Source organism: Nocardia sp. NPDC059177 (genome assembly GCF_042755165.1).
Taxonomy (GTDB): domain Bacteria; phylum Actinomycetota; class Actinomycetes; order Mycobacteriales; family Mycobacteriaceae; genus Nocardia.
Map to the genome: position 1 here is coordinate 1 of NZ_JBHZBX010000017.1, position 115,343 is coordinate 115,343.

The window sequence follows — 115,343 nt, forward strand, 5'->3', positions numbered from 1 at the left end:
GTGGTCGTCGTCATCGTGGAGTAGGTCCGATCTCGCCCTGCGTCGGGCTGGATTTGCTGAGTGCCGGTGGACTCAACTCACCCTGACACGCAGGGCTCTGGACAGGGTCCGCACCCAGCGCGCGTGCGACAAGGCGCACGGTCAGGCGATACCGAGATCGTCCAAGGTCTCGGCCGACAGCAGCCGACCGATCCACGTGTTGAGCTGATCCTGACTCGCTGAACGAAGTACGTCAGCAACCTGAGCCGGGACCGGCCCGAACTTCTCAGCCATCAGCTGCAGCAGAACTTTGACCTGACCTTCGGCACGGCCCTCGACGCGGCCTTCGACACGCCCCTCGACACGGCCCTCGGCGCGGAGTCGACTCGCGGTGGTCATGAATGTCTCCTTCGCTTCCGGTCCGAGGTCGTCGACCAGGGTTTGCAGGTCACGGTCGGTGGTTTCACCCACACTTAGAATGTACGTCAGGAACGCGGCGAATTCATCGGCGTCCAGCTCCCTGAGGTCCTGCTCCACCACCCGTAGCTCCACATGCAGACGCTCATTGCCGGGCGCGATCTTGAGCATGATCTGCAGCAGACGCGTCGCCCCCGTACCGGGGCGGGCGACCACCTCCTCCAGCGGAGTGGCGGTCAGGTCGTTGAGCAAGTAGCTCAGGCGCGGAATATACGGGTCGAGTTCGGTGCGGAGATCGTCGTCGACGGCGACGAGGTCCGCCAGCTGAGTGCTCGCGGTCCACGGACTGCTCTTCGGGCTGGCGTAGGTGACGATCGGCAGGATGAACGGCAACGTGTCACCGGCGTCGGGATCGGACTTTCGGTCGTGTTTCCAGATCGACACCACATACTCGAGCACCCGCAACGCCATCAGCTTTTCCGAGGTGGACTGATGTTCGTACAGGACGTACACGTATGCCCGGCGGCCGCAGGTCAGGGTCGTGCGGAAGAGGACATCGCTCTCGGTGTGCGCCAGGTGTTTGGACACGAACGTGACCGATTCGCGGGTGAGATCGTGCCAGTTGATCCTGGACACCAGAGTCGGCGCGACCGCTTCGACGAGCGGCCGCGCGAAAGCCGCGGCATTGGCCGGTTTGTCGATCGTGCGCGGCGAATCAGCCATAGCCACAAGCTATCTCACCGTGCCTGGCTACTTCCACATGGCCCGCAGGCCCCGACCGGATGACCGGCGGACGCGCGGGTGTCAGCGGTATTGGACGGTGACCGGGGCGTGGTCGGACCAGCGCTGGTCGTAGGTGGCGGCGCGTTCCACGACGGCTTCTTTGGCGCGGGTGGTCAGGTTGCCGAGGGCGAGCTGGTAATCGATTCTCCAGCCGGCGTCGTTGTCGTAGGCGCGGCCGCGGTAGGACCACCAGCTGTAGGGGCCCGCGATGTCGGGGTGCAGGGTGCGGACCACGTCGACGTAGCCGGCGGCGAGGAGGTCGGCGATCCAGGCTCGTTCCTCGGGGAGGAAGCCGGCTGACTTCTGGTTGGCCTTCCAGTTCTTCAGGTCTACCTCGGCGGGGGCGATGTTCCAGTCGCCGCTCACCACGAACTGGCCGGTGCGGGTCTTCAGGTAGGTGCCGAGTTCGGCCATGAAGCGGTATTTCTCGTCCTGTTTGGGCGTGTTCTCCTCGCCGGAGTGCACGTACACGCTGGCCGCGGTGACCTCACCGAAGTCGGCCTCGATGTAGCGGCCCGACGCGGCGAACTCGCTGCTGCCGAAGCCGATCCGCACGGCATCGGGTGTGCGGCGCGAGAGGATCCCGACGCCTGCCCTGCCCTTGGACTCCGGTTCGGCATGCGAGAGCACCCAGCCGGCCTCGAGTGCTGGGGCCAGCGCAGCCGCGGTCTGGGCGTCGGTGGCGCGGGTCTCCTGCAGGCACACGATGTCGGCCTCGGTCGCCGCGAGCCAGGCCAGCATTCCCTTGGTCGCCGCGGCACGCACGCCGTTCACGTTCACTGTCGAGAGCGTGCAGTAGGAGGCGTAGTCGGTAGTCACCCGGAAACGATAACGCTGTGCGCCGTCCGGGCCGGTCAGCGGCCGTTCCCGCGCTAGCATCGAGGAAGAAGAAGCGCTCCCCGGACACCGCCGTCCAGGAAGGGGTGAATGACGATGATGTCACGCACCGCCAAGAACACCGCTCGCCCCGCGCCCGTGGCCGCACTGCACCTGGGGTCCGGCGACCCGGTGCTGTTGCTGCACGGGTTCATGTTGTCGCCGCACTGCTGGGAAGAGGTGGCGCGGCGGATGGCGGCGAACTGCGAGGTGTACGCGCCCGCCTTCGCGGGGCACTGGGGTGGGCCCGAGGTCGAGGGATGGTCGCTGGATGTGTACGCGCTGGCCGATCAGATCGAGAATCAGCTCGACGAATTAGGTTGGCGCACTTGTCATATCGCGGGTAATTCGCTCGGCGGCTGGGTGGGACTTGAGCTGGCGCGACGTGGCAGGGCGCGCACGCTCACCGCCATCGCACCGGCCGGCGGGTGGACGACGCCCTCGCTCACGGCGATGCGTGTGGGCGCGAAGTTCGCCTCGCTGATCCCGTTCATCCAGATCGGCAGGCTGCTCGGCGACCTGGCGATCAGCAATCCGGTGGTGCAGCAGGTATCCGCGTTGCTGGTCAGCAAGCACATCAGCGCGGTGCCCCGGCGCGACCTGGCCGCCCTGGTGGCCGCGGCGCTACATTGCGAGGTGATCGTGCCGATGCTGCTGGGCAGCCTGCGCGCGCCTGCCATGGACGACCTCGGCGAGCTGACCACCCCGGTGCGCCTGCTGCTCGCCGAATACGACCGGATCATCCCCAACCGGGTCTACGCCACCCGCTACCTGCGCGAACTCCCCGATTCCGCGGATCGCATCGTGGTGCACGGGGTGGGGCACGTGCCGATGCTGGAGGCACCGGACCGGATCGCGACACTGATCGCCGAGCACATCTACGCCAGCCGCAACCACCTGCGCGCGGTCTGAGCGGGCCCGGCACCGCGCCGGGCCCGCCTGCCCTACTTGCCGAGCAGTCCCTTGGCGATGTGGGTCACCTGGATCTCGTTGCTGCCCGCGTAGATCATCAGCGACTTGGCGTCGCGGGCCAGCTGCTCGACGCGGTACTCGCTCATGTAGCCGTTGCCGCCGAACAGCTGCACCGCCTCCATCGCCACCTCGGTGGCGGCCTCGGAGCAGTACAGCTTCATCGCCGAGGCCTCGGCCAGGCTCGGCGGTTTGCCCGCCTTGCCGCGCTCGAGCACGTTGAACACCATGTTCTGCACATTGATCCGGGCGATCTCCATCTTGGCCAGCTTGAGCTGCACCAGCTGGAAGCGCCCGATCTCCTGGCCCCACAGCGTGCGGTTGCGCGCGTAATCCACACAGAGCCGGTGACATTCGTCGATCACGCCCAGCGCCATGAACCCGACGCCGATCCGTTCGGCGGTGAAACTGGCCCTGGCGCTCTCGCGGCCGTCGCCGCCGCGATGGTCCTCGGTCTCGCCGAGCAGCCGGTCGCGGCCGAGCCGGACATTGTCGAAGAACAGCTCGCCTGTCGGTGAGGAGTGCAGGCCCATCTTCTTGAACGGTTTGCCCTGGGTGAGCCCTTCCATGCCCTTGTCCAGCACGAAGGTGAGCACCTTGCGGTCGCGTTTGTCGGCGGCAGACGAGGAGGAGCCCTCGTCGAGCTTGGCGTAGACGAGCATGACATCGGCGCACGGGCCGTTGGTGATGAAGGTCTTCTGGCCGTTGAGGATGTAGTCGTCGCCGTCGCGTTCGACGCGAGTCTTCATGCCGCCGAAGGCATCCGAGCCGGAGTCGGGTTCGGTGATGGCCCAGGAGGCCACCTTGCGCAAGGTGACGATGTCGGCGAGCCAGCGCTGCTTCTGCGCCAGGGTGCCACGCGACATGATGGTGGTGGCGCCGAGCCCGATACTCACCCCGAGCGCGGACACCAAACCCATACAGACACCGGATAATTCGCTGATCAGCACCGCCATCATCGACTGCTGCCCGCCGAACGGGCTGCCGCCGGACTTCGCGCCACCGGACCCCGGCCCGGCCGCCTCCTTGGCCAGCATCTTGCTGACCGCTTCCTCACCCATCGCATCGATCCCGAACTGGCTGAACAGCTTTCGCAGGATCGGATACGGCAGCAGTTCCCCGCTGTCGAGCGCGTCCAGGTTCGGCCGGACCTCCTTGTCGATGAAGGCCCGCACGGCATCGCGGATCATCAGATCGGTCTCGGACCATTCGAACATCGTCGTCTCCTGACGCTCGTCGCACTCTGCGCACAAACATACCGATGTGCATGTATCTTCGCGGCCGTTTTCGTGACCCCGGTCACCATCGCGGCGCGTAACCGCGACGTAACGATTCGGAAAATTGGTGTCTACATCCATGCACGACCGTCTGTGAGTCGCCGAATTCGGCGATGCACGGATGAGGGAGAGACAGATGGCCGGAGCGGATACCGCCGCCAAAGAAACACTCGAGGACTACACGCTACGTTTCGCTCCGCGGAGCTACCGGAAATGGAGCCCGGCGGTCGTCGGAATCTCGGCCCTCGGCGGCATCGCCTACCTCGCCGATTTCGCCATCGGCGCGAATATCGGCATCGCGCACGGCACCGGAAACGCGCTGATCGGCATCGGTATCTTCGCCGTCGTCGTGATGCTCACCGGATTCCCGCTCGCCTATTACGCGGCGCGCTACAACATCGATCTCGATCTGATCACGCGCGGTAGCGGATTCGGTTACTACGGTTCGGTGATCACCAATATCGTGTTCGCCTCGTTCACCTTCATCTTCTTCGCGCTCGAAGGCTCGATCATGGCCCAAGGCCTGGAATTAGGCCTCGGAATTCCGTTGTGGCTGGGCTATCTGGCGTCCACGGTGATCATCTTCCCGCTGGTCATCTACGGCATGAACACGCTGGCCAAACTGCAGGTGTGGACCACCCCGCTGTGGCTGCTGCTGATGGTGGCGCCGTTCGGGTTCCTGCTGGTGCGCCACCCCGACTCGGTCGGCGCGTTCTTCGCCTACGGCGGCACCGACGGGCAGGGCGTGAGCGTGTCCGGCGCGCTGCTGGCCGCCGGTGTGTGCCTGTCGCTGATCGCCCAGATCGCCGAGCAGATCGACTACCTGCGGTTCATGCCGCCGCGCACCCCGGACAATGCCCGCAAGTGGTGGGGCTGGATGCTGCTGGCCGGTCCGGGCTGGGTGCTGTTCGGCGCGGCCAAGCAGGTCGTCGGCCTGTTCCTGGCGGTCTACCTGATCGCCAATCTGCCCGCCGCCCAGGGCATCGCGAACCAGCCGGTGCACCAGTTCCTGGAGATCTACCGCGATATGGTGCCGGGCTGGCTGGCGATGACCCTCGCAGTGGTGCTGGTGGTGATCAGCCAGGTGAAGATCAATGTCACCAACGCCTACTCGGGCTCGCTGGCCTGGACCAACTCCTACACCCGCGTCACCAAGACCTACCCGGGCCGGCTGGTGTTCCTGGTGGTCAACCTGGGTGTGGCGCTGGTGCTGATGGAAGCGAACATGTTCGACTTCCTCAACAACATCCTGGGCTTCTACGCCAACTGCGGCATCGCCTGGATCGTCACCGTGGCCACCGATATCGCGGTGAACAAGTACCTGCTGAAGATCTCGCCGAAGGTGCCGGAGTTCCGCCGGGGCATGCTCTACGACTTCAACCCGGTCGGCCTGGTCGGCTTCGGCCTGTCGGCGGTGCTGTCGATCATGACCTTCTTCGGCCTGTTCGGTGAACTGCTCAAGCCGTATTCGCCGCTGGTCGCGGTGCTGGTCGCCTTCGTGGCTACCCCGGCGACGGCGGTGCTGACCAAGGGCAAGTACTACCTGCGCCGCGTCGACGACGGCATCGAGGCGCCGATGTTCGACGAGCACGGCAACCCGTCGGGTGACCTGCTGACCTGCCATGTCACCGGGCTGGAGTTCGAGCGCCCGGACATGATCGCCTCGGCGGTGCCGGGCCCCGAGGGCGAGATCCAGTACATCAGCTCGCTGGCCCTCTCGACCGACAAGGACGGCACACACCTCCTCCCCCGCCAGCACTGAGAACCACGTCGAAGGCCGTGCCGGTGGGCACGGCCTTCGACATGTTCGGATCGGTGTACGGACCACGGGAGCGGGTTTGCGCAGGATATACTCCTTAAAGTATTGCTAGAAGCATTCTGGCCACATTTTAAGGAGGAGGCGATGAAGCGGCGGGTGGTACACAGACCGGTCGTTACCGATGCCCTCGTCGTGCTCGGCCAGCTGGTCCGCCAGGCACGGGCGACACGCGGCTGGACCGCCGAGGAGCTCGCACGCCGTGCGGATGTCTCCCCGGCCACGATCAGCAAGATCGAGGCGGGCGCCGCCGGTACCGCCGTGGGGACAGTCTTCAATGTCGCCGATCTGGTCGGCGTGCCCATTTTCGGAATAGGCGACCGTGCGGAGCTCGCTCGTCGTCGGCGCCTGGGCGAGGAAACACTGGCGCTGCTCCCCGCCCGGGTCTATCACCCTCGAACGAGCGAACCCGACGATGACTTCTGATCGCGTATACGTATGGACCTGGCTCCCCGATTCACCGACTCCTGTGGTCGCCGGCGCGATCGAGGAGCGGGGAGACATTCTCGGCTTCTACTATGCCGCGTCCTACACGGCGCGACCAGAAGCGATCAGCCTTTATGAACCGGAGCTTCCGCTACGGCGGGGGTGGCTGGAACCAGCCGACGGACTCCGGCTGGCCGGTGCGTTGCGTGACGGAAGTCCCGACGGCTGGGGACGCAGCGTCATCGAGGACCGGCTGGGGGTGGCGCCGTCGTCACTCACCGAGATCGACTACATGCTCGCCTCCGGCTCGAATCGTCTCGGCGCGATCGACTTCCAAGCCGACGCCACCGAGTACCTCCCGCGCATCGATCATGCCCCGCTCGATGAGCTCCATCGAGCGGCCGAGCTCCTGGAAGCGGGCCACGATCTCAGCCCGGCACTCGAAAGGGCGCTCGTGCACGGGACCAGTATCGGTGGAGCGCGGCCCAAGGCGACTGTCGTCGATACCGATGGTGTCGAGTACATCGCCAAATTCTCATCGACGAGCGATCGAGTCTTCAAAGTTGTCAACGCGGAGGCGATGGCGATGGACCTGGCACGACGTGCCAGGATCGATGTCGCCGATACCCAGGTAGTGCGGTCACTCGGCAAGGATGTCCTGCTTGTGCGAAGGTTCGATCGCGATGGAGAATTCCGTCGGCACGTCGTCTCCGGTCTGACGCTGGCAGCTCAGGACGAAATGCTCGCGCGGTATGTCACCTACCCCGACATTCTCGATGTCCTTCGGCGGTACGGCGATCTCACGGCGAACCCAGGGCGTCAGCTGTTCGAACGGATCGCTTTCAACATGGCCATCTCGAATTCCGATGACCACGCACGCAATCATGCTGCGTTCTGGAACGGAACACATCTGCGGCTGACACCGGCCTACGACCTAGCGCCGGGCAACCGGTCCGGCGAGACCGCGTACCAGGCGATGGCATACGGAAGGTCCGGCGAGCGCTGGTCCAGCTTCGCTGCGCTCATCCGAACCTCGAACGTATACGGTGTGGGCACCCGCGAGGCACGTGCGATCGTCGACAACATCATCGACACAGTGAACACCTGTTTCGACGACGCGGCAGAGCTCGCTCGGGTGCCCGCCGCAGATCGTCAGTTGATACGGCAGCGGCTATTTCTCAATCCCGGAGTACTCCGCGACGAGTAGAGGTCAGATCAGTTTGCGGACCACGGGCAGGGGCAGGGTGCGCAGGGCGAAGCCCAGGGGGATCCAGGGCCAGGCGGGGACGTAGGCCTTGGTGCGGCGCTTCTCGATGGCGGCGACCATGGCGCGCACGCCGACATCGGTGTCGACGATGAACTTCGGCTGATGTTTGACCCGATCATTCATCTCCGAGCGGATGTAGCCGGGGTAGATCACCGAGATGTCGACGCCGGCAATGTCTTCGGTGCGCAGGCCCTCGGCGAGGGCGGCCACGCCCGCCTTGGTGGCGGCGTAGGTGGTGAGGGTCTTGGGCATGCCGCGCACGGCCGACATCGACGAGATCATCACCAGGTGGCCGCGGCCCTGGGCGCGGAAGAGTTTCATCGCCGCTTCCGACTGGGCGAGGGCGGCGAGGAAGTTCACCAGCACGGTCTGGCGGTTGGCGTCGAAGCGGCCGGTGCCCAGTGGTGCGCCCTTGCCCAGGCCCGCGTTCACGATCACCCGGTCGACGGTGCCGAACTCCGCGGCGTATTCGTCGAAGACGGTGAACACGGCGTCGTCGTCGGTGACGTCGAGCTGCTTGACCGACACGACCCGGTCGGGAAGCGCGGCGCGGATCTCGGCGCGCAGCTCGTCGAGGCGTTCGGTGCGGCGGGCACAGATGCCCAGGTCATAGCCGAGGGCGGCGAACTGGCGGGCCATCTCCGCGCCGAGGCCGGAGCTCGCGCCGGTGATCAGAATGGTGCCCCGGCTCACGACGCCACATCCGGCGCCGGTGCCCGTGGGGGCTCGATGTGCGACTGCATGGGTTCACGCTAACCATCACGACCGGCCGGCGAAACCGATCGACAATCCCGGAGGAAGTCGAGCAGGCGGTCAGCGCTCGCGGAGACCTACCGACCCGAACTGCCGACAGCGGTGGTCGCCGAGGCGCGCAGCGCGGTGGCCGCGCGGGCCCAGCGGCGGCGGGCGCGGTCCGGGTCGGGGGCGACGAAGTCGGCGAGCAGGATGCCGCGCAGGGCGTCCATGGCGGTGTAGACGAAATCGCGAACTCTCTTGCGGCGCGGGTCTTCCGGGATCAGTTCGGTGACCGCCCGCAGCACGGCATTGTTGACCAGCGGTTCGACCTCGGCCATGGCGGCGGCCAGTGCGGGATCGGTGCGACCCGCCACCCACAGTTCGACCGTCGCCACGAACAGCGGTCCCTGATGCAGGTCCCACAGGAATTCGAGGGCGGCGCCGACCGGATCGGCGCCCGCCCTGACCTGCGTCACCTCGCTCAGCGCGGCCGTCACCCGCCGCTGCGCCAGGTGGTTGATCGCGGCGACCACCAGGTCGTGCTTGGCGCCGAAGTGGTGCAGCTGCGCGCCACGGGTGACACCGGCGCGTTCGGCGACCCGTGGCGTGGTGGTGCCCGCGTAGCCGTAGTCGACGAGGCAGTCGATGGTCGCATCCAGCAGACGTGCCCGCATCGCGCTGCTGCGCTGCCCCTGTGTGCGCCGGGGCGGTTTCGCGGTGCCGGTCATCGGCCGATCCTACTGCTTACATGCAGGTCGGTAGGTAAATCCGGACCACCCGTCTTCCCGCGACCGAGCCGCGGGTCGGGTGGTGCTGGATGCGCTCGGGCCTTCGCGGGTGATCAGCGCGCGACCGCCAGCCGGGCGTCGTTGGCTGTGGCGTCGTCGTCGGCTTCGTTGGCGGCGAGTTCGGCGTGCACCCGGTCGTAGTAGCGGTTGATCTCGGCGTCGGTCGTCTCGACGGACCAGCCGAGCAGCGGGGCGACCAGGCGGGCGACGTCGGGCGCGGCGGCCAGACCGCGATCGGGGACCTCGATGGAGATGCGGGTGCGTCGGGTGAGGATGTCGTCGAGGTGCAGGGCGCCCTCGTGGGTGACGGCGTAGACGATCTCCGCGGCGAGATGGTCGGGTGCGCCCGGAAGCGGTTCGCGCAGTGTGGGATCGGCGTCGATGAGAGCGAAGAGGTCGGTGATCAGCGAGCCGTAGCGGCCGAGCAGGTGTGCGACGACCTCGGCGGACAGCCCGGTCGACTGCGCCAGTGCCGTTGTGTCGGCGACCATTTCGGCGTACCCGGCCGCGCCGAGGATCGGCAGCTGCGCGGTGGTCGAGGCGGGGATGTCACCGCCGAGCCGGGCGGCGACGGCGTCGACCACATCGGCGGCCATCACCCGGTAGGTGGTGTATTTGCCGCCGGCGATCACGAACAGGCCGGGCGCCGGTTCGGCGACAGCGTGCTCGCGCGAGAGTTTCGCGGTCTCCTTGGACGCGCCGGTCATCAGCGGGCGCAGGCCCGCATAGGTGCCGACGATATCGGCCCTGGTCAGCGGCTCGCGCAGCAGTGCGTTGACGTGGTCGAGGATGTAGCGCACATCGGCGGCCGTCGCGGTGGGGTGGTTCTTGTCCAGCGCCCAGTCGGTGTCGGTGGTGCCGATGATCCAGTGCTCGGCCCACGGGATGACGAACAGGACCGACTTCTCGGTGCGCATGATCAGGCCGGTGCGCAGGTCGAGGCGCTCGCGCGGCACCAGGATGTGCACGCCCTTGGACATGCGCACGTGGAACGGGAAGTCGACGCCGGTCAGCTTGATCATGTCGTCGGTCCACACGCCGGTCGCGCTGATCACCGTGCGGGCCCGGATGGTGTGTGTCAGACCGGTTTCCAGGTCCAAGACCCGCGCACCCGCGACCCGCTCACCGTCGCGTTCCAGGCCGATCACCTGGGTGCGGGTGAGCACCGTCGCGCCGTGTTCGGCGGCGGTGCGGGCGATCATCATGGTGTGGCGGGCGTCGTCGACCTGGGCGTCGTAGTAGCGGATGGCGCCGGTCATCGCGTCCTCACGCAGCGCGGGCGCGAGTTCCAGTGCGCCGGTGCGGGTCAGGTGCTTGTGCATGGGCACCGTGCGGGCGCCGCCGAGGGTGTCGTAGAGGGCGATACCCGCGCCGATGTAGGCGCGTTCCCACACCCGGTGCTGCAACGGGAACAGGAACGGCACCGGGTGTACCAGATGCGGGGCGAGCGTATTCAGCAGCAGCCCACGCTCTTTGAGCGCCTCCCGGACCAGCGCGAAGTCCATCTGCTCGAGGTAGCGCAGGCCGCCGTGGATGAGTTTCGACGAACGGCTCGAGGTTCCCGCGGCGAAATCGCGGGCCTCCACCAGGGTTACGGACAGGCCGCGCGCGGCCGCGTCGAGTGCGGCGCCCGCCCCGGTCACCCCGCCGCCGATGACCAGCACGTCGATCTCGTCGGCGTCCAGGGCGGCGACCGCCCGCTCACGGTAGGTGCGGTCCAGCTGTACAGGCATGGTGGTCTCCTCGGAGAAAAGTGGTGGTGGAGTTCAGATCTCGGCCCAGTCGAGCGTGCGCGAGACGGCTTTGCGCCAGCGGGCGTAGCCGTGTTCGCGTTGCTCCGCGGACCAGGTGGGATACCAGCGGACATCTTCGGCCCAGTTGTCGAGCAGTTCCTCGGTCGAGGACCAGAAGCCGACCGCGAGCCCGGCGGCGTAGGCGGCGCCCAGCGCGGTGGTCTCGGCGACGACCGGCCGCGAGACCGGCACGCCGAGCAGATCGGCCTGGATCTGCATGGCCAGCTGGTTGACGGTGACGCCGCCGTCGACCCGCAGCGTGGCCAGCCGCACCCCCGCGTCGCGCTGCATGGCCTCGACCACGTCACGGGTCTGGTAGGCGATGGATTCCAGTGTGGCCCTGGCCAAGTGGGCGTTGTTGCTGTAGCGCGAGAGCCCGACCACGGCGCCGCGCGCGTCGGGCCGCCAGTACGGCGCGAACAGCCCCGAGAAGGCGGGCACGAAGTACACGCCACCGGAATCGGCGACCTGTTCGGCCAGGTCCTCGACCTGCGCGGCACCGGCGATGATGCCCAGCTGATCGCGCAGCCACTGCACCGCCGAACCGGTGACGGCGATCGAGCCCTCCAGCGCGTAGGCGGGTTTGTCGTCGCCGAAGCGGTAGGCGACGGTGGTGAGCAGGCCGTGCTGGGAGCGCACGATCTCGGTGCCGGTGTTGAGCATGAGGAAATTGCCGGTGCCGTAGGTGTTCTTGGCGTCGCCGGGCTGGAAACACACCTGCCCGACGGCGGCGGCCTGCTGGTCGCCGAGCACGCCGGTGATGGGGACGGCGCCCTTGAACGGGCCGTCGGGGTGCGTGGTGCCGAAGCCGGCCGGGTTCGCCGAGGACGCGATGGCAGGGAGCATGGTGCGCGGGATGTCGAAGATCGCGAGGAGTTCGTCGTCCCAGTCCAGGGTCTCCAGGTTCATCAGCATGGTGCGCGAGGCGTTGGTGGGGTCGGTGACGTGCACGCCGCCGCGGGTGCCGCCGGTCAGGTTCCAGATGAGCCAGGTGTCCATGGTGCCGAACAGGGCGTCACCGCGTTCGGCGTCGGCGCGGACACCGGGGACGGAGTCGAGGATCCAGCGCAGCTTGCCGCCGGAGAAGTACGGAGCGGGCGGCAGGCCGGTCTTGGCGCGGATGTGGTCGGCGTGACCGGCGGCGTCGAGGTCGGCGATGAGGCGGTCGGTGCGGGTGTCCTGCCAGACGATGGCGTTGCCGTAGGGGCGTCCGGTGTGGCGGTTCCAGACCACGGTGGTCTCGCGCTGATTGGTGACGCCGATGGCGGCGAGCTCGGCGGCGGTCAGATCTGCTTGCGCCAGTGCGGTTTTGACGACGGTTCGGGTGCGCTCCCAGATCTCGTCCGGATTGTGTTCGACCCAGCCGGCGCGCGGCATGATCTGCTCGTGCTCGAGCTGATGCCGGGCGACGACGCTGCCGTGCTGGTCGAAAACCATGCAGCGCGTCGACGTCGTGCCCTGGTCGATCGCGCCCACATACCGGCTCATCGTGTTCCTTTCACCGGACTCCCCTGTGAGTCCGCCCTGCCGGATCAACGCTAGGAACGGGAATCGGGGGCCGCCATCGTTGCCGTTCGACAATGCCGAACGGCCTGATAGGTTCGGGGTGTGCCTGGCCCGATCCAGTCGATCGAACGCGCCGCCGCGATGCTGCGCCTGCTCGCCCGCGCGCCCGGACCGCTGGCCGTCGGGGAGATCGCCGGCGCCCTCGACCTGGCCAAACCCACCGCGCACGGCATCCTGCGGACCCTGCTGGGGGTCGGCTTCGTCGCCCAGGACACCGCGACCGGCCGCTATCTGCTCGACACCGCGCTCAGCGAGCTCAGCACCGACCGGCTCGATGTGAACGAGCTGCGATCCCGGGCGATCCACCGGGCCGACGCCCTGGCCGCGCGCACCGGGGAGTCGGTGCGGATCGCGGTGGCGGGGACGGACGGGATCGCCGTGATCCATCACGTCTTCCGGCCCGACAACAGTGCGCAGGCGCTCGGCGTCGGCGAGATACTGCCCGCGCACGCCACCGCGCTGGGCAAGGTGCTGCTGGCATACGATGCCGCTGCCCTCGGCGCGGTGCTGCCGGTCGATGCCCCGCCGGGCAAGGTGCGGGCAGCGGACCGAGCGGCGGCGAGAGTCGTCGCATTGCCGCGGTTCACGCGCCGGACGATCGTCGATCGGGGCGGGCTGGAGCGGGTCGTCGCCGAGGTGCGGCGGGCCGGATGGGCCGGTGAGGTCGAGGAATTCCGTGCCGGGGAAGCTGGTATCGCCGCGCCGATCCGAGGGCGAGGCGGGCTGGTGGTCGCCGCCATCGGCATCACCGGCCCGGTGGATCGGCTCTGCGACAACCGTTTACAGGTTCGGCCCGCCATGATCGAGCAGGTGCGGGCGGCAGCGCGAGCCGTGCACCGCGACCTCAGTGTGTCACCGTGAACCGGACTGCACGGCAGGCGGCATCGGCCGAACCGTCTTCCACCGCCGACGAGAGCAGGGGCCGATGACGCGTCGCTTTGTGCTGGCCATTGATCAGGGCACTACGTCGAGCCGGTGCATCGTGTTCGATCGGCAGGCGCGGTTGGCGGGGCTGGCGCAGCGGGCGCAACGCCAGTATTACCCCAGGTCGGGGTGGGTGGAGCAGGATGCGCTGGAGATCTGGCGGACAGTCGAGAAGACCGTGCCCGCGGCGCTGCGCGATGCCGGGATCGGGGTCGGGGACGTGGCGGCGATCGGGATCGCCAACCAGCGCGAGACCACCGTGGTGTGGGATCGCGACACCGGTGTGCCGGTGCGGCGGGCGATCGTCTGGCAGGACGTCCGCACCGAGGCATTGGTCGAGCAGTTCCGGAAACAACCTGGTGCGGAACGCATTCCGGAGTTGAGCGGGTTGCCGCTGGCTACCTATTTCGCCGCGCCCCGGCTGAGGTGGCTGCTCGATGAAGTCGACGGGTTGCGCGAGCGGGCCGAACGGGGTGAGGTGCTGTTCGGGACGATGGAGTCCTGGCTGATCTGGAATCTCACCGGCGGCGAACACGTCACCGATGTGACCAACGCGGGCCGCACGCTGCTGATGAATCTGGCGACCAGGCAGTGGGACGAGGAACTGTTGCGGTTCTTCGATATTCCGCGCGCCATGCTCCCCCGCATCGAAGCCTCCACCGGCGATTTCGGCACCGCGCGTGCCGCCGCGCCCGGTGTCCGGATCGGCGCCGCGCTCGGCGACCAGCACGCCGCCCTCTTCGGCCAGACCTGCTTCGCGCCCGGCGAGACCGAATGCACCTACGGCACCGGCGGATTCCTGATGATGAACACCGGCGCCGAACTCGTCCGTTCCCGGCACGGGTTGCTCACCACCATCGGCTACCAGGTCGGCCCCGACCCGGTCTACGCCCTCGAAGGCCCGATCGCGGTCACCGGTGCACTGGTCCAGTGGCTGCGCGACATCATCGGCCTGATCGCCACCGCCCCCGAAATCGAAACCCTCGCCGGCACAGTCGACGACAACGGCGGCTGCTACCTGGTCCCCGCCTTCTCCGGCCTCTACGCCCCGCACTGGCGCAGCGACGCCCGCGGCCTGCTCATCGGCCTCACGTCCTATGTCACCAAGGGCCACCTGGCCCGCGCGGTCCTGGAAGCCACTGCCTGGCAGACCCGCGACGTGGTCGAAGCGATGAACGCCGACGCGGGCCTGCGCGCCGAATCCTTGCGCGTAGCAGGCGGAATGGCCGCCAACAACCTGCTCATGCAGATCATCGCCGACGTCCTCGACATCCCCGTCACCCGCCCCCTGGTCACCGAAACCGTCTCCCTCGGCGCCGCCTACGCCGCAGGCCTGGCCGTCGGCTTCTGGCCCGACCTCCAGGGCCTGCGCAGCAATTGGCGCGCCGCCGCCCAATGGCTCCCCGCCGCCGACCGAGCCGTGCGTGACGAGGAATACGACCAGTGGCAACGCGCCGTCCAGCTCAGCGTCGGCTGGGCCCGCCCGACCACCGGCACATCACCGGAGCCGAGCTGAAATCGGTTACGGCGTGTTGGGTGACTCGCGGCGGGCCAGCCAGACGGTGGCGGTGAACAGCAGGACGCCGGTGATGGCGAGGGCGGCGCCGACGGCGGCGGGGGCGGTGTAGCCGAGGCCGGCGGTGATGACGAGGCCGCCGAGCCAGGCGCCTGTGGCGTTGGCGATATTGAGGGCGGCGTGGTTGAGGGCGGCGGCGAGGGTTTGGGCGTCGGCGGCGACGTCCATCAGGCGGGTTTGCAGGCCGGGGGCCAGGGCCGCGCCGGAGGCGCCGACGAGGAGGGCGCCGATGCCTGCGGTGACGGGGTGGTGGGCGGCCAGGACGAAACCGGCCAGGATGACGACCATCGCGATCATGGCGACGAAGATCGAGCGGTCGACCCCGCGGTCGGCCAGCACGCCGCCGAGGATGTTGCCCGCGATCATGCCGAGGCCGAACAGCGCGAGCACGATCGGGACGGCGCCGATGGACATGCCGGCGACATCGGTCATGGTGGTGGCGATATAGGTGTAGACGGCGAACATGCCACCGAAACCGATCGCGCCGACAGCGAGGGTGAGCAGCACCTGCGGGCGGCGCAGCGCGCCGAGTTCGGTCATCGGGTTGGTGATCTTCATGCCGGTCAGCGCGGGCACGAACCGCCACAGCGCGGCCACCGTCGCCACCCCGATGATCGCGACCACGACATAGGCGTCGCGCCAGCCCAGGTGCTGGCCGAGCCAGGTCGCGCCCGGCACACCGATCACATTGGCCACACTCAGCCCGAGCATGACCGCGGCCACCGCCTTGGCCCGCTGCCCGGCCGGGGCGAGCGTGGCCGCCGCGAGCGAGGCGACACCGAAGTAGGCGCCGTGCGGCAGACCGGAGACGAACCGGGCCAGCACGAGCGTGCCGAAGCTCGGGGCGAGCACGGTCGCGGCATTGCCGACGGTGAACGCGGCCATCAACGCGATGAGCAGCTTCTTACGCGGCACCCTGGCACACAGCGCGGCGATCAGCGGCGCGCCCACGACCACGCCGAGCGCGTACGCGGAGACGGCGTGTCCGGCGGTCGGTTCGGAGACGTCGAAGGCCGTCGCGATATCGGGCAGCAGACCCATGGTCACGAATTCGGTGGTGCCGATCCCGAACCCGCCCAGCGCCAAGGCGAGCATCGCGGGGACATGCCAGCTGGTGCGTGGCGCCTCGATGTGGTCAGCCAGGGAGGGAGTAGTCACGACTTGATGCAACGACCGCGAGTTCCCGACCGCTACCCCAGTCGGACGTGAGTTCGGTCTCCTCCGGGTCGCCGGCTCGTCGGTTTCGAGCCGTGCGACGGGCGGCACCTGCGGGAACGACAAAAGGGCGCCCGCATGTTGATGCGAACGCCCTCGTCGAGAAGTGCCTTACCGCGGGTCAGCGGTGGCGACTTGTGCACATCACTTCAGCGCGCGAGCCAAGTTGGCGTCGAGAGCACCCAGGAACTCCTCGGTGCTCAGGTAGCCCTGATCGCCGCCGACGAGCAGCGCCAGGTCCTTGGTCATCTGCCCGCCTTCGACGGTCTTGATGACGACATCCTCGAGCGCCTGCGCGAAACCGATCACCTCGGGGGTGTTGTCCAGCTTGCCCCGGTGCTCCAGGCCACGGGTCCAGGCGAAGATCGACGCGATCGGGTTGGTCGAGGTCGGCTTGCCCTGCTGGTGCTGGCGGTAGTGCCGGGTGACGGTGCCGTGCGCGGCCTCGGCCTCACAGGTCTTGCCGTCCGGGGTGAGCAGCACCGAGGTCATCAGGCCCAGCGAGCCGAAGCCCTGGGCCACGGTGTCGGACTGCACGTCGCCGTCGTAGTTCTTGCACGCCCAGACGTAGCCGCCCTCCCACTTCATGGAGGAGGCGACCATGTCGTCGATCAGGCGGTGCTCGTAGGTCAGGCCCGCCGCGTCGAACTCGGCCTTGAACTCGGCGTCGAAGACTTCCTGGAAGGTGTCCTTGAACATGCCGTCGTAGGCCTTGAGGATGGTGTTCTTCGTGGAGAGGTACACCGGGTAGTTCTGCTGCAGGCCGTAGTTGAACGAGGCCCGCGCGAAGTCCTCGATGGACTTCTTGAAGTTGTACATACCCATGACGACGCCGCCGTCCTCGGGCATCTTCACGACCTCGTGCACGATCGGCTCGCTGCCGTCCTCCGGGGTGAAGGTCAGCGTGACGGTGCCCGCCTCGTAGACCTTGAAGTCGGTGGCGCGGTACTGGTCGCCGAAGGCGTGACGGCCGATGATGATCGGCTTGGTCCAGCCGGGCACCAGGCGTGGCACGTTGGAGATGATGATCGGCGCGCGGAAGATGGTGCCACCCAGAATGTTACGGATGGTGCCGTTGGGCGAGCGCCACATCTTCTTGAGACCGAATTCCTTCACCCGCGCTTCGTCGGGGGTGATGGTGGCGCACTTGACGCCGACGCCGTGCTTCTTGATGGCGTTGGCCGCGTCGACGGTGACCTGGTCGTCTGTCTTGTCGCGGTACTCGATGCCGAGGTCGTAGTACTCGAGGTTCACGTCGAGATACGGGTGGATCAGCTTGTCCTTGATGAACTGCCAGATGATCCGGGTCATCTCGTCGCCGTCGAGTTCTACGACGGTACCTTCAACCTTGATCTTGGACATGGATCTTCGTGTCCTCCTAGGATGGTGCCCTCATTGCACGGCCAGGCGAACACGCTTGTGAGCGGACCCCAGCTGTTCCAACAGACAACGTATATGCCCCGCGTTGTCGGCGGGACGTGTGGTGCAAACAAGACGAGCGTACTGCTGTCCCGTACCTCACCGCGATGGGAGGGCCCGCTGTGCGGGACTGCCCTGGGACGAGCCGGTTCAGCCTACCCTCGTCGCCGTCCGCGCCGACCTGGTCCGGTCCAGCGCCCTGAGCTCGGCCGACAACCGTTCCTGCACCTCGTGAGCGCGGCGGCGGTGCGCGGCCGCGGCGGTGCTGTCACCGAGCAGCTCGGCGAGCTCGGCGAGCACGTCGTCGAACGGGCCGAAGGCCAGCGCGCCGGAATCCAGCCCGACGATCGTGCCCGCGCGCGGCAGCAGTTCGCGGTAGAGCGCGGCGGCCTGCTCGGTCTCCCCCAGCCGGACCAGGACCCTGGCCCGGAACGCGGCCATCGAACCCCAGTGGAAATCGCGGCGCGGCGGCGGGCACACCGACAGCACGGCGCTGGCCCGTTCCCGCTCGCCTGCGTCGAGCAGCGCGAGCAGATAGACATCGGCGCCCGCGGCCGGGGCGACGGCGTAGAGCTGGGCGAGTTCGGGCGCCAGCGGGGCGAGGTCGCCCTCGGCCCAGGCTGCCATGATCCGGCCGAGCAGGTCGATCGCGGCGCCGTTGGCGGCACCCGCGGCCATCATCCGGGCACTGCGCTCGGCGAGCATGACCTGACCGCGCGCCGGCTCACCGCGCAGGTACATGATCAGCGCCGCGCGCACGTCCTCGGCGCCGAGCAGCGCGCTCAGCTGACCGCCCGGCGCGCAGGCCATCGCCAGCGCCATCCGGTCCGCGGCCGCGACCAGCTCACCCACCCCGCACTCGACCAGATACAGCAGGAAGTGCGCCACCGCCTCGTAGTCGGCCAGCCCGGCCGCGCCCGCCACCTCGGCCAGTTCCTGCGCGATCGGGCGCCGCTCGCTCCACAGATCCGGTCCGAGGGCGACGAACGCGCGGGCATTGAGCGCGGCGCACAGCAGCTCGGGGTCGCCGGTGTCGCGGGCCAGCGCCAGCGCCCGGCGTGAGCATTCCCCGGCCCGCGCGCCCTCGTCGGCCTCGAGTTCGAACACCGCGGTGATCAGCAAACGGATCCGCTGTTCGGGGGTGGGATCGGCGTCGAGGCAGGCGAAGATCTCGGCGACGAGCGCGTCGTCGGTGAAGCGGTAGTCGCGGGTGCGCCAGACCGTGGGGGCGCGCCAGCAGGTCAGGACCGTGCGGACCGGGTCGGGGGTGACGTTGTCGGCGCGCAGCGCGCGGGCGCGGGCGAGCGCGTCGGCACGCAGCGCGAGCGCCTGTTCGTCGTCGCCCGCGTAGCCGAGGGCGGTGATCAGGGCACAGCGGGTGCGCAGGGCCGCGAGGCGGTCCGCCAGCGTCGCGGTGGGGCGTTCGTGACCGGCCAGCACGTGGAGTTCGCCTGCCGTGCGCCACAGCCCAACGGCGTCGGCGTGCGCGCCCCTGGCGACCCGGACGCGGGCGGCGGCCAGCACGTACGGCAGGGCGCGCACGGCGGTCGGCGCGGTAGTGGCCGCCGCGGCGGCCTGATGGGCGAGCAGATCCAGTTCGGCCCAGCTCAGCCGGTCGGTGTCGGTGCCGAGACGGCGTTCGAGCAGCCCAGTCGCCTCGCGGTGCAGGCGGACGCGGTGCAGGGCAGGCAGGCCCTGGTAGACCGCGTCCCGGATCAGCGCGTGCCCGAAGGCGATCCGGCCGCGACCGCGCAGCCGGACCAGACCGGCCGCGGCGGCGGCGTCGACCAGGTCGGCGAGGGTGGCTTCGGGCGCATCGGACCAGTCGAGCAGCACCTCGAAGTCGATCTCCTCACCCCACACCGCGACCAGCCCGAGCAGCGCGGCGACGCCATCGGGCAGGCGGGCGATCCGCTCGGCGAGCACCTCGCGCACGCTGCTCGGCACGGCCCGCAGGTCACCGGTGACGGCGGCCAGGTCGGCCACCTCCCGGACGAACAGCGGATTACCGCCGGTGCGCTCACGCAGGAATTCCGCGGTCTCGCGGTCCAGTGGCGTCAGCCCCGCGCGCCGCGCCACCTGCGCGACCGCGGCCGCGTCGAGGCCGTCGAGGGCCAGGCGGCGGCTGATCGCCGGGGCGAGCGCGGTGGCCGCGCTGTGCACGGCGGGCCCGGCCTGTCCGCGCGTCGTCACGATCAGCAGGACCGGGGTGGCGCGCAGCCAGGTGCTGAGCTGCCGCAGGATCTGCAGGGTGACGTCGTCGGCGCGGTGCAGATCCTCGACGACCAGCAGCAGCGGCCCGTGCGCGAGCGCCGTCCGGCAGCCCCGCGCCACCGAGCCGGCCAGCGCGAACGGCCCCGCCGCCGCCCCGGCGAGCTCGCCGTCGCCGCCGAGCTCGCCGAGGATCTGCTGCCAGACCCAGCCCGCGGGCGCCGCGTCGACCTCCGGACAGCGCGCCCCGGCCACCGACCAGCCCCGCGCCGCGAGCCGGTCGAGCATCGATTCCGCGAGCGTGGTCTTGCCCATTCCGGCCGCGCCCTCGAGCCACACCAGCCGGGCCCGGCCCGCGGCCACGACCGCGTCGGCCTCGCCGGCGAGCGCGTCCCGTTCACCGGCGTAACCGACCGGTTCCACGGCCGGATTCGCCACCACCGGTACCGGTTCCGGCCGCACCGCGGGTGGCGACTCGACGGTATGGGTGAGGATGGCCGTTTCCAGCTCGGCGACCGCGCGACCGGGCCGCACCCCGAACTCGCGGTCCAGCTGCTCGCGCACCCGGCGCAGGGTGGCCAGCGCGTCGAGCTGCCTGCCGACCCGGTACTGCGCGACCGCCAGCAGACAAGCCGCCGACTCCCGTTCGGCATGCTCGGTGACGTGGTGCGCGAGCGCGTGCAGTGCCTCGTGCGGGTGGCCGAGGTCGAGGGAGAGTTCGGCGCGGCGTTCGAGCGCGGTCCAGCGCAGTTCGGTCAGCCGCGCGATCTCGGGCAGCACCCACGGGCGGTCGGCGAACGGGGCGAACGGGTCACCGGTCCAGCCCGCCAGCGCGGCCCCGAGCAGCCGGTGGGCCACCGCGGGCGCACTGCCGCGCGCCGCGGCGATCGTCGCCTCGAAGCGCCACACGTCGACCGCGGCCGGATCGAGCCGCAGGGCATAGCCCGGCGGTTCGGAGACGAGCACGCGCGCCGGTGCCCGCGCCGGCCTGGCCGGTTCGAGAATGCGCCGCAGGTTGGAGACGTGCACGTGCAGCGCGGCGCCGGCCTTGGCGGGCGGCGAGCCGGACCAGATGTCCTCGATGAGCCGATCGGTGGCCACCACCTGCCCCGCCGCGAGCACCAGGCGGGTCAGCAGCGCGCGCTGGCGGGGACTTCCGGGGTGGACGAAATCTCCGTTGACGGCCACCCGCAACGGTCCGAACATTTCGATACGGACGGCCTCGTCCGGTCGCGCACCTTCGATAGCCGAAAACTAACATCCGATGTCAGGGCGGTGGCAGGGGCCTCACCCGGTCCGGCCCGCTCCCGCGCCCGCCTCGACGATCGCCGAAACCTGCTCGGCGGGATCGATCGGACCGTGCAGGGTGGGCTGCCAGCCGACGTCGGTGCCGAGGTCGGGATCGCGCGGGTCGGTACTCGCGTTGAACTGCGCGACGAGATCCACCGGCTCGCCGGCGACCAGGGTGCCGGTCTCGTGGACGGCGGTGCCGCCGAAATTCCACAGGATGTCGCGGACCTCGGGCATACCGCCGGTGAACACGTTGTTCTCGGCGTAGATCGCCGAATCCGTGCCGACACCCCACTGGTAGTACCAGCAGCACGTCGACGGCGGCGCCACGTGGGAGTTGTTGTAGAGGTGCACCTGGCCGTAGTACACCGTGGGCGAGCGCAGCACGGTCTTGTCGAACAGGTTGTGGTGCATGGTGACCCGGGTGTTGCCGGTGTTCGACGCGCCGTCGTCGAGCACGCCGAGCATCACCGGCTTGAAGTTGTCGTGCAGGCGTGACCACGAGATGGTGATCAGGTCGCTGCCCTTCATCACGGTGATCAGTTCGTCGTGGTGCAGGTAGGTCTTGCCGTACTGGGTGGTCTCGGTGGCCAGGGTGCGGGTGCCGTCGCCGAGGGTGAGGTGGTCGAGCCAGACGTGCCGGGCGCCCTCCATCCGGATAGTGGAGTTGTAGGTCTTCCAGTCGTAGCCCGACCAGCGCGGGAAGCAGCCGTAGGCGTCCTGGATTTCCAGGTCGCGGATGATGATGTTGCTCTCCCGGGTGAGCCCGAGTTCGAGCCCGGTGATCTTCGCGCCGGGCAGGCCGATCAGGGTGGTGTTGGAGCCGACCTCGATCACCATGTCGCGTTCCTGGTTGTTCGCCGAGCGCTGCCGCGCGTCCTCGACGGAGCCGCGCGAGATGGTGGTGGTGTCGCGGTAGGTGTCGAGGTATTTCTGCTCGGTGTAGCCGGGATCCTGGTAGGACGCGCAGTCGGCGAGGAATTCGATGTGGCCGTCGACGACGACGATCTTGGGGGTGTCGCCCGCGACGGCGTCCTTCAGTTCCTGCCGGGTCCGGACGGTGAAGATCTGGTCCTGGGCCGCGTCGGCGCCCCCGGTGGTGCCGCCGTCGGCGGCCGCCCAGCCGTCGTCGGCGGCGAGGTGTTCGCGCGCCTTCTGCACGGCGTCGCCCGGCGGTTCCGTGCACTGCGCGACTGCCGGACCCGCACCGGCCACGACCAGCGCGAGTGCGAGAAACAGTGTCGATCCGACCCTCATCGGTTACCCCTCTCGTTCAGGTTCGGCGGCAGCCTAACCTCAGATATCGAGAGATTGGTCGGTTTTTAAAATTCGGCACGCGCGCAACACGCCGACCGGCCAGTGATGTTGGCGATGAAATGGGGGGAAATTTCCGCACGGATGAGATCGCCGGTTAACATGACGGCAAGGTCATGAGTACCAGCGCCAAGCCCCGGCTCGCTGGTCGGCAACCCTCCAGCTGCGGCGGGGTGCTCCGGGTGATGACCGGGCTCTCGAAGGTCGAGAGCAAGCGCGCATTGCAGGAGGCCCCCATGTGTTGTTGTCCGTCGATCCGACCCAGCTGACGCGAGACACCGGCAAACAATCCTGGAGCAATTCATGACCGACTCTGCCCTGCCCGAGAACTGGTCCTTCGAGACCAAGCAGATCCACGCGGGCCAGGCCCCCGACGCGAGCACCAACGCGCGGGCACTGCCGATCTACCAGACCACCTCCTACACCTTCCGCGACACCGACCACGCCGCCGCGCTGTTCGGTCTCGCCGAACCGGGCAACATCTACACCCGGATCATGAACCCCACCCAGGACGCGGTGGAACAGCGCGTCGCCGCGCTCGAGGGCGGCGTCGCGGCGCTGCTGCTGGCCTCGGGCCAGGCCGCGGAGACCTTCGCGATCCTGAACCTGGCCGGCGCCGGCGACCACATCGTGTCCAGCCCGCACCTCTACGGCGGCACCTACAACCTGTTCCACTACTCGCTGCCCAAGCTCGGCATCGAGGTCTCCTTCGTCGACGACCCCGACGATCTGGCGCAGTGGCAGGCCGCCATCCGGCCCAACACCAAGGCCTTCTACGGCGAGACCATCGCCAACCCGAGCAGCGCCGTGTTCGACATCCCCGGCATCGCCGAGGTGGCGCACACGGCGGGCATCCCGCTGATCGTCGACAACACCGTCGCGACCCCGTACCTGATCCAGCCGCTTGCCCACGGCGCCGACATCGTCGTGCACTCGGCCACCAAGTACCTGGGCGGGCACGGCGCGGCGGTCGCGGGCGTGATCGTCGACGGCGGCACCTTCGACTGGACCGTGCGCGACGCCGACGGCAACGCGCGCTTCCCCGGTTTCACCGAGCCCGATCCCAGCTACCACGGCGCGGTGTTCGCCGACCTGGGCGCGCCCGCGTTCGCGCTCAAGGCGCGCGTGCAACTGCTGCGTGACCTGGGCGCGGCGGTCTCGCCGTTCAACGCCTTCCTCATCGCCCAGGGCATCGAGACGCTGAGCCTGCGCGTCGAGCGGCACGTGGCCAACGCCGAGGCGGTGGCGCAGTTCGTGGCCGCGCAGCCGGGCGTGGAGCAGGTGTACTACGCGGGGCTCGAGTCCTCGCCGTGGCACCAGCGGATCAAGCAGCTGGCGCCCAAGGGCGCGGGCGCGATCGTGGCCTTCGAGCTGGCCGGTGGCGTCGATGCGGGCAAGAAGTTCGTGGACGCGCTCAGCCTCCACAGCCATGTCGCTAACATCGGTGATGTGCGTTCTCTCGTGATTCACCCGGCCTCGACCACGCACTCGCAGTTGACGCCGGAAGAGCAGCTGGCCGCCGGCGTCACTCCGGGGCTGGTGCGGCTCGCGGTGGGGATCGAGGGCATCGACGACATCCTGGCCGATCTGCGCGCCGGTTTCGCGGCGGCGACGACGTGACTGTGAGCACCGAATCGCCGATCGCCCGTCCCGGAACCGGAGTGGCCCTGCTGCCACCGCCGGACGGGCGACTCGGCGTGGTCGCCATCGGGGACGTGTCGCTGGAGAACGGTGCCGTCGTCCCCGATGTGCGGCTGGCGGTGCAACGCTGGGGCGAGCTCTCGCCCACCCTGGACAATGTGGTGCTGGTCGAGCACGCGCTCACCGGCGACTCCGCCGTCATCGCCAGCCCGGACAATCCCGCGCCGGGCTGGTGGGAGGGCATGGTCGGCCCCGGCGCGCCGATCGACACCGACGAATGGTGTGTGATCGCGACCAATGTGCTGGGCGGCTGCAAGGGCAGTACCGGCCCGTCCACCCCGGCCCCCGACGGCACGCCGTGGGGAGCGCGTTTTCCCGATGTGACCATCCGTGACCAGGTGACCGCCGAGGCGCAGCTGCTCGATCTGCTCGGGATCGAGCGCCTCGGCGCGGTCGTCGGCGGGTCGATGGGCGGCATGCGGGCGCTGGAGTGGATGATCGGACGGCCCGAGCGGGTCAGCGCCGCGCTGGTGCTGGCCGTCAGCGCCAGAGCCACCGCCGATCAGATCGGGCTCCAGACCACCCAGATGGCCGTCATCAAGGCCGACCCGGACTGGCAGGACGGGAACTATCACGGCACCGGCCGCGCGCCGATGACCGGCATGGGCCTGGCCCGGCGCATCGCGCACCTGACCTACCGCACCGAGAGCGAACTCGATCACCGCTTCGCCAATCACGCTCAGGGCGACGAGGATCCGTGGGCCGGTGGGCGCTACGCGGTGCAGAGCTATCTCGAGCACCAGGCCGACAAGCTGTGCCAGCGTTTCGATCCGGCCACCTATGTGCTGCTCAGCGAGGCGATGAACCGCTACGACGTGGGCCGTGGCCGCGGCGGGGTCGCCGCGGCGCTCGCCTCGACGCCGGTGCCGTGTGTGGTCGGCGGCGTCGACTCCGATCGCCTGTACCCCTTGCACACGCAGGCCGAGCTGGCCGAGCATCTGCCCGGCTGCGCGGGTCTGGAGATCGTGCACTCACGCGACGGCCACGACGGCTTCCTCACCGAGGCCGCCGCCGTCGCCAAGCTGCTCACCGAGACGATGCGGATGGCGCGCGAGAACCGCTGAGCCGCTCAGCCTTCCGGCACACCCGTGACCAGTGCGAGGATCGAGCGGACATAGGCCTGAAGCCGTTCGCGCGGATACTGTTCCGGCTCGCTCACCGCGAGCCGGCCCAGCATCTCGGCGACGGTGAGGGTCGAGTTCGCCAGCAGCGCCGCGTCCATCGACGCCCAGCGCGGTGACATCGCGATGCCCACCCGGACCAGGGCTTGCGCGCGGTCGAGGATCTCGGCGCGCGAAGTGCGCAGGGCCGCACGGTATTCGTCCGGCGCGCTGGCCGGTGTCGCCAGGATCAGCCGCCAGCGGGTCGGATTCGTCAGTGCCACACCGACGAACGCCTCGACCGTCGCCGAGGCGGCGGCGACCGGGTCGGTGCCGACCAGATCCGCAGGCAGGGTGTCGGCGATCTGTTCGAGGCCGCGCTCACGTTCCCGTTCCAGCAGCGCCTCGACGAGCTCGGCGCGGGTCTTGAACACGGTGTAGAGCACCGGTTTGCCCACCCCCGCCTCCTGCGCGACGGCCTCCATGCTGAGTTCGTGCAGTTCCATCCGGCTCAGCACCGCGAAGGCGGCATCGAGCAGTTGCGCGCGGCGCTCGTGCGGTGGCAGCCGCGGGGCGTAACGGCGGCGTGGCCGGTCGGCGGCCCTGGTTGCCGTCATCGGCCGATCACCTCCATGGCTCCATCTTGACATCTCCGCCCGGGAACAAATCCTACGCTCCCGTTGTATTCGCCGCGCCACATTGCTACGGTTGCGTTGTATTCACGCGCTGCAAAGGAGCATGCGATGACCTTCGACCTGACCACCCTGCGCCGGGACGACTACGGCTTCTTCGGGCCCGGCTCCCCCAGCTGGAAGGTCTGGGCCGCCCCGACAGCGCTGATCGGATTCCAGCGCGCGGTCACCCTCGAACACTTCGAGCCGTTCCTCACCGCCGCCGTGGCCGACTCGCAGGGCATCTACAACAGTCCGGCCAAGCGGCTGGACCACACCCTGTCCTACTTCCTGCTGGTCGCGGTGGGCGACGGGCGCACCGCGACCCAGGCCGCCGAGCACCTGATGCGGATCCACGCCCCGATGACCGGGATCGAGCCGGTCAGCGGCAAGCGATACAGCGCCAACAGTCCCGACACGCAGCTGTGGATCCACGTCACCGGCTGGCATTCGGTGCTCAAGGCCTACGAGATGTTCGGCCCCGGCAAGCTCAGCCCCGCCGAGGAGCAGCGCTACTGGGCCGAGTGCGCGATCGCCGCCGAACTGCAGACCTGCCGTCCCGAGGAGGTGCCGCGCTCCCGCGAGGAGGTGCGCGCCTACTTCGCGCGGATGCGGCCGAAACTGTGCGTCACCGAGGCGGCGGTGCGCGGTATGCACTATCTGCTGTGGACCCCGCGCGCCAACGGTGGCGTCGAGATCGCGGTGGGCAGCCGGTTGCTGGCCATGGCCTCGATCGCGACGCTGCCGAAGTGGATGCGCGAGCTCGGACGGTTCGATCGGCCGCGTTTCGTCGACCGGGCCATCACGATCCCCGCGCGCCTGGTGGCCAAGGTCGCGGCGGCGCGGAACCTGCGACTGCTGACCGCGGCCGGACCGTACCTGGTGCCGATGACCGGCCAGATCCTGCGCCAGCACGTCACCGCAGGCGAGCCGGCCCTGCGCGACACCGTCACCCCGGCGCGAGCGCGCGAGCTCTACGGCACCCAGGGATCACGTCCGCTGACCGCGGTCCAGCACTAGCACTGCCCGTTTCAGCTGACGCCGAGGGTGTTGATCGTGGCCGCCAGAAAGACGATGGAGCTGCCCAGCGCGGCCAGCGCGGCGACATCGAACGGCTTGCTACGCACCGCGAGCAATCCCACCTGCACCGTCGGCAGGCACAGCCGGAAGGCGGCCGCCACCAGCGCGGCACTGCCGAAGATCAGCGCGCCGCGACGCCAGCGATCCCCCGCGACGAACACGACAGCCACCACGATCAACGCGGTCACCACCGTCATCGGCAGGTGACTGCGCAGGTACTGCTGCCACGCGGTCAGCCGCACCACCCGGTGCTTACCGGTCGTCTCCGCCTTGTTCACGCCCCGATTGTTCCAGACGCCGCCGCCACCCGGACGCCGGACACATGACAGAGTGATCGGCTGTGCTGCACCTGATCTTTCACAACCCCGTGATACCGCCCAATACCGGCAACGCGATCCGGCTGGCCGCGGGAACCGGCTGTGCGCTGCATCTGATCGAGCCGCTCGGTTTCGACCTGTCGGAGGCGAAACTGCGGCGCGCCGGTCTCGACTATCACGACCTCGCGGTGGTGACGGTCCATCCCGACCTGGCGACGGCCTGGGCGGCGATCGACCCCGGCCGGGTCTTCGCCTTCACCACCGCGGCCACCACCCGCTTCACCGATATCGCCTACCGCGACAACGACGCGCTGCTGTTCGGTACCGAACCGACCGGTCTGCCCGCGGAGGTACTGGCCGATCCGCGGATCACCGAGCAGGTCCGGATACCGATGCTGCCGGGCCGCCGCTCGATGAACCTGTCCAACGCGGCGGCGGTGTCGGTCTACGAAGCATGGCGCCAGCTGGGCTTTCCCGGATCGGTCTGAACCGACATCGCGGTACAATCAGATACGTATCGCGTGTGATACGTATCGTTTCGGCGGGTGTCGAGTACAAGGTGGTGAGTAGTGCGCTTGAACAGCAAGGGGCAGGTCACGATTCCGGCCGAGCTCCGACGGAAATTCGCTTTCGAAGAAGGCGACGAGGTCGAGGTCGTCGAGGTCGGCAACGCATTGCAGATTGTGCGCCGCGAGGGCGCGAAGCGCCGTGGGAAGCGGCTCACCGGGCATATGCGCGGCCGGGCGACCACTTCCATGAGCACAGACGAGCTCATGGAACTCTTCCGTGGCGACTAGCGGGCGTGCTTCCGGTCGTCCGCTGAGACTGGCTCATGACCCGCCCATCACTCTGGTGGACTCCTGTGTCCTGCTCGACGTGCTCACCGACGACCCGAAGTGGGCGGATTGGTCGGATGACGCCCTGGCCGAAGCACGAGATGCCGGGCCAACGGTCATCAATCCGATTATCTATGCCGAGGTGGCCGGGGGTTTCGACACCATCGAGGACCTCGACGACGCCATTCCCGAGGCCGACCTCGAACGTTTTCCCATGCCGTTCCAGGCCGGGTTCGTGGCGAGCAAGGCTTTCGTCGCCTATCGGCGGCGTGGCGGTGAGAAACGCAGCCCACTCCCGGACTTCTACATCGGAGCGCACGCGGCGTATTCGGGCTACCGGCTGCTCACCAGAGACGCTGCCCGATTCCGCACCTACTTCCCTCGCGTCGAACTGATCACTCCGGACGACGCCTGATCAGGTGTCGATCTCGAAGCGTTTGAAGCGTGAGGTGGTGCCGGCGGTGAGGCGGACCGCCGACTTGGCTACGCCGAAATGGGTGGCGAGGAGTTCGATGGCGGCCTTGTTGGCCTTGCCTTCGACTGCGGGGGCGCGCACGTAGAGGGTGAGGGTGCCGTCGTCGGCGGTTTCGACGAGTGGGCCTTTACGGCTGTTGGGTTTGATCGTCGCCCGCACCGTCGGCACCGTTCGCCTCCTTCGCGCTCTCGGTGGTCGGATTCTGCTCGGAGGCTTCGGCTTTCGTCTCTGCCTGCTGCCCGGTGGGTGTCGAGGTCGGCGTGGCGGAGGCGGCGTGCACGCTCGGCCTGCGGCGACGGCGGAGCACCCGCAGCAGTGCCCAGAGCACGCCGCCGATCACCGCGAGGAAACCCAGCCACGGCAGTGCCTTGCCGGCGAACACGATCGCGTCCTGCAGCCAGTCGATCAGCGAGTTCCAGCCGGCGACGATGCCGTCCCAGAAGTTGTCGGCCTCGCCGGGTGCGCGGTCGGCGTCGGCGGTGAGGGTGATGGTCAGGGTCGAGAGGGCGACCTGGTCGTCGAGTGAGCGTTTCTGCGCGGTCAGGCTGTCGAGTTCGCCCTGCCTGCTCGACAGCGCCTCCTCGGCGGCGATCAGATCGGCGGTGTTGGTGGCGCCGGACATGAGCGCGCGCAGCCGGTCGACGGAGGCTTGCAGGGCGCGGATGCGGGCGTCGAGGTCCTGCCACTGCATGGTGACGTCGTCGCGGTTGGTGCTCACCCGAGTGACCTGGCCGACCCCGCCGAGCCCGCTGATGAAGGCGTCGGTCTTGTCGGCGGGCACCCGCACGCTGAGCACGGCGCGGGCATTGCGCTTGTCGGTGCCGGGCTGTTCGGTGCGGCTGTCGATGCGGCCGTCGACCGCGCGCACCTGCTCGGTGATGGTCGCCGCGCCGGCGATCGGGTCGTCGGTGGTGATGTCGACCGAGCCGGTGATCACCTCTTTGCGCGTCGAATCCGGTGCCGGGCTGTCGTCGGCGGGTGCCTGCTCCCGGAACCCGGGCGCGACCGCGCCACGGGGACCCGACACGGTCGGGGCGGGTGCCCCACCCGAGGTGGCATCGTCGCCACCACCGCACCCGGCCAGCAACAGCAGCCCGAGCAACCCGATCAGCACTACGGCAACCTTGCGCATGTTCGCAGCGTAGTGGGTTCGAGCCGGTCATGGCCTGGAGATTTTGCGTTCGCGTGCCTCGATCGTGGCCACCCGCCGCGCCACCGTGGGGTGGGTACCGAACAGGCGCACCGGCAACGGGTGCACGGGATGGGTGTGTTCCCAGGCCGCGCCCGAAGCGCGCAGGAAGGCGCGCATATCGGCGCCGTAGCCGAGGTCCACCGCCACGCGGTCGGCGCGGAACTCCACCTGCTGGGACAGCTGTGCGCGCGCCGGTTCCTGCGCCAGGACGATCAGCGCGACCAGCACCGCCACCGGCGAGCCGAGCGCCGGAGTCAGGACGGTGACCAGCGCCCATCCCACGGTCAGGTAGGCCACGGTCGGCGCGGTGGCACCCATCCGGAAGTGGTCGGCCGGCGGCGGGTGATACCCCGACAGCCGATTGCCGATCATCCCGCAACCACGCACGACGATCAGCACGATGGCCGCGACGAAGCTTATGCACAGTCCGAACGGAACTTCGAAAAGACCTCGGACACAGGAGATCCACCGGCGCAGCAGCGGCGGAACCAGCAGGTGGTGGGCCCACTCGTGGGCGAGCAGCGCGCGCAGTTCACCGTCGGAGGTCACCGCCAGTGCCTGACAGGTGACGCAGATGTGGCGCAGCGGTGCGGCATACCCGCCCACCTCGTCGGAGTCCTTGATCCACAACGTGTATCGAGCCGCGTCGTCGCCCGCGACCAGCGCCCAGGCATCGGCCAGTCGCTCGCGCTCGGCCGGCTCCGCCCGGTTCGCCTGATCAGCGGCCCCGATGACGGCGGAACAGACGAAAAACAGGTACACCGCGCTCGCCAGCACCCACACCACGACGACGATCGTGGTCCAGTACCCGAGCCGGGCCCACAGCTCCACGAGCAGCCAGCCACTGAGCACGATCGATGGCAACGAGACGACGACCTCGCCCAACCGCACGAACAACCTGGTGCGCACCGGCACCAGCACGGTGCCACGATCGGTCTGCTGTCGACGCATATCCGCCCCCGAAGAACGTTCTCCGATTACCAAGGTACCCAGTGTTTTCCGCCGACCGCCACCGGAAACTCAGCGGAAGTCGCGCGAGCGGGCCACGATGCGCAGATCGAGGTGTTCGAGATGGTCGGCGACCACGCTGGCCGCGCCCTCGGCATTCTGGATCCGGCCACGCACGAGCAACGCGGTGGCGCTCTGGGCGAGGCGGCGGTAGCGGCTCCACAGACCGACCGAGCAGACCACATTGACCATGCCGGTCTCGTCCTCGAGATTGAGGAAGGTGACCCCGCCCGCGGTGGCGGGACGCTGCCGGTGGGTGACGGCGCCGGCGACCAGGATGCGGGTGCCGTCCTCGACGAGCAGCAGGTCGGCGGCCGGAACGACGCCGAGGGAACGCAGGTACTCGCGCAGGAATTCGGTGGGATAGCTGCCGGGTGAGATGCCGGTGGCCCACACATCGGCGGCGGCCAGTTCGAGTGCGCTCATGCCGGGCAGGGCGGGGGCCGCGGTCACCGGCCCGGTGCCGGGCAGCAGGTCCGCGCGCTCCCGTGCCGCCGCGCCCGCCGCCCACAGCGCCGCCCGCCGCGCACCGCGCACCGCGTCGTCGGCGCCGACAAGCCTGTCCAGAGCGCCTGCGGTGGCGAGGGATTCGACCTGAGCGACGGACAGTTCGATGCGGGCGGTGAGGTCGAGCATCGAGGTGAAGGGGCCGTGGGTGGTGCGTTCGGTGATGACGCGCTCAGCGAGGTCGGCGCCGAGGTGGCGGATGCCGGACAACCCGAGGCGGACCTCGGTGCCCGCGTTCTCCAGGGTGGGTTCGGCGCGGCTGGCGTTGATGTCGGGGCCGTGCACGAGCACCCCGTGGCGGCGGGCGTCGGCGACCAGCGACTGCGGCGAGTAGAACCCCATCGGCTGGGCCCGCAGCAGCCCGGCGCAGAAGGCGGCCGGATGGTGCAGTTTGAACCACGCCGAATAGAACACGATCGAGGCGAAGCTCTGCGAATGACTTTCCGGGAAACCGAAATTGGCGAAGGCGTAGAGCTTCTCGTAGATGCGGTCGGCGACCGCGCCGGTGATGCCGTGCAGCTCCCGCATGCCCTGGTAGAGGCGGTCTTTGAGCTGTTCCATCTTCTCCGGTGACCGTTTGGAGCCCATGGCGCGGCGCAGCTGGTCGGCCTCGGCGGCGCTGAAACCGGCCACGTCGATGGCCATCTGCATCAGCTGCTCCTGGAACAGCGGTACGCCGAGGGTGCGGGCGAGCGAGTTCTCCAGGGCGGGATGGTCGCAGTCGGGCTTCTCCAGGCCGTTGCGCCTGCGGATGTACGGGTGTACCGAGCCGCCCTGGATGGGCCCCGGCCGGATCAGCGCGACCTCGACCACCAGGTCGTAGAAGGTGCGTGGTTTCAGCCGGGGCAGGGTCGCCATCTGCGCGCGCGACTCCACCTGGAACACCCCGATCGAATCGGCGCGCTGCAACATCTCGTAGACGGCCGGTTCGGCGAGGTCGAGCGCGTGCAGTTCGACGGTCTCGCCCTTGTGCTCGCGGACCAGGTCGATCATGTAGTGCAGGGCCGAGAGCATGCCGAGGCCGAGCAGGTCGAACTTCACCAAACCCACTGCGGCGCAATCGTCCTTGTCCCACTGCAATACGCTGCGCCCGGCCATCCGCGCCCATTCCACCGGGCACACGTCGGCGATGGGCCGGTCGCAGATCACCATGCCGCCGGAGTGGATGCCCAGATGCCTTGGCAGACCGTCGAGTTCGCCGGCCAGCTCGAGTACCGCGCCGGGGATGTCGGTGCCGGTCTCGGCGGCCACCCCCGACCAGCGGCTGACCTGTTTGCTCCAGGCATCCTGCTGTCCAGGCGAAAAGCCCAGTGCCCGTGCGGCATCGCGCACCGCGGACTTGCCGCGATAGGTGATCACATTGGCCACCTGCGCGGCGTAGTCGCGGCCGTATTTGGTGTAAACGTGCTGGATGGCCTCCTCGCGCCGATCGGATTCGATGTCGACATCGATATCGGGCGGCCCGTCACGTTCGGTGGACAGGAACCGCTCGAAGAGCAGCTTGTTGGCCACCGGGTCGACATTGGTGATGCCGATGGCGTAGCAGACCGCGGAGTTGGCGGCCGAGCCCCGGCCCTGGCACAGGATGTCATTGTCCTTGCAGAACCCGACGATGTCGTGCACCACCAGGAAGTAACCGGGGAACGACATCTCCTTGATCACCGCGAGCTCGTGCTCGATCTGCCGGTACGCCTGGGGATTTCGCTCCGGTGGGCCATAGCGTGCGGCGGCGCCGCGCATCGCGAGATCACGCAACCACGAGTCCTCGTCGTGGCCGGCCGGCACGTCGAACGGGGGCAGCTTCGGCGCGATCAGGCGCAGGTCGAACGCGCATTCGCGAGCCAGCTCCACCGCATGCGACACCGCCCGCGGATACTCGGCGAACAGCCGCGCCATCTCCGCGCCCGAACGCAGATGCGCGCCGCCGGTGGACGGCAGCCAGCCCGCCATCTCGTCGAGACTGCTCCTGGACCGGATCGCGGCCAGCGCCATGGCGCGACGACGCTGGGCGGGCGCGGCGAAATGCGCGCCGGTGGTGGCCAGCACCGGGATGCCGACCCGGTCGGCCACCGCGACCAGGTAGGCATTGCGTTCGTCGTCGGTGGCGATGCCGTGGTGGGTGAGCTCGACGCTCACCCGGTCGGCGCCGAAGCGTTCGGCCAGATCACGCAGGGCCGCTTCGGCTTTCGGCAGGTGTGTGTCACCGACGGCCAGGTCCTGGTCCAGCGCGGTGCGCAGGTGGCCTTTGCGGCAGCCGGTGAGGATGTGCCAGTGCCCGTCCGCTGCCGCGGTGAGGGTGTCGAGGTCGTAGCGCAGAATGCCCTTCGCGCCGGCCGCCATGTGCGCGTCGGCCATCTGCCGCGACAGCCGCCGGTACCCCTCCTGGCCGCGCGCCAGTACCAGCAGATGCGGGCCGGCGGGATCGGGAAACCCGGTGCGCGGCACGGAGTCCGGTGCGTTCCGATGCCCGGTGGGATGCTCGGTTCCCGCCGCGACCCGCACTCCCCCGCGCGGAACAGAACGGCGCCGGACCGCATCCCCTCGGCCCGGCGCCGCCTCCGCATCGGTTCCCAGTGACAGTTCGGCACCGAAAACCGTTGGCATTCCCCATTCCCTGGCCGCCTCGGCGAACCGGACGGTCCCGTAGAACCCGTTGTGGTCGGTGAGCGCCAGCGCTTCCAGGCCCAGCCGCACCGCCTCCTCCACCAGTTCCTCGGGCTGGCTCGCGCCGTCGAGGAAGCTGTAGGCGGAGTGGGCGTGCAGTTCGGCGTAGGGCACCGCCGGGCCGGTCGGCCGGTCGAGCGCGGCGGCACGGTATTCGCCCCGCTTGCGCGACCAGGCCGGGCTGTCGCCGCCGTCGCCGGGATGCATGTCCTCGGCCGGGCGCCCGCTCGGCCTGCCCGAGAGCACCCGCTCCAGCTCCGACCAGGTCGGCGGGCCATTGCTCCAGCCCACGCGCCCACTCCTCTCGACTCAACTCACCGGCAGGCGCTCCATCGAGCGCGTTTCCAGCGCCGCCTCCACATGTCCCAGACCCGTGCGGATCACCGCGCCGTAGGCATCGTTGGCGAGCACATCGAGGTGCCCGCGCGCGATGGCCAGCTGCATCCGCGCCATCTCGAAGTCACCGACGCGGCGGTGACTGTCGGCGAGGTTCAGATACAGCGAGGGCAGGAACCCGCGCAGCCCCTCGTCCAGCGGGATGCCCGGCCCGAACACCGCGGCCAGCGCCCGCTGATCCCACAGCAGCGCCCCCTCGGGGAGTTGCTGCACATCGGCCAGGTGATGGGCGATCACACAGCGATGCAACGGGTCGCCATCGTCACCCACCTCGTCCCAGAGCCTGCTCAGCGCCGCGCACGCCGCCTCCTGATCAAAACCGCCGAGCCGCACCGCGGCATAGATATCCGCCATCCGATCGTCCGCCATGTACACCAGTATCGCACATACGTTCGAAGATTGACGAGAGGCGTTCGAACATATTTTCGAGCAATTTTCGATCTGGTCACAGAACTTACTTTGGAGTAAGTTAGTGGGAACGAGCTGCAAAGGAGCAGTGATGTCCCAGGTTTCTCCAGGCGCGCAGGGCCGTAAGCGGCGGCGCGAGCTGACCGGCAGGCATGTCGTCATCACCGGCGCGTCGTCCGGCATCGGGCGGGCCGCTGCGCTCGCGGTCGCCGGCAAGGGCGCTGTCGTCTTCCTGCTCGCCCGGCGTGGCGACGAACTCGCCGAGGTGGTCGCCGAGATCACCGACGCGGGCGGACGAGCCTACGGCTACCAGTGCGATGTCACCGACGCCGAATCGGTCGACACGACGGTCAAGACCATTCTCGACCAGCACGGTCACGTCGACATGCTGGTCAACAACGCGGGCCGGTCCATCCGCCGCGCCATCCACCGCTCCACCGACCGTATGCACGACTTCGAACGCACCATGGCGGTCAACTACTTCGGCGCGGTCCGGATGACCCTCGCGCTGCTGCCGCAGATGCGTGAGCGCGGCTTCGGGCAGATCGTCAACATCTCCAGCGCCGGCGTGCAGATGGCGATGCCCCGCTTCGCCGCCTACCTCGCCAGCAAGGCCGCGCTGGACAAGTTCGCCGAGGTGGCCGCCATCGAAACCCTCGCCGACGGTGTCGGTTTCACCACCATCCACATGCCGCTGGTACGCACCCCGATGATCGCCCCCAGCGGCGACCAGGGCCCCTCCGAATCCCCCGAATGGGCCGCGGGCACCATCGTGCGCGCCCTCACCGAACGCCCCAAACGCATCGACGTCCCCCTCGGCACCCTCGCCGAATACGGCGGCATCATCACCCCCAAACTCCGCGACCGCGTCCTGCACCGCTACTACCGCGCCCTGCCGGATTCCCCTGCGTCCAAAGGGGAATCGGCCGAGGACACACCGTCACCCACCACCCCGCCCCGCACCCCCAAACCACGCTCGGCCGCCCGCAAGGCCACCGGCACCGCCCTACGCCGCGCCGCCCGCTGGGTCCCCGGCACGCACTGGTGAGACAGCTCAGGTCTACCAGCCACGCGCACGTGAGCGAGTCGCGATCGCATCGGTAAGGCGAGCAAGGTATGCGTGACCGGCGGCGTCCGTGTCGGTTTCATCGCGCGCAGACAGGAACGCCTCGGCAACACCAGATCGAATGCGCTCGATACTGGACGCCGCCCGGTCGGCATCGACTCGCAGGATCTTCGCAACCTTCATCAGGTGCGATGAACCGATTCGGTCCATCGCGCGTTCACCTCCGAGTGAGACTGCCGAAACCACAGTGGACGGGCCGTCATAGAGCACATTGCTACCGAGGTCGTAGAGTGGCGCCAGGCGCATCTGCCGACCGAAGTGGATGATCGAGTAGTTCTTCGCGTGAGCGTCGGTATTGACTGCGGCCACCGTGAATATCAAAGCCTCGAACAAACCGAATCGTGCGTCGTCCTGCGCTTGCGGTGGCATCGTTGCCAACAGCCGAGCAAAGTCCGAGACTCCAGGCCCGCCGTCGGCTTGATACTTTGCGGCGGGATCAACACTGAGCGCCTGTGCGAAGTCTTCCTGATGGAGTCGACTCAACCTGCCGTTGATCATCACTCGGTCATACCGGCGTCCGACAAAGACATGATCCCCACGATCGGTGAGAAGGATCGCGTGCTCGGCTACGTCCAATCCGAGATGCTGGGCAGCGCGCATCGTGACGAACTCATTGAGATCGTGACCGCTACCGGTTGCCGCAGGCTTCAGAATATGCGTCGTCGGCGTCGAGTCCAACGGGAGCCCCCATCGCCCCTGATCGTCACGATACAGGGCGATTTTCGGCTGAGCGCCGGCGAGACTCCAGCGGATATCATCACGGCCGCGCATCCATTCGGAAGCATCAGCAATGACTTCAGCAACAAGCGCATCGAGGTCTACGAACTCGATTTCCCCGGTACGAGAGGCAGGAACGGGCGCGCAATCTGATTTCGATACTTTGCACCAGGCACCACCGGCATCGCAATCGACATGGGGGTGGCGAGCGGATCTACATCATCGTCATAGCGGAATGTGATTGCACCGTGGTTGTCCTGAGTGAAGGTGCCGGTACGTACACCGTCGAGGTAGGCGATAAGCTCCTTCACAACCGCCCCATGAGGTGACCGAGATCAGGTTCGTTCCGACTTGCACGTGGCCCGACAGTGAGGTCGAGACCCAGCGAGTCGAGAACACGCAGCACGTTCTGCAACGTGGGGTTCGTAAGTCGTCCGGTTTCCAAGCGTACGAGCCACTGCCGGGTGACTCCAGCCTGTTCGGCGAGCTCCGCCTGAGCAAGCGATCGCGACTCACGTTCCGCACGCACGACCGAACCGAGTTGGGGTGAACTGTAGAACGTGACAGGTCTCATGAGCTCCAGCCCTTGAACGTATGTACGTTATATGCGACATCGGCGATTGTACGCTAAATCGTACTTTCCGCTATGTACGCTAGAACGTACTCCTAACGATCAGCTAACCAGCGATCGGGATCAGTTCCTCCACGGTCGCTGCTTCCAGGTAGACCGTCGGCTTGGCGGCGGCGTTGCAGCTGGCCTGGCGGGGTGGGGCGGCGACGGTGTGGGCGGTGACGCGCCAGCGGCGGCCGTCGCGGTGGGTGACCACGGCGGCGCCGGCGAGGGTGGGATCGTGGGTGGAGGTGGGCTCCAGTTCGACGGTGAGGTCGTCGATGGCGGCGGTGACACGTTCGCGCACAGCCACTTCGGCGAGCTGGCCGATGGGCGGATGGCAGCCGCGGCCACGGAAGCCGACGGTCGAGACCCGGCCCGCTTCGGCGGCGGTGAGCATCTGCTCGGCGGTGGTCGCGTCGACGCGGCCGTAGGTGAGCGCGGTCGGCAGCACGACGGCGGCGGGAGCGAAACGGTGACCGCCGGTGTGTGAGGCCTCCCAGACCCGGCCGGGGCGATCGGCGGACAAGCTCGCCGCGATCGGCCTGCCGAGCCGGGCACAGCACTGGTCGCGTTTGCCGTGGGCGCAGACCAGCACGACCGGATCGTCCACGCGCGCACCGATTCCCGGTGCTGGACCGTGCACCAGGTGCAGGTCGATGTCGAAGAGCTGACGCAGGTCGGTGATCTCGAACCGCTCGCACCACGGGCCCTCGGGTCGCGAACTGGCCAGCAGCACCGTGCGGGTACCGGTGAACTCGTTGCGGCCGGGGCGCCGGATCAGCGTCGGGCGCACGTGGGCCGCCACGCTGCGTGCGGCCAGTTCGGCGGTGATCTCCGGGCCGAGGACCTGATCGGCGAGCACGTCGCGCCCCCAGGCGCCGGGATGCTCGATGCACAACCATCCGGTGACATGCGCCGCCGTCCCCGCCATCGGCAGGTCGACGGCCGCCGCGGTACACGACATCCCCTCGAACGGGTTCATGACGGCTCCTTCCGCGACCGGGTCCAGCCGATCCTGGACGGTCGTTTCACTCTAGGGCCGGGCCCGCAGTGGTGGCGGACACACCTACTCGTAGACGCCTTCCGCGTGCCAGTCGGTGGCGTCGTAGACCAGCAGGACCGCGCGGATCTCGGTGGGGGCCGCGTCCAGCTGGATCTGGGCGCGGACGGCGGGAGTGGCCGGGTTGGCCGACCACCAGCGTTCGGCGACCGGCCACGGTCCGGCCCAGCCGAGCAGCGCCCATTCCTTGCTGCCCCAGCGCAGGCGGGCGGGGTCGGCGGTGAACAGGCCGCGGTCGGTGACCAGGACGGCGAGGCCGTCGGCGTCGGTCAGGTACACAGTCGGGCGATGCAGCAGGAGCAGGGTGGGCGCCGGCTCGGGGAGGCGGCCGGGCCAGGGGTGGGCCGGATCGGTGGCGGGGGTGAGTTCGTCGCCGAGCGCGATCGTGGTGACGCGTTCGGCGGGGCCGCGGCCGCCGCTGAGGACACCGATGCGCACCGCCTCGCCGCCGAGCAGCCCCTGCACCCGGACCAGGGCGCGGCGGGCCCGCTCGGTCTCCTCGCCCTCACCGCCCCACAGCCCCAGTTGCAGGGCACCCGCGGCGACCACCTCGACCGGTTCCAGGGTGAGTGTGGCGATGGGCGCGGTGGGGCGGGCGCGGTGGGTGAGCCAGCCGTCGAGCTGCCAGCGCACCCGGTCGGCGGTGTCGGGCGGGGTGAGCGGGCGGGCGCAGCGCCAGATCCTGGTCAGCTCCTCGCCCGCCTCGGTGCGCGCGGTCACCGCGAGCCGGGTGCAGGCCACCCCGGCCGCGGTGAGGGCGGTGTGCAGGCGGGTGGCGAGTTGCCTGCCGGCGAAGGCGGCCGCGTCGACCCGGTCGACGGGTGGATCGCAGACCAGTTCGACGGTCAGTTCCGGGGCGGGCGGGCGCGCCGAGGGCGGACGCTCCGGCAGGGCCCGCGCGGTACGGTGCGCGAGCACGGCGTCGGCGCCGAAACGCGAGGCCACCTCGGCGGGTGACAGGCGCGCGAAATCGCCGATCCGGCGTAACCCCAAGCGGCGCAACAGGTCGACCAGTTCGGCGCGTTCGGGCGCGGCTAGGCTCGGCTCGCTCGCGAGCTCGGCCACCGGCAGCGCGGCCAGATAGCGCGCGCCCTCCCCCGGTGCCACGAGCGCTCCGCGCCGCGCCGCGATCACCGCCGTGGACACCGCGTCGGCGATCCCGATCTGCGCCTCGGCACCCACCGCCGCGACGGCGTCGATCAACCGCTCCGCCGCCGCCTCCTCGGACCCGAAATACCGTGCGGCACCGCGTGCCCCGAGCACGACGAGGCCCGGCCGCAACACCTCCACACCCGGCACCGTCGCGTCGACGACCTCGACCACCGGCTCGAACAGCCGCGCATCACGGTCTGGATCATCCGGTACGACAACGAGTTCCGGGCAGCAGCTCTGCGCGTCACGCCGCCGCATCCCGCGCCGCACCCCGTCGGCGCGGGCGATGGCCGAACACGCCACCACCCGGTTCCCCCGCAGCACCGCGATCGGCCGGTCCGCGGCGACCTTCGCCACCGCGGCGGCCGCCACCGCGGGCCAGTCGGGGCACCACAGCGCCAGCACCCGATCGGCCCGCATCACGACGACACCCACCGAAAATACCGCCACCCCAGCATGTTCGGTAACGAAGCGCGGCCTCGCCCACCGCGCGGACACCGCCGAAGCCGCACAGGGCGACGCGCAGATCGGCGCTCACCGCGCGGAATCGAAGGTCGGCTCAGACCCATGGCGGTAACCCGGACGGCGCGCCGATGGTCATGACACCGCTTCACGTAATGCGGTGACTTCGGTGGCGCGCGTGGCGGTCTCGCGGGTCCGCCATTCGGTGCGGTCGGCCAGCGCGCACAGATCCATGCGGCCGTGCCGAGCCGGGCCCGCTTTGGCGCTGACGCGGACGTCGAGGCAGACCGAGCGCAGGCGGCCGCGGCCCGCACCGAGGCCGCGATAGCCGGTGACGCGGGAATCCAGGCGCAGGGCCGGGTCGGTCCAGTTCCCGCCCGCGACGACCAGGGTGGCACCGCGATTGCGGGCGCGCGCGGCCAGTACCCGGCAGCGGGCGGGCGGGACGGCGCGCCCGTCGAGGCCGAGGACCACCAGGTCCAGGCCGTCGAGCAGGACGGCGGCGACTTCGGCGGGGTCGGGGCCCGGGTCGGGGATCACCGCCAGGCGGGACAGCTGCGCACCCATTTCGGCGGCGGCCAGCAAACCCAGCCGGGGCAGGCCGACGACCACCGCGTGACCGCCTGCCCCGGTCACCGCGGCGAGCAGCCCGGTCAGCAGGGAGTGCGCGCCGGAATAGGCGACGACCGCGCCTTTCGGCAGGCCGCCGTCGGGCAGCAGATCGGCCAGCGGCGCGGGCACCGGCAGCAGATCGCGACGTAATGCCTGGTCACGCGGGGTGTGTGCGGTCGCGGACTCCCCGCGGCCCGGGACCGCGGCCATGCGCCTGCGCAGGTCGTCGAGCGTGCGCTCGCGATCGGGCGAGTACTCCCGCGAACCCATCAACACCACCTACTTCCACGATGGACCCGCGAGCGGAGTACCGCTCAGCACCACACTCTCAGCACCGTTCCAGCTATCGATCATATTCGAATATACGTTCGATGGCGACCAGAGTGGCACCCACCCCCTGACGTGTCCACAGCGGGGTGCCCTTATACCCGCGAGTAGAGATACCGGCCAGTCAGCGGCATATTCGGCTACCCTCGCACCCGTGACCGAACGTGCTCGCCCCCATATCGGCCCCGACTACCTGGTCGCGGGCCGCTACCGCCTGCAGTCCAAACTGGGTGGGGGTGGCATGGGCGCGGTCTGGCTCGCGACCGATCGGTTGCTCAACCGCGATGTCGCGATCAAGCAGGTGCTGTCCACGGCCGGGCTCAGCGAGGCCGAGGCCGAGCGGATCCGCGCCAGCATCGTGCACGAGGGCCGGGTCGCCGCCAAGCTCTCACATGTGCACGCCATCGCCGTCCACGACGTGGTGCTCGAAGCGGGCGAACCCTGGCTGGTCATGGAGCATTTACCCTCGCGCAGTGTGGCCAAGGCGCTCGCGCTGGTCGACACGCTGCCCGCGGTCGAGGTCGCCCAGATCGGCGCGCAGGTGGCCGACGCGCTGGCCGCCGCGCATGCCGCGGGCATCGTGCACCGTGACATCAAGCCGGGCAACATCCTGGTCGCCGACCGCGGCAACAGCGTCGGGCTGGCCAAGCTCAGCGACTTCGGTATCTCCCGTGGTGCAGGCGACGCCCCGAGCGACGAACCAGACGGCATGATCACCGGCACCCCCGCCTACCTCCCGCCCGAGATCGCGCGTGGCGCCCAGCCCACCGAGGCCAGCGACGTGTTCTCCCTGGGCGCCACCCTCTACACCATGCTGGAGGGTCAGCCGCCGTTCGGTTTCGACGACGACGAGAACGATGTCGTCACCCGGGCCGCGATGGGCCAGATCATTCCGCCCACGCGCAGCGGCATCCTCACCCAGGCTCTGCTGCACATGCTCGAGCCCGCTCCCCAGCGACGCCCGACCATGGCCGAGGCCCGCGACGAAATCCTCACCGCCGCTTTCGGACCCGGCACCGGCGCCTACATTCTCGGCGCCCCGCTGCGCACCGAGGACGGCACCATCCCGTCCTGGGCCGCCCGCAACTCCGCCAGCGGCCTGCGCAGCCCGCACTCAGCCCCCCTCCCCCGCCCTCAGCGCACCCCCATGCCGGCCGCGGCCGCGCCCGCCGCACCCCGCCAGCACACCGGCAGCTTCGTCGACAACCTCCCCGACGGCGCCCCCCTGGCCATCGGTGCCGGCATCCTCATCGGCCTGGTCATCCTCATCGCGATCATCATCGCGGTGATGTGATCACTCGATCCGGCGGCGATGGGCCCAGCGGGTCAGGGCATTGCGGTTGGACTGCTGGGTTTTGCGGAGCACGTTGGAGGCGTGGGTTTCCACGGTCTTCACCGAGATGAACAAGGTCTCGGCGATCTCGCGGTAGGTGTAGCCGCGCGCGAGCAGGCGCAGTACCTCCAGTTCGCGCGGGGTGAGCGAGTCCAGTTCGGGATCGAGTGGCGGCTCGGGGACCGGGGAGCGGCCGGTGAACGAGTCCAGCACGAAACCGGCCAGGCGCGGGCTGAACACCGCGTCACCGCCGGCCACCCGGCGGATGCCGTCGGCGAGTTCGGTCCCGGAGATGGTCTTGGTGACATACCCGCGCGCGCCCGCCCTGATCACCGCGATCACGTCCTCGGCCGCGTCGGAGACGCTCAGCGCCAAACACACCGGCCCCTCGGCGATTCCGGACAGCACCGCCACCCCGCCACCGTCGGGCATGTGCACATCGAGCAGCACCACATCGGGTCGCGCGGCATCGATCCCGGCGACCGCCTCGGCCACCGCGCCCGCCTCGCCGACGATCTCCATATCGGTCTCCCGGCTCAGCTCCGCGCGCACCCCCGACCGGAACACCGCGTGATCATCGACCAGAAACACCCGAACACTCACTACCGGCTCTCCTCACCCAGCGACTTGCCCTCATCGGTACCACACCGACACCGATCATGACCTCCCGCGCGCGACCGGTGCGGCGGACCGACGACCCGCTGTTCCACGTGTGCACCCTGCGAACCCCGCGCGCGACCGGTCCGGCGAATCCGCCTGCGGTGTCGCCGGGACGCCGCGCATGGTGGCATGGTGACAGCCGTATCCGCGGGCCCAGCGAGATGTCGACGCAGAACAGATCACGCGTCACCCGACGGTCGCACAACCACCTGATCAGCGGCGGCCGGGTCGACGGAGGTGGTGCGATCGTCGGGTGTGTCGGTGGTGCCCGAGTCAGAGCGGGGTAGCACGATGCGGACCTCGGTGCCGCGGCCGATGGTCGAGTCGATCTCGGCGGTGCCGCCACGGCGTTCGATCCTGGCGCGGATGGATTTGGCCAGGCCGCGGCGGTCCTCGGGGACCGCGCTCACGTCGAAACCGTTGCCGCGGTCGCGGACGAATACGCTCACCTGATGCGGTTCGGTCTCGGCGAACAGGTCGATCTCCGGGACGCCAGCGTGTTTGGCGGCATTGACCAGAGCTTCCCGGGCGGCGCCCAGCAGGGCGGTGAAGTGTTCCTTGGGCAGGCCGGCGCCGGTGTCACCGGGGTCCATCGTGACATCGCCGACGGTGACCGGGGTGACCTTCACACCGTGCTGGTCCTCCACCTCACCGGCGATGGTGCGCAGCGCCGCGGCCAGGCTGGACTGGGCGGGCGCGGTGTCGTCGAAGAGCCATTTGCGCAGTTCGCGTTCCTGGCTGCGGGCCAGGCGCAGCACCTCTTGGGGGTCCTCGGCCTGACGCTGGATCAGCGCGAGGGTCTGCAGCACCGAGTCGTGCAGGTGCGAGGCGATCTCCTCGCGTTCCTCGTTGCGGATGCGGGCGCCGCGTTCGGCGTTGAGCGCGCGCACCATGCGCAGCCACAGCGGCACCGTCAGCAGGCCCGCGCCGATCAGGGTGACCGCGACCGCGATCAGCGCCGAACCGAGCGAACTCAGGTCGATCCGGGCCAGCACCACCACGCCCAGCCCGACCACGATCAGCGTCGCCCCGGCCACGATCCGCGACCAGGTCACCACCGAGGGCCGCGCGGGTATCCCGAACAGGGCGCGCGGGCCCGGCGCCGCCGCGTCGTATTCGCGCCACACCAGTGCCGCGCCGATCGCGACCACCACGATCGGCGCGATCACCCGCGCCGCGGTGCCCTGGAACAGCCACGACACCGTCGCGGTGAGGCCGAGGCCGAGGAGTGCCAGGCCGATCGCCTGCCTGCGCTCGTCGCCGGTCGGCTTGACCGCGTCGGCGCCGGCGGGGGTGAAGATCCACAGCAGCCCATAGGCCACCAGACCGGCGCCGACCAGCGCGGACAGCAACACGAACGCGATCCGTACTTTGAGCACGTCGACGCCGAGATGATCGGCCAGTCCCCCGGCCACCCCACCGACCACCCGGCCACCGGTGCGCCGCACCAACCGCGGCAGCTCGGGCACCGGCCGCTCGACCGGCGCGGGACCGGGTACCGGCAGCATGCCGGGGCGATACCCGCGTGGCACGCCGTAGCCCTGCGCACCGGGGAACTGCTGGTGGCCGGGCGCGAATCGATATCCCGCCGCGGCGCGCGGGGACGGCTGCGCCAGGTAGGGCTGCGGGGCGCCATAGACCACCTGTCCGCCCGAGGCGCGCTGCGCACTGTCGGCGGCGCGGCCCATCAGTGCGGGCGCCCAGTTGAGCCGGCGATTGCCACCGAATCGTGGCGCGCTCGCCGCACCCGGTCCGGTCGGCGGCGCGGTGGGTCGCGGACCGCTCGGCGCGGTGGGTGGCGGACCGCTCGGCGCGGCGTGCGCGTTGTTCCCGGGGGCACTGCGGTACCCGTGAGGGTACCCCTGGGTGGCGTCGCGGGCGGGAACAGACGGATCCATACTCTCGATACTGGCACGCTGCGCGATCTCCCGGCATCGGGAATCTCCCTGATCTCGCCGCTGTCGCGACTCGGGGGACCGCGGTCACACCGGCGGCTTCCCGACCGCACCGGCGGCCCGCCGGGGCGCCTTCGCGAACCCACCGGCGCCGACCTGGCCCGACGGGTGTCCGGTCCGGACGAAAACCCCTCTCCACCTGCGATTTTCATCGAGCCGCCGGACGACCGGAACGGCGGTCCACCACGGCCGGACCGGAAAACCGGGCACAGCGCTCTCACCTGCGATTCCCAGCCTTCCGCCGCGTCCGGCGGCATCCGGGTCGCAGCCGGAATTCCTACCTTGATGTCGGGCCGGAAAACACGGCCGACACTTCGGGGAGGAACACCAATGAACATCACCACCACCGTGCTGGGGACCGCCGCGATCGCGCTGAGCACTCTGGGGATCACGCCGATGGCCTCGGCGACACCGATGGCGCCGCACGAGTCCACCTACCACGGGCCCGCCGGCTTCGAACTGACCATCGGGCACACCGACCAGTCCTACCGGCAGGTGCCCGCGCTCAACGCCATGCCGACCAATCGGGAGGTGTTCCTCGACAACACCGCCTACGTCACCGCGCCAGGGGGCGCGACCGGCGATCTCACCTCCGGGTACTTCGTGGCCTGCGCGGTGGATCTGACCCTGACCGTCGATCTCGGCGGCGGGATCTCGGTCGACGCCGGGGGCTCGATCGGATTCGGTTCGTCGGGGCCCGACGCGTCCGTGGACGTCGGCCCGTCGATCTCGGCCGGCATGGATCTGAACCTGTCGATGGCGCCGGGCGAGATCAAGAAGATCGATGTCGGCAGCCGGGCGCTGGACCCGGGCACCACCTACCTGGTGAACCGGGACTTCCATCTGATGGTGGGCAACTGCGCCGGACCGCTCAACATCTACTCGTGGGCGACCGTCACCGCCACCTCCGGATCGGTGACCGCGACCAACTCGATCTTCGGCGACACCATGTTCCTGTGAGCCGATTCGGGACCCGGCCGAGTGCCGGGTCCCGATCGACCAAATATCATTACCCCCGGTCGTTTTCACCGAACGGGGGGTTCCTTGACCATCACCGATCCGGAGAGTTCTTCGCCGCGCGCGCTTTTCGCCCAGCGGTTCGCCGAACTCTATGTCGCAGCGGGTAATCCGACCTTGCGGCGCGTCGCCGCGCTCACCGAGCGGCGCATGCGCGGCACCCAGGCGAGTACGCCCTCGGCCCAGCGGATCAGCGACTGGAAAGCCGGCCGCAACGTGCCCGCTCGCTTCGAATCCCTGCTCCCAGTGGTGCTGACGCTGGCCGAACTGGCGAAGAAGGCCCAGCGTGAACTGCCACGCAGGCTCGCCGACCCGCACGAATGGCAACGGCTCTGGCAGGAGTCGGTGACCTGGACCGCGCAGGCCGGCGACGGCGACACCTGCCCCTTCCCCGGTCTGCGCGCCTTCCGCGCCGAGGAGCGGGCGCTGTTCTTCGGCCGCGAACAGGCCACCGCCGAATTCGTCGACCTCGTTCGCGCCACCACCGGCATCGTGGTGCTGATCGGCGCCTCGGGCGCGGGCAAGTCCTCGCTGCTGGCGGCCGGCCTGCGCCCCGCGCTCGACCTGCGCACCGCCGCGATGACCCCCGGCGCGACACCGGCCGCCGCGCTCACGACCGCACTCGCCGACGATCCGCGTGTGCTGCTCGTCGACCAGTTCGAGGAACTGTTCACGCTCTGCCCCGACGACGCCGAACGCGCCGCCTTCCTGGCCACGCTCGCCGAACTCACCACCCGCCCCGAGCGCCCGCTGACCGTCGTCGTGGCCCTGCGCGCCGACTTCTACGAACGCTGCCTGCACCATCCGGTGCTGCGGGACAGCTTGCAGCGCAACAACTATCTGCTCGGCCCGATGTCGATGGACGAGATCTCGCGGGCCATCACCGGGCCTGCCGCCGCCGCGGGCCTCACCCTCGAACAGGGCATGGAAGAACTCGTGCTCACCGAGCTGCGCGGGCTCGGCGGCCACAGCAGCACCGACGGCTACGACCCCGGCGCCCTGCCGCTGCTCTCGCACGTGATGGCCGCGACCTGGCAGCAGCGCGAGGGCCGCAAGCTCACTGTCGCCGGGTACCGCAAGGCCGGCGGCGTGGCGGGCTCGGTCGCCGAGACCGCCGAGCTGGCCTGGAGCGAGCTCACCCCGGCCCAGCAGGACGCCGCCCACGAACTGCTCGGCGCGCTGGTCACCGTCGGCGAGGACTCCCGCGACACCCGGCGCATCGTCGACCGCGCCGACCTGCTCGCCCACAGCGGTGATCCCGAGGCCACCGCCGAGGTGCTGGAGATCCTCGCCGCCGCCCGGCTGCTCGCCCTGGACGCGGACTCGGTGCAGTTCGCCCACGAGATCGTCCTCACCGCCTGGCCCCGGCTGCGCGGCTGGATCGAGACCGACCGCGTCGGTCACCTGGTCCGGCAACGGCTGGAACGCGATGCGTCCGAATGGGCGGCGGCCGAGCAGGATTCGGCCCTGCTCTATCGCGGCACCCGGCTCGACAACGCCCGCGAACACACTCGCGACACCGCCCTGAGCCCGCGCGTGGACGCCTTCCTGCGTGCCTCGCAGCGGGCCGCGCGGATCGGCGGGCGCTGGCGGATCGGGGTGGCGGCGGTGGTGGTGGCCTTGCTGGGCACGGGTGTCGTCGCGGTCGATCGGAGCAGGCTGGCCGATCAGCGCACGGCCGACCGGGACTACATCGAACTGGTGGCGGCCGCGCAGCGCAACCGCGACGTCGATCCGTCGCTGGCGGCGCAGCTGCTGCTGGCGGCGTACCGGATGCGACCCGACGACGCGACCGAAACCCAGCTGCTGAACAGCCAGGAGCTGCCGCTCGCCGTCACCGTGGCCGCGCACAGCTCCCGCGTCCGGCGGATCGCCCACCGCCCGGCCGACCATCTCCTCGCCACGATCAACGAACAGGGCGAAACAGCCTTCTGGAATATCGAGGATCCCACCCGGCCGCAGCGAATGCCCGCCACCGACCAGCTTCACGCCGGTGAGCTGATCTTCATCCCAGGCAGTTCCGACGCCGTCACCTACGGTACGAACGGTGTCCAGCTCTGGGACCTCGCCAGTCCGCAGTCCCCTCGGCTGTTGCACACCATCGACACCGGTGAGTACCGGACGATCGCCGTCGATCCGACCGGAACACTCCTGGCCGTGACGGGCGGGGCGGAACTCACGCTCTGGGATATCAGCGATCGGCGCCGGCCACGGCGCGCGTTCACCACCGCGCTGGGCGATGACTTCCACAGCGTCGAGTTCGCCCCGCGTGGCGCGATGATGGCGATCGGTACCGGGACCACGAACCCGGACCTATCCGACACCGTGCAGTTGTGGAAGATCCAGGACCGGACGAACGCACACCCGATCGGCCCGCCGATATCCGTGGCGCCGGGCGATTTCCTGCACGAGTTCGCGTTCAGCCCGGACGGGACCCGGATGGCCGTGGCGAGCAGCGGCGTGCTGAAGACCGCCGCCACGCCGTCGAGCCGGGTCCAGCTCTGGCAGATCAGCGATCCCGCACACCCACGAGTACACGACGCGCCGATCCGGGTGGACGACGAGCTGGTGTCCGCGCTCGCCTTCTCCGGCGACGGCAACCTGCTCGCCGTCGGATCCGACAGCGCTGTGCAGTGGTGGAACATCATCGAGCCGGACCGGCCCCGTCCCGCCGGACCGGCGATGTCGACGAGCCCGACCGCGTGCCCGGTCGACCAGCTCTCGCCGTGCCTCGGCGGTCCCACCGCACTGCTGTTTCTGCCCGGCGCCGAACCCTTGCTGTTCGCGGGCAGCACCGACGGGCTGCTGCGCGGCTGGTCGACCCCGCGCACGACAGTGGACATGGCGCGCGGCGGGACCAGGCCGACCTTCGATCGGCGCGGCGACCGGATGGCGATGTTGACGGTCACCGGTGATGTCGTGGTCTGGGATACCACCGGCCCGAATCCGGTCCGGCTGACCACGATCGCCGGTGAGCCCGATCGCACGACACCCGCGCTCAGCGCCGACGGCCGCACGCTGTCGGTGCACGATCGGTCCGCCGGTCAACGTCTCGTGTTCGACCTCACCGATGCGCGCGCACCCCGGCCACTGCCGTCCTGGCCGACCGGGAAGGACGCCTGGTATTCGCTGGTCGCCGGCGACCGGATACTGGTCATCAACGAGAAGTCGGTGCAGGTCTTGGGCATCACCGACCGCACGACAACCCCGCTCGGTCCCCCGATCACCGCGCCCATCGGCGCGGTCTACTCCGGCACGCTCAGCCCCGACGGCAGCCGGGCCGAACTGCTGTTCTACGAACACCACGACGGCGGGCAGTCGCGCTATATCCGCCAGATCTGGACCTTGGCGGACCCGGCGCACCCGCGCCTGGCCACCCAGTCCGATCTCACCGGCAACGAGATCTTCCGACCGTCGATGTTCCTGCCCGACAACCGGACCCTCGTGAGCGTCCGGTCCGGTGAGATCGGCCTGTGGGACACCGCCACAGCCGATGCTTTCATCCCGCTACTCGACTCGAAGCGCACCGAGATCGCACCGTTTTCCACGGTGTCGGCCACCGCCGACGGCACCAAGCTCGCCATCTCGGGCTACGACGGCACGACCGCGCTGTGGGACCTCACCGATCCACCGGCTCCGCGCGGCCTCGGCGGGGCAATCGGACCGGCTGACAGATTCAGTCGCGGCGCGACTCTGCATCCCCGGGGCGACCAACTGGTGCTCGTCTCCGACGACGGGCAGATCGGCTTCTGGGATCTCGACGCCGAGCGGGTGGCCGAGCGGATCTGCGCGCGCACCGGCGGCCAGCTCACCCAGGCCGTGTGGCGCGGTCAGGTGCCGAATGTCGACTACCGCCCACCCTGCGCCTGAGAACCGGGCAATTCTCAGGGTTCCCCCCGATGTGCGAACGACCCGTGCGGGCACACCATGGAGAACATGACCAGAACGAGCTTCGGTGACCAGATCCAGCAGATGTGGCACACGCGGCCCGTCCGGCTGCCACGGCAGGGGCCGATCGCCGGCGTGGCGGCCGGGTTCGGGCTGCGGTACGGGGTGGACCCGGTGCTGTTGCGCGTGGCGTTCGTCGTCTCGACGATCTTCGGTGGCGCGGGCATCGTGCTGTACCTGCTGGCCTGGCTGGTATTGAGCTCGGCGGGTAACGAGGCGTCGGCCGCGCAGACGCTGTCCGATCACGCCCGCAGCTCGCACTCGCAGACCAAGACGATCGTGCTGATCGTCGCCTTGGCCATCGCGGTGTCGACCATGGGCCCGATCGGGCTCGGGATGGGCGGTTCCGGGGTGCTCAGCATGGGGCTGATGCTCGCGGGCTGGTGGATGCTCTACCTGCGTCATCCCGAACTCCCCGCCGGCTTCGACGCCTACCGCATCCCCCCGCAGGCCGGCTACCCCGCCGCCGGGTACCCCACCGGTTCCCCGGTCGGCGCCTACCCCTACCGTGCCGACGTGTCGACCGGGATGTACACGCCGTACACGAAGCTGCCCGACGCCTACGTCCCCGATCCCGCGACAACCGTCCTGCCGCGCGAGGAAACCCGCACGGACACAGCCGAATCCACCCCCTTGCTCCGCGTGGACAGCACCGAGACGATCGTCCTGCACAAAGACACCAGCACGTCCCCTGATTCCGCCGGACCCACCGAAACCACCAGCGCCTCCGCTGATTCGGCAACCATCGAGACCGCCACGGACACCGCTTCACCATCCGCGCCGGTCACGACCGAATCGCCCTCTCCGGCAGTGGGACCGGCCGGTACCGAGGAAGTCGAACCGTTCACGTCCGGGACGACCGGCCCGATCACCGCCGACCCGGCCACCGATTCCCCTGCGGCGGAAGCGGTCCGGCGTGACGCATCCGATGACTCGGCGGCAACGCGCGCCGTCGCGGACAGTTCGCCGAATGCCACAGCAACTCCCGCGCAGCCTGCCCGTCCCGTAGCACCGGTCGAGTCGACTTCCGCAGTCGATCTCGATAAGCCGGAAGCGAATTCACCGGAGCCGGCCGGCCGGCCGGACATCGACCCGGGCCCGCCCGACGGTGGCGCGACAGCGGTCCTGCACAAGGACCCCCGCGGCCCACGTCTCGCCGCCCAGGTCCCCCAGGGCTGGGACCCCCTGGCAGTGGCCCCGCTGGCCTGGGAACTCCCCGAAGCCGCCCCGCGCTACGCACCGGTGGCACCCCCACCACCACCCGCGCCGAAACGTCCGCGCTCGCGGCTGACCCCGGTCACCATCGGCCTGGCCATCCTGGCCGCCGCCCTCGCCGGTGCCGCCGCGGCCTCCGGGCTCGAGTGGATGACTCCGGCGCGCATCGCCGCCATCGCGCTGGCCGTGGTCGGGCTCGGGCTGATCGCGGGTGCGTTCCTACGGCGCGGATACGGGCTGCTGGTGCTGACCGCGCCGCTGGCCGGGTTCGTGCTGCTGGCCTCGCTGATCGGGCCGATCGAATTCGACGGCGCCACCATGGGTGAACGCACCTGGGCGCCCACCTCGGTCACCGAGCTCGAACCGAGCTACGCGGTCAACATGGGTTCGGGCACACTGGATCTGCGCGGCATGACCCTCACCGAGAACCGGGCCGTCGAGGTCTCGGTGAACATGGGTGAGGCGATCGTGCTGCTGCCGGAGTCGATGACGGTGCGCACGACCTGCGAGGTCCGCGCCGGTGACGCCGCCGGCTGCGTCGAAGGGCTGACCGGGCCGAAGACCCCGGACGCACCGGTTCTCGACCTGAAGGTCGATGTGCGGATGGGCAGTGCGGAGGTGAACCGTGGCTGACTCGACCGATACCGAACGCCGTCCGGCCTTCTCCCTGCTCTGGACCGGCCTGATCGCCCTGGCCGTCAGCATCTGGGCGCTGCTCGGCGCACCCACTCCCGACAGCGGCGTCTTGCCGGTCGGCTGGGGCGTGATGATCGCCGCCAGCGTCATCGGCCTGCTACTGGTGCTCTCACCCCGCCGCAAACGGCACTGAACGCACCTGTCGACTGAGAATGGCCCGTCGCGATGACGGGCCATTCTCAGTTGCTCATTCCCACTCGATGGTGCCCGGCGGCTTGCTCGTCACATCGAGCACGACCCGGTTGACCTCGGCGACCTCGTTGGTGATGCGGGTGGAGATGCGTTCGAGCACCTCGTAGGGCAGGCGGGTCCAGTCCGCGGTCATCGCGTCCTCGCTGGAGACCGGGCGCAGCACGATCGGGTGACCGTAGGTGCGGCCGTCGCCCTGCACGCCGACCGAGCGGACATCGGCCAGCAGCACCACCGGGCACTGCCAGATCTGCTTGTCCAGATCGGCGGCGGTGAGTTCCTCGCGGGCGATGGCGTCGGCCTGGCGCAGCAGGTCCAGGCGGTCGGCGGTCACCTCGCCGACGATGCGGATGGCCAGGCCGGGGCCGGGGAACGGCTGGCGGGCGACGATTTCCTCGGGCAGGCCCAGTTCGCGGCCGACCGCGCGGACCTCGTCCTTGAACAGCAGGCGCAGCGGCTCGACCAGGTCGAACTCGAGGTCGTCGGGCAGGCCGCCGACATTGTGGTGGCTCTTGATGTTGGCCGTGCCGGTACCGCCACCGGATTCGACCACATCCGGGTAGAGGGTGCCCTGCACCAGATACTCGACCTTCGGCGCGGTGCCGTCGCCCTGCTCGAGCACGATGCCGCCGACCGCGTCCTCGAAGGAGCGGATGAACTCGCGGCCGATGATCTTGCGCTTCTCCTCGGGATCGGAGACGCCCTTCAGTTCGCCGAGGAACTTGTCCACCGCGTCGACGGTCACCAGTTTGGCGCCGGTCGCGGCGACGAAGTCCTGCTGCACCTGTTCGCGCTCACCGGCACGCAGCAGACCATGGTCGACGAAGACGCAGGTCAGCCGGTCACCGATGGCGCGCTGCACCAGCGCAGCGGCGACCGCGGAGTCGACACCGCCGGACAGGCCGCAGATCGCGTGCCCGTCACCGATCTGCTCACGCACACCGGCGATCAGCGACTCGGCGATATTGGCGGGCGTCCACTGCGCCGGAATGCCGGCCAGGTCGTGCAGGAAGCGGCTGAGCACCTGCTGGCCGTGCGGGGAGTGCAGCACCTCGGGGTGGTACTGGACACCGGCCAGGCGGCGCGCCCGGTCCTCGAACGCGGCGACCGGTGCACCGGCGGTGGTGCCGGTGACCTCGAAGCCGGCGGGGGCGTCGGTGACGGCGTCACCGTGACTCATCCAGACCGGCTGGATGGTCGGCAGGCCGCCGTGCAGCACACCGCCGTCGATATTGAGTTCGGTGCGGCCGTACTCGCGGGTGCCGGTGTGCGCGACGGTGCCGCCGAGTGCCTGCGCCATCGCCTGGAAGCCGTAGCAGATACCGAACACGGGCACGTCGATTTCGAACAGCCGCGCGTCGAGTTGCGGTGCGCCCTCGGCGTACACGCTCGACGGGCCGCCGGACAGGATCACGGCCAGCGGCTGCTTCTCGGCGATCTCCTCCACCGTCATGGTGTGCGGAATGACCTCGGAGAACACCCGGGCCTCGCGCACCCGGCGGGCGATCAGCTGGGCGTACTGCGCGCCGAAGTCGACGACGAGGACCGGTCTCTGAGTTTCTGCCACCGCCACAGTTTAATGACGCCGCACAGCGGGCAAGCAGCGGGCACAGCTCCCGACCCATTCCTTGCGCGCATGTCGGTGGGGCTGGCTATCCTCGTGCACGTGCCATTCGCCCGCGCGATCGATGCCGACATCTACTACGAGGACAGCGGTGGCACGGGGCCGGTGGTGTTGCTGGCCCACGAGTTCTTCATGGACCGCACGATGTTCGCCTCGCAGCAGGCCGCGCTCGCCCCCGAATTCCGCATCGTGGCCTGGGACGCGCGTGGGCACGGCCGCACCAAGGATCAGCGGCTGCCGTTCACGTACTGGACCGCCGCGCGCGACGCGCTCACCGTGCTGGACTCCCTCGGCGTCGAACGCGCCGTCGTCGGCGGCACCGCCCAGGGCGGTTTCACCGCGCTGCGTACCGCGCTGGTCGCCCCCGAACGGGTCGCCGCGCTCATCCTGATCAGCACCGAGGCGCACGGCCCCACCCGCGAACAGTCCCGCGCCACCCAGCGCTTCCTCGACGAATGGCACGACCGCGGTTCGCGCGAGGAAGCCGCGGGCCGGCTGGCGGACTGGCTGATCGGCGACGACGACTGGTACCGCGACATCTGGACCCGCCGCTGGGCCGGCGACGCGCACAACGGCCTCGACGCCGCCGTCGGCTGCCTGCTCGGACGCGATTCGGTGCTCGAACGGCTGCGCGAGATCACCTGTCCCGCGCTGATCATCCACGCCACGCACAGCGGCATCGCCGGTGACCGGGCACGCACCCTGGCCGACGGGCTGACCGCCTCCACCTTCGTGGAGATCGACGGCGCCCGCCTGGCCGTGACGATGACCCACCCGGAACCGGTCAATACCGCGATCGCCCGGTTCCTGCGGGACCGGGTCTCGCTGACCCCGGCGCGTTAGCGGACGCTGAGCCCGACCTTCTGGAATTCCTTGAGGTCGGAGTAGCCGGCCTTGGCCATCGACCGGCGCAGGCCGCCGACCAGGTTCAGCGAGCCGAACGGGTCGTCGGAGGGGCCGTAGAGCACGCGCTCCAGATTCGGGCGGGCGACGACGCCGTCGGGGCCGTCGAGCCAGGACTCGTCGACCGGCAGGAACGAGCCACGCGGCACCGAGGGGTGCGCGGTGGCCGAGGGCCAGTACCAGCCGCGTCCGGGCGCCTCGGCCGAGACCGACAGCGGCACACCGAGCATCACGGCGTCGGCGCCGCAGGCGATGGCCTTGGCCAGCTGGCCGGAGGTGGCGACATCACCATCGGCGATGACGTGCACGTAACGCCCGCCGGTCTCGTCGAGGTAGTCGCGGCGTGCGGCGGCGGCGTCGGCGATGGCGGTGGCCATCGGCACCCCGATGCCGAGCACCTCACCGGTGGTGGTCGCGCCCGGGAACGAGCCGTAGCCGACGATGACGCCCGCGGCGCCGGTGCGCATCAGGTGCAGCGCGGTGCGGTGATCGCTGACGCCACCGGCCACGACCGGCACATCCAGTTCGGCGATGAAGGTCTTGAGGTTGAGCGGCTCACCGTCGCCGACGTGCTCAGCGGAGATGATGGTGCCCTGCACCACCAGCAGATCCACGCCGGCCTGCACCAGCGCGGGGGTCAGGGCACGCGCGTTCTGCGGGCTCACCCGCACCGCGGTGGTGACACCGGCCGCACGCACCTGCGCGACCGCCGCGGCCAACAGGTCGGGTTGCATCGGCGCGGCGTGCAGTTCCTGCAGCAGCGAGATGGCCTTCTCGTAACCCCCCTTGTCGACCAGATCGAGGAGCTGGTCGATCTTGGCCTGCACGTCGGCGTGCCGCGCCCACAGCCCCTCACCGTTGATCACCCCGAGGCCACCGCGGCGACCCAGCTCGATCGCGAACTCGGGCGAGACCAGCGCGTCGGTGGGATGCGCGAGCACCGGGATCTCGAAACGGTAGGCGTCGAGCTGCCACGCCAGCGAAACCTGCTTGGACGAACGAGTCCGCCGCGAAGGCACGATATCGACGTCATCGAGCTCATAGGTCCGCCGAGCGACCCTGCCCATACCGATTTCGACCATGTCACGCACAGTTGCTCCTGTGTTGTTGGAGCGCTGGCGCGCTCGAGTTCGCGGCCCCGCACGGGCCGCCGCTGCGCGGCGACCCCTCCTCGAGGTCGGGGTGTGCGGGCTGGGAATGCGATCGGTGGCGGACTCGGAGCCAGCCTGCATTGCCCTCGTGCGCCGGGAGCGTACCTCCCGGCGCACAAACGCATCTATTGTACTCAGCCGCGGCCGGTGTAGTTCGGGGCCTCGACGGTCATGGTGATGTCGTGCGGGTGGCTCTCCTTGAGGCCCGCGGCGGTGATCTGCACGAACTGGGCGTTCTGCAGGTGCTCGATGTTCTGCGAGCCGGTGTAGCCCATGGCGGCGCGCAGGCCGCCGACGAGCTGGTGGATCACCTGGTTGACCGGGCCGCGGAACGGCACGCGCCCTTCGATGCCCTCGGGGACCAGCTTGTCCTCGGCGAGCACGTCGTCCTGGAAGTAGCGGTCCTTGGAGTAGGACTTGGCCTGGCCGCGGCCCTGCATGGCGCCGAGGGAGCCCATGCCGCGGTAGCTCTTGAACTGCTTGCCGTTGACCAGGATCAGGTCGCCGGGGGCCTCGGCGGTGCCGGCCAGCAGCGAGCCGAGCATCACGGTGGAGGCGCCGGCGGCGATGGCCTTGGCGACGTCACCGGAGTACTGCACGCCACCGTCGGCGATCACCGGCACACCGGCCGGCTTGCACGCGGCCACGGCCTCGAGAATCGCGGTGATCTGCGGGGCGCCGACACCGGCGACCACGCGGGTGGTGCAGATGGAGCCGGGACCGACACCCACCTTGACAGCGTCCACGCCCGCCTCGACCAGCGCGGCCGCACCCGCGCGGGTCGCGACATTGCCGCCGACGATCTGGATGCGGTCGCCGACCTCGGCCTTGACCTTGGACACCATCTGCAGCACCTGCGACTGGTGCCCGTGCGCGGTGTCGACGATCAGCACGTCGACCCCGGCGTCGGCCAGCGTCATCGCGCGCGACCAGGAGTCCTCGCCGACGCCGATCGCGGCGCCGACCAGCAGGCGGCCGTCGCGGTCCTTGGTGGCGTTGGGGTACTGGTCGGTCTTGACGAAGTCCTTGACCGTGATCAGCCCGCGCAGGCGGCCGTTGCCGTCGACGATGGGCAGCTTCTCGATCTTGTGGCGGCGCAGCAGGCCGAGCGCGGCCTCGGCGGTGACGCCCTCCTGGGCGGTGATCAGCGGCGCCTTGGTCATCACCTCGTCGACGCGACGTTCCTGGTCGACCTCGAAGCGCATGTCCCGGTTGGTGATGATGCCCACCAGCGAGCCGGTCTCGTCCACCACGGGCAGACCCGAGATGCGGAAGCGCGCGCACATCGCGTCGACCTCGGCGAGGGTGTCGGTGGGGCGACAGGTGACCGGGTCGGTCACCATGCCCGCCTCGGAACGCTTGACGGTCTCCACCTGGGCGGCCTGATCGGCGGCCGCGAGGTTGCGGTGCAGCACACCCATGCCGCCCGCCCGCGCCATGGCGATGGCCATGCGCGCCTCGGTGACGGTGTCCATGGCCGAGCTCACCAGCGGTGTACGCAGGGTGATCTCCCTGGTGAGCCTGCTGGAGGTCTCGACGGAGCTGGGGATGAGATCCGAGGCGGCAGGCAGCAACAGCACGTCGTCGAACGTGAGGCCGAGCATGGCGATCTTGGTCGGATCGTCGCCACCCGTAGGAGGGCGCACCGCGATTCGTTCGCCCGACACGGGATTACTCATTCGGATCGACCCCTCCTGGTCGTCGGTAGCAACGTACGCCGAAAGCTGCGATGCGCCGATGCTGAGCGGAAAAGATTGATGGTCGGTGAGAACAAGCTCGCCGACGCCTGCATTCCATGGTATCCGGCGGGCAATCCCGGACGCGAAGTGAGCCCTTCCGCAAAACTTGCCCGGTGCATCGCTGGCGCAGACCACCAAGTACTGCGTACCGTGGGGATGTGCGTGACCATCTACCACCTGGCCTGCCGCCGGATCCCTTCGCCGGAGACCCCTCCGACCCGTCTGCCGCGCTCGATGCGATCGAGCCCGGTGAGCCGCTGGATCCTCATGAGCGCCTCGCGGTCGAGGAAGATCTCGCCGACCTCGCCGTCTACGAAGCCCTGCTGGCCCATCGCGGGATCCGCGGCCTCGTCGTCAGCTGTGAGGATTGTCGGCAAGATCACTACCACGACTGGGACATGCTACGGGCGAACCTGCTGCAGCTACTGGTCGACGGCACCGTCCGTCCCCACGAACCGGCCTACGATCCGACCCCCGAGGCGTATGTCACGTGGGACTACTGCCGCGGCTACGCGGACGCCTCGATGAACGAGGCGTTCCACGGCGACGGATTCGACGGCTTCGACAACTGAGCCACCGCACGGCTTCGTTCCCCCGCTCCGGTCACGCGTGCGCGGGGGACGATCCGGCGGGCACCCGAACACGACGAAGGCCCCGAACCACTGGTTCGGGGCCTTCGCTGTCGAGGGGGGGGCGATCAGGAAACCGGTACCGACGGCGGCAGCGGCAGGATCGTCAGCGCGGGCGGTGTCGGCAGTGTGGGCGGCACCGTCGGCGGTTGCGGAACAATCGTCGTCGGTGCCGCGGTCGGCACGGTGACCGGCGGCTCGACGACGGTCGTCGGCGGCGCGGTCGGCACTGTCGGCTCGACCGTGACCGGCGGCGGTGTCGTCGGCGGGGTGGTCACCGGCGGTTCCGACGGCTCGACCGGCGGAGTGACCGGCTTGGTCTCCGGGCCGGGGGTCAGCAGGATCGTCGGTGGTTCACTCGGATCGGTCGCGCCGGAACCGGTGCCAGGGTCGGTCCCCGGTTCGGTCGGCGCGAGCGGAGCCGTGGTGGCCGGATTCGGCGAGGGCTGCGGTTGCGCCGGCTGCGCGGGGGTAGTCGGCTGCCCACCGGGCGTCGACGGCATCGTCGGCGACAGCTGCGCGCCGATCTCCGGTGCGAGCTTGACCAGCTGCTCGCGCAACAGGTTCCAGCGGGCGAGCAAATCGTCACGCTTGGCTTTGTCGTCGACCTGGACCGCGGTGGCCGATGCCTGCTCCAAGCGGGCGCGAGCCTGCTCCGGATCACCCGAGTCGAGCAGGTTCTGCGCGGCGAGCAGGTCGTCGTCGGCGTACTGCACGACTGTCGACTGGGCCTGTTCGCTGAACACGACCTCCTTGACCCGCCACAGCGGATCGCCGGGGGCGGCGTTGTAGGAGAACGCAGTGATGCCGCCGAAGACCACGGCCAGCGCCGCGGCCGAAGCCAGCAGGGGGCGCACCAGCCGCAGGCCTCCGCGCGAGGATGCTCCGACGCGAACCTGCCGGGCGCCGATCTCCTGGTTGACCGCAGCGAAGACGGTATCCAGATCGGGGCCCGCCGGCATCGGCTCGGCCAACAGGTCGGCTCGCCAATCCGCGAGCAGCGACGCCAGCTGGAACTCTTCGGGGCTGTCGGTACGAACCGTTCCGTCGCTGGCGATCGCGTCGATCAGCGCATCGTCGCTGCGCACCGCCGCAATGTCGACCGGACTGGAATCACCGGCATCCTCGACGGCAGAGGGACCGCTGTCGTGCGACCCACGCCAAACCTTCCGGTCGCCTCGACCGCGCTCGCCATCCCTAGCCATACATTTCACCTGCCCTCGCCACTTGTGACTTCAGTTTCGCGAGTGCCCTGTGCTGGGCTACTCGTATCGCCCCCGCCGTGCTGCCCACGGCGACTGCGGTTTCTTCTGCCGACAGACCCATGACCAAGCGCAGGATCAGGATTTCCCGATGTTTCTCGGGGAGTGTCGCCAGCAGAGTGTTCATCTGCCTGCTCGTCTCCGAGTCGAGAGCTCGCTGCTCCGGTCCTTGGTCGGTGGATATGACATCTGGTACTTCGGCCATCGCCTCCGCCTTGTTACGGGCAGCGTTGCGATGGGCGTCGGCGACCTTGTGCGAAGCGATCCCGTACACGAAGGCCATGAAGGGCCGACCCTGATCCTGATATCGGGGCAGGGCGGTCATCACAGCCAGACAGACCTCTTGCGCAACATCATCCGCGGAGAGCTGTCCGCGCTCCGCGGCACCGATCCGGGCACGGCAGTAGCGGACTACCAACGGCCGGACCAGTTCCAGTACCCGAGCTAAAGCGGCCCTGTCGCCCTGCGCAGCCGCAGCGACGGCGAGGTCCAACTCTTCGCCCATATGCGTCATCGTCAGAGATTTTCCTGGCGTTACGAGTGGCGCGGTCAGATGTGACCGAGCTTCCACCGAAGTGGCGGAACGGAACTAACAATAGCGACCCTTCGATCACTCGCCAGCCACCCTGCACCCTTCTGCGTGAGCTCTCAGGAAGATCACCGGCGGCGGATCAGTGAGTCAGCAGGATGAAATCCCCACCCAGCTCCCGGATTCGTGCCGCATGATCAGCGGCTTCGGTCGCGGCGCGGCCCGCCGCGCCCGGTTCGGCGACGCCTGCGCGCAGCATCGCGGTGGCCCAGCGCAGCGGCAGCAGACCGTGTTCGCGGCAGTCGGCGTCGACCAGCGCGGCCAGTTCCGCTGCCGCGGCGCGCTCCCCCGACGCGGCGGTGGCCGCGGCGACCAGCAGCGCCGATTTCACCCGGTGCCGCACCGAGGGCAGTGCCGCGGCGAGGTCGGCGGCCGTGCGGGCATCGCGCAGCGCGGGAGCGGCGGCGCCGCCGGCGAGCGCGGTCTCGGCGCGCACCCAGTGCCACCGCACCCTGGCGCGCGGTGGCGCGGTGTCGAGCAGCGGTTCGACCCGGCCGAGCAGGCGGTGCGCCAACGCGAGGCGGCCGGTGCCGAGGGCGTCGGCGGCGAGGCCGGTGTAGGCGTCGGCCAGTGCCTCGGCACGGGCGGTGCCTGCGGCGGCGCGGGCGAGGGTCGCCGCGCGGCCGTCGTAGGCGGCGGCCGCGGCGTGTCCACCGAGCTGGCGCAACAGCGAGCCACCGGTGCTCCCGACGAGCGAGCGCAGGCCGGGATCGAGGCGGGTGCGGGCGAGTGCGCGCAGGTCGGCACGGGCGGCGGCGTAGTGGCCCTGGGCGCCGAGGGCGACGGCGCGATGCCAGCGGGCACGGGGGTCGGCGGGCTCCGGCAACTCCGCAGCGCCGCGGCCGGGCGTCGGCCCGAAGGCTGTCGCAGCGAGTATTTCGGATCCGATATCCCCGGGTGAAGCCGTTGTCTGCACGCCGAGACTGTAGCGGCCACCGGTTCCCCGGCGTTGCCGTGATATGCCGCGACGGCCATGGATCAGCTACCCGTCAGCTTTTCTTTCGCGGTGCGATGTTGCCATCAGGTAAATCTCCGCCGGTCCCCGCCGCTACCGCAAAGTCTCGAATTCACATGCGTTCCGCGCAATTAACCTCGACGCCCCGATTCGGCCATGTGCCCGGTGGCCGCCCGCCGGGCCCGATGTGACCCGCGACACCGTCGGCCGGCCTGGCCCGGCGCCGCGAACCCACCCCTGACCGGCGCGACCTGGGAAAACAGCGAACGGCTCATGCGGCGCGACGCGCTCGATCCATAGCCAACCGAACAGTATGGACGGACCGAGTGTGAAATGTAAACAGTGTGCAGGTTAAATTTCAGCGTTGGCGATTTGTGAAAGCAATGCGCCGAACTATTGACGGAAATTCCCGCGTGCACCTAACGTAGCTCACCGTCACGGTAGGCGCCGCGCGAAATTGCAGCGACCCGCACCGGTGACACCGTCAGGCACCGTCGAGCCGGCCACCGCCGAGGTGGCATCGAGACCTGCCGCACCACTCGCTCGACAACGCTGACGAGCTCGCACCACAAGGAGTTCACCATGCCCATGCCCACCCACCTTCCCGGCCCGAACGCCGACGTCTGGGATTGGCAGATGCGTGGCTCGTGCCGCGGCCAGGACTCCGCCGTCTTCTTCCATCCCGACGGCGAACGCGGCCGCGCCCGCACCGCGCGCGAGATGCGCGCCAAGGAGATCTGCCGGGCCTGCCCGGTGCTGATGCAGTGCCGCACGCACGCACTCAAGGTGAGCGAGCCGTACGGCATCTGGGGCGGGATGTCGGAGACCGAACGCGAGATGCACGCGCGCCGCAACCGGCGTCGCATGGCCGTATAGATACTTCGGCAAATCAACTCCCATCCGCCCGGCGTGGCGTGCCGAATCTCTAGCAAACAGCTGGCACGCGTTCAAAGCACCCCCGGGCGAAGGGAGGTCATAGCCGCGGGCTACATTCGTGACCGATGACACAGAATGGGTTCCGAAGCGAAGCCTTCCCACCGAGCGTGGATTCTGCGATTACCGCACGCGCGGCCGAAGGAGTCGAGCTAGCTGCACTGCTGGAACGATGCGGTCTTGCCGACCAGCAAGCCTTTGCCGAACTGTACGACCGGACCTCGGCCCGCGTCTTCGGCCTGATCCTGCGGGTGCTCCACGACCCCGGGTACGCCGAGGAGACGACGCAGGAGGTCTATCTCCAGATCTGGCGCACCGCGACGAGTTTCGACCCCGCGAAGGGGTCGGCGGTGACCTGGCTGATGACGCTGGCACACCGGCGGGCGGTCGACCGGGTTCGCGCCGAGCAAGCCCACACCCAGCGCGAGGTCGCCTACGGGATCCGGGTGCTCGGCAACGAATTCGACGAGGTCACCGAGGAGGTGGAACGCAGACTCGAACAACAGGCCGTCCAGCGCGGGCTCTCGACTTTGACCGAGACCCAACGCGAGGCGATCTCGCTCGCCTACTACGGCGGGCGGACCTACGCGGAGGTAGCCCAATACCTCGGCATAGGGTTACCGACCGTTAAGTCCCGGATTCGGGACGGATTGACACGACTGAAGAAAAGTTTGGGGGTGACGTGAGATGAACGAAGCCCAGATCGATCTCGCGCACACCGTCGCGCTCGGATTGATCGACGACGAAGACCATCACGCGATCCAGACCATCATCGATACCGACGACCCGGCACTCTGTACCGAGTTCCTGCGCGAGGTCCGCGACACCCGCGGCACCCTCGCGCTGCTCGCCGAACTCACCGCCGCTCCACCGCCCCCGTCCCTGCGCACCCGCCTGCTTGCCGCGTTAGCCGCCGAAGAACCTCCGGTAGCCAGCTAGGCGCAACGAAAGGCCCCCAGATCGCCGAGGCGATCAGGGGGCCTTCGTAGTTTCACCTAGTGGGCGTGGCCGTGGTGGCCGTGGTCATCGGCCTCTTCGACCGGCTTGTCCACGATGGCGCTCTCGGTGGTGAGGATCATCCGCGCGACCGAGGCGGCGTTCACCACGGCGGAGCGGGTCACCTTGACCGGGTCGACGACACCGTCGGTGAGCAGGTCGCCGTAGGTGAGGGTGGCGGCGTTGAAGCCGTCCTTGCCCTCGGCCACCTTGCTGACCACCACGGCGCCGTCGAGGCCCGCGTTGGTGGCGATCCAGAACAGCGGCGCCTCGAGGCCCTTGCGGACCACCTCGACGCCGACGGCCTGGTCACCGGTCAGCGAGTCGCGCAGCTCGACCAGCGCGGTCGCGGCCTGCACCAGCGCCGAACCGCCGCCGGGCACGATGCCCTCCTCGACCGCGGCCTTGGCCGCCGCCACCGCGTCGTCGACGCGGTACTTGCGCTCCTTGAGCGCGGTCTCGGTGGCCGCGCCGACCTTGATCACCGCGACGCCGCCGGCCAGCTTCGCCAGGCGCTCCTCGAGCTTCTCGCGGTCCCAGTCGGAGTCGGTGGCCTCGATCTCGCGACGCAGCTGTGCGCTGCGCGCGGCGACGTCGGCGTCGGTGCCCGCGCCGTCGATGAGCACGGTCTCGTCCTTGGTGACGACGGCGCGACGCGCCTGACCGAGCTGCTCGATGGTCGCCTCACGCAGCGTGACGCCCAGATCCGGGTTGATCACGGTGCCACCGGTGACCACGGCCAGATCGTCGAGGAACGCCTTGCGGCGGTCGCCGAAGAACGGCGCCTTGACCGCGACGGCCTTGATCGTCTTGCGGATGGAGTTGACCACCAGGGTCGACAGGGCCTCGCCCTCGACGTCCTCGGCGATGATCAGCACGGCCTTGCCGGACTCGGCGATCTTCTCCAGCAGCGGCAGCAGATCGGGCAGCGAGCTGATCTTGTCGCGGTGCAGCAGGATGTAGGCGTCTTCGAGGACGGCCTGCTGGGTCTCCGGGTCGGTGACGAAGTAGGGCGAGAGGTAGCCCTTGTCGAACTGCACGCCCTCGGTGATGACGAGTTCGGTCTGCGTGGTCGAGGACTCCTCGACGGTCACGACGCCGTCCTTGCCGACGGTGGTGAGCGCCTTGCCGACCATCTCGCCGATTTCCGCATCACGCGAGGACACGGTGGCGACCTGGGCGATGGCCTGCTCGCCGGAGACCGGGGTGGCCGCGGCCAGCAGCACCTCCGACACCTTGTCGGCGGCCAGCGCGATGCCCTGGCCGAGGGAGATCGGGTTGGCACCGGCGGCGACGTTCTTCAGGCCGCCGCGCACCAGCGCCTGGGCCAGCACGGTCGCGGTGGTGGTGCCGTCGCCCGCGACGTCGTTGGTCTTGGTGGCGACGCTCTTGACGAGCTGGGCGCCGAGGTTCTCGAAGGGATCTTCGAGGTCGATGTCACGCGCGATGGTGACACCGTCGTTGGTCACGGTCGGGCCGCCGAAGGCCTTGGCCAGCACCACGTGGCGGCCGCGGGGGCCGAGGGTCACCTTGACGGCGTCGGCCAGCTTGTCGACGCCGCGCTCCAGAGCCCGGCGAGCCTTCTCGTCGAACTCGATCTGCTTGGGCATAGAGGATTCAGCTCCTGTCTTGAACGCACTCCGCCCCGGGTCGGTTCAACGACGCCGGGGCGGAAATGCTGGTGCGGCGTAGGCCTACTTGGTGACGACGGCCAGGATGTCGCGCGCCGAGAGGATGAGGTACTCCCCACCCTGGTACTTGATCTCGGTGCCGCCGTACTTGCTGTAGATGACGACGTCGCCTTCCTTGACGTCGACGGGGATGCGGTCACCCTTGTCGGTGATCCGGCCCTCGCCGACGGCGATGACGGTGCCCTCCTGCGGCTTCTCCTTGGCCGTGTCCGGGATGACCAGGCCGGAGGCCGTCGTCGTCTCGGCCTCGTTGGCCTGGACGAGGATCTTGTCCTCGAGCGGCTTGATGTTCACGCTCGCCACGTTGAGCCCTCCACTTTCAGGGGAAATTCGGTCGTCCGGAACTGGTGTCCCGGACCGGGTTTCGGTCAGGCTTGCGACTCTGCGCATCAGCCCCGTCGTCGCGGGTGCCGGGACCCCTGCCCAGTAGTCGACTGGCACAAGTACAGCTACACAGTGCCGACTAGCACTCTATACGCGAGAGTGCCAGCGCTCAAGGTCGGGTTCTGCCAATGTCGCATTCTCGACACGCCCACACTCGCCAGTGATCTTCACATCGCTTGCAACAATCTGTAACGTTCGCATAACAGGCTGTGACAGAGTATGCATATCGTTCCATTCGAGATGGTCGGCCACCGCGGAACCATCCGCTCGAAGGGAGGTGAACATGCGAACATCCCTCGGCATCTCCGCCGGTAACGAGGTGGTGTGCTCCGCACTCGTCGCCACCGGACCGTCCGGCGAGCAGCACTTCGACTACCGCGTCGTCTCCGCCGATGCCGCACACTCCGATCTCGGCGATCTCGTGTCGTCCTCGATCGAGTTGATGACCACCCAGTTACCGGTCTCCGAGACCGCCGGACTGATCGGCGAACCGCTCGGGCGCTACTCCACCGGCGCGCACCGCCGCACCGAGTCGACGCGCACCCGCCCGCCGACCAGCGTCGCCGTCGCCTACCGCAACAAGGAACAGGCGCAAGCGATCCGGGCGGCCACCACCCGCCGCCGCGATCTGCGCCTGGTCCCGGAGGGCACCGCCGCGCTGTCCTACTTACGCGAGACCGGGTTACTCGACCGCTACGCCACCGTGGCGGTGGTCGACCTCGGCGCGACCGGGCTCAGCGTCACCGTGGCCGACTACGGCGACGGCTCGGTGCTGCACAGCGAGCGCACCCCGACGCTGTCCGGCAACGCCATCGACGAGCTGATCTACCACCACCTCGTCGACCTGCACTACGCCCGCCGCGGTGCCCGCCCCAATCGCGCCACCCTGACCAACCGCGGCCGCGCGGCCAAGGAACACCTCTCGATCGCGCCCGCGGTCACCATCGATCACGTTGCCGGACAACCGCTCAAGCTCACCCGCTCCGACTTCGAGGAGCTCATCGGCGGGCTGCTGCGCAATATCGCGCTGTTCTCCTCCTCGGTGTTCAGCCGCGCGCCCAAGAACCCCGAGGCGGTCGTGGTGATCGGCGGCTGCGCCAATATCCCCGCCGTGCTCGACACCCTCGCCGCCCGCCTGGACATGCCGGTGCTGACGGTCCCCGATCCGGAGGCCGTGATCGCCAAGGGCGCCGCGCTGGTCGCCGACGCGGCCGCCCCCTCGGCGTTACCCTCGGCCTTACAGGCCGCCACGCTGACCGACGTGCCGAGCGGCACGGTGACCAAGGTGGTCGGCACGCTGGCCGGCGCGGTCGTGGTGGTCGGGCTGGTGATCGGTTACGGCGTACAGGCCATCACTCCGGAGTCCACCGACGTGACGCCCGCGGGCACCAGCAGCACGGTGCGTCAGCCTTCGTTATCCGCGGTGCCCGTTCCGGCGCCCACACCCCAGCCCCACGAGAGCACCGGCGTCACGCTGGTGCCACCGACCACCGAAATGCCGGTGCCCACCACGGCCGCCCCGACCACGACGGCGCCTGTGCCGACGACCGCACCGGCCTCCCCCGGCTCGCCGTCGAGCACCGCGCCCACGCTGCGCCCCGATCCCAATCTGCCGTCGATCCCCTACCCGGAGCCCCCGCTCGGCCGCATCGACAGCGGCTCGGGTGGCCGCGGCCAGGCACCGGCCAACGCGCTCGTGCCGATCACCCCGGAGATCCTGCCGGAAGACGAACCGATCCTGCAGCCGGTCGGCTAGCCGCGCAGCGCGCTGACCGATACCGGCAGACCCGGGTCGGTCGCCACCGTCAGCGCGGCCGGTTCGGCGCCCGCCGCGATCACGTGCGCGCCGAGCGCCGCGATCATCACGCCGTTGTCGGTGCACAACCGCGGCTTCGGCACGCGCAGGGTCAATCCGGCTGCCGCGCAGCGCTCTTCGGCCAGCGAACGGATCCGCGAGTTGGCCGTGGCGCCGCCCCCGAGCACAATCGTGTCCACCCCGATATCGGTGGCCGCGCGCACCGCCTTCATGGTGAGCACATCGGCCACCGCCTCCTGGAAGGACGCGGCGATATCGGGAATCGGCAGCTGCTCGGGTGTGACGCCCTGGCGCTGCGCGGCCTCGACGTAGCGGGCGACCGCGGTCTTGAGGCCGGAGAAGGAGAAGTCGTAGCGCGCGTCGCGGGGGCCGGTCATGCCGCGCGGGAAAGCGATCGCGCGCGGGTCACCGTCATTGGCGGCCGCGTCCAGGGCGGGCCCGCCGGGGTAGCCGAGGCCGAGCAGCCGGGCGACCTTGTCGAAGGCCTCGCCAGCGGCGTCGTCGACAGTGCTGCCCAGTTCGGTGATCGGCGCGCCGAGCTCGGTGACTTGCAACAGATGGGTGTGCCCGCCGGAGACCAGCAGCGCCACCGCGGGCGGCAGCGGACCGTGCTCGAGTGTGTCGACCGCGACGTGCCCGCCCAGATGATTGAGCGCGTAGAACGGCACGTCCCAGGCCGCCGCGTACGCCTTGGCCGCCGCCACCCCGACCAGCAGCGCACCGGCCAGACCGGGCCCGATGGTGACCGCGAGCGCGTCCGGCTTGCTGATCCCGGCGGCGGCCAGCGCGCGGCGCATGGCGGGCACGATCGCCTCCAGATGCGCGCGCGAGGCGATCTCGGGTACCACGCCACCGAAGCGGGCGTGCTGGTCGACGCTCGAGGCGACCTCGTCGGCGAGCAGGTCCAGCGAGCCGTCCGGGTTGCGCCGGACGACGCCGACTCCCGTTTCGTCGCACGAACTCTCGATCCCCATGACGATCACGCCGACGCCTCGTTCCACTTGCCGTTGACTGCCGATCCGGCCTGCCCGGCGCTCACGACAGCACCTCGTCCTGCCTGCCGCGCGCGGCCCATTCGTCGGCCGCGGCGGTGAGCTCGGGACGGCGCATCGTGTACGCGTCGGCACCGCTCGGGTGATAGTAGTTCTTGCGCAGCCCGATGATGTGGAAGCCGTGCTTGGCATAGAGCGCGATGGCGGGCGCGTTGTCGGTGCGCACCTCGAGGAACACCGGCCCGCCGCGTTCGGCCGCGGTCGCCAGCAGCGCCTCCAGCAGCAGGGTGCCGATGCCGCCGCGATGGCACAGCGGATCGACGCCGATGGTGTGGACCTCGGCCTCGGGATGGGCGGCGTCACCGAGCAGCGCGATCCCCGCGTAGCCGACCATCGCGCCGTGCTCGTCGCGCGCGGTGATGTAGCGGTTGTGCGCGCCGGCCAGTTCGGACCGGAACGACACCGCCTGCCACGGATCATCCTCGGGGAACAGCAGGTGCTCGAGTTCGACGCACCGATCGATGTCGTGCACCGTCATCGGCTGGATCCGGAAATCGGACACGGCGGTCACGCCCCGGTCCGGTCGAGGGTGCGGAAGCTGTTCTCCACCGCGTCGGGCCTGCGCAGATACAGCGGCACCAGCGCCTCGGGCGCGGTACCGGCCAGCAGCGCCGCCGCGGCGACGGTGACCAGGCCCGCCGGCGACGGCGTCTCGGCGGGCAGCACCGGCAGATCGAAGTAGTCCACGTGCGCGGCCGACCCGGCGACCGCGGCGGCGTCGAGCACCGGCACCTCGACCGGCTTGCACACCTCGGGCCCGGCCACGCGCGCCCCGTCCAGGTACCGCGCCCAGTACACCTCGCGCCTGCGCGCGTCGGTGACCACCAGCAGCTCGCCCGGGTCGCGCTGCTCGGCGGCGGCGACCACGGCGATGGCGTCGAGGCTGCACACCCCGTGCACCGGCAGGCCGAGCGCGTCCCCGAAGGCGGCCGCGGTGGCCATCCCGACCCGGAGCCCGGTGAACGGGCCTGGCCCGATGCCGACGACGACCGCGTCCAGCTCGGCGCGGCGCACCCCGGCCTCGGTCAGGCATTCCAGGATCTGCGGGGTGAGGACCTCGGCGTGGGCACGGGCGTCGACCTTCACGCGGGCAGCGAGCGTCGCCACGGCGGGCCGGGAGTCCGCGTCGGCGGCAGGTGACAGGTGCACCAATCCCGCTGTAACGGCGGGTGTCGCGGTGTCGACGGCTAGTACGAGCATGATTGTCTCAACAATACCGGGTGGTATCGGCGCCCGGCGCGCACCTGGCCACGCCGGCCGGCCGGTTATTCGATCCATTCCCAGATGGCCGTGCGCACATCGGATTCCGGCTCGCGGGCGAGTTGCACCCGCAGATGCCGCTCGGACAGATGCTCGACCACGCCCCGGCCCCATTCCACGACGACGACCGCGTGGTGCAGGTCGGTGTCGAGGTCGAGGGCATCGAGCTCGTCGAGGTCACCGGCCAGGCGGTAGGCGTCGACGTGCACCATCGCCACCCCCGGCGAACCGTCGGGACGCTGCCCGGCCTTGTGCGCGCGGGCGATGATGAACGTGGGCGAGCTGACCCGGCCTGCCACGCCGAGGCCGGCGGCGATTCCCCTGGTCAACGCGGTTTTCCCGGCGCCGAGCGGTCCGTCGAGAACGACCAGGTCGCCCTCGCGGAGGGTGCGGGCCAGCTCCCGGCCGAAGGCTTCGGTGTCCTCGACCGTGGCCAGGACGCGCTGCTTCGGGTCAGCCACCGACGGCCTCCTCCCCGCGCGCGCCGAGCACGCCCGCGTTCGTCAGCAGCCGCTCCAGTGCGTCCAGGGTCACCTCGGGGAACTGCAGGTGTGGCATGTGCGCGGCCTCACGCACCCGCACCAGCTCGCTGCCTGCCAGCGCCGAGGCCAGCACCCGGGAGTTGCGGAACGGGATCACCAGATCGTGCGCGCCGCCCAGCACCAGCACCGGCAGCCCGGCCAGCGTGGGCAAGGCGGGCGATTCGTCGTGCAGTTCAATCGCTTTCAGGAACTTCTCGATGGTCGCCACCGGGGTCCGGTCGATCATCATCGTGGTGAACCGCGACAGCGTCGGGCTCACCGGGCCGTGGAACGAGGTGACGTGCAGGATCGGGGTGATCAGCTGCTTGCTCGCGGTCCGGCTCACCTGCACCAGGGTGGGCGCGGTGCGCGCCGCGATCCGGAACCCGTCGACCGCCGGATGACGCAGCAGCTGCGGTATCCCGGTCGAGGTCACCTCCGAAGCCGCGGTACAGAACAGCCCCACCCCGACCACCCGCGCGGCGAACAGTTCGGGGAACTGCGCCGCCGCGGCCAGCACCGCCATGCCGCCGAGTGAATGCCCGACCAGCACGACTGGGCCGTTCGGCGCGCATTCGCGCAGCACCGTCGCGACATCGCGGCCGAGCTGGGCGACCGTGCAGCTCTCGGTGCTCGGGGCGCCGGAGCGGCCGTGTCCGCGCTGGTCGAAGAACACCATGCGGATCCGCGGCCCGTACCGCTCGGCCAGGTCACGGCGCTGGAAGTGGAAGGACTCCATGCTGTTGCAGAAGCCGTGCACGAACACGATCGTGGCGGTGGCCGAGTCGTCGCCGTAGGTGCGGGTGGCCAGCGACACCCCGTCGTCGGCGAGCACCACGCCCGGCTCGTCGGAGTCGATCAGGGCGAAGTTCTCGTCGCGGTATTCGTCACGTTCGGCGGGCCAGCGCACCCGCGCCCCGATCCGGCGCAGCGTGTGCGCGACCGCGAGCACGCCGATCAGGCCCGCGGTGGCCAGTCCGCCGCGCCGTATCGCCGAGCCCCGGCTCACGCGCCGGTCCCGACATAGCGACGCACGGCCCGCCCTCGGGGGGCGCACACCACCTCGTAGTCGATGGTGTCCAGCGCCCTGGCCCAGTCGAGGGCGTGCGGATGACCCGCGCCGCCGCCGAACAGCACCGCCGTGTCGCCCGCGCGCACGTCAGCGGGGTTGTCGCCGAGGTCAACCATGAACTGGTCCATACACACCCGACCGACATTACGGTGCCGGGCACCGCCCAACCACACCTCGAAACGCCCACTCAGCGACCGGAACACCCCGTCGGCGTAGCCGGCGGGCACCAGCGCGACGGTGGTGTCGCGCGGGGCGATCCACCGATGCCCGTACGACACACCCTCCCCCGCCGCCACCCGCTTGACCAGGGTGACCTGCGCCTGCAAGGTCATCGCGGGCCGCAGTCCGAAGTCACCGAGTTCCGGGATCGGCGAGAGCCCGTAGACCGAGATGCCGGGGCGGACCAGATCGAAATGCAGATCGGGCCTGGTCAGCGTGGCCGCCGAGTTCGCGATGTGCGCCTGCTCGGGTTCGAGGCCCTGTTCCTTGGCCTGCGCGATCGCGGTGACGAAGCGTTCGCGCTGCTCGTCGATCATCGGATGACCGGGTTCGTCGGCGTGCGCGAGATGGGAGAAGATGCCCCGCAACCGCAGCGTGCCCTGCTCCACCATCGCTCGCAGCGCGGCCAGGACCTGCGGATACTCCGCGGCCGACACCCCGTTGCGATTGAGTCCGGTATCGACCTTGAGACTGACGACCCCGGTACGCCCCACCGTCTGCGCGGCCCGCTCGACCGCCCGCAGTTGTGTCAGCGAGGACACCCCGATCTCGACATCGGCTGTGATCGCCGCGCCGAAATCGGCGTCGATGGTGTTGAGCCAGCACAGAATCGGCGCAGTGATCCCCGCCGCCCGCAGGGTCAGCGCCTCGGCGACCGTGGTCACCCCCAGTTCGGCGGCCCCCGCCCCCAGCGCGGCCCGCGCCACCGCCACCGCGCCATGGTTGTAGCCGTCGGCCTTGACCACCACCATCACCGCCGCGCCCCGCGCGTACTCGCGCAGCACCCGCACGTTGTGGGCAATGGCATCCAGGTCGATAACCGTCTCCACTTGCGCATTCACAACCCCTGATCCTGCCAGGACGACGCCGGTTCCCATTGCGCGGGCCGGTCGCCACCATTAGCGTTGCCGCCGAAGGGACCTCTGGGGAAATGGGGAATCATGGCTGGCACTTCGGATTTGGATCTCGATCCGACACGGACCACGGAGCTCGCGACCACGCTCGGCAAAGCCGAGTCGGAGATGGCCGCGGTGTTCGGCGCGGACACCGGTAGCGCGTCGGTGACCCTGGACGGGACGAAGGTCCCGGACGCGGTGACCGCGGCGATCGCGAAGGTCGCCACGGCGGCGAAGACACTGGTCACCGACTACGAGGCGCTGTCGACGGCGACCTCGACCGCGGTGACGGAATTCCAGGCGAAGGACACGCAGAACGCGGGTGCGATCGACACCCAGCAGGCGGCACTGGCATGAGCACGCTCGGAACCGACGAGTCCGAGGCGGTCGCGAAGGCGACACTCGGCAACCTCACCAAGACACAGGTCCTCGCCTGGCAGCCGACGACCTTGAACGCCCTGGGCGACGCGTGGTCGGCGCAGGCACAGAAACTGACGACCTTCGACGACACCGAGTACCGCGCGGTCGACTCCAGCCGGGACTTCTGGACCGGCAGCGCCGCGGAGGCGATGCGGACCAAGCACGAGCAGATCCGCACCAGCACCAAGACATTCATCGCCGCGTTGCAGGACGGCGCGTCGGCCGCGCAGTCGGGGGCGAGCACCCTGGACGCGGCGAAGACGGCGGTGGCGAACGCAGTGCGGCAGGCCGAGGCCAACGGCTACGAGGTCGACGACGACGGCACCGTCAAGATTTCGACCAGCACCCATCAGACGCTGCTGTCGCAACTGCCGGACGCGGCGTCGTACACGATGGCGGCGGGTGCGTTGCAGGTCGACGCCGACGCGTCGACGACGGCGACCAAGCAGGCACTGGAGAACGCGCGCACGGCGGCGTCGTCGGTCGAGGCGGCGATCGAGAAGGCGTTCTCCGGTCTGCCCGAGGGCGATCCCGGCATTCTCACCGAGACCGCGCCGAGCCCGTCCTCGTCGTTGCAGGACAAGTACGGGGCCGACGCCGCCGCGCTGATCGAGAAGTCGCCGACACTGAAATCCCAGCTCGACTATCTCTCCAAGAACGGTGTGAACATCACCTTCGGTGAGCCGGGAGCAGGCAGTTACACCCAGTACAACGGTGACAACAAGTCGATCGTGCTGGACGGCAATCTGAAGGACAACCCGCAGGCCCTCGTGCAGACACTCGCGCACGAGGCCGGGCACGCCACCTACAACGGAAGCCTCAGCGGTGCGACCGTCGAGGATTGCGTGAACGCGCGACTCACCAACGAAGGCGCGGCGACGCTGAACAACATGGTCGTCCAGCGTGAGATCACCGCCAACGGTGGCGCCGATATCGGGGTCGCCGGGTACACCGACACCACCGGTCCGCTGTGGGAACAGAGTTTCACCGACTACATGAAGACCACCGGCTCGCCGGAGGGCTACCAGAAGGCGATCTATCAGATCGGCCAGACCTATGGTGACAATCTGCGCCCGTCGACCGCGCCGAACATGACCTACCGCGAGTACTACACCCAGCAGTGCCGATGAGGCGGGCGACGCACTGGGTGCTCGCGGCCCTGTCACTGATCCTGCTGACCACCGCCTGCGCAGCCGGCGACGACGAACGCGCGGACAACTCCCGGGAGGGGACGACCATGACCGATCGACCGACCGATCTCTGGCAGCTGATCAGTGCCGTCGCGGCACAGGCGCCATTGACCAACGACAAACTCAACACGCTGCTCGGCACCCGCTTCGAGGGCACCGGACGGCACGACTCGGGCCCGACGACCGTCACCGATGGCCTCGAGCTGCCCAATGTCACCAATTTCAGCCGGGACAACGGCGACTGGGTGTTCTCCAGCCTCGATATCGGCGCTGAGCCGTGTGTGGGGCTCGATGAGGTGAAGGCGCACTACGGCGATGTCGAGATGACGGCGGCGCCGAGCGGCCATTCCCTCGAGGAACGGTATCTGTGGACCTCCCAGCAGCCTTGGGGCGCACTGAATTTCGCCATCCGGGAGCGTGATCGCTGCCTGGTCGGGGTGAGCCTGTACACCGCAGGGGAATACAAGAACAAGCCGTTCCCGAAGGGCTGATCACGGCTGGCTCATCTCCCGGACCACCCGCACCGCCGCCCGGATGTGTCCCAGCAGCGGTGACGCCGAGATGGGCGCCGCGGCGGGCTGTTCGTCGTAGGCGGCCAGGTTCGCCGCGAGCGCGTGCACCCTGGCCGCCGCCGCGGCCGCCCACTCCGGCGGTCGCCCCGCCGCCAGCAGCGCGCCCAGGATTCCGGACAGCACATCGCCCGCTCCGGCCGTCGCCGCCCACGACCCACCCGCTTCGTTGACGGCGGTCGCCACGCCCGGGGCCGCGATGATCGTCGCGCGCCCCTTCAGCAGCACCGTCAGCTGCCAGTCGTCGGCCAGCCGCCGGACCGCCGCCACCCGATCGTCGCCGGGAGCCGAGCCCATCAGCCGCGCGAACTCCCCGGCATGCGGTGTGAGCACCGTCGCCGCCGTCCGTCCCCGCACCAGCCCCGGTTCCTCGGCGAGCATCGTCAGCCCGTCCGCGTCGACGAGCACCGGCAGGTCGGTGGCGAGAACCTCGGCCAGCCGGTCCCGGGCGGCGCCGTCGGTCCCCGCACCCGGCCCGAACACCCACGCCTGCACCCGCCCCGCCTCCGAAACATTCCGGCTGACAACCACTTCCGGGAACCGCGCCAGCACCTCATCGTCGTCGCCCACATACCGCACCAGCCCTGAGGTGGCGGCCACCGCCGCCCCCGCGCACAACACCCCGGCCCCCGGATACTTCGCGCTCCCCGCGCACACACCGACCACGCCCTGGCTGTACTTGTCGTCGGCCGCCCCCGGCACCGGCCAGCCCGCGCCGATCGCCGCCGGTTCCCACTGCACCAGCTCGGGCTCCGGTAGCTCCAACCCGATGGGCACCAACACAATTCGCCCACACCACGGCGCAGCGAGCACATGCACGGGCTTGTAGGCGCCGAAGGCCACCGTCACCTCCGCGCGCACCGCGGGCCCGTCGACGGCCCCGGTATCGGGATCGACGCCACTGGGCAGATCGACCGCGACGATCGGGACATCGATGCCCGCGACGATTTCCGCCGCACCCGGACGCAGCGGCCCGTGACCGGAGATACCGACGATCCCGTCGAGCACCAGATCCACCCCGTCGAGCCGCCCGATCACCACGTCCACGGCAGCGCGCCCATCCACGACCCGGCCACCGGCCGCCCGCAGAGCCGCGAGCCCGTCCCGATGCGCCCGTTCCGGATTCAGCAGCACCGCCACCACGGCCACCCCACGCCGGCGGAGAAAGGAACCGGCCCACAGCGCGTCCCCACCGTTGTCGCCCGAGCCGACCAGCAAGCCCACCGCACGGCCCGCGACCCCACCGGTCCGCGCACGCAATTCCCCCGCAACCACCGTCGCCAACCCATAGGCCGCCCGCCGCATCGGCATTCCCGCTGGCACCCGCGTGAACAGCTCCGCTTCCGCCGCCCGCACCGCGTCGGCGGTGAAATAGCCACGCCGATCCGACATCGTCGCCTCCGTCCCGCCCGCACGGGCCACGCCCAGCCCGCGATCGTTCGCAGACTACGCTCCAGAACCATGTCGATGGTTCGTCACCGCGCCGCGTCCGTCCGGGTTCTCACCGGCCTGCTCGTGACCGCAACCCTGTTCACCGCCGGCTGCTCCGGCGACTCCGACGACGCCGGGAAGCCGACCCGCACGCCCCGCCCGGTGAACACCACCACCACGCAGACCTACGACGGCCCGACCGCCCTCACCGTCGACGTCTCCGACATGTCGTTCTCCCCCGCCGACGCCACCATCAAGGTCGGCGAAACCGTCACATGGGAGTTCGACGACAAGGCCCCGCACAACGTCCAGGGCATCGGCGACAAGGCAATGGGTATCAACAGCCCCATCATCAAGAAGGGCGAATGGTCCTACACCTTCACCCAACCCGGCACCTACCGCTACCTGTGCACCCTGCACCCGGATATGCGCGGCACCATCACGGTGGAGTGAGCGGGGTTCACGAACCGCCGAGCGGAGCCTCGCGCCACATATCGTCGCGCACGGATTCACCGGTCACGCCGGGGATCGACTTGTTGAAGACGACGACGTACCGGGCGCGCGCGGGATCGTCGGGGAATCCGCTGTACAGTTCGCCGCCGTAGGAGCTGGTCGAATAGATGATCGACAGCGGTGCCGTCGAATCCTGGTGTGGCTCGGACCAGCTCACGTGCGCGTTGCTCGACTCGGCGAGCGCGTCCAGATATGCCTTCGCGCGCTGCGGGGTATCGAAGTCCAGTACGAACACATGATGGTCGCCGGCCTTGTCTTCACAGCCGATGCCGTTGTCGAAGAAGATCTCGGAGGGCACGTTGCCCGGCGCAGAGGTGGGAATCTTGGCGATACAGTCGAGGTCACGCCAGCCGCTGCCGTATTCGCGCTGCGACACCAGCTCCGGAAACAGATCGGCGACCGCCTGATTCCGGGTCCCCCAGGCCTTGGTGTCCAGGTTCGCGATCGCGTCGGTCCCGAACGCGATTCCCGCGACCGCGATTCCGGCCACGACCGCGAGCACCGCCGTCACCGTGATCCACACCCGTCCGCCACGCCGCCGCGGCGCCCCACCCACCGCTGGATACGGAGGACCGGGTGTGTGTGGCGCCCACGCACCTTGGTGAGCAGGTCCGAGGTGCTGTCCGCCACCAGGCGACCCTGACATCGCGCCCGGCTGACCAGCCGCCCCACCCTGTTGGGCCACCATCGTTGCCGCGAACCGGCGCGGATCCGGCTGCGCGGCCAACGCCGTCCGCGCTGCCGCGATGAACTCACCGCAACTGCTGTAGCGTTGCTCCGGCACCTTGGCCATGGCGCGGGCGACGACGTCGTCGAGCGCCACGGGCAGATCGGTGCGCACCTCGCTCACCCGTGGCGGCGGCTTGGTGAGATGCGCCGCGATCACCTGGCCCGCGTTCGTGTAGTCGAACGGCAGCGCACCCGTCAGCAGCATGACCAGAGTGCAGGCGAGCGAATACTGATCCACCCGGTGATCGACGGTGTTGCCGGACAGCTGTTCCGGCGCCGCGTAGGCGATCGTCGCCGCGAACGAACCCGCCACGGTGAGCCCCGCGTCTCCGGCGGCCAGCCGCGCGATACCGAAGTCGGTGAGCACAGCCCGTTCCGCCCGGCCCGCTTCCGACCCGGCCAGCAGGATATTCGCGGGTTTCACATCGCGATGCAGGACGCCACGTGAGTGCGCGTAGTCCAGCGCGTCGGCGACCTGACCGAGCACGGTCAGTACCCGCGCCGGGTCCACGGTCGGCATGGCGAGCTGCCCGGCATCCCCGCCGCGCACGTATTGCATGGCGATCCACAGGTGGCCGTCATCGGTGCCGGTGTCGTAGATGTCGACGATATTCGGATGCTCGAGCTGCGCGATCACCTGCGCCTCCTGCTCGAATCGCAGCCGTGCTTCCTGATCGACCGACGCGCTCGGGACGAGCAGCTTGAGCGCGACCTGCATCGGCAGCCGCGGATGCTGGACCAGGTAGACCGTGCCCATACCGCCCTGACCGAGCACACCGTCGACGGCATAGCCCGCGAAGGACGCGCCGGTACCGAGCTGAACCATCCCTGTACTCATCCCTTTCCGAGCGGGGCCTGCGGCCAGCGCTGCTGGTAGGTCTCTTGGGCGCTGTGGTTGTTCCATTTCAGCTCGAAGACGAGGTTCGCCCGCTGCGGATCGCCGGGGAATCGAGTGAAGACCGTGGCGTCCGCGGCCAGCCCGGTCGCCGGCTCCATGCTGACCGTCACCTGCGTCGACAGCTCGGGATGCGTGACGACCTGGTCGCCCGACCGGTCCTCGACGAACAAGGCCACCGCGGCGGTCGCTTCCGCCTCGCTGCTGTACTTCTTGACCTGGAATTCGATTCCGGAATCCTTTTCGTCGCAGCGGATTCCGTAGACCTTGCCGTCCTGGTAGGACGAGCCGTAGCAGTCGGTGCCGAGCCAGCCCGCGCGCATCGTCGAGGACGGAAACAGTTCCGGGAAGGCCTCGGCGATGTCCTGGTGGTTGTCATCCCAGCCACTGATCCCCTCGATGAGCGCATCGCGCTGCACATACCCGAGCACGATCGCGGCCACCAGCATCACTCCCGCCCCGGCGAGGATCCGCAGCGCCCATGAGGTCCGACGCGGGGCGGGCAGGTGGGGGGCCGGTGCGAGACCACCCGGCCGGTACAGGTGCTGCTGTGGTGGCGGCGGGTAGTGCGGTTGCGGCGGTGACGAATGCGGCTGCGGAAACCCCGATTCCGGTTCCTGACGGAAGACCGTCGGCGCCGACCGAGGATGAGCCGGCGCCACACCCCGCAACGCCGCGGCCGCGGCATCGGCGAAATCCGCACAGCTACCGAATCGGTCGTCCCGATATTTGGCCAGCGCCCGCGCGAAGACATCATCGAGAGCCGGCGGCAGATCGGCCCGCAACGCACTCAGTCGCGGCACCGGCAGACTCAGATGACCCGCGACGACCTGCCCCGGATTGCTGTTCTCGAACGGCGTCCGGTTCGCCAGCAGCGTGAACAGGGTGCAGGCCAGCGAGTACTGATCCGACCGATGGTCCACCACCTCGGCCGACAGCTGCTCCGGCGAGGCATAGGCCAGGGTCGCGGAGAAGGTGCCGGTAGCGGTGAGCTGGGTGCTGGAATCGACCAGCCGGGCGATCCCGAAATCGGTGAGCACCGCGCGTTCGGCTCGCCCCGATTCCTGCTGTGCCAGCAGGATATTGGCGGGTTTCACATCCCGGTGCAGCACCCCGTGCGCGTGCGCGTGGTCGAGCGCGGCCGCGGTCTGGGTGATGATCTGCATCGCCCGTTCGACGGTGATCGCACCCGGATCCAGCTTCGCGACATCACTGCCCTGGATGTACTGCATGGCGATCCACAGGTGCCCGTCGGTGGTTCCGCGGTCGTAGACGCCGACGATGCCCGGATGATCCAGCCGGGCGACCACATCGCCCTCCTGCTCGAACCGCCGCCGGATCTCGGTGTCGGCCGAGACCTCCCGGTTGAGCAGTTTCAGCGCCACCCGCCGCGGCAATCGCGGATGGCGGGCCAGATACACCGTGCCCATTCCGCCTTGCCCGAGCACACTTTCGATGGTGTACCCAGCAAAGGACGCGACGTCGTTCCCAACCCCCACCCCGACGGTCCTCCCACTCGCGCAACGCCGATCTCGACCCGCAGTCTAACCGGCCGCGGGCCGAGGTCAGTGCGGCGAAGCCGCCTACTCGACTGTGACCGACTTGGCCAGGTTGCGGGGCTTGTCGACGTCGTAGCCGCGGGCCTGGGCGATCTCGGCGGCGAACACCTGCAGCGGCACCGTCGAGAGCAGCGGCTGGAACAGGGTGGGGGCGGCGGGGATCTCGATCAGGTCGTCGGCGAAGGGGCGCACGGTGTCGTCGCCCTCTTCGGCGATGACGATGGTGCGGGCGCCGCGGGCCTGGATTTCGCGGATATTGCTCAGCAGCTTCGAGTGCAGCACCGCGCGGCCCTTCGGCGACGGCATCACCACGATGACCGGCAGGCCCTCCTCGATCAACGCGATCGGACCGTGCTTGAGCTCGCCCGCCGCGAAACCCTCGGCGTGCATGTAGGCGAGTTCCTTGAGCTTGAGCGCGCCCTCCAGCGCCACAGGGTAGCCGACGTGGCGACCCAGGAACAGCACCGTCGGCACGTGTGCGAGGTCGCGGGCGATGGCGCGCACCTGCGGCGCCGTCTCCAGCACCCGCGCGATCAGCTTCGGCATGCCCTCGAGCTCGGCGAATTCCCGGGCGACCTCGTCGGGGTACTTGGTGCCGCGCGCCTGGGCCAGCGCCAGACCGACCAGATAGTTGGCCGCCACCTGCGCCAGGAACGCCTTGGTCGAGGCGACGCCGATCTCGGGTCCGGTGCGGGTGTAGATCACCGCGTCGGATTCGCGCGGGATCTGCGCGCCGTTGGTGTTGCAGATGGCCAGCACGCGCGCCTTCTGCTCCTTGGCGTGGCGCACCGCCTCCAGCGTGTCGGCGGTCTCGCCGGACTGCGAGATGGCCACCACCAGCGTCGAACGGTCCAGCACCGGGTCGCGGTAGCGGAACTCGCTGGCGAGCTCGACCTCCACCGGCACCCGGGTCCAGTGCTCGATCGCGTACTTGGCCAGCAGGCCGGCGTGATAGGAACTGCCGCACGCGACGACGAACACCTTGTCGAACTCGCGCAGCTCCTGATCGGCGAGGCGCTGCTCGTCCAGCACGACCCGCCCACCGTGCTCGTCGATGACGAAATGCCCGATCAGGGTGTCGGCGACCGCGGTCGGCTGCTCCTCGATCTCCTTGAGCATGAAGTAGTCGTGGCCGCCCTTCTCGGCGGCGGCGAGGTCCCAGTCGATGGTGAACGGCCGGCTGACCACGCCCTCGGTCTCGCCGGCGAAATCGGTGACCTGGTAGCTGTCCTTGGTGATCACCACAGCCTGGTCCTGCCCGAGCTCGACCGCCTCGCGGGTGTGCTCGATGAACGCGGTGACATCGGAGGCGATGAACATCTCGCCCTCGCCCACACCGACGACCAGCGGCGTCGACCGGCGCGCCGCCACGATCGTGTCCGGATGATCGGCGTGGGTGAACACCAGCGTGAACGCGCCCTCCAGGCGCCGCAGCACGGCGAGCGCGCTGGCGGTGAAGTCACCGGCGGTGGGGCCCTCGGCGTAGGCGCGCGCGACCAGATGCACCGCCACCTCGGTGTCGGTGTCGCTGAGCAGCTCGACCCCGGAGTTCTCCAGCTCGCGGCGCAGCGGCGCGAAGTTCTCGATGATGCCGTTGTGGACCACGGCCAGCTTGCCGCTGACATCACGGTGCGGGTGAGCGTTGCGGTCGGTCGGCGCGCCGTGCGTCGCCCACCGGGTGTGGCCCATGCCACTGGTCCCCGCGAACCGCGCGGCGCCCGCCTCGTCCAGTTCGGCTTCCAGATTGGCCAGTCGCCCGGCCTTGCGTTCGACCGCGATCGCGCCGTTCCCGTCGAGGATCGCCACCCCCGCCGAGTCGTATCCGCGATACTCCATGCGTCGCAACGCGTCGACGACAACGCCGAGCGCATCCCGGTACCCCACGTAGCCCACGATTCCGCACATGGTTCTCCACCCTACTGATCGGATACCCTTCTCGCCGTGTCAGTGTCTGCTAAGTCGCTCCTGAGCACCCTGTCCGCGCGCGGCCCCCACCGGGTGCTGCGCGGAAATCTGGGGATCGCGGGCCAGCCGGGTGTGGTGTACACGCCCGAATCGGGGTCCAACCTGCCCGCTGTCGCCTTCGCGCACGGCTGGCTGACCAGCGCCGAGAACTACAAGAGCCTGCTCGAGCATGTCGCGTCGTGGGGTTTCGTCGTCGCCGCGCCCGACACCGAACGCGGCCCGATCCCGTCACACCTGGACCTGGGCACCGACCTGCTCACCACGCTCGACATCGTCAGCAAGGTCCGCCTCGGTGACGGCACCATCAGCGTGCACCCCGACCGCCTCGCGCTCGCCGGCCACGGCATGGGCGCCGGCGCGGCGGTCATCGCCGCAGCTCAGCGGCGTGTCGCCGCGGTCGCCGCACTCTTCCCCGCCCCGACCTCCCCCGCCGCGCAGAACATCGCCCCCGACCTCGACACGCCCGGCCTCATCATCACCGGCGACGATCTGGACTCGCTCAGTTCCGACGCCCGCGCCCTCGCCGCGGCCTGGTCGGGCCCGTCGCTGCTGCGCCGTATCGACGGCGCCGCACACAACGGCATCGTCGAAGGCCGCCGCCTCTTCGCCGCCCTCGGCGCAGGCCGCTACGAACACAAAACCGAGAAAACCACCCGCGCCCTACTCACCGGCTACCTCCTCACCACCCTCCTCGCCGACAAGACCTACGCCCCCTTCGCCGACCCCGAAGCCGACCTCCCCCACACCGCGGTCATCGACCCGACCGCCGAGATCGAGGTCGAAGCCCCGAAACTCTCGATCGGAACGGTAGCCAAACTCATCCGCGGCTGAATCCGGCCGATCGACCGGTCAGTGCGCGAGATCGGCGAGTCGAATGTCGAGCACGATCGGCACGGAAACCGTCAACCGATCGCGATGCACGCCGGTGGCCACGTAGACACCGGTCGTATCGTCGAGCTCGTAGGTGTGCACCACGGGCTTGCCGGCTTCGTCCTCGATCCGCCACAAATGCCGGAGACCGGCCTCAGCGTAAAGGCGGGGCTTGTAGCGTCGATCTCGATCTTCGGACTCCGCCGAGACGATCTCGACAACAAGCTCGACTTCCGCCGGGAAGAAGCGGGCGCGGTCCGGCGAATAGGGCACGCGCGCGACAATGATGTCCGGCTCCGGCCTGCTCCGGTTGTTGAGCTTGATAGTCATCTGCGCTTCGACCGTCCGCTCCGACGGCACCACCTGTTCCAACGCGGCAGTGAGCCTACGGATTACCCGGTCGTGCCAGCTCCGCCGAGGGGACAGGTTGAAGATCAGCGCTCCATCGAGCAGCTCGGTGTGGTGGGGGGCTTCCGGGGGCAGCAGATCGAGATCATCGGCTTCCCAGCCGCTATCGCGCGGTGGATACATCCACTGCGGAATCGCGCTGCTCAATGGAAGGCTCCCTTCCGCCAGCCCGAAGTCGAAGCGGACCCGAATTCTCAGAACCCACCGCATCACGCACAGCTACCAGGTCATCGCCGAACTCGGGGTCCGGAGTCGCCGCCGAGGTGAGCAGCCGCAAAGCCTCGCTCATAGTGCGTCCTCGACGGCGGCCGGTCTCTGGGTTCCTGGACCGCTCGCCCGAGCTCAGACCAGCCAGCTTTTGCGGCGGTAGTACTCCGATTCCGGATCGTCGTCGTCATCGTCGTAGGGCGAGACGACATTGTGGGAACGGCGAGCGGCGGCGGCGCGGGCGATGGCGTCGCGTTGCTCCTGTGCCTCGGCTTCCAGGCGGGCTTTTTCGGCCGCTTCCTGATCGGCCACGAGCCGCGCCTGCTCGGCCTCCGCCTCGGCCTCGGCGAGTAAGCGGGCCAGCTCCGGGGCGGTCTCCTCCTCGTGCCGGCGGTCGCGTTCGGCGGTAGCGGCGTTGATCTCGTCGAGTTCGATCGCCAGGAGCGAGGCCCGGCGGTCGTGTTCGGCGAAGATCTGCTCGAGCTCCAGCAAGACATTCATGAGCGGGTCTCCTCGACGCGGGGGTGGGCGATCACAGCGGGCCCGCCTCGGCCAGTTCGGCACCGGTGTCGACCGGCTCCTGCGGCGGATCGGTCTGCAGGTTCTGCGGACGGTGCTCGCCGTCCTCGCCACCCTTGGTGCCGGTGGGCACGCTGGGCATCGCCGAGGACGCGGCGGGCGTGCCGGTACCGGCAGCACTGTTCGGCGTTCCCGCCTCGCTGGTGCCGTCGGAGGATTCCGCGTCGGTCGTGGTGTCGGTGGTCGGCGTCTCGCCCTCAGTGGTGGTGATCACCGGCTGACCATCGGCGCCGATCGTCACGCCGTATTCCTGCGGCTGACCGTCTGCGCCGGTGACGACCATCTTCAGGTTGCCGTCCTCGCCCATTTCGATTGTGACGTTGTTGCCGGCGACATCGAACTCCGCCGTCGCGTTCTGCACAGCCGCCACCGCATCGATCTGGCCGTCGCCGTCGGCGTCGAGCAGCGATTCCACCTGGTCGACGGCATTCTCGATGCCGTCGGTGATGGTGGAGGTGATGGTGTCCATGTTCTCGCTGAGCAGACTGGCGGCGGAGGTGATCAGTTCCTCGGCGGTCTCGGCCGCCGTGGTGATGAGGTCGCTCAGCGTGTCGTCGTCATCGTCATCGTCGTCTTTGTCGTCGTCATCTTTGTCGTCGTCATCGGTGGTGGGCGTTTCCGGGTCCGTGGTGGCCGGGTTGGTGTCGTCGTCGCCACCACCGCCGCCGTCCCCGTCGCCGCCACCGTCGCCATCACCGTCACCGTCCCCGTCACCCTTGGGGTCGCTGGTCACCGTGCCCGCCGGCCGCGGATACGGGTCGCTGTCGAGCGCCTCCACCGCGTTCTTCAGCGCCACATAGGCCTGTTTGACGGTGGTGTCGGTGTTCGTACAGGTCGAGAGATAGTTGGCGAGTTTGCCGTCGAAATCAGGCTTGAAGGTGTTCTTCAGCCACTCCTCGGCCTGCTGTTTCTGGTACTGGGAGTAGGTACCGAAGGCAATGCCGCCGACACCGCCGGTGAGCGCCCCCGCCACAGCAAACTTCGCGACGTTCCCCATGGTCATCAGATCGCAAGCCTCGATCAGCTCATCGATCTCCTCGACAGTCTTACCGCCGACCTTGACCTGCGTACCAGTGACCAGCGCCTTGACGTGATCGGCCTTCTTCGACACCGCGTCACGCAAATGCACTGTCGCAGTGGCGAACGCCGTCACCGCGGTATGCAACTTGGTCCGATCCTCGGCGGCCAGCGTCAACTGCTGCCCGAGCATCGTCGAGGCAGCCTCGGCACCCTGACCACTGCTCCACACCTGCGACATCTTCGCCGAAAGGCCTTGCTGGACAGCCAGTTCGGCGTCGGTCGTCTGGAGCGCGGCGTACAGCGCTTCGGTGGTATTGGCCAGCTTGTCCAGATTCATCCCGCGCTGCTCGTCGTACTTGGCGCAGATGGAATCTTTTGTCTCGCTACAGCTTCCGAAAGCTTTCTCGTACCGCGGAATCAGTTGGATGAAGTACTGCAATCCGGGCGAGCCCCCGGTCAGCAGCGCATCGGCGTTGGTGCCGTGCAGGGTCGGCGTCGACGCTCCGGCCATCAGCGGACTCCGCTCACGTTGTGCATGCGCTCACTCACTACACGGCCGCCGCGGCATTGGCGGTCTTCGCCGCGTTCTCTTTGTCGGTGTTCGAATAGGCCAGCGAGGCCGCCCCGACCCCGTCGCCGATCGCCTTGGTCGCGGAGCTCCAGTTGTTCAACCACGCGATCGCGACCTCGAGCCCCGCCCCGATCGCCTTGCCCTCGTTCGCGTAGTTGCGGCCGGCATCACCGGCGCCGAACGAGTTGTCGGTGATCCGTTTCACCGAGTTGGCCACCGTGCTGCCCGATATGTTCAGGTCGTTGCCCAGTTGCCCGAGCTCACCGGTCTGCACGCCGAGCGTGTTCGCATACCCCATCGCCTGTCCCCTCCGTTCGCCGATCCCGTCGCGGTCCTCCACCGCCGAGAAGACCACCTGTCTTCTTGGACGCACGAGATGCCGGATCGGTTCCCATCATCGCGCCACGAATATCGCTGTGCTCGGATTCGATCACAGCGGTGACGGTCGGCGCTACTCGCCCAGATTCCCCTGATCGGTTCGCCGCCACTCCGAGGTCCCGTCGGGATGGCGGTGGTACTCCCAGGCCGCGTAGTCACCGTCGCCCTCGACCACGGTGACGTGGTCGGCGAAGCCGTCGTGGTCGTAGTCGGACCAGACGTTCGTCGAGTCGGGGGTGGTGTCGGTGTAGGAGTCGACGATGCCGTCGCCGTCGAGGTCCTGGGCCGGGCTGTGCAGTTCCACGGCGCCGAGTTCGCTCAGCGGCGAGTGGGCGTCGATATCGGGTAGGCCGAGGCCGGGGATGTCGCCCGAGGTGACCATGACTCCTCCTCCAACGGAAAACTCGCGGATGACAGCGGCGGGTTGGCCTCCATATTGTCATCCGCGAGCGGCTGGTGGGGCGGTCGGGGCTTACTTCTTCGGCATCATCACCCACAGGACCAGGTAGAGCAGGAACTGGGGGCCGGGGAGGAGGCAGGAGAGGACGAAGAGGAGGCGGACGATGGTGGGGTTCCAGCCGAAGTATTCCGCGATCCCACCGCAGACGCCTGCGATCCAGGAGTCGCTGGTCGAACGGGTGAAGCGGCGGGCGGGGGCGGTCATGGTCGGTGCCTTCCTGTCGGGCAAGTGATGACTCCACTGTGCCGAGCGGGGGCTGGTCGCCGCATCGGTGGCAGGACTGAGACGCACCCTGATTTCCGCTGGGCCCGGCCTCAGGGTCCGACCCCGAGACGGGCAGAATTGTCGAGGTGAGCACGACATTGCAAGCGACCGGCCTGTCCGCGGGCCATGCCGAGCGGACCCTGTTCGCCGACCTCGATTTCACCCTCGCCCCCGGTGATGTGATCGGGCTGGTCGGGGTGAACGGCGCGGGCAAGTCGACGCTGCTGCGGATGCTGGCCGAGCGCGCGCCGGGGGCGGGCACGATCACGCTGAGCCCGCCGGACGCGACGGTCGGCTATCTGGCGCAGGAACCGGAGCGGATCGAGGGTGAGACGGTGCTCGAGTTCCTCGCGCGCCGAACCGGAGTCGCGCAGGCGCAGCGGGTGATGGACGCGGCCGCCGAGCGTCTCGGCGAGGGCGGGGACGACGACTACTCCCCCGCGCTGGAGCACTGGCTGGCCCTCGGTGGCGCCGATCTGGATCAGCGGGCCGAGGAGGTGGCGGCCGACCTCGGCCTCACCGACGGTCTGGCCGGCGGCCTGGCCACGCCGATGACCGGGCTGTCCGGCGGGCAGGCGGCGCGGGCGGGGCTGGCCTCGGTGTTGTTGTCGCGCTTCGACATCCTGCTGCTCGACGAGCCGACCAACGACCTCGACCTGGACGGCCTGGACCGGCTGGAGCGCTTCGTCACGGGCGTGCGGGTGCCGCTGATGGTGATCAGCCACGACCGGGAGTTCCTGGCGCGCACCGTGAATCAGGTGCTGGAACTGGATCTGGCCCAGCAGCAGGTGGGGCTCTACGACGGTGGCTACGAGGCGTATCTGGCGGAGCGGGAGATCGCCCGCAGACACGCCCGCGAGGCCTATGACGAATTCGCCGACACCAAGGCGGGTTTGGAGGCGCGCGCGCAGATGCAGCGCAACTGGCTCGAGCACGGTGTGCGCAACGCCCGCCGCAAGGGCAAGGGCGACTCGGACAAGATGGGCCGCAAGACCCGTGCCGAGTCCACCGAGAAGCAGGCCGCCAAGGCCCGGCAGACGCAGCGCCGGATCGAACGCCTGGACGTGGTCGAGGAGCCGCGCAAGGAGTGGGAGCTGCGGATGGAGATCGCCACCGCCCCACGCAGCGGCGCGGTGGTGGCCACGGCCGCGAACGCGGTGGTGCGCCGCGGCGAGTTCACCCTCGGCCCGGTCACCACCCAGATCGACTGGGCCGACCGGATCGTGCTCACCGGTGCCAACGGTTCGGGCAAATCCACATTGCTCGGCTTGCTGCTGGGCAAGATCGCCCCGGATTCCGGGACCGCCGCACTGGGTTCGGGGGTGCGGATCGGTGAGGTCGACCAGGCGCGCGGGCTGTTCCGCGGCCCGGCGGCGCTCGCCGTCACCTTCGGTGCCGCGATGCCCGACTGGCCCGACGCCGACGTGCGCACCCTGCTCGCCAAGTTCGGTCTGCGCGGCCCGCACGTGACCCGCCCCTGCGACACGCTCTCGCCCGGCGAACGCACCAGGGCCGCGCTGGCGCTGCTGCAGGCGCGCGGGGTGAACCTGCTGGTCCTCGACGAGCCGACCAACCATCTCGACCTGCCCGCCATCGAGCAACTCGAGCAGGCCGTCGAATCCTTCACCGGCACCTTGATTCTGGTGACGCACGACCGCCGCATGCTGGATTCTGTTCGCGCGACCCGCCGCTGGCACATGGCGGCGGGCACGCTCACCGAAGGGTAGTGCCACGATGGACCTGGGAATCGACACCCGCCTGACCCTGCTGATCACCGGGCTGATCTTCCTGAGCGCGCTGCTGCTCGGGGCGTGGAAATACCACGGCATCCGCACCTCACCCGACGGTGCGGCGCACATCTACGTCGACATCGCGCACCGCGCGGCGCTGCTGTATTCCTTCGCCGGGGTGCTGCTCGCGGTGTTCACCGAGCTCAGCGCCTGGCCGACGGCGGTGAACCTGATCGCCGATCTGGTGGTGCTGGCGTTTTTCGTCGGCGCGATCGCCAGCTACGTACTGCACGGCGCCCGCCGCGACACCACCAACCAGTTCGCCGGCGAGATCCCGGGTGTGCTGCGACTGGCGATGTACGGGCTGATCGCCGGTGAGATCGGCGGGTTCCTGGTGCTGTTCAGCGGTTTCGTCGCCGGTCAATTCTGACAATATCCGCTCAGCGTGGCCGTTGCGCCGTTCCGGCAGCGCGAGCCGCGGCGGACTCGGCCGGCGACGTGGGCGCCGCACAGCTCCCGGCGGCGGTCGTCAGAACGTCCGAACCACGGCTGATTCCGCCGCGCCGAACAGATCGATGTCCGACCCCAGTTCGGCGCCGATCAGTCCGGCCAGGGCGGTCGCCGTCAGTACTGCGGTGACCGTGATCAGCGACCGCGAGCGCGGCACTCGGGGCACGGTGAAAGGGGTTCGCTGCGGCCCCGGCGTGGCCCGCTCGGGCTGACCATAGCCCTCGTCGCGGATCGGCACGGTGTGCGAATATCCCTGCGGCACTTCCCGGTACCCCTGCGGGGCTTCGCGGCAGCCGGGCCGCCCGCAAGCGCCGCCACAACGATGCGGCTGGTCGGGCTCACCGTACTCGTAGTACTGATCACGGTAGTTGTGCGCAGGCAGCATGACCCGGCCCCCCTTCGAATAGTGCTGCGCGCCAAATCATCCGCCTGCGCCTAGCAGCACACGCGCCACGGGGCACACAGGTCCTGATGGCGTATGCCGATAGTAGATGGGCTGGACGGGACACGCCACTGGTCCGCCGCGGCGGGGCCGGCGTCAGCGTGCAAAACGGCCGCGCCCAGTCGTTTTACCGATTGCGACGCGCCGGATTGCACGTTCACGCCAGCCGAACGGAACTAGACCGCGGCGACCCGCTTGGCCAGATCGTCGGCCAGCTGACGCGCCTGCGCCGGATCGGTGGCCTCCACCATCACCCGCACCAGCTGCTCGGTTCCGCTGGGCCGCAACAGGACCCGGCCGGTCTCGCCGAGAATCCGCTCCGCCTCGGCGACCGCGTCACGCACCTCGGGCGCGGCCGCGACGGCGGCCTTGTCGCTGACCGGCACATTCACCAGCACCTGCGGCACCGTGGACATCACCGCGGCCAGCTCGGCCAGGGTGCGCTTGGTCTGGGCCATCCGCGCCATCAGCCGCAGCCCGGTCAGCACACCGTCGCCGGTGGTGCCGTAGCGCGGGAACACCACGTGCCCGGACTGTTCGCCGCCGAGGCTGTAACCGCCGCGCCGTAGCTCCTCGAGCACGTAGCGGTCGCCGACGGCGGCGGTGAGGACGGTGATCCCGGCCGCGCGCATGGCGATGTGCAGGCCGAGGTTGCTCATCACGGTCGCGACCAGGGTGTCGCCGACGAGCTCGTCGGACTCGCGCATGGCCAGCGCCAGCACGGCCATGATGGCGTCACCGTCGACGACCTCGCCCGCGGCGTCGACCGCCAGGCAGCGGTCGGCGTCACCGTCGAGGGCGATGCCCAGGTCGGCGCCGTGTTCGCGGACCGCGCGCCGCACCGTGTCCAGGTGGGTCGAGCCGCAGCCGTCGTTGATGTTGAGGCCGGTGGGTTCGGCGTTGATCGCGATCACCGTCGCGCCCGCCTCCCGGTAGACCTGCGGGGCCACCTCGGCGGCCGCGCCGTGCGCGCAGTCGACGACGACGGTGAGACCGGTCAGGTCCTGGCCGGTGGATTCGAGCAGGTGCTCGACATAGCGTTCGTGGGTGCCCTCGACGGTGTAGTCGCCGCGCACGCGGCCGATGCCCGCGCCGGTCGGGCGCACGGTCACACCCTCGGTGATGAGGGCTTCGATCCGCTGTTCCACCGCGTCGTCGAGCTTGTGCCCGCCCGCGGCGAAGATCTTGATCCCGTTGTCGGGCATCGGATTGTGCGAGGCGGAGATCATCACGCCGAAGCACGCGTCGTAGAGGCCGGTCAGGTAGGCCACCGCCGGGGTGGGCAGCACACCCACCGAGAGGACGTCGACACCAGCCGAGGTCAGGCCCGCGGTCACCGCGGCTTCCAGCATCTCGCCGCTGGCTCGCGGATCCCGGCCGACGACCGCGACCGCGCGCTTCTTCCCGCGCGAGAGCACCTGCGCGGCCGCGCCCGCGACCCGCATCGCCAGTTCCGGGCTCAACGATTCGTTGGCGAGTCCACGAACACCGTCGGTGCCGAACAGCCGTCCCATAAAACCCTCTACTGGTAGTAGGTCCCCGATACAGCACGAGAGCAGGCGACCAGCGGTGCTGGCAGCCTGCTCTCGCACACGTGCTCCGCCGACCGGGCTCATCCCCGCTGTCGCGGGGAGCATACATAGCGTATGCGAACCATGGTGGCCGGCAGTGCGTAAATCAGCGCTTCGAGTACTGAGGCGCCTTACGGGCCTTCTTCAGACCGTACTTCTTACGCTCGGTGGCACGCGGGTCACGCGTCAGGAAGCCGGCACGCTTGAGCGCGGGGCGATCCTCCGGGGTGACCTCGATCAGCGCGCGGGCGATGGCCAGACGCAGCGCGCCTGCCTGACCCGACGGGCCGCCACCGACCAGGCGAGCGTAGATGTCGAAGGACTCGACCCGCTCGACGGTGACCAGCGGGGACTTCACGAGCTGCTGGTGCACCTTGTTCGGGAAGTAGTCCTCGATGGAGCGGCCGTTGAGCTCGAAGTTGCCCGAACCGGGCACCAGGCGCACGCGAACGACGGCTTCCTTACGGCGGCCGACGGTCTGCACCGGGCGATCGATCACGATCGGCGCGAACTCGGTCTCTTCGACGTACTCGGCCTCGTAGCCTTCGCCGTCTTCGACGACCTCGACCACGGTCTCGTCGACCGCGTCGAACTCTTCGTTGGTGAACTCTTCAGGAGCGGTCACTGGGCCACCTGCTTGATCTCGAACGGAACCGGCTGCTGCGCGGCGTGGGGGTGGTTCGGGCCTGCGTAGACCTTCAGCTTGCCCGCGATCGCGTTGCCCAGCTTGTTCTTCGGGATCATGCCCTTGACGGCCTTCTCCACGAGACGATCGGGACGGGTCGCCAACACCTCGCCGACAGTGCGCGACTTGAGGCCGCCCGGGTGTCCGCTGTGGTGGTGGATGAGCTTGTCCTGCTTCTTGTTGCCGGAGATGGCAACCTTGTCCGCGTTGATGATGATGACGAAGTCGCCACCATCGACGTGCGGGGCGTAGGTCGGCTTGCCCTTGCCGCGCAGCAGGCCAGCGGCCTGCACGGCAAGACGGCCGAGGACTACGTCAGTGGCGTCGATGACGTACCACTTACGGGTCACGTCACCCGCCTTGGGGCTGTACGTAGGCACAGTCGTTCCCTGTCTGTCGTCGGTGTTGCCGGCCACGGGTGTGGGTCGAGACTGTCCCGGCGGCCGGTGGAGACCCGGGACATCGAGGAGACTCCGATCCGCGAACGGTTCGGCGTTCCACACGCCAGCGAGCCACGATACCAGCCGGGCATGACCGACCCACAATCGGGCACCGGCGCTAGATGACCACCGGCGGGCCCGGATCGGTCGCGCCCGCGGTGCCCGGGATCAGGTAGCGCAGGGTGTCGATGCCGGGGGTGACGCAGGCCCGGTCGTCGACCAGGCCGCCGCGCGCGGTCTCGATGCCCGCGGGCGGGACCGTGTTCGCGTACGGGGTGAACGCGCAGTTGACCGGGTCGGCGGCGACCACGGCGTCGGCCTGCCAGCCGGTCGCGGCCAGCGCGAGCGCGCCCGCGATGGCCGGTGCGCCGAAGAAGCCCTTCTTCACCTTGCCGAGCAGCTTGCCGCGACCGTCCGCGTCGGAGTCGCTGTCGAGGGCGTGCCGGCCGGAGGCCTGGGCGGGCGGGCCCGCGACGAAACCGGCCGGTCCCGGCGGCTGGGCCGCGGGTGGTGCGCTCGGCTGCGCGCCCCAGCCCACCTGCGCGGCATAGGCAGCGCCGGGGTGCTGGGGTTCCTCGTAGTCGTCCTCGTCGAAGGCGGGCTCGGTGACCAGCAGATGCGAGGCGCCGAGCACCAGCGCGTGCATCGGATGGTCGGCCACGTGCAGACGCTGGCCGAGATGGTTCTGGAAGGCCAGGCGCAGGGCGTCGTTGAAACAGACATTGCCCGCCAGCAGCACCGTCGAGGTGTCGGCGCCGATCGAGCGGGCCGCGGCCATCGCCTCGATCACCACATTGTCGGCCGAGCGTGCATCGCGCAGCGCCTCGGCGCTGACCGCGACCTCCACCGACTCGGTGGGCTGTTCGTCGTCGCCGTGCACCGCGACCACCAGCAGCGTGCGGCCGTCGGAGTACACCCCGGTGGCGCCGACGCCGGTGCGGTGCCGCTCACTCGGCGGCGAGACCAGCCCCAGCGCCCGCACATACCCCGACAGCGCGACGCTCTCCGGCAGCGGTTCCACGACCACGTCGAGCTGCTCGACCAGCGCCGCGTACACCTCCACCTTCTCGTCGGGCCAGCTGTCCGGATACGGCAGCGCGACCAGCTGCGGCTTGCCGCGCAGGTACTTGCCGATCGCGGCCAGCGGGTTGTAGAGCCTGGCCCGGAACACCAGTTCGGCGGGCCAGGTCGCCCCGGCGATCACGATCTGCGGATGCCCGAGGATGTCGCGCACATCGGCGATCGCCATCCCCAGGTCGGGTCGCTGCCGGTCGACACCGGCGGTGTGCAGCCTGCCCGCCGCGTCGGCGAGCAGGTAGGCAGGCGGGGTATAGGTGCCCTCGACCTGAACCGGGCGGATCGGCGTGTCCCCACCACCCGCGGCGACGGACACCACATCCCACCCCAGATGCAGGGCCCCAACTCGAACGGTCACAGGCTCAAGTGTGCCCGGTCGACGGACGACGCGCGCACCGTGCCCACCGATATGGTCCTGACCTGCCGGATCATGCTGCGCTCGTCCGGGCTTGGCTGACCGATCATGCCTGCGACTTCTTCAACCGCAGGCGCGTCCAGGTGATCACCGCGAGGATCGCCGTGATCACGATCAGCAGCACGATGTTCAGTACCCAGATCCCCGCCGAGTGCGCCCACAACGGGTCGTCCTGGGCGCCGATCACCAGCTCGGTCAGATCCACCGTCGACGCGCCCGCCGCGTAACCCCAGCGCGAGGGGAACAGGTACGACACCTGTTCGAGGCCGACCCGGTCGGTCACCGGGATCAGGCCGCCTGCCATCACCAGCTGCACCATGATCATCACCACGAGCATCGGCATGACCTGCTCGTTGGACTTGGCCAGCGCCGACATCAGCAGACCGAACACCACACAGCACACCGCGGTCAGCGCGATGTCGAGATACAGCTCGATGCTGCCGTTGGGGATCAACGCCCCCGAACCCGGCGGCTTCTTGCCGATGAAGGTGATCCCGATCAGCACCGCCGACTGCAGGAACGCGGTCACGCTGAACACCGCGATCTTGGCCATCAGATACGCCCACGGCAGCAGGCCGACCGCGCGCTCGCGATAGAAGATCGACCGCTCGCCGACCAGGTCACGCACGGTCAGCGTGGCACCCATGAAGCAGGCGCCGAGAATGAGCACGACCAGCAGCTGCTGCGCCTCGCCACCACTGGCGCGGGCGAACGATCCGTCGGGCTGGGCGACCAGCGGAGCTTCGGTGAAACCGTCGCTACCGGGTACCACCAGCGACAGCGCGCCGAGGATGAACGGCAGCACCACCAGGAACACCAGGTAGCCGCGGTCGGCGAAGATCAGCCGCAGCTGCCTGCGCGCCAGCGTGCTGAACTGGCGCATTCCGCTGGACTGCGGCGGCGCGCCCTGGCTGCCGCGCTGCTGCGGCGCCGGGGGTGGCGGTGGCGGGACGGCCGCCTGCCTGGATCGATAGGCCGCGAAGGCCTGATCCGGGTTGGCCGCGACATTGGCGAAGATCTCGGCCCAGTCGGTGGTGCCCAGCGCGGCTCCGACGCCGCCGGGATTGCCGGCGAAGGCGGTCTTGCCGCCGGGGGCCAGCAGCACCACCTGGTCGCACATGTCCAGGCAGGCGACCGAGTGGGTCACCACGATCACCACGCGACCGGCGTCGGCCAGTTCGCGCAGCATCTGCATGACCTGACGGTCCAGCGCCGGGTCGAGGCCCGAGGTGGGCTCGTCGAGGATCAGCAGCGACGGACCGGTGAGCAGCTCCATCGCCACCGACGCGCGCTTGCGCTGACCACCGGAGAGCCGGTCGACGCGGGTGTCGGCGTGCTGGGTGAGTGAGAGTTCGCGCAGCACACCGTCGATCACCTGCTGGCGGTCGGCCTTGGTGGTGTCGGGCGGCAGCCGCAGTTCGGCGGCGAAGCCGAGGGCCTGGCGCACGGTCAGCTGACGGTGCAGCACATCGTCCTGCGGGACCATGCCGATACGGGAACGCAACGCCTCGTACTCGGCGTGCAGATTGCGGCCCTCGAAGGTGACCACACCACCGGAGGGCTGGGTGTTGCCCGCGATGAGCTTGGACAGCGTCGACTTGCCCGCGCCCGACGGACCGATCAGCGCGGTGAGCGTGCCGCGACCCGCCTGCATGTTGACATCGACGAGCAGCTGCTTGTTGCCCTCGACGGTGAACCCGACCCCGTGCACCGTCAGGCCGAGCTCGGCGACCGGCTTCTGCCGGTGCGTCAGCGCGCCCTGGGTGACGACGAAGTCGATATTGCCGATGGTGACGATGTCGCGCTCGCGCAGCACGGTGCGCTGCTGGCGGTGACCGTTGACGAAGGTGCCGTTGGCCGAACCGAGGTCCTCGATGACCAGGCCCTCCGGGGAGGAACCGAGGCGGGCGTGATGGCGCGAGGCCAGCGGATCGTTGACCACGATCTGGTTGTCGGAGGTACGGCCGATGCTCAGGCCGCCGGGCGGGATCCGGTCACCGCGCGCGACCGGCTCGGTCGAGGCCGACTTGCGGACCGGCGGCAGCATCGAGGAGTCGGCGCGGCGGGTCATGTTGATGTTGTCCTGCGGCGCCATCGGCTGCGCGGGACGCTGCTGGTTCGGGACATGTTGCGGACGTTGCGGCTGCTGCTGGACCTGCGGATTCGGCCGCGACGGCGGCGGGAACTGGGGGCGCTGCGGCGGGTGGGGATGTTGCTGCGGCTGCGACGGCGGCGCGACCATGGTGGCCGCGTGCCGCGACCCCAGCGCGGCCGGGACCAGGTGCAGCAGCGGGCCGGTGATCGCGTCGCCCAGGCGCACCTGGGTCGGCCGGTCGATCGATACGGGCTGGTTCAGCCTGCGCGCGTCGACGAACACGCCGTTGGTACTGCCGTTGTCGGCGAGTATCCAGGCGCCGTTCTGGAAACGCAGAATGGCGTGCACGCGCGAGACCAGTGGACTGTCGACGAACAGCGTCACCTCGGGCGCGCGGCCCATGGTGATCTGCTGGCTCGCTTCGAAGACTCGTTCGGTTCCATCATGGCGCACGGTGATGGTCTGCGCCCCCGGTGAAGACATGGAGCGGATACTATGCCATCGCCCGGACATCGGCGGTGCCCCCGAGACGGCTCGAGTACCGATCCGGTGATCGACCTGCACCGGGATCCGGCCGACCAGGGGGAGTAATGTCGAAAGGCCAAGTGTTCGTTGCGATCAGCGCCGTGCTATGCGCGCTGTTGAGCGTGGGCTGCACCCGCGCGGTCGACGGCCACGCCGTATCGATCTACGACGACCCCTTCCAGGTGGCCGGATTGCCGACCACCGGCGGCCCCAACGGCCCGCGCCCCGGCGTCGCCGACACCGACCTCACCGCCACCAACGGCGACGACGGTGAGATGGATCACCTAGCCCTCAACGCGATCGCCGACATCCAGACCTACTGGCAGTCCGTCTTCGCCACCGAGTTCCCCGACCAGACCTTCGATCCGGTGCAGAAGCTGATCTCCTGGAACGCGCGCGCCCCGCGCAGCCAGGCCGTCGAATTCTGCAAGGAGACCACCTACCACCTGGTCAACGCCGCGTACTGCCGTAGCGACAACTCCATCGGCTGGGACCGCGCGATGCTGCTGCCCACCATGAGCGAGACCTTCGGCAAGATGTCGGTGGTGATGGTGCTGGCCCACGAGTACGGGCACGCCATCCAGACCATGGCCGGCCTGGTCACCAAGAAGACCCCGGTGCTGGTCAAGGAACAGCAGGCCGACTGCTTCGCCGGCGCGTTCATCCGCCACGTCGCCGAGGACAAGTCGAACCACTTCACCATCAACACCTCCGACGGCCTCAATTCGGTACTCGCCGCGACGGTTTCGATCCGCGACAGCGACCCCGACGACCCGGAGAGCGTGCACGGCTCGGCCTTCGAGCGCGTCACCGCCGTGCAGGTCGGGTTCACCGACGGCCCGCACGGCTGCAAGGGCATCGACACCGAGGAGATCGAACAGCGGCGCGGTAACCTGCCGCAGAGCTTCTCCGGCGACACCGGCCGCGGCGAATACCCCATCTCCAAGGAGAATCTCGTCGAGTTGAGCAAGGCGCTGCAGGCGATCCTGCCGGTCGAGGAGAATCCCACCTACGGATTCTCCGGCGCCGAGATCGACTGCGCCGACGGTGCCGACACCGAACCGGTCACCTACTGCCCCGCCGACAACCTCATCGCCACCGACGTCGCCGGCCTGGCCGCGCGCGGATCGGTCGACACCGAGGACGACGGCCCGCTCCCGGTGAAGGTCAGCGGCGACTACAACGGCTACGTCGTGTTCATCTCCCGCTACACCCTGGCCGTGCAGCGCGATCAGGGCCAGGAGCTGACCGGCGCGAAAACCGGTCTGCGCGCGGCCTGCCTGTCCGGGGTGGTCACCGGGCAGCTCGCCCGCTCCGACCGCCCGGTCAGCCAGGGCGACATCCAGCTGTCCGCGGGTGACCTCGACGAAGCCGTCTCCGGCCTGCTCACCGACGGCCTGGCCGCCAGCGACGCCGAAGGCAACACCGTCCCCAGCGGCTTCTCCCGCGTCGACGCCTTCCGCGCGGGCGTCCTCAACGGCGAAACCACCTGCCTCTCCCGTTACAGCTAGCCGAACGGTGGTGGGGCGGCGGGTTCGTAGCGCAGGACTCGGTTGCCGATCATCACCTCGGTGCCCGGGACCAGCACCAGCGGCTGGTTCGGGGTGAGGCGGATCCAGTCGCGGTAGCCGGGCAGGCGGGAGCGGGTGCCGTTGGTCGATCCGCGATCCACCAGTTGCGCGTCCCAATTCACCAGGTGCACTTCGGCGTGCGCGCGCGACATGCCGCCGGAGGTGTCGTCGACGCGCAGCGGGATGAGCCCGCGCTGGGCGGCCTCGGAATTCTCCGGGTCGCGACCGAGCACCGCGTCGGCGGCGAGCAGGAAGGTCATGCCGTCGTCGAGGACGAGCATGCCCAGCGGGGGGCGAACGACCTCCGACAGCGCCTGGGTCTGGTCGACCGGCATGCCGCAGACTGTGCAGAACGCCGAGCGCGGATCGCTGGGATGCGCACGCGCGCACTTGAATCCCATCACCTTCACCGCGAGCACCGTCGAACGCGCGGTGGCCTCGAGCCTGCGTTGCAGGGCTGGGTCGGGTTCCGGCGCGGGATTGGTGCCCGCCTGCCGGGTCTCGACGCCGTGCGGGTCGACGGTCGAATGATCCGGCCCGGTGGCGCTGGTGACCGCGTCCATCATCGAGGTGGCCGGCTGCATCCCGGTCGCGGGCTGCTCGGCCGGCCGCGAACCCTGGTGCGGCGCAGGCGGTTCCCGGTCGATCCGCGCGGTCGGCGGCGGCGGGCGACGGGTGGCGCCGGCCGGTTCGGCGGTCCGCACCCGGCTGCGCACATCGTTGGACCACACCACGGCCCCACCGGCCTGCGCGATGCCCTCGACCAGCCAGCCGATGCCCCGCTCCGGCGGCAGGTCCGGGATCCGGCCCTTGGCGTCGTCGGCGAACAGCGCGACGCCCCTGGCCGGTTCCGAGGCCACCCGGTCGACGGTGAACGCCGCGTCACTGCCCCGGTAATGCTCCAGACCGTGCTCGTCGGCCAGCACCGCCGTCACCGCACCGTGCAGGAAGATCGCGACACCGCCGTTGTCGGCGGCCGAGAGCACCCCGAAATCGATCGGGACGCCCGGCGAGATCTGCTCGGCGTACTTCATCAGCCAGCGGGTCGACTCGCGCGCGATCACCGATCCCGGCCCGCCGGGCGCCTCGTCAGCGGCGGCGCGGACCAGCTCGGCCAGCGATTCGAGGGCGAGCCCCGCGGTATCGCCCGGCCCTGGTCTGCCCTGCCCCCGGTGCGCCACCACGATCACCGCGCCCGCGACCCGCGCGACCGCATGACTTCCGGGCACCACTTCGACCTGCCGATCCTTCACAGGTATCGGCCTCCACCGGAACCACACAGCAGGGTCGTCGCCATGCCATCCAGACTATGGCAAAGCCCTACGGATCGGTCGCCCTGGGCGGTATTCCTCCGGTAAATTCACTGGTATCGCGGGAGGACAGCAAGGGGCGCTGTGATGATCTACTCGACCAGGATCCGAATGGCGGCGGCCCTGTGCTGCGCCGTGATCGCGACCGCTCTCACCGGGTGCGCGGTCAGCGGCACCGCGGTGCCGGGGGAAGCCGACGTGCGCGGCCTGGAGACCGGCGACTACGCCGTCGACCGGCACACCTACGACGGCACCGCCGGATCGAAAGGCGCACTGGTGGAAGGCATGCGGATGTCCGCGGCCGTCGCGCCCTCGGTGCTGATCGATCCGTCGCTGGCCTACGGCCGCGGCGGCGGTGTCGTCGGCGATGTCACCCGCGCACTGGATTTCGTCGCCAATGTCTCCAAACCCGTACTGGAGAAACGCAAATACGTGACCGGCTATGTCGCGCTCGGCGCCGACAAGGTCGATCCGGCCGACTCCAAACGCCCCGGCGCCGACGCCACCGCCGTCACCGCGTTCGTGCTGCGGTTCCCCGATGCCACCTCCGCCACCCTCGCCGCGCGCGAACTCGAGGACGTCGACCTGGCCTTCTCCCCCGACAACCGCAAACTCACCTCGACCAGGTATCCGGCGGCCTACCTGCATTGGCGGCCCGGTGTGCCCACGATCGGCGCCTTCCACGCGCACGATCAGTTCGTGATCTCGCTGTTCATCCAGCGCCCCCGCGCCGACGCGGCCGACCTCGCCTCCTGGGTCGATCGCGCCCTGGACGCCCAACTCGCCCAGCTCGCGACATTCACCCCGACCGCGGCCGACAAGCTCGCCGAGCTGCCCGTCGACCCGGACCGGCTGCTCGCCCGCGCGGTGGTCACCGACCGGCGCGGCCTGCGGCCCGACCAGTACATCTTCGGCGTCTACGACCCGGCGCATCTGGTCAACCGCGCCGACGACCAGACCGCCCGCAGGCAGCTGTTCGAGTCCACCGGTGCCGACCGCGTCGCCGTGGTGGACGGCGGGTCCATCACCCGCACCCGCGACCAGGCCGGTTCCGAGGCCCTCCTGCGGGGTCTGATCGAGTCCTCCGACCAGTACGACTCGCTGCCCGCCCCGAATGACATCCCCGGTGCGAAATGCCTCGTCCTACACGCTTCGGACGAGGACGACGACCCCTACGACTACCGCTGCTACGTCCCGTACAAGCGCTATCTCGGCATCGTCGGCGCCGAGAACGAGGCCGACGTCCGGCAGAAGATCTCCGCCCAATACGCGCTGCTCGCGAACAGCCTGTGACGTCGAACAGCAGGTAGCGGGCCTCCCATGTGTCGGGCTCGTGACGTACGATGCCGCGGACGACCGATTCCGGGGAGGGACATCGACGTGGGATTCCGAATTCCGGCCAGGGCCGTGGGTGCCCTGCTGTCGGCCGCGCTCGTCTCGGCCACCATCGCCGGGTGCGACGCCGCCGAGCCCGACGCTGCGGCCGCGGTGGACCCTGCGGTCGATCTGGCGACCCTGGACACCGGCAACTACGCGACCCAGCCGCGCGAGGTCGGCGTGGTCGCCAACCTGGACCAGGGCCGGTTCATCGAGGCCGAGCGCCTCGGTGACTTCGTCCCGACGCCTGCCGATATCGATCCCCGATTCGTGCACACCAATCCCACGATCGCCTCGGTGTTCCTCGATCCGGAGGCGGCGCTGGGCAAGATCATGGCCGTCGACCGGTTCGCCGAGGCCGCGCCGGAGTTCATCGGCGGGTTCGTCAGCTCCGCGCAGACCGAGCCCGACAACCGCGGCATCGACATGGTCAATGCCGTGATGATCTTCCCCGACGAGCAGAAGGCGGCCACCGCCGCGACCGAGCTGGAACGCCTGGACTTCGGCTACGCCCCCGGCAACCAGCCGATCGAGATCCCCGGCTACCCGGCCGCCAAAGCGCACTGGCAGCCCGATCAGCAGTCGATCGGCTCCTGGTTCGCCACCGGTCACCTGGTCGTCTACACCTGGCTCTACGACTACCTCAAGATCCATCTCGAGAAGGTCGACAAGCAGGCCCTGCTCGACCTCACCCGCAAGAGCCTCGACACCCTGGTCCCGGAGCTGCAGAAGTTCACCCCGACCCCTAGCGACCAGCTGCTGACCCTGCAACGCGACCGCGACGGCATGCTGGGGCGCACCTTGCCGCGCCCGCGCGAGGATTCCTGGATCAACCCGCCCGGCGTCTACGCAGGCCGCACGGCCCGGCACTTCACCTCCGACCCGGTCGATATGGGCATTGCCATCGACGAGGCGGGTGTCGACCTGTTCGCCACCGACGGCGCCGATGTCTACCGCGCCCGCGATGTCGCGGGCGCCCAGCGCGTCCGCGACGAACTCGGTGGCCTCACCCGCAGGTTCACCCGGTCCGAGGCACCGAAGAACCTGCCCTTCGCCCAGTGCAAGGAGTACATCGGCCGGGAGTACTTCGCGATCCGCTTCTACTGCGCGGTGTCCTACGACCGCTATGCCGCCTACGTATGGTCACACCAGCTACTCGACGCCCAGCAGCGGATATCCGCCCAGTACGCACTGTTGGTGAACGCCCGATGAGAAATTCCACCCGCACCGCGACCGCGCTGCTCGCCGTCGGCCTCACCGCCGTGCTCACCGCCTGCGGTTCCACGGTGGGCGGCACCGCGCAGCCCGCCGAGACCGACATCCGCACCCTCGACACCGGTTCCTACCCCACCGAGCCGATCAACGCCCACGACGCCGACCCGGTCCCGCCGTTCTACGAGATGGACGAGGTCGCCGGGATGCGGATCGCCGACTACGTGATCCACTCCGGCGAGATCGACCCGCGGATGACCTTCGGCAAGCGCGGCGGCACGGTCATGCCCGGCGTCCTGCCCTCCGAGCTCGGTGACAGCACCGTGCTGTCCGATATCGCCAAGAAGCACAAGATGCTCTACGGCTTCGAGTCCAACGGCACGTCCAAGGACAGCACCATCAACAGCTCGAGCGGCTGGCCGTCCAAGCAAGCCGCCAACCAGTTCACCGCCACCACGATGGTCTTCCAGTTCCCCGACGCCGAGCGCGCGAACGCCGCCGCCCGGGAGTTCTACGACGTGGATCTCGCCGCCCAGGAAGGCAAGAACCAGCCGGTCGCACTGCCCGGATACCCTGCGGCACTGTCGCATTGGCGGCCCGACTCACCGTTCCTGCGCACCCTGCTCCCGCACGGCCCCTACGTGATCGCCTTCCTGCTCTCGGTGGACTCGCCGGATCAGCAGGCGCTGGTCACCATGGCCGAGACCGCCTACGGCAAGCAGATCGCGGCACTGGACCGGACCGCTCCGCTGACCGACGAAGAGGTCATGACGCTGCCCTGGGATCCCCAGCACGTGCTCATGCGCACGCTCAATCCCGAGGAGTTGTCGTCGCCGGACGGCTCGGGCCAGTACCTGCTCACCGGCAGGCACGGCATCCTGCACTACTCCGGTGATCCACTGCCCGCGGATCGTCAGTTCGTCGAGGACCAGTTCACCAAGATGAACGCCGAGCAGATCGCGCTGTCCTGGGGTTCGGTCGGTGTCCGCACCGCCGATCCGGCGAGCGCCCGCCGCGCGGTGACCGAGAAATTGCTCCCCTGGCGCGTGGAAACCGACGCCGCCGCCCCACCGAACGTCCCCGATTCCGCCTGCGTCGAGAACAAGCAGGTACTCGACGGCAGAAAACGCTTCAGCTGCATCGTCGCTTACCACCAGTACGTCGGAATAGTAAGCAGCAACCAGCTTTTGGATGCCCAGCAACGTGCAGCCGCGCAATATGCGGTTTTCGCCAACACCCGATAATCCCGCACCTGCCCACCCCCGCCGAGTCCGATATGCTCCAGCCGGGAAAAGCGGCAGGGTGCGGCACCAAGTCAGGAGATCGTGAAAGATGGCGATGAGCCCCGGCACCATCGTCGGCGGGTACCGCGTGCAGCGCGTGCTGGGCGCCGGCGGCATGGGTACCGTTTACCTGGCCAAACATCCGAGCCTGCCGCGGATGGACGCGTTGAAGGTGCTCAGCGCCGAACTCAGCCGCGACCCGGAATTCCGCGCCCGCTTCGAGCGGGAAGCCAATCTCGCCGCGGGTCTGGACCACCCCAACATCGTCTCGGTCTACAACCGCGGTGAAGAGCACGGCCAGCTGTGGATCGCCATGCAGTACGTCGACGGCACCGACGCCGCCGCCGAGCTCGCCCGCGACCAGCACGCCATGACCCCGCTGCGCGCCCTGCGCATCACCACCGAGGTCGGCAAGGGCCTCGACCACGCGCACCGGCGCGGCCTGCTGCACCGCGACGTCAAACCCGCCAACTTCCTGCTCGCCAAAACCGACAGCGACAACGAGGACGAACGCGTCTTCCTCACCGACTTCGGTGTCGCGAAGTCCACCGACGACGCCACCGAACTCACCCAGACCGGCAGCTTCCTGGCCACCATCGCCTACGCCCCGCCGGAGCAGCTCAGCGGCGCCGCCCTCGACCACCGCGCCGACATCTACAGCCTCGCCTGCGCCTTCTACAAGCTCCTCACCGGCCAAAACCCTTACCCCGCAGCCCAACCCGCCATGGTCATGATGGGCCACCTGCACGAACCCCCACCCCAGGCCACCAAGGTCAACCCCGGCCTCCCGCACGCCATCGACCACGTCTTCGCCCGCGCCCTGGCCAAGAACCCGGCCGAACGCTTCACCACCTGCCGCGAATTCACCGACGCCGCCGCCAACGCCTTGGTCCCCGGCTTCAACCCGACCGGCCACAACACCTCCCCGACCTACCCGATCCAGGTGATGCCCCCACAGCACACCACCGACCCCCGCACGTCCCTGTCGGGCCCCGGCCAGATCTACCAGCCCCCCGGCCTCGCCGAACCGACGCCACCGAAAACCAAGAACCCCAAGCGGATCGCGGCCCTCGCGGGCGCCGGTGTACTGGTCGTCGCGCTCGCCGCCGGAATCGGTGTGTGGGCGACCAGCGGTTCCGGCGGCACCGACCCGACGCCGACCACGCCGACCACCTCGGTCAGCGCCCAGGAACCGGCGTTCCAGGGCAAGACCGTCACCCTCCTCGACGTGACCCAGCCGAAAGGGTTCGGGATCTACCTGACGGGCAGCCCACAGACTCAGTTCTTGGAGAAGCTCGGCTTCGTCTACAACTTCGAGTACACGAACACCGAAGGAGAGGCCTCGCCGAAAGAGGTTTCTGACGGCTACGGCACACTCGAAGCCCCCGACGACAGCTACGTCGTCGTCCTGCGCAGCGACCCGCAAGCCGGCGGCGGCGGCCTCCTCGGCCTGCCCTACGGCATTACCAGCACCCGCGCGATCGTCGTCCCGATCGACGACCCGAGCACCGTCGCCGCCATGCGCAACTGGACCCCGGATTCCGAGTCGATCCTGCGCGAAAAACTTGTTCCAGCACTGAAATCCAAGATTCGCTAGAAGCTGAACGATCCATGGGGGGATGCATTGCGTTCCGGACTGCGGCGCCCGTCTGCGCCCAACTCATCCTTATTCAGGGCGCCACTCGGCGCCGCTGTGGCTCTCGCCTGCCTGCTGACGACGGCCTGCGGTAACGAGCAGGAATCCACCGCGACCACGACACAGGTCGACCTCGCCGCATTGGAGGTCGGCAATTATCCCACCGAGGCAGTGGCACTCGGTAAGGCCACGACAGACGAGCAAGCTGCGCTGGTCGAGGCGCAGCGACTGGCCGAAGTCGTGCCGCTGCCACGGGAAATAGACCCGGCGTTGAACTATGCGCGCCAGTTCAACCAGAGCCGCACATTCACCGATGTCTCGATTCCGCCGATATCCCGGGAACTCCTGCTGAGCCGCGAGAGATTCGATGCGGTGGCACCAGGCTTCATTTCCGGCCATTTCTCCCAGGCACGAACCCATGCCAACGCGAATCTGTCGTGGGAGATGGCGAACTACATTCTCCTGTATTCGGATGCCGACGCGGCGAAGCAGGCCGTACCCGCGATCGCAGCCGAACATCGCCAGGCACTCGGCGACAAATACACCGAAACCCGGATCGACAAATACCCGGATGCGCGTGCGACCTGGACATCCACGTACGACGCGCTGTACGTCTGGCACTCGATCGGCCGCTTCCTGATCCTGACCGTCATCAACGACCACCTCAGCGAAGAGATCGGCGCCGACGACCTGCCCGGGCTGACCGCCCATGCATCGCAGGTCATCGGCGCGCTCCCGGCTGGGCTGGAGAAGTTCCAGCCGACCCCACGCGAACAGTGGAGCACCTTGGATCGCGATATCGACGGACTGCTGTCGATGGCGGTCCCCGCGGCCAACGACGGCGGAGCCACCGGCACCACCGTTCCGGCCGTCTACCAGCGACGCGGCGCGCTGCATGTCGCGCAGGTGACCGACAAGGACGAAGCGCTGTTCGACGAGACAGGCGTCGACCTGGTCGCCTTCAATGGCGGCGCGCTGTATCGCGCCAAAGATCCTGCGTCCGCACAACTCCTCGCCGACCGGCGGGCACAACTCGGCCGGCTCTACGTCATCGCTCCCGGCCCGACCGGGCTTCCGTCGGCGAACTGCCATGAAAGCCGAGAAGAATTCCGAGGTTCCACCCCCCGATTCCACTGTTCCATCGCGGTCGGGCGATACGCGGCCGAAATCGGTGCCAACCAGCTGGCGGACGCGCATCAGCGCATTTCCGCCCAGTACGCACTGCTGGCCGAAGCCGAGTAGGGACCGATGATGCAGGGAAAACCCCTACGTAAGTATCTTTTCGGAGCGGCCGCAGTCGGTCTCGCCGCGGCAGTGCTGGTATCGACCGGCAACTCCCGGATCGACGGCACCGCCATTGCCGGCGAGATCGATGTCAGAACCCTCGATGTCGGCAAGTACCCCGTGCTGCCGGTGAGCGCCTACTACGAATACCGCAACGACTTCAGCTACGGGCAGCGGCTCGCATCGATGCGGCTGGCCGACAGTCTGCTACTCGGAACCGATATCGACGCGACACTGAAGTACGGCGACTGGGATTCGTTCACTGCCGACACGCTGTTGAGTTCGTTCAGCGACAGCGTCCAGCCGGCACTGAAGGAGCACAAACTGCTCTACGGATTCGCTACCGGCAGCACAGATATCGAGGACTACGAGTCGTTCGTCCTCTCGCCCGGCGATGACGCCGTCGCCGACTACCAGCGGCAGTATCGCCCGACCTTCTTCGGGATGTCGGTCATGCAATTCCCCGATGCGGCTGCGGCCGCCAGCGCCGCCGAGGTCATCGAACGGCTCGACTTCGAGGTAGCTCCCGACCAGAACCAGCGGGTGAGCCTGGACAAGTATCCCTCCGCGCATTCGCATTGGCGGCCAGGCGTCCCGACATTGGGGTCGATAGTCGCGCGAGGCAACTATGTCGTCAACCTGCAGGTCGGCAAACCGACGCCGGACTTGGCAGCGTTGACAGCACTGGCCACCCAGGTGCTCGATGCGCAGCTTCCACGGCTCGACAAGTTGCCACCGTTGACACCGACAGAAGTGCTGATGCTGAACAACGACCCGGGGGGCGTGCTCGAACGTGCACTGAACTCCCAACGCCTCGGCGGTCCGGAACCCGAGCACTCCGCGTCGTATGGCCTGCAAGGCTACTTCCACGTTCGACGTGACAGCTTCGCCCAACGGGACCTCTACCAGAACAGCGGTGTCGAAAAAGTTGGAATCGGTTGGGACGCCACGGTGATCCGCACGCGCGATGCCGCCGGCGCCGAGCAGTTCCAGACCGGATTGTTCGACGGTCCAGGCTTCATTCACGCCGACGCGCCCACCAACGTTCCCGACACAACCTGCACGGAGAACGAGGTCACCTCCGCCTACGTCAAGCGGTTCACCTGTTCGGTCCGCTATCGCCAGTTCGTCGCCACGGTGTCCAGCGACCAGCTGCACGACACTCACCAACGCGCCGCCGCCCAGTACGCGACTTTCGCCAATGCTCAGTAGTACACGGCGACCGACGGATACCGCGGTCGAACACTTGCCAGAATCCGTACCGTCGAAGGGGCCACTGTGCAATCCGGACCACATCACCCGAGAGCAACCAACGCCCGGTGGCTGCGGTCGTCTCTTGCGGCAGCAATCGCAGTTTCCTGCATGCTCACCGCGGCCTGTGGCAGCGACGATGAAGTCGCAGCACCCACCGCGCCGGAGATCGACCTCAGTTCACTGAACGTCGGAAACTATCCGCGTGAGCCTGAAATTCTGGGTACAGTGCGAACCGAGGACGAGGCACGTTTTGTCGAGGCAATGCGCCTTGCTGAAGTTGTTCCGTTGCCGTCGGATATCGATCCGGATTTGAAGTTCACCTGGAACAGGAACACCAGCAGGACATTCATCCGAGGTGAGGACGCCATTGTCCAGCAAAGGATGAACGCACACCCTGACGACTTCAACGCAAGCACACCCGGTTTCATCGGCGGCTTCTACTCCAATGCAGACTCCAACCGCCACAAGAATCTTTCATACAGTTTAGAGAACTTCGTCCTCCTCTTCTCCGATGAAGAATCTGCACGCAATGCGTCAGCCGCACTCGCGGAGGCGCATCGCCAATACTACGCGGGCGAATACCAGATCGTCGACATTCCGGGAATATCCAATGAGATCTCGTATTGGAATCCCACCTGGTCGAAGATAACCACGTGGTCTGCCCACAAAAACTTTGTGATACGCACGTCGATCGTTGACAATCTTGCCCGTGAAATCGAGATTCCCGACCTGCCCTCGCTGATTACACGCACCGAGACCTCCTATGCAAAGGTTGCCACCGGAGTAGAAAAATTCACACCGACTCCTCGCGAAAACTGGATGACCCTTCAGCGCGACGTCGATGGCATGATCGGACGAACCGTATCCGGCACGTACGGAATGGACCCCGAAGACATCATTCCCGTCGTCTACACAGGCAGGTCCGTCCTGCACGGCTCTCGGAATACGGAGCGAGACGAGCCGTCCATCGCCGATTTCGGAGTGGATCGCGCGTCATTCAACGGCGGGGCCCTGTACAGGGCCCGTGATGCCGAATCCGCGCAAAAGCTTGCGGCCAAACTTGCACAATTGGGAAAATTCTACAAGCCCGCCGAATCGCCAGCAGGTCTACCCATCGCGCGATGCCATGAAGTTCGTAAGAAGTCCGACGCGGGAGCTAGGTTCAAGTGCTCCGTCGCTGGTGGCCGGTTCGCCGCGGAAATATCCGCAGACCAATTGGCAGATGCCCACCAGCGCATATCGTCTCAGTATTCAATGCTGATCAACAGCAAGTAAGGAGCCGGTCCCATGGTTCGCAGTGGACTTTTCCCCCACGCCAACAAGGCCCTGATCAGCGCCGCCATTGTATCGCTCGCATTCGTCCTGTCGTCCTGCGGTTCAGAGATTGACGGCACGCCACTCGCCGGTGAAATAGATGTTCGCACGTTGGATGTCGGCACGTACTCAACCGTTCCGGTCGACCAGGTCGACGAATACAGCCCGAACTACAGCAGCGGCAGGGAGCTTGCTTCGTTCCGTCTCGCCGACCACCTGATTCTGGGGACCGATATCGACCCCAAATTATCCTACGGTTTTTGGAAATCGATCCCGCGTCCAAGTGCTGCGACCAACGTTACCAAAGCCGTCATATCGACCCTGGAAGCCAACCGGATGCTTTACGGGTTCGGGACGGCAAGCAGCGATCAAGTCAACTACACGACCTTCGCACTCGCACCTGGCGACTTTGTCCTTGCAGATATTCAACGGAATCTGAAACCAACATACTTCGGCCTGACGGTCTTCCAATTCCCCGATGCTGACGCAGCAACCAGGGCCGCCGCGGATATGGAGCGCGCGGATTTCGACGTGGACCCGAATGCAAATCAGCAGGTTCAGATATCGAAACACCCGAGCGCACATGCTCATTGGCGGCCCGGCGTACCCACCATGCTCACGACAATATCCCGTGGCAGTTACGTTATCAATCTCCTGGTCGGAACTGCCGAACCGGAGCTGCCCCAACTGACAGCCTTCGCCGAAAAGATCCTGGATGCTCAGCTTCCCAAACTGGATGGCGTTTCCCCACTATCGCCCATGGAGATACTGAAGCTGAGCGAGGACCCTGACAAGATTCTTCGACGTGCCCTCAATCCCGAGCAACTCACTGTTCCAGACCCGGAAAAGTTCGCGACCTACGGACTACAGGGGTTCTTTCACATGAGACGAGACCAGGCGGAGCGGCGCGCCATGTACGAACAAGTGGGCGCGGACCGTTTCGGCTTTGTTTGGGGAACTCAGGTAATCCGCACCCGTGATGCGAAAGCGGCCGAGTCGCTCGCCTCGACGGTGCTGGACGGCCCGAAGACCGGACCTGCCGACGCACCGCCAGGTATCCCGAACGCCAAGTGCGTGGAGAACAAGGAAACCAGCCTCACTGTCAAGCGCTTCTCGTGCGCGGTTTCATACCGTCGCTACGTCGACATCGTCCAGAGCCACCAACTCACCGATGCGCACCAACGAGCAGCGGCGACCTTCGCCGTGATGGCCAACAGCCAGTAGACCTTGTGGCCTACGCCACAGTAGCGTCGATCAGCTCCTAGCCAAGAGTTGGGGACAGCCACAGTCCTTGCACTCCTGAGCTTCTCGGTCGCAGCGACCACGACCAGGCCTGTCGCACCGACCAGTCAGTGGCTGGCACCAAGGGATCGCGAAGAAGCCTGCTCATTAGGTAGGGTGAGCGAGGAGCCAACCCACTCGCCGTCGATCGGTCAGCACAGTGGGAGGAGGGGACCAGGGGTTGGCCATCTGCGTTCGGACCATGTCCGGTCGTTCCAGACGACCCGCGTCCGAGCATCGACCAGGGGGAAGTACGCGCCAGTCGACCCGACTCCGGCACGATCCAAAACTTTCTGGAAATTGATGGAACCGATCACCAGCGGTCGGCGTCCAAGTATATGAGCTGGGAGTACCAGTCCCAGCACAGACGATCAGCAGGTCGAACCTGAAAGGAACCACCATGGCAGGACAGCTCAATGCGAGCAACGAAGACATCGGCAACTTCGCGAAGGACATCGAGAAGCGTCACGGCGACCTGATCGTCGCGATTCGCACGCTGAAGCAGAAGGAAGACACCACCACCGCCACCTGGAGCGGTGCTGCCCGTGTCGCGTTCGACTCGTTCATGGAGCGGTACTACTACCAGGCCGACAAGCTCAACGACAAGCTGCTTGAGACCTCGGAGAAGCTGGTCAAGGCCGGCTCGCAGTACGAGTCCCAGGACACCGAATTCGCGCAGCGAGTGAAGGACCAGGTCTCGAGCCTGGACCTCCCCGCGCTCTGATTCTCATACCTCAACTCTCTGACTAAGGAGCTCAGATGGCTAGCGATCCCTCACGGATTTCCGCGAATTTCGGCGAAGTCGAGTCCGGCGCCGCTGGAATCATTTCCGAAGCCCGCAACGTGATGACGATGCTGGAAGACTTCCACAAGACGGTCACCGACTTCGTGACCAACAACTGGCAGGGTGACGCGAACGACGCGTTCACCCAGATGCAGAACCAGTGGAACACCCACGTCCAGCAGCTGAACACCACCCTCGAAGGTGCCGGTCAGCTCGTCAGCTCCGGTAACTCGGACCTGCAGGGCACCGACACCGCGCTCGCGGGTCTGTTCTGATCTCAGCACGACGCAGTCAGGCCCCGGCACTTGCCGGGGCCTGACTTGTTTCACAGACGAGGTCAGGTGCCGGTACGTCGCGTGCGGCGAGGCAATTCGCCGGTCCCTCTGGTGTTTCTGGACGTCGACGGACCGCTTCTTCCTTTCGGTGACGGCCCCGGGCGCGAGCCGCGCAGAGTAGTCGAGTCGGACTCGCACTTCTCACGGCTCAGCGTCGAGGTGGGTGGCCGGCTGGCGGAGCTGCCGTGTCAGTTGGTCTGGGCCACTACGTGGGAAGACGCGGCCAATGCCGAGATCGCGCCACGGCTCGGGCTGCCGCAGTTGCCGGTCGTGCGATGGCCGGAACCCTCCGCTGAGGACGAACGGGAAGATCGTTGGTTCGGGCTGTGCTGGAAGACCAGGACGCTGGTGGACTGGGCCGCCGGACGCCCGTTCGCCTGGGTCGACGACGAGATCACCGACGCCGACCGCACCTGGGTCGCCGACCGACACCGCGGTACGGCGCTTCTGCGGCACGTCGAGTCATTCCGCGGACTCACCGGCGCGGACCTCACAGCCCTCGACCACTGGCTGCAAGCAACCCCGTCAACGTTCGGGTCGTGAGCTGAAAGGGCTGTGAGCGTATGGCACGCTCTCACGCCTCTGGTCCATCCCAGGACAGGGGCGCCTGCCGCTGAAGGCCCATTGCAAGAAACTTTGCATGTCGGCTGGACATGCAAAGAAATCGGCCGAATCTTTACATCTCGACCCGCTGGACGAAGCCGCCCGAACCGAATCATGCTGCTCATCCCGTGCGACGCCGGTACCGGTTCAACAGGTACTTGTCCACCGCCACCTTGGTTGACCTCCAAACACCGTCCGAACCTTGGTAGGCCTCCAACCTCCCACGCGAGGCGGCCTGCCGGAGTGCGGCGTAGCTGACCTCGTCGGAGGCGAGGCATTGCAGGGCGACGAGGCGGCTCGGGCCCGCGATTCCCGGCACGACGAACCGGTGCAGGTTGTCGATGACGCTGCGCGCGAACAGCTCGGCGAGCAAACCGTAGTCGCCACGATCTGCCCGATGCAGCGCTTGGAGGTACTTCGCACGGTCGCGTTTGAAAATGATCGCAGGTGGAAACCCGAGGCGGACAAGGATCAGATTGAGGACGAGACGACCGGTCCGGCCGTTCCCATCGAGGAAGGGGTGGATGTTCTCGAAGTCGCAGTGAATCCGTGCCAAGTGCAGCGGAATATCTTGCGGAGCAATGCTATCCGCACCCAACGCGGACAAGTCCCCGCCGAAGGCGTTGACAGAATCCACCCATGTTCGGACACGCGCGGGAACATCGACCCAGGGCGGGGGCTTCATGCCCTCCGCGAAGGATTGGATGTCGTGCTCACGGAACCCGCCGGGACCTTCGGATGGGCGAGCCTGCGGGTGCGGCGCGGACTCCCACACATGACGCATCACTTGCTCGTGGATGCCGCGGACCTCGGTGACGGTGATCAACTCCTCGCCGCCGAATCCATCGATCGACGATGCTTGGGCATACACCCATTGGGCCGCCTCGCCATAGCCCAACACCTCGAGATAGTCGCTCAACGGCTTGGCTCCGACGGCCTTACCGTGCTCGAGCAGCGCCTCGACTTCGCGCAGCACCAGCGTGTTGCCCTCGATCGCGGTCGAGTTGTGTGCTTCGAGATGCCAGATGTCGTCCCAGATCGCCGCCGCCTCAGCCGGCAACGGTAGACCGCCGTAGCGTCGGAGTTCGACCAACGACTCCGCGAATCGCGCGAAGACGGTGCTTCGACTGGGACGTCCACGTACCACAGGCTCACCCTCTCAAAAGTGTCACAGCTGCCGAGTACCTAAATGTACAGAACACTTTGCCGAAGTTGTAACAGCAGGCGAATACCTAATTGATTAGAACAACTTTGATGCCGCCTCGCTCGCAGACCCACGCCTACACGGCTGCGCGAGCACCGCAACCCCTCGCCAAGGCGGACTACCAGGGATTATGAACTTTAAGTATAGTTAGTTGAAATGTAGTTCAACCTCGGAGGCGCTCGTGATCGCCAAGCCGTCGGACATGTTCGATCGAACGCGGGAATGGGAAGCGCTGACCAGGTTCGTTACCAGTGGGCAGCCGCACGCGACGCTGGGGATCGTGTCGGGCAGGCGTCGGCAGGGCAAGTCTTTCCTGCTCGAGGCGTTGTGCGAGGCCACGGGGGGCTTCTACTTCGCGGCCGATCAGGCGACCGAGGCGGAGTCGCTGCGATACTTCTCCACCACTGTTGCCGACTACTCCGGTTCGGCGCTGCCGGTCAGTTTCGACGACTGGCGCCAAGCGATGGATGGGCTGCTCGCGGTGACGGCTGAGCGTGAGGTGCCTGTGGTCATCGATGAGTTTCCGTACCTGGCCAAGGCATCGCCGGCGCTTCCGTCGATCGTGCAGGCAGCGTTGGCGCCGCGTCGCGCGGAGCGGATGGGGTCGCGCGGCAGGTTGTTGCTGTGCGGCTCGGCGTTGTCGTTCATGGGCTCGTTGCTCTCCGGGGATGCGCCCCTGCGGGGCCGGGCGGGTCTGGAGTTGGTGGTGCCCACCCTCGACTACCGGCTCGCCGCCGAGTTCTGGGGAATCGAGGATCCGCGGTTGGCGGTACTGGTGCACGCGATCGTCGGTGGGACACCCGCCTACCGTCGCGAATTCGTCGAGGACGACACCCCGTCCGGGCTGGATGATTTCGACGACTGGGTCGAGCGGACGGTGCTCAATCCAGCCAGCCCACTGTTCCGCGAGGCCCGGTACCTGCTGAGCGAGGAACCTGGACTGCGCGATCCCGGCCTGTACCACTCGGTGCTTTCCGCGGTGGCGCACGGCAATCCGACGACCGGCGGGATCTCGTCCTACGTCGGGCGTAAGGCCAGCGATGTCGCTCATCCGGTGGCGGTACTGGAAGACTGCGGGCTGCTTCGGCGGGAGCCGGATCTGTTCCGCGGCAACCGGATCCTGTACCGGATCAACGAACCGCTGGTGACCTTCTACCAGGCAATCCTGCGTCCCGATTGGGCCCAGTGGGAACGGGGCCGGGATACCGCCCAGCTGTGGCAGCGCCGCCGTAGCCGATTCGACGCCAACGTCCTCGGTCCACATTTCGAACAGATCTGCCGCGACTGGGTCACCAACTACGCACCTCCCGAAATCCTCGGCGGGTATCCGGGCACTGTGGGCAGTGGGATCGTGAACGACCCAGCCAACCGCACCACCCACGAAGTCGATGTCGTCGTGTTCGGCGAAGGGCCCGACGGCACCGAATCCCTGCTGTCCATCGGCGAGGTGAAATGGAACGACACGATGGGGATGGGCCATCTCGATCGACTACGCCGCATCCGCGACCTGCTGTCAGCGAAGTATGACACCTCACGAACCCGGCTGATCTGTTACAGCGCGGCAGGTTTCATGCCTGGATTGGCGAACGAGGCCGTCCAGGGGGCTGACATCGTGCTGATCGGCCTCGCAGACCTGTACAGATAGCGGCCGTGCGCGGCCGAGCCTTCGATGTGGCCCGGGGTCAAAAGCGCCGATTCGGCAACAAGCCATCTATAGATGGTCGACGGGAAGGCGTCGGCTCGGAAGTCTCGTAGAGATGTCCGAATCTGCCGTCGAGAACGAGCTCGTGGCGATTCTGGGACAGCATCTGGCCGAGTTGCGCGTGGCCAGGGGGCTCACCCAGGAGCAGGTCGCGCTCGCCGCAGGGGTCAGTCGCCAGTACTATCAGCTGCTCGAAGCGGGCCTACGCACCCGCAAACCGCGGACACCGGCGAATCCGACATTGTCGACGCTGATCTCGGTGAGCAGGGTGCTCGGCACACCGTTGCCCACACTCCTCGGCGAGGTGTTCGGGCGCAGTAGAAGCTAGGCGCCTCACAACCCCACCCGAGCACCTCCGACTACCTGTTCACAGGCCGATTACACTCCGGCCCAACCATTTTCGGCGTGTCGTAGCCGACGGCGGTGGCCGTGGTCGAGAGCAGGCCGAACTCCCCATGTCGTCGCCGGCGCTTCCGTCAATCGTGCAGGCCGCGCTGGCGCCGCGTCGAGCGCAGCGGCTGGGTTCGCGTGGCCGGTTGCTGCTGCGTGGGTCGGCGTTGTCGTTCATGGGTCGTTGCTGCCCGGGGAGGATCACAGCAGACGACGGCAGCACCTGCTGCCAGTAAGTGTATTGCACTTCCATCCTAAGTGCCGTACACTTTAGATATGCGGTTCAGGATCATCCCCAGCGCATACAAGCACGGTATCGATGCTGCCGAGATTGCCGCCGTCCTGTCCAACCCGCGACTGTGTGTGTCCGCGGATGCCCGTCTTGAAGGTGCATCCTTGGTCCTGTTCATCGGCGCGCCGGCGGTCAACGAACCGGACATCGAGGTCATCGCCGACCTCGCTGCCGATCCAGCTGTCGTATTCCACGCAATGATGCTGCGTCCCACGCAGGTCGCCAAGTTGGGAATCGAGCACTATCCGTATCACTTCGCCCCGAACTACGCGCGCCAGCGCCGCTGACCCCGAATGGAGGAACCCCTGATGTCCAAGCTGACCGATGCCGACTACGAAGCAATGGCTGCCGACTACGAGGCCAACCCGATCACTGCCGATGAAATCATCGACATCGCCGTAAATCCGGCACTCCTGCGCATGGGACGCCCCCGCGCAGGTGAGCGAGAGGCCAAGGGAAAGACACCGACCACGTCGGTTCGTCTTCCCAAGAGCATTCGCGCACGCTTGCACAAGCGCGCCGAGGCCGAACACGTTTCCGAAGGTGAGATCATTCGTCGCCTTCTGGACGCGCACCTACCTGCCTGAACAACCAGCCCGGATGCTGCGTTGTCGACCCGAGGCAACGTCTGAAGGTATTTCTCACAGTCCCACGCGGGCTCCGGCAACCACCTGTTCGCAAGCCGATTGGACTCCAGCCCAACCATTTTCGGCGTACTGGCAACCCACACTGACCTGGACACCCCGATCCACGATGACCTGCCAGCGGACGGTGGAGCCGTCGGCGGGGCGTTCTTCGTAGGAGAGGCCGGGGCGGCCGGCGAAGGTGATGTCGCGGCGGACTTCGGTGACGGTGCCGGCGGGTTTCTTCTTGATCTGGGCGTCGAGGTCGGCGGCGATCTCGTCGTAGCCGGCGCCGGCGTTGACCAGCTTCGGGATGACGGTGATGCGGCGGCGGGCGCCGTCGTCGGGGACCAGGTCGGCGCGGACGGTGGGGTCGGCGGCCGGGGAACGGTGCCAGCCGGTGGGGACGTCGACGATGACGCGGCCGACCGATGCGGTGGTCGGTGGCGGTGGGGTCTTCGAGGTCGACGGGGCGGCGGTTGTGGTGGTGGACGTGGTGGTCGGCTCGGCGGCCGAGACTTCGGGGTCGCCGGAGCCGCCGAACAGGAAGAAGCCGCCGATCGCCGCGGCGGCGACAACGACGGCCAGGGCGGCGGCACC

At 68.7% G+C, this 115,343-nt stretch carries 106 protein-coding genes and 1 riboswitch (1 of these 107 running past the window's edge); of the genes, 47 read left to right on the plus strand and 59 right to left on the minus strand.

Annotation, left to right across the window (positions count from 1 at the left end):
- Window positions 1-141: 141 nt before the first annotated feature.
- Both ACFXK0_RS20780 and ACFXK0_RS20785 read right to left on the minus strand, forming a co-directional pair.
- Window positions 142-1,119, minus strand: coding sequence for an Rpn family recombination-promoting nuclease/putative transposase (locus tag ACFXK0_RS20780; RefSeq protein WP_379412167.1), 978 nt, complete (start codon window positions 1,117-1,119; stop codon window positions 142-144).
- An 81-nt stretch (window positions 1,120-1,200) separates the two neighbouring features.
- Complete coding sequence (locus tag ACFXK0_RS20785) at window positions 1,201-1,998, minus strand: exodeoxyribonuclease III (RefSeq protein ID WP_379412168.1); 798 nt, start codon at window positions 1,996-1,998, stop codon at window positions 1,201-1,203.
- A gap of 108 nt (window positions 1,999-2,106) precedes the next feature.
- Between ACFXK0_RS20785 and ACFXK0_RS20790 the strand changes: the two genes are divergently transcribed.
- Window positions 2,107-2,967 carry an alpha/beta fold hydrolase gene (locus tag ACFXK0_RS20790; RefSeq protein WP_379412169.1) on the plus strand — a complete coding sequence of 287 codons (861 nt, stop codon included), beginning with the start codon at window positions 2,107-2,109 and terminating at the stop codon, window positions 2,965-2,967.
- Window positions 2,968-2,999: 32 nt separating this feature from the next.
- Here the strand turns inward: ACFXK0_RS20790 and ACFXK0_RS20795 are convergent, their stop codons facing one another.
- Complete coding sequence (locus tag ACFXK0_RS20795) at window positions 3,000-4,241, minus strand: acyl-CoA dehydrogenase family protein (protein ID WP_379412170.1); 1,242 nt, start codon at window positions 4,239-4,241, stop codon at window positions 3,000-3,002.
- Window positions 4,242-4,437: 196 nt separating this feature from the next.
- On the opposite strand from ACFXK0_RS20795, the gene ACFXK0_RS20800 reads away from it, so the two are divergent.
- The 3 genes from ACFXK0_RS20800 (at window position 4,438) to ACFXK0_RS20810 (ending at window position 7,750) form a co-directional block, all read left to right on the plus strand.
- Entirely contained in the window at window positions 4,438-6,063 is a 1,626-nt protein-coding gene (locus ACFXK0_RS20800; protein ID WP_379412171.1) for a purine-cytosine permease family protein, read from the plus strand.
- Between the two features lie 141 nt (window positions 6,064-6,204).
- A complete protein-coding gene (locus ACFXK0_RS20805) occupies window positions 6,205-6,543 on the plus strand; it encodes a helix-turn-helix transcriptional regulator (RefSeq protein WP_379412172.1) in 339 nt (112 codons plus the stop codon).
- Entirely contained in the window at window positions 6,533-7,750 is a 1,218-nt protein-coding gene (locus ACFXK0_RS20810) for a type II toxin-antitoxin system HipA family toxin (protein ID WP_379412173.1), read from the plus strand. The genes ACFXK0_RS20805 and ACFXK0_RS20810 overlap by 11 nt, the downstream gene beginning before the upstream one ends.
- A gap of 3 nt (window positions 7,751-7,753) precedes the next feature.
- On the opposite strand, the gene ACFXK0_RS20815 is transcribed toward ACFXK0_RS20810, so the two are convergent.
- The 4 genes from ACFXK0_RS20815 to glpK (ACFXK0_RS20830) form a co-directional block, all read right to left on the minus strand.
- Complete coding sequence (locus ACFXK0_RS20815; RefSeq protein ID WP_379412174.1) at window positions 7,754-8,503, minus strand: SDR family oxidoreductase; 750 nt, start codon at window positions 8,501-8,503, stop codon at window positions 7,754-7,756.
- A gap of 137 nt (window positions 8,504-8,640) precedes the next feature.
- Window positions 8,641-9,273, minus strand: a complete 633-nt coding sequence (locus tag ACFXK0_RS20820) for a TetR/AcrR family transcriptional regulator (protein ID WP_379412175.1) — start codon at window positions 9,271-9,273, stop codon at window positions 8,641-8,643.
- 113 nt (window positions 9,274-9,386) lie between these two features.
- Window positions 9,387-11,066, minus strand: coding sequence for a glycerol-3-phosphate dehydrogenase (glpD, locus tag ACFXK0_RS20825; protein ID WP_379412176.1), 1,680 nt, complete (start codon window positions 11,064-11,066; stop codon window positions 9,387-9,389).
- 33 nt (window positions 11,067-11,099) lie between these two features.
- A complete protein-coding gene (gene glpK, locus ACFXK0_RS20830; protein WP_379412177.1) occupies window positions 11,100-12,614 on the minus strand; it encodes a glycerol kinase GlpK in 1,515 nt (504 codons plus the stop codon).
- A 120-nt stretch (window positions 12,615-12,734) separates the two neighbouring features.
- Here glpK (ACFXK0_RS20830) and ACFXK0_RS20835 point away from each other — a divergent pair, with 120 nt between their 5' ends.
- A complete protein-coding gene (locus tag ACFXK0_RS20835; RefSeq protein WP_379412178.1) occupies window positions 12,735-13,553 on the plus strand; it encodes an IclR family transcriptional regulator in 819 nt (272 codons plus the stop codon).
- Window positions 13,554-13,617: 64 nt separating this feature from the next.
- Window positions 13,618-15,132, plus strand: a complete 1,515-nt coding sequence (glpK, locus tag ACFXK0_RS20840; protein WP_379412179.1) for a glycerol kinase GlpK — start codon at window positions 13,618-13,620, stop codon at window positions 15,130-15,132.
- A 6-nt stretch (window positions 15,133-15,138) separates the two neighbouring features.
- Here the strand turns inward: glpK (ACFXK0_RS20840) and ACFXK0_RS20845 are convergent, their stop codons facing one another.
- The 4 genes from ACFXK0_RS20845 to ACFXK0_RS20860 all read right to left on the minus strand — a co-directional run bounded on the left by ACFXK0_RS20845 (window position 15,139) and on the right by ACFXK0_RS20860 (window position 22,584).
- Window positions 15,139-16,287, minus strand: coding sequence for an MFS transporter (locus tag ACFXK0_RS20845; protein WP_379412334.1), 1,149 nt, complete (start codon window positions 16,285-16,287; stop codon window positions 15,139-15,141).
- Window positions 16,288-16,551: 264 nt separating this feature from the next.
- Window positions 16,552-17,769: an NADP-dependent isocitrate dehydrogenase gene (locus ACFXK0_RS20850; RefSeq protein ID WP_379412180.1), complete on the minus strand. Its 1,218-nt coding sequence runs from the start codon at window positions 17,767-17,769 to the stop codon at window positions 16,552-16,554.
- Window positions 17,770-17,976: 207 nt separating this feature from the next.
- Entirely contained in the window at window positions 17,977-21,243 is a 3,267-nt protein-coding gene (locus tag ACFXK0_RS20855) for a BTAD domain-containing putative transcriptional regulator (protein ID WP_379412181.1), read from the minus strand.
- Between the two features lie 81 nt (window positions 21,244-21,324).
- Window positions 21,325-22,584: a polysaccharide lyase family 1 protein gene (locus ACFXK0_RS20860; protein ID WP_379412182.1), complete on the minus strand. Its 1,260-nt coding sequence runs from the start codon at window positions 22,582-22,584 to the stop codon at window positions 21,325-21,327.
- Window positions 22,585-22,753: 169 nt separating this feature from the next.
- Window positions 22,754-22,864: riboswitch (SAM riboswitch) on the plus strand.
- 80 nt (window positions 22,865-22,944) lie between these two features.
- On the opposite strand from ACFXK0_RS20860, the gene ACFXK0_RS20865 reads away from it, so the two are divergent.
- Both ACFXK0_RS20865 and ACFXK0_RS20870 read left to right on the plus strand, forming a co-directional pair.
- The gene (locus ACFXK0_RS20865) at window positions 22,945-24,261 is read left to right on the plus strand and encodes a bifunctional o-acetylhomoserine/o-acetylserine sulfhydrylase (protein WP_379412183.1); all 1,317 of its coding nucleotides are present in this window, start codon (window positions 22,945-22,947) and stop codon (window positions 24,259-24,261) included.
- A complete protein-coding gene (locus tag ACFXK0_RS20870) occupies window positions 24,258-25,406 on the plus strand; it encodes a homoserine O-acetyltransferase (protein WP_379412184.1) in 1,149 nt (382 codons plus the stop codon). The genes ACFXK0_RS20865 and ACFXK0_RS20870 overlap by 4 nt, the downstream gene beginning before the upstream one ends.
- Window positions 25,407-25,411: 5 nt before the next feature.
- Here ACFXK0_RS20870 and ACFXK0_RS20875 read toward each other — a convergent pair whose 3' ends face one another.
- Window positions 25,412-26,059: a TetR/AcrR family transcriptional regulator gene (locus tag ACFXK0_RS20875; RefSeq protein ID WP_379412185.1), complete on the minus strand. Its 648-nt coding sequence runs from the start codon at window positions 26,057-26,059 to the stop codon at window positions 25,412-25,414.
- Window positions 26,060-26,185: 126 nt separating this feature from the next.
- Between ACFXK0_RS20875 and ACFXK0_RS20880 the strand changes: the two genes are divergently transcribed.
- On the plus strand, window positions 26,186-27,133 hold the full coding sequence (locus tag ACFXK0_RS20880) for an oxygenase MpaB family protein (RefSeq protein ID WP_379412186.1): 948 nt from the start codon (window positions 26,186-26,188) through the stop codon (window positions 27,131-27,133).
- A gap of 11 nt (window positions 27,134-27,144) precedes the next feature.
- Here the strand turns inward: ACFXK0_RS20880 and ACFXK0_RS20885 are convergent, their stop codons facing one another.
- A complete protein-coding gene (locus ACFXK0_RS20885; protein ID WP_379412336.1) occupies window positions 27,145-27,390 on the minus strand; it encodes a DUF3017 domain-containing protein in 246 nt (81 codons plus the stop codon).
- 143 nt (window positions 27,391-27,533) lie between these two features.
- Between ACFXK0_RS20885 and ACFXK0_RS20890 the strand changes: the two genes are divergently transcribed.
- The 3 genes from ACFXK0_RS20890 (at window position 27,534) to ACFXK0_RS20900 (ending at window position 28,761) form a co-directional block, all read left to right on the plus strand.
- Window positions 27,534-27,998 (plus strand): tRNA (cytidine(34)-2'-O)-methyltransferase, encoded by a 465-nt coding sequence (locus ACFXK0_RS20890; protein ID WP_379412187.1) that lies wholly within the window; start codon window positions 27,534-27,536, stop codon window positions 27,996-27,998.
- Window positions 27,999-28,079: 81 nt separating this feature from the next.
- Window positions 28,080-28,307: an AbrB/MazE/SpoVT family DNA-binding domain-containing protein gene (locus tag ACFXK0_RS20895; RefSeq protein WP_379412188.1), complete on the plus strand. Its 228-nt coding sequence runs from the start codon at window positions 28,080-28,082 to the stop codon at window positions 28,305-28,307.
- Between the two features lie 55 nt (window positions 28,308-28,362).
- Entirely contained in the window at window positions 28,363-28,761 is a 399-nt protein-coding gene (locus ACFXK0_RS20900; RefSeq protein WP_379412189.1) for a type II toxin-antitoxin system VapC family toxin, read from the plus strand.
- On the opposite strand, the gene ACFXK0_RS20905 is transcribed toward ACFXK0_RS20900, so the two are convergent.
- The 5 genes from ACFXK0_RS20905 to ACFXK0_RS20925 form a co-directional block, all read right to left on the minus strand.
- Window positions 28,762-28,989: a DUF167 domain-containing protein gene (locus tag ACFXK0_RS20905; RefSeq protein WP_379412190.1), complete on the minus strand. Its 228-nt coding sequence runs from the start codon at window positions 28,987-28,989 to the stop codon at window positions 28,762-28,764. It abuts the gene before it with no gap.
- Complete coding sequence (locus tag ACFXK0_RS20910; RefSeq protein WP_379412191.1) at window positions 28,949-29,953, minus strand: DUF4349 domain-containing protein; 1,005 nt, start codon at window positions 29,951-29,953, stop codon at window positions 28,949-28,951. The genes ACFXK0_RS20905 and ACFXK0_RS20910 overlap by 41 nt, the downstream gene beginning before the upstream one ends.
- A gap of 27 nt (window positions 29,954-29,980) precedes the next feature.
- Window positions 29,981-30,964: a M48 family metalloprotease gene (locus ACFXK0_RS20915; protein WP_379412192.1), complete on the minus strand. Its 984-nt coding sequence runs from the start codon at window positions 30,962-30,964 to the stop codon at window positions 29,981-29,983.
- A 69-nt stretch (window positions 30,965-31,033) separates the two neighbouring features.
- Window positions 31,034-34,483: an error-prone DNA polymerase gene (locus ACFXK0_RS20920; protein WP_379412194.1), complete on the minus strand. Its 3,450-nt coding sequence runs from the start codon at window positions 34,481-34,483 to the stop codon at window positions 31,034-31,036.
- Between the two features lie 18 nt (window positions 34,484-34,501).
- Window positions 34,502-34,957, minus strand: a complete 456-nt coding sequence (locus ACFXK0_RS20925; protein WP_379412195.1) for a hypothetical protein — start codon at window positions 34,955-34,957, stop codon at window positions 34,502-34,504.
- 130 nt (window positions 34,958-35,087) lie between these two features.
- Between ACFXK0_RS20925 and ACFXK0_RS20930 the strand changes: the two genes are divergently transcribed.
- Entirely contained in the window at window positions 35,088-36,044 is a 957-nt protein-coding gene (locus ACFXK0_RS20930) for an SDR family NAD(P)-dependent oxidoreductase (RefSeq protein WP_379412196.1), read from the plus strand.
- A 12-nt stretch (window positions 36,045-36,056) separates the two neighbouring features.
- Here the strand turns inward: ACFXK0_RS20930 and ACFXK0_RS20935 are convergent, their stop codons facing one another.
- From ACFXK0_RS20935 to ACFXK0_RS20960, 6 genes are all read right to left on the minus strand, one after another.
- Window positions 36,057-36,893 (minus strand): HipA domain-containing protein, encoded by an 837-nt coding sequence (locus ACFXK0_RS20935; RefSeq protein WP_379412198.1) that lies wholly within the window; start codon window positions 36,891-36,893, stop codon window positions 36,057-36,059.
- A gap of 47 nt (window positions 36,894-36,940) precedes the next feature.
- Window positions 36,941-37,150, minus strand: coding sequence for a HipA N-terminal domain-containing protein (locus ACFXK0_RS20940; RefSeq protein WP_379412199.1), 210 nt, complete (start codon window positions 37,148-37,150; stop codon window positions 36,941-36,943).
- Window positions 37,147-37,413: a helix-turn-helix transcriptional regulator gene (locus tag ACFXK0_RS20945; protein WP_379412200.1), complete on the minus strand. Its 267-nt coding sequence runs from the start codon at window positions 37,411-37,413 to the stop codon at window positions 37,147-37,149. Before ACFXK0_RS20945 ends, ACFXK0_RS20940 begins: the two co-directional genes overlap by 4 nt.
- Before the next feature lie 103 nt (window positions 37,414-37,516).
- On the minus strand, window positions 37,517-38,434 hold the full coding sequence (locus tag ACFXK0_RS20950; protein WP_379412202.1) for a sucrase ferredoxin: 918 nt from the start codon (window positions 38,432-38,434) through the stop codon (window positions 37,517-37,519).
- A gap of 84 nt (window positions 38,435-38,518) precedes the next feature.
- Entirely contained in the window at window positions 38,519-40,084 is a 1,566-nt protein-coding gene (locus tag ACFXK0_RS20955) for a DNA polymerase Y family protein (RefSeq protein WP_379412337.1), read from the minus strand.
- A gap of 177 nt (window positions 40,085-40,261) precedes the next feature.
- Window positions 40,262-41,008 carry a hypothetical protein gene (locus tag ACFXK0_RS20960; protein WP_379412203.1) on the minus strand — a complete coding sequence of 249 codons (747 nt, stop codon included), beginning with the start codon at window positions 41,006-41,008 and terminating at the stop codon, window positions 40,262-40,264.
- 211 nt (window positions 41,009-41,219) lie between these two features.
- Between ACFXK0_RS20960 and ACFXK0_RS20965 the strand changes: the two genes are divergently transcribed.
- Entirely contained in the window at window positions 41,220-42,359 is a 1,140-nt protein-coding gene (locus ACFXK0_RS20965; protein WP_379412205.1) for a serine/threonine-protein kinase, read from the plus strand.
- On the opposite strand, the gene ACFXK0_RS20970 is transcribed toward ACFXK0_RS20965, so the two are convergent.
- Both ACFXK0_RS20970 and ACFXK0_RS20975 read right to left on the minus strand, forming a co-directional pair.
- Window positions 42,360-43,001, minus strand: coding sequence for a response regulator (locus ACFXK0_RS20970; RefSeq protein ID WP_379412206.1), 642 nt, complete (start codon window positions 42,999-43,001; stop codon window positions 42,360-42,362).
- Window positions 43,002-43,237: 236 nt separating this feature from the next.
- The gene (locus ACFXK0_RS20975) at window positions 43,238-44,566 is read right to left on the minus strand and encodes a PspC domain-containing protein (RefSeq protein ID WP_379412338.1); all 1,329 of its coding nucleotides are present in this window, start codon (window positions 44,564-44,566) and stop codon (window positions 43,238-43,240) included.
- Window positions 44,567-45,343: 777 nt separating this feature from the next.
- Between ACFXK0_RS20975 and ACFXK0_RS20980 the strand changes: the two genes are divergently transcribed.
- The 4 genes from ACFXK0_RS20980 to ACFXK0_RS20995 all read left to right on the plus strand — a co-directional run bounded on the left by ACFXK0_RS20980 (window position 45,344) and on the right by ACFXK0_RS20995 (window position 52,022).
- On the plus strand, window positions 45,344-45,973 hold the full coding sequence (locus ACFXK0_RS20980) for an MspA family porin (RefSeq protein ID WP_379412208.1): 630 nt from the start codon (window positions 45,344-45,346) through the stop codon (window positions 45,971-45,973).
- A gap of 84 nt (window positions 45,974-46,057) precedes the next feature.
- Window positions 46,058-49,900: a hypothetical protein gene (locus ACFXK0_RS20985; protein WP_379412210.1), complete on the plus strand. Its 3,843-nt coding sequence runs from the start codon at window positions 46,058-46,060 to the stop codon at window positions 49,898-49,900.
- A gap of 66 nt (window positions 49,901-49,966) precedes the next feature.
- The gene (locus ACFXK0_RS20990; RefSeq protein ID WP_379412211.1) at window positions 49,967-51,826 is read left to right on the plus strand and encodes a PspC domain-containing protein; all 1,860 of its coding nucleotides are present in this window, start codon (window positions 49,967-49,969) and stop codon (window positions 51,824-51,826) included.
- Window positions 51,819-52,022, plus strand: coding sequence for a hypothetical protein (locus tag ACFXK0_RS20995; protein WP_379412213.1), 204 nt, complete (start codon window positions 51,819-51,821; stop codon window positions 52,020-52,022). Before ACFXK0_RS20990 ends, ACFXK0_RS20995 begins: the two co-directional genes overlap by 8 nt.
- 54 nt (window positions 52,023-52,076) lie before the next feature.
- Here ACFXK0_RS20995 and guaA read toward each other — a convergent pair whose 3' ends face one another.
- The gene (gene guaA, locus ACFXK0_RS21000) at window positions 52,077-53,651 is read right to left on the minus strand and encodes a glutamine-hydrolyzing GMP synthase (RefSeq protein WP_379412215.1); all 1,575 of its coding nucleotides are present in this window, start codon (window positions 53,649-53,651) and stop codon (window positions 52,077-52,079) included.
- A gap of 93 nt (window positions 53,652-53,744) precedes the next feature.
- Here guaA and ACFXK0_RS21005 point away from each other — a divergent pair, with 93 nt between their 5' ends.
- On the plus strand, window positions 53,745-54,545 hold the full coding sequence (locus tag ACFXK0_RS21005) for an alpha/beta fold hydrolase (RefSeq protein WP_379412217.1): 801 nt from the start codon (window positions 53,745-53,747) through the stop codon (window positions 54,543-54,545).
- On the opposite strand, the gene ACFXK0_RS21010 is transcribed toward ACFXK0_RS21005, so the two are convergent.
- Window positions 54,542-55,696 carry a GuaB3 family IMP dehydrogenase-related protein gene (locus ACFXK0_RS21010; RefSeq protein WP_379412218.1) on the minus strand — a complete coding sequence of 385 codons (1,155 nt, stop codon included), beginning with the start codon at window positions 55,694-55,696 and terminating at the stop codon, window positions 54,542-54,544. The genes ACFXK0_RS21005 and ACFXK0_RS21010 overlap by 4 nt on opposite strands.
- Before the next feature lie 194 nt (window positions 55,697-55,890).
- Window positions 55,891-57,435, minus strand: coding sequence for an IMP dehydrogenase (gene guaB, locus ACFXK0_RS21015; protein ID WP_379412220.1), 1,545 nt, complete (start codon window positions 57,433-57,435; stop codon window positions 55,891-55,893).
- 218 nt (window positions 57,436-57,653) lie between these two features.
- Between guaB and ACFXK0_RS21020 the strand changes: the two genes are divergently transcribed.
- A complete protein-coding gene (locus ACFXK0_RS21020) occupies window positions 57,654-58,067 on the plus strand; it encodes a DUF5319 domain-containing protein (protein ID WP_022567296.1) in 414 nt (137 codons plus the stop codon).
- 125 nt (window positions 58,068-58,192) lie between these two features.
- On the opposite strand, the gene ACFXK0_RS21025 is transcribed toward ACFXK0_RS21020, so the two are convergent.
- The 3 genes from ACFXK0_RS21025 to ACFXK0_RS21035 form a co-directional block, all read right to left on the minus strand.
- On the minus strand, window positions 58,193-59,212 hold the full coding sequence (locus tag ACFXK0_RS21025; RefSeq protein ID WP_379412222.1) for an anti-sigma-D factor RsdA: 1,020 nt from the start codon (window positions 59,210-59,212) through the stop codon (window positions 58,193-58,195).
- A 109-nt stretch (window positions 59,213-59,321) separates the two neighbouring features.
- On the minus strand, window positions 59,322-59,900 hold the full coding sequence (locus ACFXK0_RS21030; protein ID WP_379412224.1) for a sigma-70 family RNA polymerase sigma factor: 579 nt from the start codon (window positions 59,898-59,900) through the stop codon (window positions 59,322-59,324).
- Window positions 59,901-60,057: 157 nt separating this feature from the next.
- Complete coding sequence (locus ACFXK0_RS21035; RefSeq protein ID WP_379412225.1) at window positions 60,058-60,891, minus strand: hypothetical protein; 834 nt, start codon at window positions 60,889-60,891, stop codon at window positions 60,058-60,060.
- A gap of 621 nt (window positions 60,892-61,512) precedes the next feature.
- On the opposite strand from ACFXK0_RS21035, the gene ACFXK0_RS21040 reads away from it, so the two are divergent.
- The 3 genes from ACFXK0_RS21040 to ACFXK0_RS21050 all read left to right on the plus strand — a co-directional run bounded on the left by ACFXK0_RS21040 (window position 61,513) and on the right by ACFXK0_RS21050 (window position 62,802).
- Window positions 61,513-61,806 (plus strand): WhiB family transcriptional regulator, encoded by a 294-nt coding sequence (locus tag ACFXK0_RS21040; protein WP_022567299.1) that lies wholly within the window; start codon window positions 61,513-61,515, stop codon window positions 61,804-61,806.
- A 125-nt stretch (window positions 61,807-61,931) separates the two neighbouring features.
- On the plus strand, window positions 61,932-62,549 hold the full coding sequence (locus ACFXK0_RS21045) for a sigma-70 family RNA polymerase sigma factor (RefSeq protein WP_379412227.1): 618 nt from the start codon (window positions 61,932-61,934) through the stop codon (window positions 62,547-62,549).
- 1 nt (window position 62,550) lies between these two features.
- On the plus strand, window positions 62,551-62,802 hold the full coding sequence (locus tag ACFXK0_RS21050) for a hypothetical protein (RefSeq protein ID WP_379412229.1): 252 nt from the start codon (window positions 62,551-62,553) through the stop codon (window positions 62,800-62,802).
- Window positions 62,803-62,858: 56 nt separating this feature from the next.
- Here ACFXK0_RS21050 and groL read toward each other — a convergent pair whose 3' ends face one another.
- On the minus strand, window positions 62,859-64,469 hold the full coding sequence (gene groL, locus ACFXK0_RS21055; RefSeq protein ID WP_379412230.1) for a chaperonin GroEL: 1,611 nt from the start codon (window positions 64,467-64,469) through the stop codon (window positions 62,859-62,861).
- Between the two features lie 84 nt (window positions 64,470-64,553).
- Window positions 64,554-64,853: a co-chaperone GroES gene (gene groES, locus ACFXK0_RS21060; RefSeq protein ID WP_110037083.1), complete on the minus strand. Its 300-nt coding sequence runs from the start codon at window positions 64,851-64,853 to the stop codon at window positions 64,554-64,556.
- A gap of 364 nt (window positions 64,854-65,217) precedes the next feature.
- Between groES and ACFXK0_RS21065 the strand changes: the two genes are divergently transcribed.
- The gene (locus tag ACFXK0_RS21065; RefSeq protein WP_379412231.1) at window positions 65,218-66,690 is read left to right on the plus strand and encodes an Hsp70 family protein; all 1,473 of its coding nucleotides are present in this window, start codon (window positions 65,218-65,220) and stop codon (window positions 66,688-66,690) included.
- Here ACFXK0_RS21065 and tsaD read toward each other — a convergent pair.
- From tsaD to alr, 6 genes are all read right to left on the minus strand, one after another.
- Window positions 66,687-67,733, minus strand: a complete 1,047-nt coding sequence (tsaD, locus tag ACFXK0_RS21070; RefSeq protein WP_379412339.1) for a tRNA (adenosine(37)-N6)-threonylcarbamoyltransferase complex transferase subunit TsaD — start codon at window positions 67,731-67,733, stop codon at window positions 66,687-66,689. The genes ACFXK0_RS21065 and tsaD overlap by 4 nt on opposite strands.
- A 52-nt stretch (window positions 67,734-67,785) precedes the next feature.
- The gene (gene rimI / locus ACFXK0_RS21075; RefSeq protein WP_379412341.1) at window positions 67,786-68,280 is read right to left on the minus strand and encodes a ribosomal protein S18-alanine N-acetyltransferase; all 495 of its coding nucleotides are present in this window, start codon (window positions 68,278-68,280) and stop codon (window positions 67,786-67,788) included.
- 29 nt (window positions 68,281-68,309) lie between these two features.
- Window positions 68,310-69,002: a tRNA (adenosine(37)-N6)-threonylcarbamoyltransferase complex dimerization subunit type 1 TsaB gene (gene tsaB / locus ACFXK0_RS21080; protein ID WP_379412233.1), complete on the minus strand. Its 693-nt coding sequence runs from the start codon at window positions 69,000-69,002 to the stop codon at window positions 68,310-68,312.
- 65 nt (window positions 69,003-69,067) lie between these two features.
- Complete coding sequence (gene tsaE / locus ACFXK0_RS21085; protein ID WP_379412235.1) at window positions 69,068-69,523, minus strand: tRNA (adenosine(37)-N6)-threonylcarbamoyltransferase complex ATPase subunit type 1 TsaE; 456 nt, start codon at window positions 69,521-69,523, stop codon at window positions 69,068-69,070.
- Window positions 69,516-70,592 carry an alpha/beta fold hydrolase gene (locus ACFXK0_RS21090; RefSeq protein ID WP_379412236.1) on the minus strand — a complete coding sequence of 359 codons (1,077 nt, stop codon included), beginning with the start codon at window positions 70,590-70,592 and terminating at the stop codon, window positions 69,516-69,518. The genes tsaE and ACFXK0_RS21090 overlap by 8 nt, the downstream gene beginning before the upstream one ends.
- Window positions 70,589-71,752, minus strand: a complete 1,164-nt coding sequence (gene alr, locus ACFXK0_RS21095; RefSeq protein WP_379412238.1) for an alanine racemase — start codon at window positions 71,750-71,752, stop codon at window positions 70,589-70,591. Before alr ends, ACFXK0_RS21090 begins: the two co-directional genes overlap by 4 nt.
- 63 nt (window positions 71,753-71,815) lie before the next feature.
- Between alr and ACFXK0_RS21100 the strand changes: the two genes are divergently transcribed.
- The 3 genes from ACFXK0_RS21100 to ACFXK0_RS21110 are packed head-to-tail and all read left to right on the plus strand — an operon-like array spanning window position 71,816 to window position 73,871.
- Window positions 71,816-72,127 carry a hypothetical protein gene (locus ACFXK0_RS21100; protein WP_379412239.1) on the plus strand — a complete coding sequence of 104 codons (312 nt, stop codon included), beginning with the start codon at window positions 71,816-71,818 and terminating at the stop codon, window positions 72,125-72,127.
- A complete protein-coding gene (locus ACFXK0_RS21105) occupies window positions 72,124-73,320 on the plus strand; it encodes a WXG100 family type VII secretion target (RefSeq protein WP_379412240.1) in 1,197 nt (398 codons plus the stop codon). Before ACFXK0_RS21100 ends, ACFXK0_RS21105 begins: the two co-directional genes overlap by 4 nt.
- A complete protein-coding gene (locus ACFXK0_RS21110; protein WP_379412241.1) occupies window positions 73,317-73,871 on the plus strand; it encodes a hypothetical protein in 555 nt (184 codons plus the stop codon). Before ACFXK0_RS21105 ends, ACFXK0_RS21110 begins: the two co-directional genes overlap by 4 nt.
- Here ACFXK0_RS21110 and ACFXK0_RS21115 read toward each other — a convergent pair whose 3' ends face one another.
- Window positions 73,872-75,341, minus strand: coding sequence for an NAD(P)H-hydrate dehydratase (locus ACFXK0_RS21115; RefSeq protein WP_379412243.1), 1,470 nt, complete (start codon window positions 75,339-75,341; stop codon window positions 73,872-73,874).
- A gap of 69 nt (window positions 75,342-75,410) precedes the next feature.
- Between ACFXK0_RS21115 and ACFXK0_RS21120 the strand changes: the two genes are divergently transcribed.
- Entirely contained in the window at window positions 75,411-75,833 is a 423-nt protein-coding gene (locus tag ACFXK0_RS21120) for a cupredoxin family copper-binding protein (protein ID WP_379412244.1), read from the plus strand.
- A 7-nt stretch (window positions 75,834-75,840) separates the two neighbouring features.
- On the opposite strand, the gene ACFXK0_RS21125 is transcribed toward ACFXK0_RS21120, so the two are convergent.
- The 3 genes from ACFXK0_RS21125 to glmS all read right to left on the minus strand — a co-directional run bounded on the left by ACFXK0_RS21125 (window position 75,841) and on the right by glmS (window position 80,981).
- Window positions 75,841-77,448 carry a serine/threonine-protein kinase gene (locus ACFXK0_RS21125; protein WP_379412246.1) on the minus strand — a complete coding sequence of 536 codons (1,608 nt, stop codon included), beginning with the start codon at window positions 77,446-77,448 and terminating at the stop codon, window positions 75,841-75,843.
- A gap of 8 nt (window positions 77,449-77,456) precedes the next feature.
- Complete coding sequence (locus ACFXK0_RS21130; protein WP_379412247.1) at window positions 77,457-79,016, minus strand: serine/threonine-protein kinase; 1,560 nt, start codon at window positions 79,014-79,016, stop codon at window positions 77,457-77,459.
- A gap of 84 nt (window positions 79,017-79,100) precedes the next feature.
- Window positions 79,101-80,981: a glutamine--fructose-6-phosphate transaminase (isomerizing) gene (glmS, locus tag ACFXK0_RS21135; protein WP_379412249.1), complete on the minus strand. Its 1,881-nt coding sequence runs from the start codon at window positions 80,979-80,981 to the stop codon at window positions 79,101-79,103.
- Between the two features lie 36 nt (window positions 80,982-81,017).
- Here glmS and ACFXK0_RS21140 point away from each other — a divergent pair, with 36 nt between their 5' ends.
- Window positions 81,018-81,872 (plus strand): dienelactone hydrolase family protein, encoded by an 855-nt coding sequence (locus ACFXK0_RS21140; RefSeq protein WP_379412250.1) that lies wholly within the window; start codon window positions 81,018-81,020, stop codon window positions 81,870-81,872.
- Between the two features lie 18 nt (window positions 81,873-81,890).
- On the opposite strand, the gene ACFXK0_RS21145 is transcribed toward ACFXK0_RS21140, so the two are convergent.
- From ACFXK0_RS21145 to ACFXK0_RS21170, 6 genes are all read right to left on the minus strand, one after another.
- A complete protein-coding gene (locus ACFXK0_RS21145) occupies window positions 81,891-82,466 on the minus strand; it encodes a Uma2 family endonuclease (protein WP_379412252.1) in 576 nt (191 codons plus the stop codon).
- Window positions 82,467-82,661: 195 nt separating this feature from the next.
- The gene (locus ACFXK0_RS21150; protein WP_379412253.1) at window positions 82,662-83,027 is read right to left on the minus strand and encodes a hypothetical protein; all 366 of its coding nucleotides are present in this window, start codon (window positions 83,025-83,027) and stop codon (window positions 82,662-82,664) included.
- 31 nt (window positions 83,028-83,058) lie between these two features.
- Window positions 83,059-84,636, minus strand: a complete 1,578-nt coding sequence (locus tag ACFXK0_RS21155) for a hypothetical protein (RefSeq protein WP_379412254.1) — start codon at window positions 84,634-84,636, stop codon at window positions 83,059-83,061.
- A 37-nt stretch (window positions 84,637-84,673) separates the two neighbouring features.
- The gene (locus ACFXK0_RS21160; RefSeq protein WP_379412256.1) at window positions 84,674-85,036 is read right to left on the minus strand and encodes a hypothetical protein; all 363 of its coding nucleotides are present in this window, start codon (window positions 85,034-85,036) and stop codon (window positions 84,674-84,676) included.
- A gap of 111 nt (window positions 85,037-85,147) precedes the next feature.
- The gene (locus ACFXK0_RS21165) at window positions 85,148-85,456 is read right to left on the minus strand and encodes a DUF6802 family protein (protein ID WP_379412258.1); all 309 of its coding nucleotides are present in this window, start codon (window positions 85,454-85,456) and stop codon (window positions 85,148-85,150) included.
- Between the two features lie 90 nt (window positions 85,457-85,546).
- Entirely contained in the window at window positions 85,547-85,738 is a 192-nt protein-coding gene (locus tag ACFXK0_RS21170) for a PspC domain-containing protein (RefSeq protein WP_379412259.1), read from the minus strand.
- Between the two features lie 146 nt (window positions 85,739-85,884).
- Here ACFXK0_RS21170 and ACFXK0_RS21175 point away from each other — a divergent pair, with 146 nt between their 5' ends.
- A complete protein-coding gene (locus ACFXK0_RS21175) occupies window positions 85,885-87,525 on the plus strand; it encodes an ABC-F family ATP-binding cassette domain-containing protein (protein WP_379412261.1) in 1,641 nt (546 codons plus the stop codon).
- A gap of 7 nt (window positions 87,526-87,532) precedes the next feature.
- Window positions 87,533-87,958, plus strand: a complete 426-nt coding sequence (locus ACFXK0_RS21180; protein WP_379412262.1) for a hypothetical protein — start codon at window positions 87,533-87,535, stop codon at window positions 87,956-87,958.
- Between the two features lie 99 nt (window positions 87,959-88,057).
- On the opposite strand, the gene ACFXK0_RS21185 is transcribed toward ACFXK0_RS21180, so the two are convergent.
- From ACFXK0_RS21185 to ACFXK0_RS21210, 6 genes are all read right to left on the minus strand, one after another.
- Window positions 88,058-88,423 (minus strand): hypothetical protein, encoded by a 366-nt coding sequence (locus ACFXK0_RS21185; protein ID WP_379412264.1) that lies wholly within the window; start codon window positions 88,421-88,423, stop codon window positions 88,058-88,060.
- 233 nt (window positions 88,424-88,656) lie between these two features.
- Window positions 88,657-89,994 (minus strand): phosphoglucosamine mutase, encoded by a 1,338-nt coding sequence (gene glmM / locus ACFXK0_RS21190; RefSeq protein ID WP_379412265.1) that lies wholly within the window; start codon window positions 89,992-89,994, stop codon window positions 88,657-88,659.
- A gap of 163 nt (window positions 89,995-90,157) precedes the next feature.
- Window positions 90,158-90,676: a 30S ribosomal protein S9 gene (gene rpsI, locus ACFXK0_RS21195; RefSeq protein ID WP_379412267.1), complete on the minus strand. Its 519-nt coding sequence runs from the start codon at window positions 90,674-90,676 to the stop codon at window positions 90,158-90,160.
- Window positions 90,673-91,116, minus strand: coding sequence for a 50S ribosomal protein L13 (gene rplM / locus ACFXK0_RS21200; RefSeq protein ID WP_022567307.1), 444 nt, complete (start codon window positions 91,114-91,116; stop codon window positions 90,673-90,675). The genes rpsI and rplM overlap by 4 nt, the downstream gene beginning before the upstream one ends.
- Window positions 91,117-91,294: 178 nt before the next feature.
- Window positions 91,295-92,611, minus strand: coding sequence for a hypothetical protein (locus ACFXK0_RS21205; protein WP_379412268.1), 1,317 nt, complete (start codon window positions 92,609-92,611; stop codon window positions 91,295-91,297).
- Window positions 92,612-92,714: 103 nt separating this feature from the next.
- The gene (locus tag ACFXK0_RS21210) at window positions 92,715-95,246 is read right to left on the minus strand and encodes an FHA domain-containing protein (protein WP_379412270.1); all 2,532 of its coding nucleotides are present in this window, start codon (window positions 95,244-95,246) and stop codon (window positions 92,715-92,717) included.
- A 107-nt stretch (window positions 95,247-95,353) separates the two neighbouring features.
- On the opposite strand from ACFXK0_RS21210, the gene ACFXK0_RS21215 reads away from it, so the two are divergent.
- Window positions 95,354-96,799 carry a neutral zinc metallopeptidase gene (locus tag ACFXK0_RS21215; protein WP_379412271.1) on the plus strand — a complete coding sequence of 482 codons (1,446 nt, stop codon included), beginning with the start codon at window positions 95,354-95,356 and terminating at the stop codon, window positions 96,797-96,799.
- Here ACFXK0_RS21215 and ACFXK0_RS21220 read toward each other — a convergent pair.
- A complete protein-coding gene (locus tag ACFXK0_RS21220; RefSeq protein ID WP_379412273.1) occupies window positions 96,796-98,112 on the minus strand; it encodes an FHA domain-containing protein in 1,317 nt (438 codons plus the stop codon). The two genes, ACFXK0_RS21215 and ACFXK0_RS21220, sit on opposite strands and share 4 nt — an antisense overlap.
- A 144-nt stretch (window positions 98,113-98,256) precedes the next feature.
- Here ACFXK0_RS21220 and ACFXK0_RS21225 point away from each other — a divergent pair, with 144 nt between their 5' ends.
- The 11 genes from ACFXK0_RS21225 (at window position 98,257) to ACFXK0_RS21275 (ending at window position 110,472) form a co-directional block, all read left to right on the plus strand.
- The gene (locus ACFXK0_RS21225; RefSeq protein WP_379412275.1) at window positions 98,257-99,462 is read left to right on the plus strand and encodes a hypothetical protein; all 1,206 of its coding nucleotides are present in this window, start codon (window positions 98,257-98,259) and stop codon (window positions 99,460-99,462) included.
- Between the two features lie 87 nt (window positions 99,463-99,549).
- Window positions 99,550-100,758, plus strand: coding sequence for a hypothetical protein (locus ACFXK0_RS21230; protein WP_379412277.1), 1,209 nt, complete (start codon window positions 99,550-99,552; stop codon window positions 100,756-100,758).
- Entirely contained in the window at window positions 100,755-102,002 is a 1,248-nt protein-coding gene (locus tag ACFXK0_RS21235) for a hypothetical protein (RefSeq protein WP_379412278.1), read from the plus strand. The genes ACFXK0_RS21230 and ACFXK0_RS21235 overlap by 4 nt, the downstream gene beginning before the upstream one ends.
- 88 nt (window positions 102,003-102,090) lie before the next feature.
- Complete coding sequence (locus ACFXK0_RS21240; protein WP_379412280.1) at window positions 102,091-103,638, plus strand: serine/threonine-protein kinase; 1,548 nt, start codon at window positions 102,091-102,093, stop codon at window positions 103,636-103,638.
- A 27-nt stretch (window positions 103,639-103,665) separates the two neighbouring features.
- Complete coding sequence (locus ACFXK0_RS21245) at window positions 103,666-104,919, plus strand: hypothetical protein (protein ID WP_379412281.1); 1,254 nt, start codon at window positions 103,666-103,668, stop codon at window positions 104,917-104,919.
- 6 nt (window positions 104,920-104,925) lie between these two features.
- A complete protein-coding gene (locus tag ACFXK0_RS21250; RefSeq protein ID WP_379412283.1) occupies window positions 104,926-106,173 on the plus strand; it encodes a hypothetical protein in 1,248 nt (415 codons plus the stop codon).
- Between the two features lie 150 nt (window positions 106,174-106,323).
- The gene (locus ACFXK0_RS21255; protein ID WP_379412285.1) at window positions 106,324-107,490 is read left to right on the plus strand and encodes a hypothetical protein; all 1,167 of its coding nucleotides are present in this window, start codon (window positions 106,324-106,326) and stop codon (window positions 107,488-107,490) included.
- A 12-nt stretch (window positions 107,491-107,502) separates the two neighbouring features.
- The gene (locus tag ACFXK0_RS21260; protein WP_379412287.1) at window positions 107,503-108,753 is read left to right on the plus strand and encodes a hypothetical protein; all 1,251 of its coding nucleotides are present in this window, start codon (window positions 107,503-107,505) and stop codon (window positions 108,751-108,753) included.
- A gap of 457 nt (window positions 108,754-109,210) precedes the next feature.
- Window positions 109,211-109,534 (plus strand): WXG100 family type VII secretion target, encoded by a 324-nt coding sequence (locus tag ACFXK0_RS21265; protein WP_379412288.1) that lies wholly within the window; start codon window positions 109,211-109,213, stop codon window positions 109,532-109,534.
- 35 nt (window positions 109,535-109,569) lie between these two features.
- Window positions 109,570-109,869, plus strand: a complete 300-nt coding sequence (locus ACFXK0_RS21270; protein WP_379412290.1) for a WXG100 family type VII secretion target — start codon at window positions 109,570-109,572, stop codon at window positions 109,867-109,869.
- A gap of 111 nt (window positions 109,870-109,980) precedes the next feature.
- Entirely contained in the window at window positions 109,981-110,472 is a 492-nt protein-coding gene (locus tag ACFXK0_RS21275) for an HAD domain-containing protein (protein ID WP_379412291.1), read from the plus strand.
- A gap of 181 nt (window positions 110,473-110,653) precedes the next feature.
- Here the strand turns inward: ACFXK0_RS21275 and ACFXK0_RS21280 are convergent, their stop codons facing one another.
- Window positions 110,654-111,625, minus strand: coding sequence for a Fic family protein (locus ACFXK0_RS21280; protein WP_379412292.1), 972 nt, complete (start codon window positions 111,623-111,625; stop codon window positions 110,654-110,656).
- A gap of 313 nt (window positions 111,626-111,938) precedes the next feature.
- On the opposite strand from ACFXK0_RS21280, the gene ACFXK0_RS21285 reads away from it, so the two are divergent.
- The 4 genes from ACFXK0_RS21285 (at window position 111,939) to ACFXK0_RS21300 (ending at window position 114,707) form a co-directional block, all read left to right on the plus strand.
- The gene (locus ACFXK0_RS21285; RefSeq protein WP_379412294.1) at window positions 111,939-113,381 is read left to right on the plus strand and encodes an ATP-binding protein; all 1,443 of its coding nucleotides are present in this window, start codon (window positions 111,939-111,941) and stop codon (window positions 113,379-113,381) included.
- A 112-nt stretch (window positions 113,382-113,493) separates the two neighbouring features.
- The gene (locus ACFXK0_RS21290) at window positions 113,494-113,766 is read left to right on the plus strand and encodes a helix-turn-helix transcriptional regulator (protein WP_379412295.1); all 273 of its coding nucleotides are present in this window, start codon (window positions 113,494-113,496) and stop codon (window positions 113,764-113,766) included.
- Between the two features lie 338 nt (window positions 113,767-114,104).
- The gene (locus ACFXK0_RS21295; protein WP_379412297.1) at window positions 114,105-114,407 is read left to right on the plus strand and encodes a hypothetical protein; all 303 of its coding nucleotides are present in this window, start codon (window positions 114,105-114,107) and stop codon (window positions 114,405-114,407) included.
- A 21-nt stretch (window positions 114,408-114,428) separates the two neighbouring features.
- Window positions 114,429-114,707: a ribbon-helix-helix protein, CopG family gene (locus ACFXK0_RS21300; RefSeq protein WP_379412299.1), complete on the plus strand. Its 279-nt coding sequence runs from the start codon at window positions 114,429-114,431 to the stop codon at window positions 114,705-114,707.
- A 54-nt stretch (window positions 114,708-114,761) separates the two neighbouring features.
- Here the strand turns inward: ACFXK0_RS21300 and ACFXK0_RS21305 are convergent, their stop codons facing one another.
- Window positions 114,762-115,343 carry the end of a type VII secretion-associated protein gene (locus ACFXK0_RS21305; protein WP_379412300.1) on the minus strand. It continues 849 nt past the right edge of the window, so 582 of the gene's 1,431 nt are visible here — the last part of the coding sequence; its start codon lies off the right edge, out of view; the stop codon is at window positions 114,762-114,764.

Coding starts and splice junctions, on each gene's coding strand:
- ACFXK0_RS20780 (WP_379412167.1), bottom strand. CDS start 1,119: ATGGCTGATTCGCCGCGCACGATCGACAAACCGGCCAATGCCGCGGCT.
- ACFXK0_RS20790 (WP_379412169.1), top strand. CDS start 2,107: ATGACGATGATGTCACGCACCGCCAAGAACACCGCTCGCCCCGCGCCC.
- ACFXK0_RS20795 (WP_379412170.1), bottom strand. CDS start 4,241: ATGTTCGAATGGTCCGAGACCGATCTGATGATCCGCGATGCCGTGCGG.
- ACFXK0_RS20800 (WP_379412171.1), top strand. CDS start 4,438: ATGGCCGGAGCGGATACCGCCGCCAAAGAAACACTCGAGGACTACACG.
- ACFXK0_RS20805 (WP_379412172.1), top strand. CDS start 6,205: ATGAAGCGGCGGGTGGTACACAGACCGGTCGTTACCGATGCCCTCGTC.
- ACFXK0_RS20810 (WP_379412173.1), top strand. CDS start 6,533: ATGACTTCTGATCGCGTATACGTATGGACCTGGCTCCCCGATTCACCG.
- ACFXK0_RS20820 (WP_379412175.1), bottom strand. CDS start 9,273: ATGACCGGCACCGCGAAACCGCCCCGGCGCACACAGGGGCAGCGCAGC.
- glpD (WP_379412176.1), bottom strand. CDS start 11,066: ATGCCTGTACAGCTGGACCGCACCTACCGTGAGCGGGCGGTCGCCGCC.
- glpK (WP_379412177.1), bottom strand. CDS start 12,614: ATGAGCCGGTATGTGGGCGCGATCGACCAGGGCACGACGTCGACGCGC.
- glpK (WP_379412179.1), top strand. CDS start 13,618: ATGACGCGTCGCTTTGTGCTGGCCATTGATCAGGGCACTACGTCGAGC.
- ACFXK0_RS20845 (WP_379412334.1), bottom strand. CDS start 16,287: ATGCTCGCCTTGGCGCTGGGCGGGTTCGGGATCGGCACCACCGAATTC.
- ACFXK0_RS20850 (WP_379412180.1), bottom strand. CDS start 17,769: ATGTCCAAGATCAAGGTTGAAGGTACCGTCGTAGAACTCGACGGCGAC.
- ACFXK0_RS20855 (WP_379412181.1), bottom strand. CDS start 21,243: ATGTTCGGACCGTTGCGGGTGGCCGTCAACGGAGATTTCGTCCACCCC.
- ACFXK0_RS20860 (WP_379412182.1), bottom strand. CDS start 22,584: ATGAGGGTCGGATCGACACTGTTTCTCGCACTCGCGCTGGTCGTGGCC.
- ACFXK0_RS20865 (WP_379412183.1), top strand. CDS start 22,945: ATGACCGACTCTGCCCTGCCCGAGAACTGGTCCTTCGAGACCAAGCAG.
- ACFXK0_RS20875 (WP_379412185.1), bottom strand. CDS start 26,059: ATGACGGCAACCAGGGCCGCCGACCGGCCACGCCGCCGTTACGCCCCG.
- ACFXK0_RS20880 (WP_379412186.1), top strand. CDS start 26,186: ATGACCTTCGACCTGACCACCCTGCGCCGGGACGACTACGGCTTCTTC.
- ACFXK0_RS20885 (WP_379412336.1), bottom strand. CDS start 27,390: ATGACGGTGGTGACCGCGTTGATCGTGGTGGCTGTCGTGTTCGTCGCG.
- ACFXK0_RS20910 (WP_379412191.1), bottom strand. CDS start 29,953: ATGCGCAAGGTTGCCGTAGTGCTGATCGGGTTGCTCGGGCTGCTGTTG.
- ACFXK0_RS20915 (WP_379412192.1), bottom strand. CDS start 30,964: ATGCGTCGACAGCAGACCGATCGTGGCACCGTGCTGGTGCCGGTGCGC.
- ACFXK0_RS20925 (WP_379412195.1), bottom strand. CDS start 34,957: ATGGCGGACGATCGGATGGCGGATATCTATGCCGCGGTGCGGCTCGGC.
- ACFXK0_RS20930 (WP_379412196.1), top strand. CDS start 35,088: ATGTCCCAGGTTTCTCCAGGCGCGCAGGGCCGTAAGCGGCGGCGCGAG.
- ACFXK0_RS20935 (WP_379412198.1), bottom strand. CDS start 36,893: ATGCGCGGCCGTGATGATATCCGCTGGAGTCTCGCCGGCGCTCAGCCG.
- ACFXK0_RS20945 (WP_379412200.1), bottom strand. CDS start 37,413: ATGAGACCTGTCACGTTCTACAGTTCACCCCAACTCGGTTCGGTCGTG.
- ACFXK0_RS20950 (WP_379412202.1), bottom strand. CDS start 38,434: ATGAACCCGTTCGAGGGGATGTCGTGTACCGCGGCGGCCGTCGACCTG.
- ACFXK0_RS20955 (WP_379412337.1), bottom strand. CDS start 40,084: ATGCGGGCCGATCGGGTGCTGGCGCTGTGGTGCCCCGACTGGCCCGCG.
- ACFXK0_RS20960 (WP_379412203.1), bottom strand. CDS start 41,008: ATGGGTTCGCGGGAGTACTCGCCCGATCGCGAGCGCACGCTCGACGAC.
- ACFXK0_RS20975 (WP_379412338.1), bottom strand. CDS start 44,566: ATGCTGCCGGTACCCGGTCCCGCGCCGGTCGAGCGGCCGGTGCCCGAG.
- ACFXK0_RS20980 (WP_379412208.1), top strand. CDS start 45,344: ATGAACATCACCACCACCGTGCTGGGGACCGCCGCGATCGCGCTGAGC.
- ACFXK0_RS20990 (WP_379412211.1), top strand. CDS start 49,967: ATGACCAGAACGAGCTTCGGTGACCAGATCCAGCAGATGTGGCACACG.
- guaB (WP_379412220.1), bottom strand. CDS start 57,435: ATGAGTAATCCCGTGTCGGGCGAACGAATCGCGGTGCGCCCTCCTACG.
- ACFXK0_RS21030 (WP_379412224.1), bottom strand. CDS start 59,900: ATGACGCATATGGGCGAAGAGTTGGACCTCGCCGTCGCTGCGGCTGCG.
- ACFXK0_RS21040 (WP_022567299.1), top strand. CDS start 61,513: ATGCCCATGCCCACCCACCTTCCCGGCCCGAACGCCGACGTCTGGGAT.
- ACFXK0_RS21045 (WP_379412227.1), top strand. CDS start 61,932: ATGACACAGAATGGGTTCCGAAGCGAAGCCTTCCCACCGAGCGTGGAT.
- ACFXK0_RS21050 (WP_379412229.1), top strand. CDS start 62,551: ATGAACGAAGCCCAGATCGATCTCGCGCACACCGTCGCGCTCGGATTG.
- groL (WP_379412230.1), bottom strand. CDS start 64,469: ATGCCCAAGCAGATCGAGTTCGACGAGAAGGCTCGCCGGGCTCTGGAG.
- ACFXK0_RS21065 (WP_379412231.1), top strand. CDS start 65,218: ATGCGAACATCCCTCGGCATCTCCGCCGGTAACGAGGTGGTGTGCTCC.
- rimI (WP_379412341.1), bottom strand. CDS start 68,280: ATGACGGTGCACGACATCGATCGGTGCGTCGAACTCGAGCACCTGCTG.
- tsaB (WP_379412233.1), bottom strand. CDS start 69,002: ATGCTCGTACTAGCCGTCGACACCGCGACACCCGCCGTTACAGCGGGA.
- alr (WP_379412238.1), bottom strand. CDS start 71,752: ATGGGAACCGGCGTCGTCCTGGCAGGATCAGGGGTTGTGAATGCGCAA.
- ACFXK0_RS21100 (WP_379412239.1), top strand. CDS start 71,816: ATGGCTGGCACTTCGGATTTGGATCTCGATCCGACACGGACCACGGAG.
- ACFXK0_RS21105 (WP_379412240.1), top strand. CDS start 72,124: ATGAGCACGCTCGGAACCGACGAGTCCGAGGCGGTCGCGAAGGCGACA.
- ACFXK0_RS21110 (WP_379412241.1), top strand. CDS start 73,317: ATGAGGCGGGCGACGCACTGGGTGCTCGCGGCCCTGTCACTGATCCTG.
- ACFXK0_RS21115 (WP_379412243.1), bottom strand. CDS start 75,341: ATGTCGGATCGGCGTGGCTATTTCACCGCCGACGCGGTGCGGGCGGCG.
- ACFXK0_RS21120 (WP_379412244.1), top strand. CDS start 75,411: ATGTCGATGGTTCGTCACCGCGCCGCGTCCGTCCGGGTTCTCACCGGC.
- ACFXK0_RS21125 (WP_379412246.1), bottom strand. CDS start 77,448: ATGGTTCAGCTCGGTACCGGCGCGTCCTTCGCGGGCTATGCCGTCGAC.
- glmS (WP_379412249.1), bottom strand. CDS start 80,981: ATGTGCGGAATCGTGGGCTACGTGGGGTACCGGGATGCGCTCGGCGTT.
- ACFXK0_RS21150 (WP_379412253.1), bottom strand. CDS start 83,027: ATGAATGTCTTGCTGGAGCTCGAGCAGATCTTCGCCGAACACGACCGC.
- ACFXK0_RS21155 (WP_379412254.1), bottom strand. CDS start 84,636: ATGGCCGGAGCGTCGACGCCGACCCTGCACGGCACCAACGCCGATGCG.
- ACFXK0_RS21165 (WP_379412258.1), bottom strand. CDS start 85,456: ATGGTCACCTCGGGCGACATCCCCGGCCTCGGCCTACCCGATATCGAC.
- ACFXK0_RS21170 (WP_379412259.1), bottom strand. CDS start 85,738: ATGACCGCCCCCGCCCGCCGCTTCACCCGTTCGACCAGCGACTCCTGG.
- ACFXK0_RS21180 (WP_379412262.1), top strand. CDS start 87,533: ATGGACCTGGGAATCGACACCCGCCTGACCCTGCTGATCACCGGGCTG.
- ACFXK0_RS21185 (WP_379412264.1), bottom strand. CDS start 88,423: ATGCTGCCTGCGCACAACTACCGTGATCAGTACTACGAGTACGGTGAG.
- glmM (WP_379412265.1), bottom strand. CDS start 89,994: ATGGGACGGCTGTTCGGCACCGACGGTGTTCGTGGACTCGCCAACGAA.
- ACFXK0_RS21210 (WP_379412270.1), bottom strand. CDS start 95,246: ATGTCTTCACCGGGGGCGCAGACCATCACCGTGCGCCATGATGGAACC.
- ACFXK0_RS21215 (WP_379412271.1), top strand. CDS start 95,354: ATGTCGAAAGGCCAAGTGTTCGTTGCGATCAGCGCCGTGCTATGCGCG.
- ACFXK0_RS21225 (WP_379412275.1), top strand. CDS start 98,257: ATGATCTACTCGACCAGGATCCGAATGGCGGCGGCCCTGTGCTGCGCC.
- ACFXK0_RS21235 (WP_379412278.1), top strand. CDS start 100,755: ATGAGAAATTCCACCCGCACCGCGACCGCGCTGCTCGCCGTCGGCCTC.
- ACFXK0_RS21240 (WP_379412280.1), top strand. CDS start 102,091: ATGGCGATGAGCCCCGGCACCATCGTCGGCGGGTACCGCGTGCAGCGC.
- ACFXK0_RS21250 (WP_379412283.1), top strand. CDS start 104,926: ATGATGCAGGGAAAACCCCTACGTAAGTATCTTTTCGGAGCGGCCGCA.
- ACFXK0_RS21255 (WP_379412285.1), top strand. CDS start 106,324: ATGCTCACCGCGGCCTGTGGCAGCGACGATGAAGTCGCAGCACCCACC.
- ACFXK0_RS21260 (WP_379412287.1), top strand. CDS start 107,503: ATGGTTCGCAGTGGACTTTTCCCCCACGCCAACAAGGCCCTGATCAGC.
- ACFXK0_RS21265 (WP_379412288.1), top strand. CDS start 109,211: ATGGCAGGACAGCTCAATGCGAGCAACGAAGACATCGGCAACTTCGCG.
- ACFXK0_RS21270 (WP_379412290.1), top strand. CDS start 109,570: ATGGCTAGCGATCCCTCACGGATTTCCGCGAATTTCGGCGAAGTCGAG.
- ACFXK0_RS21285 (WP_379412294.1), top strand. CDS start 111,939: ATGTTCGATCGAACGCGGGAATGGGAAGCGCTGACCAGGTTCGTTACC.
- ACFXK0_RS21290 (WP_379412295.1), top strand. CDS start 113,494: ATGTCCGAATCTGCCGTCGAGAACGAGCTCGTGGCGATTCTGGGACAG.
- ACFXK0_RS21295 (WP_379412297.1), top strand. CDS start 114,105: ATGCGGTTCAGGATCATCCCCAGCGCATACAAGCACGGTATCGATGCT.
- ACFXK0_RS21300 (WP_379412299.1), top strand. CDS start 114,429: ATGTCCAAGCTGACCGATGCCGACTACGAAGCAATGGCTGCCGACTAC.